This is a genomic window from Rhizobium gallicum bv. gallicum R602sp, assembly GCF_000816845.1.
GTDB lineage: Bacteria > Pseudomonadota > Alphaproteobacteria > Rhizobiales > Rhizobiaceae > Rhizobium > Rhizobium gallicum.
In genome coordinates, this window is the sequence record NZ_CP006877.1 from 3520676 (window position 1) to 3636018 (window position 115343).

General features: G+C 60.1%; 100 protein-coding genes and 2 pseudogenes (2 of these 102 running past the window's edge). 52 read left to right on the forward strand and 50 right to left on the reverse strand.

All coding sequences use genetic code 11. The annotated features are described in order from the left end of the window. Window positions 1–151, reverse strand: the 5' end (the start) of a protein-coding gene (locus RGR602_RS17320; RefSeq protein WP_039846097.1) for a Bug family tripartite tricarboxylate transporter substrate binding protein. The gene continues 794 nt to the left of window position 1, outside the view; 151 of the gene's 945 nt are visible here — the first part of the coding sequence; the start codon lies at window positions 149–151; its stop codon lies beyond the left edge, outside the window. 308 nt (window positions 152–459) lie between these two features. Continuing rightward, on the reverse strand, window positions 460–1524 hold the full coding sequence (locus tag RGR602_RS17325; RefSeq protein WP_052451660.1) for an ABC transporter substrate-binding protein: 1065 nt from the start codon (window positions 1522–1524) through the stop codon (window positions 460–462). 122 nt (window positions 1525–1646) lie between these two features. Between RGR602_RS17325 and RGR602_RS17330 the strand changes: the two genes are divergently transcribed. The 15 genes and pseudogenes from RGR602_RS17330 (at window position 1647) to RGR602_RS38455 (ending at window position 26371) form a co-directional block, all read left to right on the forward strand. Next, entirely contained in the window at window positions 1647–3515 is a 1869-nt protein-coding gene (locus tag RGR602_RS17330; RefSeq protein WP_039846098.1) for an adenylate/guanylate cyclase domain-containing protein, read from the forward strand. Between the two features lie 116 nt (window positions 3516–3631). Continuing rightward, on the forward strand, window positions 3632–4309 hold the full coding sequence (locus RGR602_RS17335) for a response regulator (protein WP_039846099.1): 678 nt from the start codon (window positions 3632–3634) through the stop codon (window positions 4307–4309). Then, entirely contained in the window at window positions 4306–5688 is a 1383-nt protein-coding gene (locus RGR602_RS17340) for a sensor histidine kinase (protein WP_039846100.1), read from the forward strand. The genes RGR602_RS17335 and RGR602_RS17340 overlap by 4 nt, the downstream gene beginning before the upstream one ends. 111 nt (window positions 5689–5799) lie before the next feature. Further along, window positions 5800–9123, forward strand: a complete 3324-nt coding sequence (locus RGR602_RS17345) for a transglutaminase family protein (protein ID WP_039846101.1) — start codon at window positions 5800–5802, stop codon at window positions 9121–9123. Window positions 9124–9137: 14 nt separating this feature from the next. Further along, window positions 9138–11558, forward strand: coding sequence for a circularly permuted type 2 ATP-grasp protein (locus RGR602_RS17350; RefSeq protein ID WP_039846102.1), 2421 nt, complete (start codon window positions 9138–9140; stop codon window positions 11556–11558). Next, a complete protein-coding gene (locus RGR602_RS17355) occupies window positions 11555–12442 on the forward strand; it encodes a transglutaminase family protein (protein WP_039846103.1) in 888 nt (295 codons plus the stop codon). The genes RGR602_RS17350 and RGR602_RS17355 overlap by 4 nt, the downstream gene beginning before the upstream one ends. Before the next feature lie 379 nt (window positions 12443–12821). Further along, window positions 12822–14012: a pilus assembly protein gene (locus tag RGR602_RS17360; RefSeq protein ID WP_039846996.1), complete on the forward strand. Its 1191-nt coding sequence runs from the start codon at window positions 12822–12824 to the stop codon at window positions 14010–14012. Between the two features lie 276 nt (window positions 14013–14288). Continuing rightward, window positions 14289–16751, forward strand: a complete 2463-nt coding sequence (locus RGR602_RS17365) for a glycogen/starch/alpha-glucan phosphorylase (protein WP_039846997.1) — start codon at window positions 14289–14291, stop codon at window positions 16749–16751. Beyond that, a complete protein-coding gene (gene glgB / locus RGR602_RS17370; RefSeq protein ID WP_039846104.1) occupies window positions 16748–18955 on the forward strand; it encodes a 1,4-alpha-glucan branching protein GlgB in 2208 nt (735 codons plus the stop codon). Before RGR602_RS17365 ends, glgB begins: the two co-directional genes overlap by 4 nt. Window positions 18956–18977: 22 nt before the next feature. Continuing rightward, window positions 18978–20240 carry a glucose-1-phosphate adenylyltransferase gene (glgC, locus tag RGR602_RS17375; protein WP_039846105.1) on the forward strand — a complete coding sequence of 421 codons (1263 nt, stop codon included), beginning with the start codon at window positions 18978–18980 and terminating at the stop codon, window positions 20238–20240. Between the two features lie 4 nt (window positions 20241–20244). Then, window positions 20245–21687 carry a glycogen synthase GlgA gene (gene glgA, locus RGR602_RS17380; protein WP_039846106.1) on the forward strand — a complete coding sequence of 481 codons (1443 nt, stop codon included), beginning with the start codon at window positions 20245–20247 and terminating at the stop codon, window positions 21685–21687. Window positions 21688–21692: 5 nt separating this feature from the next. Beyond that, window positions 21693–23324, forward strand: a complete 1632-nt coding sequence (locus RGR602_RS17385; protein ID WP_039846107.1) for an alpha-D-glucose phosphate-specific phosphoglucomutase — start codon at window positions 21693–21695, stop codon at window positions 23322–23324. A gap of 10 nt (window positions 23325–23334) precedes the next feature. Beyond that, the gene (gene glgX, locus RGR602_RS17390) at window positions 23335–25314 is read left to right on the forward strand and encodes a glycogen debranching protein GlgX (protein WP_039846108.1); all 1980 of its coding nucleotides are present in this window, start codon (window positions 23335–23337) and stop codon (window positions 25312–25314) included. An 88-nt stretch (window positions 25315–25402) separates the two neighbouring features. Beyond that, entirely contained in the window at window positions 25403–25891 is a 489-nt protein-coding gene (locus RGR602_RS17395) for a MaoC family dehydratase (protein WP_039846109.1), read from the forward strand. A gap of 73 nt (window positions 25892–25964) precedes the next feature. After that, window positions 25965–26371, forward strand: a pseudogene (locus RGR602_RS38455) (HIT family protein). A gap of 30 nt (window positions 26372–26401) precedes the next feature. Here RGR602_RS38455 and RGR602_RS17405 read toward each other — a convergent pair. The 4 genes from RGR602_RS17405 to RGR602_RS17420 are packed head-to-tail and all read right to left on the reverse strand — an operon-like array spanning window position 26402 to window position 31554. Continuing rightward, window positions 26402–26950 (reverse strand): sarcosine oxidase subunit gamma, encoded by a 549-nt coding sequence (locus tag RGR602_RS17405; protein ID WP_039846111.1) that lies wholly within the window; start codon window positions 26948–26950, stop codon window positions 26402–26404. Further along, the gene (locus RGR602_RS17410; protein WP_039846112.1) at window positions 26943–29936 is read right to left on the reverse strand and encodes a sarcosine oxidase subunit alpha; all 2994 of its coding nucleotides are present in this window, start codon (window positions 29934–29936) and stop codon (window positions 26943–26945) included. The genes RGR602_RS17405 and RGR602_RS17410 overlap by 8 nt, the downstream gene beginning before the upstream one ends. Beyond that, window positions 29933–30274 carry a sarcosine oxidase subunit delta gene (locus tag RGR602_RS17415; RefSeq protein ID WP_039846113.1) on the reverse strand — a complete coding sequence of 114 codons (342 nt, stop codon included), beginning with the start codon at window positions 30272–30274 and terminating at the stop codon, window positions 29933–29935. Before RGR602_RS17415 ends, RGR602_RS17410 begins: the two co-directional genes overlap by 4 nt. Before the next feature lie 26 nt (window positions 30275–30300). Further along, on the reverse strand, window positions 30301–31554 hold the full coding sequence (locus RGR602_RS17420) for a sarcosine oxidase subunit beta family protein (RefSeq protein ID WP_039846114.1): 1254 nt from the start codon (window positions 31552–31554) through the stop codon (window positions 30301–30303). Between the two features lie 245 nt (window positions 31555–31799). On the opposite strand from RGR602_RS17420, the gene RGR602_RS17425 reads away from it, so the two are divergent. Beyond that, a complete protein-coding gene (locus RGR602_RS17425) occupies window positions 31800–32798 on the forward strand; it encodes a FecR family protein (protein WP_052451612.1) in 999 nt (332 codons plus the stop codon). A 4-nt stretch (window positions 32799–32802) separates the two neighbouring features. Here RGR602_RS17425 and RGR602_RS17430 read toward each other — a convergent pair whose 3' ends face one another. The 5 genes from RGR602_RS17430 to RGR602_RS17450 all read right to left on the reverse strand — a co-directional run bounded on the left by RGR602_RS17430 (window position 32803) and on the right by RGR602_RS17450 (window position 36345). After that, entirely contained in the window at window positions 32803–34971 is a 2169-nt protein-coding gene (locus RGR602_RS17430; protein ID WP_039846115.1) for a CHASE2 domain-containing protein, read from the reverse strand. A 180-nt stretch (window positions 34972–35151) separates the two neighbouring features. Beyond that, window positions 35152–35382, reverse strand: a complete 231-nt coding sequence (locus RGR602_RS17435) for a hypothetical protein (protein ID WP_039846116.1) — start codon at window positions 35380–35382, stop codon at window positions 35152–35154. 53 nt (window positions 35383–35435) lie between these two features. Then, entirely contained in the window at window positions 35436–35672 is a 237-nt protein-coding gene (gene rpsU, locus RGR602_RS17440) for a 30S ribosomal protein S21 (protein ID WP_022715889.1), read from the reverse strand. Window positions 35673–35724: 52 nt separating this feature from the next. Continuing rightward, window positions 35725–36027, reverse strand: a complete 303-nt coding sequence (locus tag RGR602_RS17445; protein WP_039846117.1) for a hypothetical protein — start codon at window positions 36025–36027, stop codon at window positions 35725–35727. A 108-nt stretch (window positions 36028–36135) separates the two neighbouring features. After that, entirely contained in the window at window positions 36136–36345 is a 210-nt protein-coding gene (locus RGR602_RS17450; RefSeq protein ID WP_039846118.1) for a cold-shock protein, read from the reverse strand. 366 nt (window positions 36346–36711) lie between these two features. Here RGR602_RS17450 and rpsU (RGR602_RS17455) point away from each other — a divergent pair, with 366 nt between their 5' ends. From rpsU (RGR602_RS17455) to RGR602_RS17475, 5 genes are all read left to right on the forward strand, one after another. Further along, a complete protein-coding gene (rpsU, locus tag RGR602_RS17455) occupies window positions 36712–36924 on the forward strand; it encodes a 30S ribosomal protein S21 (protein WP_003585885.1) in 213 nt (70 codons plus the stop codon). A 135-nt stretch (window positions 36925–37059) separates the two neighbouring features. After that, the gene (locus RGR602_RS17460; protein ID WP_039846119.1) at window positions 37060–37929 is read left to right on the forward strand and encodes a tetratricopeptide repeat protein; all 870 of its coding nucleotides are present in this window, start codon (window positions 37060–37062) and stop codon (window positions 37927–37929) included. A 27-nt stretch (window positions 37930–37956) separates the two neighbouring features. Then, entirely contained in the window at window positions 37957–39021 is a 1065-nt protein-coding gene (locus tag RGR602_RS17465) for an NAD(P)/FAD-dependent oxidoreductase (RefSeq protein WP_039846120.1), read from the forward strand. 218 nt (window positions 39022–39239) lie between these two features. After that, entirely contained in the window at window positions 39240–40898 is a 1659-nt protein-coding gene (locus tag RGR602_RS17470) for a sensor histidine kinase (protein ID WP_039846121.1), read from the forward strand. Window positions 40899–40959: 61 nt separating this feature from the next. Then, complete coding sequence (locus RGR602_RS17475; RefSeq protein WP_039846122.1) at window positions 40960–41439, forward strand: DUF992 domain-containing protein; 480 nt, start codon at window positions 40960–40962, stop codon at window positions 41437–41439. A gap of 99 nt (window positions 41440–41538) precedes the next feature. Here the strand turns inward: RGR602_RS17475 and RGR602_RS17480 are convergent, their stop codons facing one another. The 6 genes from RGR602_RS17480 to RGR602_RS17505 all read right to left on the reverse strand — a co-directional run bounded on the left by RGR602_RS17480 (window position 41539) and on the right by RGR602_RS17505 (window position 48116). After that, on the reverse strand, window positions 41539–42933 hold the full coding sequence (locus RGR602_RS17480) for an NAD(P)(+) transhydrogenase (Re/Si-specific) subunit beta (protein ID WP_039846123.1): 1395 nt from the start codon (window positions 42931–42933) through the stop codon (window positions 41539–41541). A 10-nt stretch (window positions 42934–42943) separates the two neighbouring features. Beyond that, window positions 42944–43342, reverse strand: a complete 399-nt coding sequence (locus RGR602_RS17485; RefSeq protein ID WP_039846124.1) for a proton-translocating transhydrogenase family protein — start codon at window positions 43340–43342, stop codon at window positions 42944–42946. Further along, a complete protein-coding gene (locus RGR602_RS17490) occupies window positions 43332–44489 on the reverse strand; it encodes a Re/Si-specific NAD(P)(+) transhydrogenase subunit alpha (RefSeq protein ID WP_039846125.1) in 1158 nt (385 codons plus the stop codon). The genes RGR602_RS17485 and RGR602_RS17490 overlap by 11 nt, the downstream gene beginning before the upstream one ends. Window positions 44490–44586: 97 nt before the next feature. Further along, window positions 44587–44811 carry an aa3-type cytochrome c oxidase subunit IV gene (locus RGR602_RS17495; protein WP_039846126.1) on the reverse strand — a complete coding sequence of 75 codons (225 nt, stop codon included), beginning with the start codon at window positions 44809–44811 and terminating at the stop codon, window positions 44587–44589. Between the two features lie 118 nt (window positions 44812–44929). Then, window positions 44930–45682: an N-acyl amino acid synthase FeeM domain-containing protein gene (locus RGR602_RS17500; protein ID WP_039846127.1), complete on the reverse strand. Its 753-nt coding sequence runs from the start codon at window positions 45680–45682 to the stop codon at window positions 44930–44932. 130 nt (window positions 45683–45812) lie between these two features. Beyond that, window positions 45813–48116, reverse strand: coding sequence for a putative bifunctional diguanylate cyclase/phosphodiesterase (locus RGR602_RS17505; RefSeq protein ID WP_039846128.1), 2304 nt, complete (start codon window positions 48114–48116; stop codon window positions 45813–45815). A 320-nt stretch (window positions 48117–48436) separates the two neighbouring features. Between RGR602_RS17505 and RGR602_RS17510 the strand changes: the two genes are divergently transcribed. Together RGR602_RS17510 and RGR602_RS17515 are read left to right on the forward strand one after the other, a co-directional pair. Further along, entirely contained in the window at window positions 48437–48976 is a 540-nt protein-coding gene (locus RGR602_RS17510; protein ID WP_039846129.1) for a TRAP transporter small permease subunit, read from the forward strand. A gap of 21 nt (window positions 48977–48997) precedes the next feature. Further along, window positions 48998–50557 (forward strand): TRAP transporter large permease, encoded by a 1560-nt coding sequence (locus RGR602_RS17515; RefSeq protein WP_039846130.1) that lies wholly within the window; start codon window positions 48998–49000, stop codon window positions 50555–50557. A gap of 105 nt (window positions 50558–50662) precedes the next feature. On the opposite strand, the pseudogene RGR602_RS39440 reads toward RGR602_RS17515, so the two are convergent. Both RGR602_RS39440 and RGR602_RS17520 read right to left on the reverse strand, forming a co-directional pair. Further along, window positions 50663–50887 (reverse strand): annotated as a pseudogene (locus RGR602_RS39440) (group II intron maturase-specific domain-containing protein); the annotation flags it as partial. A gap of 48 nt (window positions 50888–50935) precedes the next feature. Continuing rightward, the gene (locus RGR602_RS17520; RefSeq protein WP_039846131.1) at window positions 50936–52042 is read right to left on the reverse strand and encodes a TRAP transporter substrate-binding protein; all 1107 of its coding nucleotides are present in this window, start codon (window positions 52040–52042) and stop codon (window positions 50936–50938) included. A gap of 294 nt (window positions 52043–52336) precedes the next feature. Between RGR602_RS17520 and RGR602_RS17525 the strand changes: the two genes are divergently transcribed. Both RGR602_RS17525 and RGR602_RS17530 read left to right on the forward strand, forming a co-directional pair. Next, window positions 52337–53110 carry a gamma-glutamyl-gamma-aminobutyrate hydrolase family protein gene (locus RGR602_RS17525; protein ID WP_039846132.1) on the forward strand — a complete coding sequence of 258 codons (774 nt, stop codon included), beginning with the start codon at window positions 52337–52339 and terminating at the stop codon, window positions 53108–53110. Window positions 53111–53147: 37 nt separating this feature from the next. Further along, window positions 53148–53660 carry a GNAT family N-acetyltransferase gene (locus RGR602_RS17530; RefSeq protein ID WP_063855996.1) on the forward strand — a complete coding sequence of 171 codons (513 nt, stop codon included), beginning with the start codon at window positions 53148–53150 and terminating at the stop codon, window positions 53658–53660. Between the two features lie 4 nt (window positions 53661–53664). Here the strand turns inward: RGR602_RS17530 and RGR602_RS17535 are convergent, their stop codons facing one another. The 3 genes from RGR602_RS17535 to RGR602_RS17545 all read right to left on the reverse strand — a co-directional run bounded on the left by RGR602_RS17535 (window position 53665) and on the right by RGR602_RS17545 (window position 56296). Continuing rightward, window positions 53665–54621: a 2-hydroxyacid dehydrogenase gene (locus RGR602_RS17535; RefSeq protein WP_039846133.1), complete on the reverse strand. Its 957-nt coding sequence runs from the start codon at window positions 54619–54621 to the stop codon at window positions 53665–53667. A gap of 16 nt (window positions 54622–54637) precedes the next feature. Continuing rightward, a complete protein-coding gene (locus tag RGR602_RS17540; protein ID WP_022715909.1) occupies window positions 54638–55660 on the reverse strand; it encodes a LacI family DNA-binding transcriptional regulator in 1023 nt (340 codons plus the stop codon). A gap of 123 nt (window positions 55661–55783) precedes the next feature. Beyond that, entirely contained in the window at window positions 55784–56296 is a 513-nt protein-coding gene (locus tag RGR602_RS17545; protein WP_039847000.1) for a MarR family winged helix-turn-helix transcriptional regulator, read from the reverse strand. An 87-nt stretch (window positions 56297–56383) separates the two neighbouring features. On the opposite strand from RGR602_RS17545, the gene RGR602_RS17550 reads away from it, so the two are divergent. The 3 genes from RGR602_RS17550 (at window position 56384) to RGR602_RS17560 (ending at window position 59385) form a co-directional block, all read left to right on the forward strand. Beyond that, entirely contained in the window at window positions 56384–57175 is a 792-nt protein-coding gene (locus tag RGR602_RS17550) for a creatininase family protein (RefSeq protein WP_039846134.1), read from the forward strand. A 123-nt stretch (window positions 57176–57298) separates the two neighbouring features. Next, on the forward strand, window positions 57299–58396 hold the full coding sequence (locus RGR602_RS17555) for a CobW family GTP-binding protein (RefSeq protein ID WP_039847001.1): 1098 nt from the start codon (window positions 57299–57301) through the stop codon (window positions 58394–58396). Further along, the gene (locus RGR602_RS17560) at window positions 58396–59385 is read left to right on the forward strand and encodes a WD40 repeat domain-containing protein (RefSeq protein ID WP_039847002.1); all 990 of its coding nucleotides are present in this window, start codon (window positions 58396–58398) and stop codon (window positions 59383–59385) included. Before RGR602_RS17555 ends, RGR602_RS17560 begins: the two co-directional genes overlap by 1 nt. Window positions 59386–59438: 53 nt before the next feature. On the opposite strand, the gene RGR602_RS17565 is transcribed toward RGR602_RS17560, so the two are convergent. Then, window positions 59439–60449 carry a serine hydrolase domain-containing protein gene (locus tag RGR602_RS17565; protein WP_039847003.1) on the reverse strand — a complete coding sequence of 337 codons (1011 nt, stop codon included), beginning with the start codon at window positions 60447–60449 and terminating at the stop codon, window positions 59439–59441. 151 nt (window positions 60450–60600) lie between these two features. Between RGR602_RS17565 and RGR602_RS17570 the strand changes: the two genes are divergently transcribed. Continuing rightward, window positions 60601–61557 (forward strand): NAD-dependent epimerase/dehydratase family protein, encoded by a 957-nt coding sequence (locus RGR602_RS17570; protein WP_039846135.1) that lies wholly within the window; start codon window positions 60601–60603, stop codon window positions 61555–61557. Window positions 61558–61597: 40 nt separating this feature from the next. Here RGR602_RS17570 and RGR602_RS17575 read toward each other — a convergent pair whose 3' ends face one another. Continuing rightward, window positions 61598–62188, reverse strand: a complete 591-nt coding sequence (locus RGR602_RS17575; protein WP_039846136.1) for a GNAT family N-acetyltransferase — start codon at window positions 62186–62188, stop codon at window positions 61598–61600. A gap of 88 nt (window positions 62189–62276) precedes the next feature. Then, complete coding sequence (gene odc2, locus RGR602_RS17580; RefSeq protein ID WP_028739747.1) at window positions 62277–63410, reverse strand: ornithine/lysine decarboxylase; 1134 nt, start codon at window positions 63408–63410, stop codon at window positions 62277–62279. A gap of 524 nt (window positions 63411–63934) precedes the next feature. Here odc2 and RGR602_RS17585 point away from each other — a divergent pair. The 3 genes from RGR602_RS17585 (at window position 63935) to RGR602_RS17595 (ending at window position 66639) form a co-directional block, all read left to right on the forward strand. Then, complete coding sequence (locus tag RGR602_RS17585) at window positions 63935–64828, forward strand: LysR family transcriptional regulator (RefSeq protein WP_022715917.1); 894 nt, start codon at window positions 63935–63937, stop codon at window positions 64826–64828. Between the two features lie 102 nt (window positions 64829–64930). Then, a complete protein-coding gene (locus RGR602_RS17590) occupies window positions 64931–65572 on the forward strand; it encodes a DUF1007 family protein (protein ID WP_039846137.1) in 642 nt (213 codons plus the stop codon). Continuing rightward, window positions 65566–66639 carry a nickel/cobalt transporter gene (locus RGR602_RS17595; protein ID WP_039846138.1) on the forward strand — a complete coding sequence of 358 codons (1074 nt, stop codon included), beginning with the start codon at window positions 65566–65568 and terminating at the stop codon, window positions 66637–66639. Before RGR602_RS17590 ends, RGR602_RS17595 begins: the two co-directional genes overlap by 7 nt. 4 nt (window positions 66640–66643) lie before the next feature. On the opposite strand, the gene RGR602_RS17600 is transcribed toward RGR602_RS17595, so the two are convergent. The 4 genes from RGR602_RS17600 to RGR602_RS17615 all read right to left on the reverse strand — a co-directional run bounded on the left by RGR602_RS17600 (window position 66644) and on the right by RGR602_RS17615 (window position 69064). Continuing rightward, window positions 66644–66850 carry a hypothetical protein gene (locus RGR602_RS17600; protein ID WP_039846139.1) on the reverse strand — a complete coding sequence of 69 codons (207 nt, stop codon included), beginning with the start codon at window positions 66848–66850 and terminating at the stop codon, window positions 66644–66646. Beyond that, a complete protein-coding gene (locus RGR602_RS17605; RefSeq protein ID WP_039846140.1) occupies window positions 66847–67539 on the reverse strand; it encodes a GNAT family N-acetyltransferase in 693 nt (230 codons plus the stop codon). Before RGR602_RS17605 ends, RGR602_RS17600 begins: the two co-directional genes overlap by 4 nt. Window positions 67540–67603: 64 nt before the next feature. Next, complete coding sequence (locus tag RGR602_RS17610; RefSeq protein ID WP_039846141.1) at window positions 67604–68323, reverse strand: tellurite resistance TerB family protein; 720 nt, start codon at window positions 68321–68323, stop codon at window positions 67604–67606. A gap of 102 nt (window positions 68324–68425) precedes the next feature. Then, window positions 68426–69064, reverse strand: a complete 639-nt coding sequence (locus tag RGR602_RS17615) for a 2-dehydro-3-deoxy-phosphogluconate aldolase (protein ID WP_039846142.1) — start codon at window positions 69062–69064, stop codon at window positions 68426–68428. Window positions 69065–69215: 151 nt separating this feature from the next. Here RGR602_RS17615 and RGR602_RS17620 point away from each other — a divergent pair, with 151 nt between their 5' ends. The 3 genes from RGR602_RS17620 (at window position 69216) to trhO (ending at window position 71597) form a co-directional block, all read left to right on the forward strand. Beyond that, the gene (locus tag RGR602_RS17620) at window positions 69216–69704 is read left to right on the forward strand and encodes a CYTH domain-containing protein (protein ID WP_039846143.1); all 489 of its coding nucleotides are present in this window, start codon (window positions 69216–69218) and stop codon (window positions 69702–69704) included. Next, on the forward strand, window positions 69682–70590 hold the full coding sequence (locus RGR602_RS17625; RefSeq protein ID WP_039846144.1) for a CHAD domain-containing protein: 909 nt from the start codon (window positions 69682–69684) through the stop codon (window positions 70588–70590). The genes RGR602_RS17620 and RGR602_RS17625 overlap by 23 nt, the downstream gene beginning before the upstream one ends. Window positions 70591–70667: 77 nt before the next feature. Continuing rightward, complete coding sequence (gene trhO, locus RGR602_RS17630; protein ID WP_039846145.1) at window positions 70668–71597, forward strand: oxygen-dependent tRNA uridine(34) hydroxylase TrhO; 930 nt, start codon at window positions 70668–70670, stop codon at window positions 71595–71597. A gap of 2 nt (window positions 71598–71599) precedes the next feature. Here trhO and RGR602_RS17635 read toward each other — a convergent pair whose 3' ends face one another. The 10 genes from RGR602_RS17635 to RGR602_RS17680 form a co-directional block, all read right to left on the reverse strand. Continuing rightward, entirely contained in the window at window positions 71600–73807 is a 2208-nt protein-coding gene (locus RGR602_RS17635) for a bifunctional diguanylate cyclase/phosphodiesterase (protein ID WP_039846146.1), read from the reverse strand. Window positions 73808–73977: 170 nt separating this feature from the next. After that, window positions 73978–74754, reverse strand: coding sequence for a MetQ/NlpA family ABC transporter substrate-binding protein (locus RGR602_RS17640; protein ID WP_039846147.1), 777 nt, complete (start codon window positions 74752–74754; stop codon window positions 73978–73980). A gap of 34 nt (window positions 74755–74788) precedes the next feature. Further along, complete coding sequence (locus RGR602_RS17645; protein ID WP_039846148.1) at window positions 74789–75454, reverse strand: methionine ABC transporter permease; 666 nt, start codon at window positions 75452–75454, stop codon at window positions 74789–74791. Further along, a complete protein-coding gene (locus RGR602_RS17650; protein WP_039846149.1) occupies window positions 75444–76517 on the reverse strand; it encodes a methionine ABC transporter ATP-binding protein in 1074 nt (357 codons plus the stop codon). The genes RGR602_RS17645 and RGR602_RS17650 overlap by 11 nt, the downstream gene beginning before the upstream one ends. 412 nt (window positions 76518–76929) lie before the next feature. Then, window positions 76930–78303, reverse strand: coding sequence for a GH1 family beta-glucosidase (locus tag RGR602_RS17655; protein ID WP_039846150.1), 1374 nt, complete (start codon window positions 78301–78303; stop codon window positions 76930–76932). A gap of 296 nt (window positions 78304–78599) precedes the next feature. Then, a complete protein-coding gene (locus RGR602_RS17660) occupies window positions 78600–79787 on the reverse strand; it encodes a Gfo/Idh/MocA family protein (RefSeq protein WP_039846151.1) in 1188 nt (395 codons plus the stop codon). A 142-nt stretch (window positions 79788–79929) separates the two neighbouring features. Further along, window positions 79930–80982, reverse strand: coding sequence for a sugar phosphate isomerase/epimerase family protein (locus tag RGR602_RS17665; RefSeq protein ID WP_039846152.1), 1053 nt, complete (start codon window positions 80980–80982; stop codon window positions 79930–79932). Between the two features lie 244 nt (window positions 80983–81226). Further along, window positions 81227–82177: a substrate-binding domain-containing protein gene (locus tag RGR602_RS17670; RefSeq protein WP_039846153.1), complete on the reverse strand. Its 951-nt coding sequence runs from the start codon at window positions 82175–82177 to the stop codon at window positions 81227–81229. Between the two features lie 70 nt (window positions 82178–82247). After that, window positions 82248–83258, reverse strand: coding sequence for an ABC transporter permease (locus RGR602_RS17675; RefSeq protein ID WP_039846154.1), 1011 nt, complete (start codon window positions 83256–83258; stop codon window positions 82248–82250). A 72-nt stretch (window positions 83259–83330) separates the two neighbouring features. After that, complete coding sequence (locus RGR602_RS17680) at window positions 83331–84854, reverse strand: sugar ABC transporter ATP-binding protein (protein ID WP_039846155.1); 1524 nt, start codon at window positions 84852–84854, stop codon at window positions 83331–83333. A gap of 169 nt (window positions 84855–85023) precedes the next feature. On the opposite strand from RGR602_RS17680, the gene RGR602_RS17685 reads away from it, so the two are divergent. Further along, window positions 85024–86055, forward strand: a complete 1032-nt coding sequence (locus tag RGR602_RS17685; protein ID WP_039846156.1) for a LacI family DNA-binding transcriptional regulator — start codon at window positions 85024–85026, stop codon at window positions 86053–86055. A 46-nt stretch (window positions 86056–86101) separates the two neighbouring features. Here the strand turns inward: RGR602_RS17685 and xylA are convergent, their stop codons facing one another. The 5 genes from xylA to RGR602_RS17710 all read right to left on the reverse strand — a co-directional run bounded on the left by xylA (window position 86102) and on the right by RGR602_RS17710 (window position 93024). After that, window positions 86102–87412: a xylose isomerase gene (xylA, locus tag RGR602_RS17690; protein WP_039846157.1), complete on the reverse strand. Its 1311-nt coding sequence runs from the start codon at window positions 87410–87412 to the stop codon at window positions 86102–86104. Between the two features lie 157 nt (window positions 87413–87569). Next, entirely contained in the window at window positions 87570–89024 is a 1455-nt protein-coding gene (xylB, locus tag RGR602_RS17695) for a xylulokinase (RefSeq protein ID WP_039846158.1), read from the reverse strand. Window positions 89025–89040: 16 nt separating this feature from the next. After that, on the reverse strand, window positions 89041–90066 hold the full coding sequence (locus tag RGR602_RS17700) for a LacI family DNA-binding transcriptional regulator (protein ID WP_039846159.1): 1026 nt from the start codon (window positions 90064–90066) through the stop codon (window positions 89041–89043). A 132-nt stretch (window positions 90067–90198) separates the two neighbouring features. Then, window positions 90199–91788, reverse strand: a complete 1590-nt coding sequence (locus tag RGR602_RS17705) for a DHA2 family efflux MFS transporter permease subunit (RefSeq protein WP_039846160.1) — start codon at window positions 91786–91788, stop codon at window positions 90199–90201. A 21-nt stretch (window positions 91789–91809) separates the two neighbouring features. Next, entirely contained in the window at window positions 91810–93024 is a 1215-nt protein-coding gene (locus tag RGR602_RS17710) for an HlyD family secretion protein (protein ID WP_039846161.1), read from the reverse strand. Between the two features lie 150 nt (window positions 93025–93174). Here RGR602_RS17710 and RGR602_RS17715 point away from each other — a divergent pair, with 150 nt between their 5' ends. The 6 genes from RGR602_RS17715 to lysS all read left to right on the forward strand — a co-directional run bounded on the left by RGR602_RS17715 (window position 93175) and on the right by lysS (window position 100854). Beyond that, a complete protein-coding gene (locus tag RGR602_RS17715) occupies window positions 93175–93849 on the forward strand; it encodes a TetR/AcrR family transcriptional regulator (protein ID WP_039847004.1) in 675 nt (224 codons plus the stop codon). A gap of 103 nt (window positions 93850–93952) precedes the next feature. Continuing rightward, complete coding sequence (locus tag RGR602_RS17720) at window positions 93953–94792, forward strand: GyrI-like domain-containing protein (protein WP_039846162.1); 840 nt, start codon at window positions 93953–93955, stop codon at window positions 94790–94792. Between the two features lie 100 nt (window positions 94793–94892). Next, entirely contained in the window at window positions 94893–95642 is a 750-nt protein-coding gene (locus RGR602_RS17725) for a TerC family protein (protein ID WP_039846163.1), read from the forward strand. A gap of 279 nt (window positions 95643–95921) precedes the next feature. Beyond that, window positions 95922–97691, forward strand: a complete 1770-nt coding sequence (locus RGR602_RS17730) for an SLC13 family permease (protein ID WP_039846164.1) — start codon at window positions 95922–95924, stop codon at window positions 97689–97691. 192 nt (window positions 97692–97883) lie between these two features. Then, window positions 97884–99341, forward strand: coding sequence for a glutamate--tRNA ligase (gltX, locus tag RGR602_RS17735; RefSeq protein ID WP_039846165.1), 1458 nt, complete (start codon window positions 97884–97886; stop codon window positions 99339–99341). 16 nt (window positions 99342–99357) lie between these two features. Then, window positions 99358–100854, forward strand: coding sequence for a lysine--tRNA ligase (gene lysS, locus RGR602_RS17740; protein ID WP_039846166.1), 1497 nt, complete (start codon window positions 99358–99360; stop codon window positions 100852–100854). A 54-nt stretch (window positions 100855–100908) separates the two neighbouring features. On the opposite strand, the gene RGR602_RS17745 is transcribed toward lysS, so the two are convergent. Next, window positions 100909–101598 (reverse strand): hypothetical protein, encoded by a 690-nt coding sequence (locus RGR602_RS17745; protein ID WP_039846167.1) that lies wholly within the window; start codon window positions 101596–101598, stop codon window positions 100909–100911. A 181-nt stretch (window positions 101599–101779) separates the two neighbouring features. Here RGR602_RS17745 and RGR602_RS17750 point away from each other — a divergent pair, with 181 nt between their 5' ends. From RGR602_RS17750 to RGR602_RS17780, 7 genes are all read left to right on the forward strand, one after another. Further along, window positions 101780–102688, forward strand: coding sequence for a LysR family transcriptional regulator (locus tag RGR602_RS17750; protein WP_039846168.1), 909 nt, complete (start codon window positions 101780–101782; stop codon window positions 102686–102688). Between the two features lie 122 nt (window positions 102689–102810). Continuing rightward, entirely contained in the window at window positions 102811–103971 is a 1161-nt protein-coding gene (locus RGR602_RS17755) for an ABC transporter substrate-binding protein (protein WP_039846169.1), read from the forward strand. 194 nt (window positions 103972–104165) lie between these two features. Next, entirely contained in the window at window positions 104166–105152 is a 987-nt protein-coding gene (locus RGR602_RS17760; protein WP_039846170.1) for an ABC transporter ATP-binding protein, read from the forward strand. Next, window positions 105149–106117 (forward strand): ABC transporter permease, encoded by a 969-nt coding sequence (locus RGR602_RS17765; RefSeq protein ID WP_039846171.1) that lies wholly within the window; start codon window positions 105149–105151, stop codon window positions 106115–106117. The genes RGR602_RS17760 and RGR602_RS17765 overlap by 4 nt, the downstream gene beginning before the upstream one ends. Next, window positions 106107–106922, forward strand: a complete 816-nt coding sequence (locus tag RGR602_RS17770) for an ABC transporter permease (protein WP_039846172.1) — start codon at window positions 106107–106109, stop codon at window positions 106920–106922. Before RGR602_RS17765 ends, RGR602_RS17770 begins: the two co-directional genes overlap by 11 nt. A gap of 13 nt (window positions 106923–106935) precedes the next feature. Beyond that, the gene (locus RGR602_RS17775; protein ID WP_039846173.1) at window positions 106936–108363 is read left to right on the forward strand and encodes a gamma-aminobutyraldehyde dehydrogenase; all 1428 of its coding nucleotides are present in this window, start codon (window positions 106936–106938) and stop codon (window positions 108361–108363) included. A 109-nt stretch (window positions 108364–108472) separates the two neighbouring features. Then, entirely contained in the window at window positions 108473–108646 is a 174-nt protein-coding gene (locus RGR602_RS17780; RefSeq protein ID WP_022715956.1) for a DUF1328 domain-containing protein, read from the forward strand. 15 nt (window positions 108647–108661) lie between these two features. Here RGR602_RS17780 and RGR602_RS17785 read toward each other — a convergent pair whose 3' ends face one another. Both RGR602_RS17785 and tal read right to left on the reverse strand, forming a co-directional pair. Further along, window positions 108662–109330, reverse strand: a complete 669-nt coding sequence (locus RGR602_RS17785) for a DUF1345 domain-containing protein (protein ID WP_039846174.1) — start codon at window positions 109328–109330, stop codon at window positions 108662–108664. Window positions 109331–109423: 93 nt separating this feature from the next. Beyond that, the gene (tal, locus tag RGR602_RS17790) at window positions 109424–110389 is read right to left on the reverse strand and encodes a transaldolase (protein WP_039846175.1); all 966 of its coding nucleotides are present in this window, start codon (window positions 110387–110389) and stop codon (window positions 109424–109426) included. Between the two features lie 322 nt (window positions 110390–110711). On the opposite strand from tal, the gene RGR602_RS17795 reads away from it, so the two are divergent. After that, window positions 110712–111698: a sugar-binding transcriptional regulator gene (locus RGR602_RS17795; protein ID WP_039846176.1), complete on the forward strand. Its 987-nt coding sequence runs from the start codon at window positions 110712–110714 to the stop codon at window positions 111696–111698. On the opposite strand, the gene RGR602_RS17800 is transcribed toward RGR602_RS17795, so the two are convergent. Further along, window positions 111689–112561, reverse strand: a complete 873-nt coding sequence (locus RGR602_RS17800; protein WP_039846177.1) for a methylated-DNA--[protein]-cysteine S-methyltransferase — start codon at window positions 112559–112561, stop codon at window positions 111689–111691. The genes RGR602_RS17795 and RGR602_RS17800 overlap by 10 nt on opposite strands. 69 nt (window positions 112562–112630) lie before the next feature. Further along, a complete protein-coding gene (locus tag RGR602_RS17805; protein ID WP_039847005.1) occupies window positions 112631–113128 on the reverse strand; it encodes a DUF2244 domain-containing protein in 498 nt (165 codons plus the stop codon). Here RGR602_RS17805 and nth point away from each other — a divergent pair. Then, window positions 113127–113930 (forward strand): endonuclease III, encoded by an 804-nt coding sequence (gene nth, locus RGR602_RS17810; RefSeq protein WP_170250105.1) that lies wholly within the window; start codon window positions 113127–113129, stop codon window positions 113928–113930. The two genes, RGR602_RS17805 and nth, sit on opposite strands and share 2 nt — an antisense overlap. A gap of 27 nt (window positions 113931–113957) precedes the next feature. Here the strand turns inward: nth and RGR602_RS17815 are convergent, their stop codons facing one another. Further along, window positions 113958–114671: a sulfate transporter family protein gene (locus RGR602_RS17815; protein ID WP_039846179.1), complete on the reverse strand. Its 714-nt coding sequence runs from the start codon at window positions 114669–114671 to the stop codon at window positions 113958–113960. A gap of 233 nt (window positions 114672–114904) precedes the next feature. Between RGR602_RS17815 and RGR602_RS17820 the strand changes: the two genes are divergently transcribed. Continuing rightward, window positions 114905–115343, forward strand: partial view of a MurR/RpiR family transcriptional regulator gene (locus RGR602_RS17820; RefSeq protein WP_039846180.1) — the 5' portion only. It continues 416 nt past the right edge of the window; the window shows 439 of its 855 coding nt (coding positions 1–439); the start codon lies at window positions 114905–114907; its stop codon lies beyond the right edge, outside the window.

The following is a 115343-nucleotide window of genomic DNA, read 5'->3' on the forward strand; positions in this document are numbered from 1 at the left end:
TGCCTTCCTTCTGCATGACGGTCTGCAGCGAGCGGGCCGTCTGATCCCAACCGCCGCCGGGTGCGGCAGGCGCCATGATGGTGTAATCGGCCGAATAGGCCGGCAGCGCGATAGCGGCTGCGAAAAGCGTAGCAAGGAAAGTATGCTTCACGATGTGTCCTCCGTGATCGCGGTGAGCGCCGCGTATTGTTCTCAAGGGAATCGAGAAGCGTTGCCGGGCAGCGGACTTTGATCGTCCGCAATAGCGACGGAGACTCCTCCCGAAACGTCTACTCTCCGCCTCCACGAAGAGAAGTACCAGAACCGCACCACATCAAGCTGTCATTTAGCTGACATCGGCAGGATATCCAGCGCCAAGGCCACTTTTTTGCCGTAATTCGGGCATGAGCGCCCGGTTATGCCGGTGGCGTGCATCCCAAATCCACCCCAATAAAGCAGGTAGGTGCGAACGCTATCCACCTACTGTGTCCGCAGCACCTCGTTCCAATGGGCGATCAGCCGCGCGCGCTTGACCTGGTCGAGATAGACCATCAGGCCCGGGCTGACCGGAACGGGCCTGAGCTGGGCACCGAGAAGCTCCTGCAGGGTGTTAGCCGTATTGTCGCCCGCAACCTCGGGGCTGACCGCCGGGATCTGCAGTTTTCGGGCCATGATCGTCTGTCCTTCCTTCGACATGAAGAAGGTGAGATATTGCCGCCCGAGTTCCGGCTCCGCGGCAGCCTGCGGCACCAGCCCGATGCGCGACATCACGACCGTATAATCCTTCGGCAGCACGATGCCGACATCGCGGTGGCGCGACGCCCAGTCCGCCGCATAGGAGCCTAGAATGTTGTAGCCGAGCACGAAGCGCCCGTCGGCTACCCTCTCCAGGATCGCCGAACTCGTCGAATAGAGCTTGACGCCCGCAGCCCCCATCGCCCGGATCACCGACCAGATGTCCCCGAACTGCTCCTGGTCGCGCGCCATGAACAGAAAGCCGACGCCGGAGCGTTCGATGTCATAGGTGCCGATGCGGCCGTAAACCGCGTTGCCTTTGCGCTTCAGGTAATCGACGAATTCCGCCCGTGAACTTGGCACCGGTTCATGCAAGAAGCTCGGCTTGTGATAGACGAAGACGGCCGGCTCGAAGGTGAGTGCATAGGCCGTGTTGCGCCAGTTTGCCCATTTCGGCCATTGTCCGCTCATCGGCAGATTGCTGACCTGCGCATAGCCGTCGTTGGAGAGCTTGACCTGCAGGTCCATCGCCGATGAAAAGGCGAAATCCGCCGTTTTCTTCCCGGCATCCGTCTCCTGCACGATCCGGTCGTAGATCTCGCCCGTCAGCATGTCTTCATAACGCACGGCGACATCCGGATTGGCTTCCTGAAAGCCATGGATCATCGGCTGGGCGAGAGGCTCGTCGAGCGAGGAATAAACCGTCAGCACCCGCGCATCCGCCTTGCCGGATTTCGCGGGATAAAAGGCCTGATCCGCGGCTGCAAAACCGGGACAGAGCAGAAACAGCACAACAAGAAGTCTCCTCATGAGCGCAGAATGCATCACCACGCTTCGCCGGGCAAGGACGAGTGATTGCGGGCGCTGTCTCGCAACGCGACAAGAGCATTAAAAGACGCTAAGCTAATTTAGACAACCGTATGGAGGGGATATTGGAACGACGGCTGAGTGCCATACTCGCTGCCGACGTGGTGGGTTATAGCCGTCTGATGGGTATCGACGAGACCGGTACCCTGCAGGCGCTCAACCGCCACCGCTGCGAGCTGATCGATGTCAGGATCTCCGACTACAGAGGGCGCATCTTCAAGCTGACCGGCGACGGAATGCTCGCGGAATTCCAAAGTGTGGTAAACGCTGTCGCCTGCGCTGTCGAAATTCAGCGCGAGATGGCTGTGCGCAACAAACACGTCCCGCAGGATCAGCGCATCGAATTGCGGATCGGCATCAATCTGGGCGACGTTGTCATCGAGAACGACGACGTCTTCGGTGACGGCGTAAACGTCGCTGCTCGGCTCGAGCGCCTTGCTTTGCCGGGTGGCATTGTCGTTTCCGGCTCCGTTCGCGATCAGGTGGGCACGCGCCTCAATATCGGTTTCGAGTTCCAGGGCGAGCAATCTCTGAAGAACATCAAGCAGAATGTGTCGGTGTTCACGGTTCTCCTCGATCCGCCTTCTGCAACGGCCGGCGCGTCGGACGACCAAACCCGCAATACCTGCTTTATTGCCGTTTTGCCTTTCACCAACATGAGCGGCGATACCGACCAGGAGTATTTCGCGGACGGCATCACGGAAGACATCATTACCGACCTCTCCAAGATATCGAGTCTACACGTCGTGCCGCGGCACACTGTCTTCACTTACAAAGGGAGTTCGCTGAAGGTAAAGCAGCTCGCCCACGAACTCGGCGTGCGATACGTTCTCCAGGGAAGCGTCCGCATCGCCGGCGCGCGTGTACGCATATCCGGCCATCTCATCGATACGGCGAATGGCGACCATCTGTGGGCCGATCGCTACGACCGGAATCTCACCGATATCTTCGCGATCCAGGATGAGATCACCAATTCGATCGTCGGCCAGCTCAAGATCCGGCTCCTGCCGGCCGAGAAGAAGGCCATCGCCGCCGAACCCACGGCCAATATCGAGGCCTATACCTACTACCTGCGAGGCCGCCAGCTATCGCACACCTGGACGAAGTCGTATCTGCAGCTTGCCCGCAGGATGTTCTGCAAGGCTGTCGAGTTGGATCCTGATTATGCGCGCGCCTATGCCGGTATTGCCGATTGCGACGCGGCCATACGCGATTGGGATCCGGAAAATGTCCCGCTCGAAAACATCCTGCAGATGAGCGCCCGGGCCCTCGAACTCGATCCTGATCTCGCGGAGGCCCATGCCTCCCGAGGTCTGGCCCTGCATCAGAACGGCCAGGATCAGCAAGCCATTTCAGCCTTCGAGCGGGCACTTGCACTTGAACCCAATCTTTATGAAGCGAACTTCCACTATGCGCGATTCTTCTTCATGCGCGGCGATTTCGCCAATGCCGTCCGCTACTTCACGCGCGCGGCGCACATCCGCACGGACGACTATGTCTCACCCATTCATTTGATGAGCGCCTACCGCTCGCTCGGGCGCATGTCGGATACGGAAAACTGGGCCAAGCTCGGGCTGCTGCGAGCGGAACGCGCACTGAATCTCAGTCCGGAAAATTCAGGACCGGCCCATCGCGGCGCCCTGGCGCTGGCGCATCTCGGAGACAGGGCGAGAGCAAGGGATTGGGCCGCCCGCGCCATCGCGATCGATCCTGACGACATCGTTGCGCAATACAATCTCGCTTGCGTCTATTCCGTCCTCGGCGACGTGGACGAAGCGATTGATATTCTGGAGAGGCTGATGCCGCGAAGCTCGGTCTACCACATCAAATGGTTCGATAACGACTCCGATCTGGATAACATCCGCAGCGACCAGCGCTTCCAGAAACTCCTGCTGGCAGCGCAGGAGGAACAACCCCGGGAGGTCGCTGAATAGAGCCATTGAGAGTGCCAAACTTTCGTTGATTGAATGACGCCGGCTTTTCTTTTGCTGCTGATGACATCCCCTTTCACGGGCTGTAATCTTCTTTGTTGAACAACAGGAAACCACCCGTGCGCATTCTCCTCACCGAAGACAATATCGCGCTGGCCGACGGCCTGTCGGCGATCTTGCGCGGTACGGGGCATGCCGTCGATGTCGTCCACGACGGTGCATCGGCCAATGCAGTGATCGCGGCGGAAAATTTCGATCTCGTGATCCTCGACCTCAACCTGCCCGAGATGGACGGGCTGGACGTCCTGCGCAGCATGCGCGCCCGGCAGAACCAGGCGGCCGTCCTAATTCTGACTGCACGCGGAGCGCCGGAGGAGCGGGTCCGGGGCCTCGACCTCGGCGCCGACGATTACCTTATCAAGCCCTTCGACATTACCGAATTCGAGGCGCGCGTGCGCGTGCTGCTCCGGCGCCAGGCGGGCCTGCATTCGGCGACGGTGATGTACGGCTGCGTGTCCTTCGACCTCAAGTCCCGCACCTTTTCCGCCGGCAATATGCAGCTTGATATTCCCGCTCGCGAAGTCGGCCTGCTTGAAATCCTCTTCATGCGTGCCGGCAAAGTCGTGTCCAAAGAGGCAATCACCCAGTCGCTGACGGCCTTCGACGATGACATTTCCACCAATGCGATCGAGCAATATGTCAGCCGGCTGCGCAAGCGCCTGGCACCGCATGGATTGACCGTAAAGACCGCGCGCGGCATCGGCTACTATCTCGACAAGCTTCCCGAGGCCTCATGAAAGCCGCCTATTCGCTGAGGCGCCGGCTGCTTTTCTGGCTGCTGATCTCCACCGCCATCATCGGCACGCTGGCGCTCGCCGACACATACCGGGAGGCGGTCGAGACCTCGAACATTGTTTCAGACCGTGTACTTGCCGGTTCGGCGCTCGCCATTGCCGAGCGCGTCGTCGTGGCAGAAGACGGCGCTCTGGAAGTCGACATTCCCTATGTCGCGCTGGAAATGCTGACATCGGCCGCTCAGGACCGGGTGTTCTACCGCGTCGATGGTCCGCCCGGAGCATTCATTACCGGCTACCAGGCGCTTCCGGTTCTCAAGGAAACCAAGGGCGACGCAGCCGTCTTCGCAGACGATGTTTTCCGCGGCGAGCCGATCCGCGTCGCGACGCTTGAGCGCTCCGCCTCAACCGGCATCCGCTCGGTTCCCTTTGTTGTCACCGTTGCGGAAACGACGATCGCCCGCCGTCAGCTGGCACGCGCGATCCTTTTCCGTTCGGCTATCCGCCTTGCCTTCATGATCGCCGGTGCTGCCGTGATCGTCTGGATCTCGGTCACGGTCGCGCTCCGCCCGCTCTACAAGCTCCGGGACGCGATCGGCGAGCGCAGCCCGGACGACTTGCATCCGATCGAGCAATCGGTGCCGAGCGAGGTGCAGCCACTGGTGGATACGGTGAACAGCTTCATGGTGCGCCTGCAGTCAGCCCTTGAGGCGCTCCGGAATTTCACCGGCAATGCCAGCCATCAATTGCGCACACCGCTTGCCATCATCCGAACTCAGCTCGCGCTTTCCGCCCGCGCCGCAACTCTGCCTGAAGCGCAGGACGCGGCCCTGAAGGGCGACCAGGCCGTCGCGCACGCCGAACGCATTCTCGCCCAGCTGCTGCTGATGGCAAAGATCGACGCCGCAACGGCCAAGGAGGCCCTGGCGGCCTCGACGATCGACATCGCCGCCATCGCCCAGGAGATTACCGGCGAACTGATCCCTCAAGCCGCGGAGGCCGGTATCGATCTCGGCTTTGAGGGCGATGGACATGCGATGATCCGCGCCGAACCCCTGCTGATCGGCGAGCTGCTGCGCAATCTTGCGGGCAACGCCATCGCATATGCCGGCAAGAGCGCCGAGGTTACCGTACGGATTGCGCAGGATGGCGAAACCGTACGCCTCGAGGTTGAAGACAATGGTCCCGGTATCGCGCCGGAAAAGCTCGACGCCGTGCGCCGCCGCTTTTCGCGCGGCAACGACACCGAGGCGCCGGGCGCCGGCCTCGGCCTCCCGATCGTCGAGGAAATCGCCAATCTTTTCAATGCGACGCTCACGCTCTCGACTGCGGTGAGCGGCAAGGGCCTCAAAGCCGCCGTCGCCTTTGCAAAAGTGTCGTAAAGGCTTCGCGGCGTTAACCTTTCCGCCTTGCTTTCTTTCGTTGCATTGCACACTATCGCGTCGGGAACAGCAAATGCCGCATAACGATGTGGCGTCGGACAAGGCAAAATAATGTCGATCAAAGCCAGTATCTATCATCTGACGCACTACAAATACGACAGGCCGGTCCGCCTTGGGCCGCAGGTCATCCGCCTCAAGCCCGCCTCGCATTCAAAAACGCACGTGCTCAGTCATTCGCTGAAGGTCACGCCGTCGAACCATTTCGTGAACCTGCAGCAGGATCCCTACGGAAATTATCTTGCCCGCTATGTCTTTCCCGACCCGGTGACCGAATTCAAGATCGAGGTCGATCTCGTCGCCGACATGACGGTCTACAACCCCTTCGACTTCTTCGTCGAAGAAGAGGCCACCAAATGGCCCTTCGACTATCCGCAGACGATCCAGGAAGACCTCTCGATCTACATGAAACCGGAGGCCCCCGGCCCGCGGCTCAAGGCTTTCCTCGAAACCCTCGACTATTCGCCGGGCCAGCCGACCGTTGACATGATCGTCGGCCTCAACGCCCGCCTGCAGCAGCAGATCGGCTATGTCATACGCATGGAGGCCGGCGTCCAGACGCCGGAGGACACGCTTGAAAGCGCCAGAGGCTCCTGCCGTGATTCGAGTTGGCTGCTCGTTCAGATTCTCCGTCACCTCGGCCTCGCCGCACGCTTCGTATCCGGCTACCTCATTCAGTTGACGCCCGACCTGAAGGCCCTTGACGGCCCCTCCGGTACTAAGGTCGATTTCACCGACCTGCATGCCTGGGCCGAAGTCTATCTGCCAGGCGCCGGCTGGGTCGGCCTCGATCCGACATCGGGGCTGCTCACCGGCGAGAGCCACATCCCGCTCGCCGCAACCCCGCATTATAGCAACGCCGCCCCGATCTCCGGCGGCTATTTCGGCGAAGCCAGTACCGAGTTCGCCTTCGACATGAAGGTCGCCCGTGTTGCCGAACACCCGCGCATCACCAAGCCCTTCTCGGAAGAGAGCTGGAACGAGCTCGACGCACTCGGCAAAAAAGTGGATCTTATCCTTAAGGCCGAAGATGTGCGCCTGACGATGGGCGGCGAGCCCACTTTCGTTTCGATCGACGATTTCGAATCCGAAGAGTGGAATACCGCCGCCGTAGGCCCGACCAAGCGGGAGAAAGCGGACAGCCTGATCCGCAGGCTGCGCCAGCGCTTCGCCCCGGGCGGCTTCCTGCATTACGGACAGGGCAAGTGGTATCCCGGCGAAAGCCTGCCGCGCTGGACCTTCTCACTCTACTGGCGCAAGGACGGAAAGCCGATCTGGCAGAATTTGGATTTGATCGCAGTAGAAGGCGCTGACACCGTCGCCAAGGCGGAAGACGCCGAGCGGCTGCTCACCGGCATCGCGCGCGAGCTGGCGATTACGCCTGATATGGTGCTGCCGGCCTATGAGGATCCCGCCGAGTGGATCGTCAAGGAGGGAAGCCTTCCCGAAAATGTCGATCCGTCGAATTCCAAGCTGAAGGATCCGGAAGAGCGCAACCGCATCGCCCGCGTTTTCGAACGTGGCCTGACGGTTCCGACAGGTTATATCCTTCCCGTTCAAGCCTGGAATGCTCAGGCTTCAGGACACCGCTGGATCAGCGAGAAATGGCAGACAAGGCGCGGCAAGATCTTCCTCGTCCCAGGCGACAGCCCTGTCGGATACCGTCTGCCGCTTGGTACGCTCCCTTACGTGCCGCCGTCGCAATATCCCTATATCCACGTCGCCGACCCATCGATCCCGCGCCAGCCGCTGCCCGAAGTCTTCGTGCCCGCCGGCCGCGCCATGCCGGAGGCCTCCTTCCAGCGCGACGAGAGCGGCCAGAGCCGTGTGGAACAGACGCTCGGCGAAATCGGCGGCGCGGTTCGCACGGCGATATCGGTCGAGCCGCGCGACGGCCGGCTTTGCGTCTTCATGCCGCCCGTCGAGCGCATTGAAGACTATCTCGAACTCATTGCAGCCGCCGAAAACGCCGCGGCCGAACTTGGGCTTGCCGTCCACATCGAGGGCTATTCGCCGCCTCAGGACGAGCGCATCAATGTCATTCGTGTCGCACCGGATCCAGGCGTCATCGAGGTGAATATCCACCCCGCCTCGAACTGGCAGGAGTGCGTCGCAATCACCACCGCGATCTACGAAGAAGCGCGGATGACGCGTCTCGGCGCCGACAAGTTCATGATCGACGGCCGTCACACGGGCACGGGCGGCGGCAACCATGTCGTCGTCGGCGGCGCCAATCCGAACGACAGCCCGTTCCTACGCCGGCCCGACCTCTTGAAGAGCCTCGTGCTACACTGGCAGCGGCATCCCTCGCTCTCCTATCTTTTCTCCGGCATGTTCATCGGGCCGACCAGCCAGGCGCCGCGCATCGACGAGGCCAGGCACGACAGCCTGTACGAGTTGGAAATCGCCCTCGCCCAGGTGCCCGCACCCGGCCGCGGCCCGTCGCCGCTTCCCTGGCTGACCGACCGCCTGTTCCGCAATCTCCTGATCGACGTGACGGGCAACACCCACCGTGCAGAAATCTGCATCGACAAGCTGTTTTCGCCGGATGGGCCGACCGGACGTCTCGGTCTGGTAGAGTTCCGCGGCTTCGAAATGCCCCCGAATGCGCGCATGTCGCTCGCTCAGCAATTGATGGTCCGCGCCCTCATTGCCCGCTTCTGGAAAAATCCCGCCGACGGCAAGTTCGTGCGGTGGGGCACTTCCCTGCACGATCGCTTCATGCTGCCGCATTTCGTCTGGGCCGATTTCCTGGATGTGCTTGCCGATCTCAAAGAAAACGGCTTCGAGGTCAGCCCGGAGTGGTTCAAGGCACAACTCGAATTCCGCTTTCCCTTCTGCGGCGAAGTGGAATACGAGGGCTCGAAACTCGAACTTCGCCAGGCGCTCGAACCCTGGCACGTCATGGGCGAGGAAGGCGCGATTGGCGGCACAGTTCGATATGTCGACAGCTCGGTCGAACGACTTCAGGTTCGCCTCGAAACCAGCAATTCCTCACGCTACACCGTCACCTGCAACGGCCGAACCGTGCCGCTGACACCGACAGGGACGTCCGGCGTGTCCGTCGCCGGCGTCCGCTTCAAGGCGTGGCAGCCGGCCTCGGGCCTGCATCCGGTCCTGCCGGTGAATACGCCGCTGACATTTGACATTTATGATACATGGTCGAAGCGTTCGATCGGCGGCTGCATCTATCATGTTGCCCATCCGGGCGGGCGCAACTATGACACTTTCCCGGTAAACGGCAACGAAGCGGAAGCAAGGCGGCTCTCCCGATTCGAACCGTGGGGACATACGGCGGGCGGCTTCATTCCGCGCGCCGAGATGGGATCGCCGGAATTCCCGCTGACGCTGGATCTCCGCAGGCCGGCAGGCATTTGACGAGCTAGGTTTTAATGGGCAAGAAACCGGCAATGGAGAAACGTAGGGACGAGGTTCCAAGGCGCGGCGGCAACGATGCGGCCTTCGGCTATGCGCCCCTGCCCGGCATTGCCGACGAGATGGTCGACAACAACGGCGCCATCCGCCCGGTCTGGCAGCGCTTTCTTGCGGGCTTCGGGGCAATTCCCGAAAAGGAACTGGCCGAGCGCTTCGCCCGAGCTGACCGCTATCTGCGCGATGCCGGCGTATTCTACCGGGCCTATGGCAGCAAGGGCACCGGCGAGCGGTCCTGGCCGCTGTCGCACATCCCGGTCCTGATCGACGAGCGCGAATGGCAGGCGCTTTCGGCCGGCCTGGTGCAGCGCGCCGATTTGCTTGAGGCGATCGTTGCCGATATCTATGGCGACAACAAGCTGGTCGAGGAAGGCTTCCTGCCGCCTGGCCTGATCGCCGCCAACCCGGAATTCCAACGCCCGCTTGCAGGCGTAAAACCCGCGAGCGGCCACTACCTGCATTTCTGCGCCTTCGAGATTGGCCGCGGCCCGGACGGAAACTGGTGGGTTCTGGCCGACCGTACACAGGCGCCCTCAGGTGCAGGCTTCGCGCTTGAAAGCCGCGTTGCCACCACGCGCGCCTTCTCCGATATCTATGCCGAAACCCCGGTTCACCGTCTCGCCTCCTTCTTCGGCGCCTTCCGCGATGCGTTGCAGACGATGAAACATTCCGGCGACGACCGCATCGGCGTTCTGACTCCCGGCCCGGCAAACGAAACCTACTATGAACACGCCTATATCGCCCGCTATCTCGGCTTCATGCTGCTCGAAGGCGAAGATCTGACGGTGGTCAACGGCCGCGTCATGGTTCGCACGGTGGCCGGCCTGAAGCCGATCGGCGTCCTCTGGCGTCGCCTCGATTCCGCCTATGCCGATCCGCTGGAGCTGAACCAGAATTCGCATATCGGCACCCCCGGTCTGGTCGAGGCACTGCGTGCTGAATCGGTGACGATCGTCAATGCTCTTGGAACCGGCATCCTCGAGACTCGCGCCCTGCTCGCTTTCATGCCGACGATCTGCCGCCGCCTGCTTGGCGAAAAACTGCGCCTGCCCTCGATCGCCACTTGGTGGTGCGGGCAGAAGGAGGAGCGCGAACACGTCGCGAGGAACATCGAGAAGATGGTGATCGGTCCCGCCTATTCGCGCGCCCCCTTCTTCGACGATAGCGGCGAGTCCGTCCTCGGCTCGTCGCTGCGCGCAACGGCAAAGGATTCGATCACCGACTGGCTGAACTCCGACGGCCCGAAGCTCGTCGGCCAGGAAGTCGTCACGCTGTCGACGACGCCGGCCTGGGTAGATGGAAAGCTGACGCCGCGGCCGATGTCGCTTCGCGTCTTCGCCGCCCGCACGGCGAAGGGCTGGCAGATCATGCCCGGCGGCTTTGCCCGCATCGGCGCCGGCGATGACGCCGCTGCGATCGCCATGCAGTCGGGCGGTGCGGCGGCAGACGTCTGGATCGTCAGCGACAAGCCGGTCGAGCGCCATACCCTTCTGCCCGCCGAAGGAAGCTTCACCCGCAACATGCCGGGCAGCCTGCCAAGTCGGGCGGCCGACAATCTCTTCTGGCTCGGCCGCTATATCGAGCGCGCCGAAGGGGCGCTGCGCATCCTTCGCGCCTGGCACGCCCGTTACGCCGAAGCTGCCGATCCCAGTCAGCCGCTGCTTGCCGATGTTTCGGAATATCTCGCCGCCGTCGACATCGGCACGGAAGAAGCCGTGCCCGAAACGCTGCTGCGCAACATCGACAGTGCCGTCTATTCCGCCAGTAATATCCGCGACCGGTTCTCGCCGGATGGCTGGCTGGCCCTGAACGACCTAGCCAAGACCGCGCACCGCTTCCAAGTCAGCGTTGCGGCAGGCGACGACGCCAGCCATGCCATGACGATCCTGCTGCGCAAGCTCGCGGGCTTTGCAGGTCTCGTGCATGAAAACATGTATCGCTTCACCGGATGGCGCTTCCTCTCGCTCGGTCGCTATATCGAGCGCGGCCTGCACATGACCCGACTTCTCGGCCACATGTCCGGCCCCGATGCCCCTGATGGCGCGCTGGATATGCTGCTCGAAATCGGCGATAGCGTCATGACCCACCGCCGCCGGTACAACGTCAACACCGCCCGCCTGACCGTCACGGACCTTCTGGCGCTCGACCCGCTGAACCCACGATCGGTTCTCTTCCAGATGAACGAGATCCATCGCGAGGTCGAGCAGCTGCCGAACGCCTTCGTCAACGGCCAGATGTCGCCATTCTACCGCGAGGCCATGCGCCTGCATTCCGGCCTCGCCGTCATGACCCCGGAAACGATGACCGGCGAGTTCTACAAGAAGTTTGAACGCGAGCTCGAGCAGCTGTCCGACCTTCTCGCCCAGACCTACCTCGGGTGACCGCCGTGCTCTACGACCTCACCCTGCACATGGGATACACCTACGACACGCCGGCTTCCGGCGCGCGTCACATCATTCGGCTGATGCCGCTTTCGCTGCCCGACCGGCAGCGGCTGGTCGCAGGGTCGATTACCATATCTCCGTCGCCGGACGAGCAATCGCATTTCACCGATTTCTTCCTCCATCCGGCAACATCCATCCTGCTGCGGTCGCCGCACGAGACGTTGGATATCCGCATGCAGGCGCGCGTGCAGGTCGAAAGCCGTTCGATCGCCGCCGATTTCTCGCCGGACCTCGACCGCCTGCCGAAGGAAGTCGCCGGCGTCTGGTCGCTGGAGCCTGACTCTCCGCATCATTTCCTCGCCAGCAGCCCTCGTCTCACCGAAACCCGCGCCATTTCGGACTATGCCAGGGACTGCGCGCTGCCCGGCCTGACCGTGTTGCAGATCGCCAATGCCTTGTGCACCCGCATCAACAAGGATTTCACCTACGATACGGAAGCAACGACGGTAGATTCCACGGCTCTCGATGCTTTCACTCTGAAACGCGGCGTCTGCCAGGATTTCGTCCATGTGATGATCCTGGCGCTCCGCAGCCTCGGCATTCCGGCGGGCTATGTCTCCGGCTTCCTGCGGACCATCCCACCGCTCGGCAAGGAACGGCTCGAAGGCGCTGACGCCATGCATGCCTGGGTCCGTGTCTGGTGCGGTGAAACCCTGGGCTGGATCGAACTCGACCCGACCAACGACATGCCCGCCGGCACCGACCACATCGTCGTTGCCTATGGCCGCGACTATTCCGACGTCGCCCCTGTCATCGGCGTCTTGAAAAGCTACGGCGGCCATCGCGCCGTGCAGGCCGTCGACGTTATTCCGATCAAGTGATCAAAAGACAGGAATAGCCGTTGCTTCCTGGAGCCTCGCGACCAGCAAGACAAACCCCGTCTCATATGTTTTTGCCCGCCTGAATCCCGAAATCAACCGACCTTGGCGGAAGCATTCGCATGTCTTCCTGGCCTCTGTGTCGGAATGGGCCAATGGCGAGGGAAAGTGTGTAGGACTGAACCAGAACCCGCCGCCACAGACGTTAACGCGCAAAAGCGCCAGCTATCCTCTTGGCGAGAAAGTTATCCCGCAAACGCAGTAGATCATGTCCCGAAATCGCAAGTTACCTGCAATTTTAACGATTACCTTAAGACCTGTGGTAACAACCGCGCTGTAGGTATGGAACCAGCATAAATCCTCTCTTGCTGCAGGTGACATGATGTCTCCCATATCTTTTCTGCGCGCCAACATTGCACGCGTCTTAGGCGATCGTTCCGGCAATTTCGCCATGATGACGGCGATTTTGATGCCAGTCGCAATTGGCGCCGCCGGGCTCGCCGTCGACGTATCCAACATGATGCTTTCGCAACGTCAGTTGCAGGAAGCCTCCGATTCGGCTGCTCTGGCCGCAGCCTCCGCGCTCGTCGCCGAAAAGGTCGATGTGAACGGCGCCAAGGAGCTTGCCAAGAACTTTGTCATCGGCCAGATGTCGAACTACATTGACGATTCCGACACCATCGCTGCCCTAAAGGATGCAATGTCTGTTGTTGTCACAGAAACCGCATCCGGGTCGGGCGGCAAGACTTATAAGGTTGAGGTCAAAACTGCCTACAACATGGACAATAGCGCGCTGATGCGCATCTTGGGCAAGGAAAGCACGGAAATCGGCTCATTGTCCGAAACGCAGAGCAGCACCGAAAACACCGTCACAAAGAGCTCGCTCTCGATGTATCTCGTGCTCGACCGTTCGGGCTCGATGGCAGAGGATACTACGACCTCGCATACGTACACGGAAAGCTACAACTGTGGATCGAAAAAGAACCCAAAGACCTGCGATCGAACCGTTACGGATTACTACACCAAGATCGAGGCATTGAAGCTGGCCGTTTCGAGCCTGCTGACCCAGTTGAATACCGCCGACCCTAATCTGCAATACGTCCGCACCGGCAGTGTCTCTTACAATGACCAAATGCAGTCGGCGTTGAATCTGGCCTGGGGAACGTCTGCCGTGTCAACCTACGTCAACGCTTTGACCGCGATAGGCGGGACAGATTCAAGCGATGCCTTTAAGATGGCATATAGCAAGCTTATCGACCAAGCCGAGAATACAGCGCACTTGAACAAGAACGGCCTGACACCTGACAAATACATTGTCTTCATGACGGACGGCAACAACAATTACACTTCAGCCGATACTGAAACCAAAAATTGGTGCGACTTGGCGCGCGACAAAAATATCACGGTCTATACGGTTGCGTTCATGGCTCCCGATCGCGGCAAGGCGCTGCTAAGCTACTGCGCGACGAGCTCTTCAACCTATTTCGCAGCCGAGAACATGGCCTCGCTCGTCGCGGCCTTTAAGATAATCGGCTCATCGGCCGCCAAACAGAGCATACGCCTCACCCAATAAATTCGGCGCTCATCCTTTCAGGGAAAAGCCGCTCCGGAACAAACCGGGGCGGCTTTTCGTTTAGGGCTAATCTCGCGCATCAGACTGGGAAAACCAATTGAAATCAAGTCCCTTATGCCGGTGAACAGGACGGTTTCGCAAATTTCTGCTTTCGCTAAATCCCTTGTTGCAAGTGCTTGGTAACGATGCATAAACTGCCGTGACCGGCGTGCGTGCAAAGTCGGCTTCGTCAGACGTAACGCACTGAAACTAAATCAAAATTGGCGAGATATGACGATGAACCCCGTTTCCAAGCCGACCATCCCTTCTCCCGCCCCGCGCAGTTCCCGCCCGGAAATTCTAGCCGAAGAAATCATCGAACGTCTGACTTACCGCATCGGCAAGGATGCAAAAGTTGCCAAGCCGCATGACTGGCTGACGGCGACGATCCTCGTCGTTCGCGACCGCATCATTGACAAATGGATGGAGTCGACGCGCAAGGTCTACGCGACAGGCGACAAGCGCGTTTACTACCTGTCGCTTGAGTTTCTGATCGGCCGCTTGATGCGGGATGCCGTCACGAACATGGGCCTGATGGAGCAGGTGCGCGATGCGCTGGCCTCCCTCGGCGTCGATGTCAACGTGATCGCCGGCCTCGAGCCGGATGCTGCTCTGGGCAACGGCGGACTCGGGCGCCTCGCGGCCTGTTTCATGGAAAGCATGGCAACAGTCGAAGTGCCGGCCTATGGCTACGGCATCCGTTATGTCCACGGCCTCTTCCGTCAGCAGCTTGCCGACGGCTGGCAAGTGGAATTGCCGGAAAGCTGGCTCGCGCATGGCAACCCCTGGGAATTCGAACGCCGCGAAAGCGCCTATGAAATCGGCTACGGCGGCACCGTCGACGTCGCCAACAACGCCGAAGGCGAGCCGCGCTATGTCTGGAAGCCGGCAGAGCGCGTCATCGCCGCTGCCTTCGACACACCGGTGGTCGGCTGGCGCGGCAAGCGCGTCAACACGCTGCGTCTCTGGTCTGCCCAGCCGATCGACCCGATTCTGCTCGACGCCTTCAATGCCGGCGACCATATCGGTGCTCTGCGCGAAAGCAACAAGGCGGAAAGCCTGACGCGCGTGCTCTATCCGGCAGACGCGACGCCCGCCGGACAGGAGCTGCGCCTTCGCCAGGAATTCTTCTTCTCCTCCGCCTCGCTTCAGGACATCCTGCGCCGCCACCTGCAGCAGTATGACGACTTCACGTCGCTGCCCGACAAGGTGGCGATCCAGCTGAATGACACGCACCCCGCCGTTTCGGTTGCCGAGCTGACGCGCCTGCTGTGCGACGTTCACGGCATGGATTTCGAGCAGGCCTTCGATATCGTCCGCCGCACGATTTCCTACACCAACCACACGCTGCTGCCGGAAGCTCTCGAAACCTGGCCGATCCCGCTCTTCGAACGGCTGCTGCCGCGTCACATGCAGCTGATCTACGCGATCAATGCCAAGATTCTGCTTGAGGCCCGCAGGGAAAAGAACTTCTCCGACACCGAAATCCGGGCGATCTCGCTGATCGACGAGAGCGGCGACCGCCGGGTGCGGATGGGCAATCTCGCCTTCGTCGGCTCGCATTCGATCAACGGCGTATCCGCCTTGCATACCGAACTCATGAAGGTCACGGTCTTTGCGGACCTGCACAAGCTCTATCCGAACCGGATCAACAACAAGACGAACGGCATCACGCCACGCCGCTGGCTGCAGCAATGCAACCCCGGGCTCACCAGTCTCATCCGCGAGGCGATCGGCGACGAATTCATGGATGACGCCGAAAAGCTGAAGCCGCTCGAAAAATTCGCCACCGATCCGAGCTTCCAGGAAAAGTTCGGCTCCGTGAAGCGCGCAAACAAGGTGGCGCTCTCCAATCTTGTGGCCAGCCGCATGGGTGTGAAGCTTGATCCTTCCGCGATGTTCGACATTCAGATCAAGCGCATCCACGAGTACAAGCGCCAATTGCTCAACGTCGTCGAGGCGGTCGCTCTCTACGACCAGATCCGCTCGCATCCCGAACTCGACTGGGTGCCCCGTGTGAAGCTCTTTGCCGGCAAGGCGGCGCCGAGCTATCACAATGCCAAGCTCATCATCAAGCTCATCAACGACGTCGCCCGCACGATCAACAACGATCCGGCCGTCCGCGGCCTCCTGAAAGTGGTCTTCGTGCCCAATTACAACGTCTCGCTTGCCGAGGTCATGGTGCCCGCCGCCGACCTCTCCGAGCAGATTTCGACGGCCGGCATGGAAGCCTCCGGCACCGGCAACATGAAGTTCGGTTTGAATGGAGCGCTCACGATCGGCACCCTGGACGGGGCGAATGTCGAAATGCGCGACAATGTCGGCGCCGACAATATCGTCATCTTCGGCCTGCGCGCCGATGAAGTCGCCGATGCCCGCACCGATGGACACAACCCACGCGCCATCATCGAAAGCTCCCGGGAACTGTCGCAGGCGCTGGCTTCGATTGCCGGCGGCGTCTTCTCGCCGGATGACCGCAATCGCTACGCCCAGCTCATCGATGGCATTTATTCGCACGACTGGTTCATGGTCGCCGCCGATTTCGACGCCTATGCAGCCGCCCAGCGGGACGTGGACCAGATCTGGAACCAGCCTTCCTCCTGGTATGCCAGGACCATCAACAATACCGCGCGAATGGGCTGGTTCTCCTCCGACCGCACGATCCGGCAGTATGCCGATGAAATCTGGAGAGCCGGATGAAAACGCCGAAAGCCGCCCTTGAAGTAAAGCGTCCCTGGGAAATTTCGGCAGACGAAATAACGGCAATCCTTGCCGGTTCGCACGCCAATCCATTTGCCGTGCTCGGCGTGCATGAGGCAGGTGACAGCTACGCTGCCCGCTGCTTCATTCCCGGCGCCGACGAAGTCACCGCCTTGACGCTCGACGGCAGCGTCATTGGTGAACTGACGCAGCTCCATCCGGATGGCTTTTTCGCCGGCCCCGTCGCGCTGGCGAAACGGCAGCCGGTGCGCTACCGCGCCCGTCGCGACGATGCGGAATGGGCCGTCACCGACCCGTACAGCTTCGGCCCCGTGCTCGGCCCGATGGACGATTACTACGCGCGTGAAGGCTCCCATCTGCGCCTCTTCGATAAGATGGGGGCGCACTGGATCAAGCACGAAGGCGCGCAGGGAATCCATTTTGCCGTCTGGGCGCCGAATGCCCAGCGCGTTTCCGTCGTCGGCGATTTCAACAATTGGGACGGACGCCGACATGTGATGCGTTTTCGCGCCAGCGCCGGCATATGGGAAATCTTTGCGCCGGATGTCCCGACGGTCGTCCCTTACAAGTTCGAGATCCGCGGCCATGACGGCGTTCTCCTGCCGCTGAAAGCCGATCCTTTTGCGCGGCGCAGCGAATTTCGTCCGAAGACGGCCTCCGTCGTGGCGCCTGAACTTCTGCAGGAATGGCAGGACGAAGACCACCTCAAACACTGGAGCGAGACCGACAAGCGTCGCCAGCCGATCTCGATCTATGAGGTGCATGCCGGTTCATGGCAGCGCCACCAGGATGGTTCCTTCCTCTCCTGGGACGAGCTTGCTTCCAGCCTCATCCCCTACTGCGCCGACATGGGCTTCACCCATATCGAATTCCTTCCGATTACCGAACATCCCTACGATCCGTCATGGGGCTACCAAACCACCGGGCTTTACGCGCCGAGCGCCCGCTTCGGCGAACCGGAGGGTTTTGCCCGTTTCGTGAACGGCTGCCACAAGGTCGGCATCGGCGTCATTCTCGACTGGGTGCCCGCGCACTTCCCCACCGACGAGCACGGCCTCGGCTGGTTCGACGGCACCGCGCTTTACGAGCATGAGGATCCGCGCAAAGGTTTCCACCCGGATTGGAATACGGCGATCTACAATTTCGGCCGTACCGAAGTTCAATCCTATCTCGTCAACAACGCGCTCTATTGGGCGGAGAAATTCCATCTCGACGGCCTGCGTGTCGATGCCGTCGCCTCGATGCTCTATCTCGATTACTCGCGCAACCACGGCGAATGGATTCCGAACGAATACGGCGGCAACGAAAACCTCGAGGCCGTCCGCTTCCTCCAGGACATGAACACCCGCATCTACGCCGAGCACCCGGGCGTCATGACCATTGCCGAGGAATCGACCTCCTGGCCGAAGGTCTCGCAGCCGGTGCATGAAGGCGGCCTCGGCTTCGGCTTCAAGTGGAACATGGGCTTCATGCACGACACGCTGAGCTACATGAAGCGTGATCCGATATATCGCAAGCATCACCACAACGAACTGACCTTCGGCCTGCTCTACGCCTATTCGGAAAACTTTGTCCTGCCACTCTCCCATGACGAAGTGGTGCACGGCAAAGGTTCGCTGATCGCAAAGATGCCTGGCGACGACTGGCAGAAATTCGCAAACCTGCGCGCCTACTATGCCTTCATGTGGGGTTACCCCGGCAAGAAACTGCTGTTCATGGGCCAGGAATTTGCGCAATGGAGCGAATGGAGCGAGGCAACCTCGCTCGACTGGAACCTGCTGCAATACCGCATGCACGAAGGCATGCGCCGCCTCGTACGCGACCTCAACTTCACCTACCGCTCCAAGCCGGCGCTGCACGCGCGCGATTGCGAAGGCGACGGTTTCGAATGGCTGATCGCCGACGATCACGAAAACTCCGTCTTTGCATGGCTGCGCAAGGCACCGGATCACAAGCCGATCGCCGTCATCACCAATTTCACGCCGGCTTACCGCGAGAACTATTCCATCCGCCTGCCGCTCGAAGGCCGCTGGCGGGAAATCCTGAATACCGATGCCGATATCTACGGCGGCAGCGGCAAGGGAAATGGCGGGCGCGTGCAGGCCGTCAACGCCGGCGGCAGCATCGTTGCGTCGATCACCTTGCCGCCGCTGGCGACGATCATGCTTGAACCTGAGACTTGAAGACTGGTGGGAGGAGTAGACAATGGTAGAAAAGCGCATTCAGCCACTTGCCCGCGACGCAATGGCCTATGTTCTGGCCGGCGGCAGGGGAAGCCGCCTCAAGGAACTCACCGACCGGCGCGCCAAGCCGGCGGTCTATTTCGGCGGCAAATCACGTATCATCGACTTTGCACTTTCGAACGCGCTGAATTCCGGCATCCGCCGCATCGGCGTCGCGACGCAGTATAAGGCTCACTCTCTGATCCGCCATATGCAGCGCGGCTGGAACTTTTTCCGGCCCGAGCGAAACGAGAGCTTCGACATCCTGCCGGCCAGCCAGCGCGTCTCGGAAACGCAATGGTACGAAGGCACTGCCGACGCCGTCTATCAGAACATCGACATCATCGAGGATTACGGCGTCGAGTACATGGTTATCCTTGCAGGCGATCACGTCTACAAGATGGATTACGAGTGGATGCTGCAGCAGCACGTCGATTCGGGCGCGGATGTCACCATCGGCTGCCTGGAAGTGCCGCGCATGGAAGCCGTCGGCTTCGGCGTTATGCATGTGGACAAGGCCGACCGGATCATCGATTTCGTCGAAAAGCCCGCCAATCCACCAGGCATTCCGGACAAACCTGATTTTGCGCTGGCGTCCATGGGGATCTATGTCTTCCACACCAAGTTCCTGATCGACGCATTGCGCCGCGACGCAGCCGATCCGAATTCCAGCAAGGATTTCGGCAAGGATATCATCCCCTATATCGTGAAGAACGGTAAGGCGGTCGCCCACCGCTTCGGCCAGTCCTGCGTCCGCTCGGATTTCGAACACGAACCCTATTGGCGCGACGTCGGAACGATCGAAGCATACTGGCAGGCGAATATCGATCTGACGGCGATCGTTCCGGAACTTGATATTTATGACAAATCCTGGCCGGTCTGGACCTATGCGGAAATCTCGCCGCCGGCAAAATTCGTCCATGACGACGAAGACCGCCGTGGCTCGGCAACCTCCTCGGTCGTCGCCGGCGATTGCATCATCTCCGGCGCCACGCTTCACAAAAGCCTTCTTTTCACCGGTGTTCGCGCTAACTCCTATTCGAAATTGGAGGGTGCCGTCGTCCTGCCGAGCGTGAAGGTCGGCCGGCGCGCGCAATTGAAAAACGTCGTGATCGATCATGGCGTCGTCATTCCGGAGGGCCTTGTCGTCGGCGAGGATCCGGAACTCGATGCCAAGCGGTTCCGGCGGACGGAAAGCGGTATTTGCCTGATTACGCAACCGATGATTGATAAGTTGGATCTTTAGACATATGAAAGTTCTTTCGGTTGCGTCCGAAGTCTTCCCTTTGATCAAGACAGGGGGCCTTGCCGACGTGGCCGGCGCCCTGCCAATCGCACTCAAGCGGTTCGGCATTGAGACGAAGACCCTCATGCCCGGCTATCCGGCAGTCATGAAGGTCATTCGCGATCCGGTCGTTCGCCTGCAGTTCGATGATCTGCTGGGAGCGCCCGCGACGGTGCTGGAAGTGGAATATGAAGGCCTCGATATCCTCGTTCTCGACGCCCCTGCATATTACGATCGCGCAGGCGGTCCCTATCTCGACCACACGGGCAAGGACTATGCCGACAACTGGCGGCGTTTTGCGGCGCTATCGCTGGCGGCTGCCGAAATCGCCGCCGGCCTGATGCCGGACTGGCGGCCGGACCTCGTCCATGCCCACGACTGGCAAGCCGCCATGACGCCGGTCTATATGCGCTACTATCCGACGCCCGAGCTGCCGACCGTTCTGACAATCCACAACATGGCATTCCAGGGTCAGTTCAGCGCCGACATCTTCCCGAGCCTGCGCCTGCCGCCGCATGCGTTTTCGACCGAAAGCATCGAATATTACGGTCATATCGGCTTCCTGAAAGGTGGCCTTCAGACCGCGCACGCGATCACCACCGTAAGCCCCACCTATGCCGAGGAAATCCTGACGAACGCGTTCGGCATGGGGCTGGAAGGTGTCATCGCCAGCCGTCGCGACGTGTTGCACGGCATCGTCAACGGCATTGATGCTGAAGTTTGGAATCCGGCAACCGATCCGGTCGTCCACACACACTACGGTGTCACGACACTTAAAAATCGCGAAGAGAACCGCAAATCGATCGCCGAATTTTTCCGCCTGCATGATGACCGCGCGCCGATCTTCAGCATCATCAGCCGCCTTACCTGGCAAAAGGGAATGGACGTGATCGCTGCGACCTCCGACGCAATCGTCGCCCTTGGCGGCAAGCTTGCCGTCCTCGGCTCCGGCGATCCAGCGCTTGAAGGCTCGCTGCTTGCCGCAGCCGCCCGTCATCCCGGCCGCATCGGCGTCTCGATCGGATATAACGAGCCGATGTCGCACCTCATGCAGGCCGGCTGCGATGCCATCATCATTCCCTCGCGTTTCGAACCTTGCGGTCTCACCCAGCTTTACGGCTTGCGTTATGGCTGCGTGCCGATCGTGGCACGCACCGGCGGTCTCAACGATACCGTGATCGATGCCAATCACGCCGCGCTTGCAGCGAAAGTCGCAACGGGGATACAGTTTTCTCCCGTCACCGCAGAGGGTATGTTGCAGGCAATCCGGCGTGCACTACATCTCTTCGCGGACCAAAAAGTCTGGACCCAATTGCAAAAGCAGGGCATGAAATCGGATGTCTCGTGGGAGAAGAGCGCCGAGCGCTACGCTGCCCTCTATTCAAGCCTCGCCCCGAAAGGCAAGTGACAGAAATGAACAAATCTGTATCCACAGCGCCCTACCAGGACCAGAAACCCGGCACGTCGGGTCTCAGGAAGAAGGTCCCGGTCTTCCAGCAGCCAAACTATGCTGAGAACTTCATCCAATCGATTTTCGATTCTCTGGAAAGCTATCAGGGCAAGTGCCTCGTCATTGGCGGCGACGGACGCTACTACAATCGCGAGGTCATCCAGAAGGCGATCAAAATGGCCGCCGCCAACGGCTTTGGGAAGGTCATCGTTGGCAAAGGCGGCATTCTTTCGACCCCGGCTGCCTCACACATCATTCGTAAATACAAGGCTTTCGGCGGCATTATCCTTTCCGCCAGCCACAATCCCGGCGGCCCGACCGAAGATTTCGGCATCAAATACAACGTCAACAACGGTGGGCCAGCGCCGGAAAAGATCACCGACGCGATCTATGCGCGCACCAGGGTGATCGACAGCTACAAGATCGCCGATTTCCCTGACGTGAACCTCGATCGCATCGGCAAGGAAGAACTGCCCGGCGGCATGATGCTTTCGGTCATCGACTCGGTCGAGGACTATACCGCGCTGATGGAGGAGCTCTTCGATTTCGGCGCGATCCGCAATCTGATCAGCCTCGGCTTCCGCATCGCCTTCGATGCGATGAGCGCCGTTACCGGCCCCTATGCCAAGGAAATCTTCGAAAACCGTCTTGGCGCGCCGCTCGGCTCGGTGCGCAATTTCATGCCTCTGCCGGATTTCGGCGGGCATCATCCGGATCCGAATCCTGTCCACTGCAAGGAACTCTATGACGAGATGATGGGCGAGGATGCGCCCGATTTCGGCGCCGCTTCGGACGGCGACGGCGACCGCAACCTCATCATCGGCCGCGGCATTTTCGTCACCCCTTCGGACAGCCTGGCGATCCTCGCGGCCAACGCCAATCTCGCGCCGGGATATTCCGGCGGCCTGGCAGGCATCGCACGCTCCATGCCGACCAGCGGTGCTGCCGACCGCGTCGCCGAAAAACGCGGCATCGGCATGTACGAAACGCCGACCGGCTGGAAATTCTTTGGCAATCTGCTCGATGCCGGCATGGCAACGATCTGCGGCGAGGAGAGCGCCGGAACAGGCTCCAGCCACGTCCGCGAGAAGGACGGCCTCTGGGCCGTACTCCTGTGGCTGAACATCCTTGCCGTCCGCGGCGAAAGCGTTCAGGACGTCGTTACCCAGCATTGGCAGACCTATGGCCGCAACTACTATTCCCGCCATGACTATGAAGGCGTGGATACCGACGCTGCAAACGGCCTGATCGATAGTTTGCGCAGTCAGCTTCTGGCCCTGCCGGGCAAGAACTTCGGCGGCTTGACCGTCGAAAAAGCGGACGACTTCGCTTATCACGATCCGGTCGACAAGTCGGTCAGCGAACATCAGGGTATTCGCATTCTTTTTTCGGGCGGCTCGCGTGTCGTGTTCCGCCTCTCGGGCACCGGGACGTCCGGTGCGACGCTACGCGTTTACCTGGAGCGGTACGAGCCAGATTCGACCCGGCACAACATCGAGACGCAGGAGGCGCTCGCCGACCTGGTCGCCGCCGCCGAAAGCATCGCGGACATCCGCAAGCGCACGGGCCGTGATGCACCTTCGGTGATCACCTGATCGGAGGCTCATGCGGGCGGACAACAGGGCTAAAGGGGGCGCGACCCTTTTCGAAACCGGCGTCGAATTCGCCGTCTGGTCGCAGCATGCCACAGAGATCCAGCTCTGCCTCTTCGATGAAACCGGCAACAAGGAACTCGCGCGCCTGCCGATGGCGCGCGAAAACGGCCATGTGCACCGCCTTTTCGTCGACGGTCTGAAGGAAGGCGCCTGTTACGGCTTTCGGGTCGACGGCATCTATGCTCCGGAAAACGGTCTCTGGTTCGATCCGTCCAAGCTTCTGGTCGACCCGTACGCCAAACTGCTCGACCGGCCGTTCCGCCACGATCCGCGTCTTGGCATCTTCGGCGAAGACACGCAGAACCTGATGCCGAAGGCGAAGGTGACCCGCGATACGAAAGTGACGCTGGAGAAACCCCTCTTCAAGCCAGGCGGTTTTATCTATGAAGTCGCGGTCAAACCCTTCACGATCCTCCACCCGGACGTTCCCGAGACGCAGCGCGGCACCGTCGCCGCCCTTGCCCATCCCTCGGTGATCGCTCATCTCAAGCGGATCGGTGTCGATGCCGTCGAGCTGATGCCGATCATCGCTTGGATCGACGAGCGCCATTTGCCGCCGCTCGGACTAACGAACGGGTGGGGCTACAATCCCGTTGCCTTCATGGCGCTCGATCCGCGCCTCGCGCCGGGCGGCATGGCCGAACTGCGCGACACGGTTGCGAAACTTCGGGCCGAAGGCATCGGCGTCATTCTTGACCTCGTCTTCAACCATACCGGCGAGAGCGACCGTTACGGCACGACGCTGTCGCTGCGCGGCCTCGACAATCTCTCCTTCTACCGGCATCTGCCCGGCCGGCCCGGCGAGCTTGTCAACGACACCGGGACCGGCAATACCGTCGCCTGCGATCATCCCTATGTCCGCCAGCTCATCATCGATAGTCTGCGACATTTCGTCCTCGGCGCCGGCGTCGATGGTTTCCGCTTCGATCTGGCGCCTGTTCTTGGCCGCACGGCAAACGGCTTCGAGACCCATGGAGGGACACTCTCGGCGATCCTCGACGATGACGTGCTCGCCGAGCGCGTCATGATCGCCGAGCCTTGGGACATCGGTCCGGGCGGCTATCAACTCGGCAATTTTCCAGCTCCCTTCCTCGAATGGAACGACCGCGTTCGCGACGATATCCGCAGCTATTGGCGCGGCGACGACTGGAAGACCGGGCCGCTCGCAACAGCACTGGCCGGCTCCTCCGACATTTTCCTGCGAAACGGCGGAACAGCGACTCGCAGCGTCAATTTCCTCGCTGCCCATGACGGTTTCACGCTGAAGGATCTCGTTGCCTACAGTCATAAGCACAACGAAGCGAACGGCGAGGAAAACCGCGATGGCCACAATGAGAACCATTCGTGGAACAACGGCATCGAGGGCGAAACGCGCTATCCCGATATCATCAAGAAGCGCCGTGGCGATCTGAAGGCGCTGATCTCGACGCTCTTTGCCAGCCGCGGCAGCATCATGCTGACGGCGGGTGATGAAGGCGGGCGAACACAGCGCGGCAATAACAACGCCTATTGCCAGGACAACGAAATTACCTGGGTCGACTGGGAGGCTCTGGATGAAGAATTGATCGCCCACACCGCCTTCGTGGCAGCATTGCGAAAGCGCTTCTCCGTCTTCTCCGAATCCGGCTTCTTTGACGGCAACGGCGATGTCGAATGGATATCCTCCTCGGGCAATGCGATGACCGTTGGAGAGTGGGAGACTGCCGATCTTTCCACGCTCGGCATGCTGCTCACAACGCGCGACCGCGACAGCCGCAGACAGGTTCGCCTGGCCGTGCTTTTCAACCGATCGAACAATGCGATAGACTTCGTCCTCCCGCCCCCAGACACTGCCGCCTGGCGGCTGTTGAGCCCGTCCGGCAATTCCGGGAAGCTTGGCGCGGCCGTGATCGTTCCGCCGCGGTCGGCCATCTTTTGCGTCGGGATTTGATTCAAGCCGCAACGAATCTGAATCGTTGTCGTAATTGTCATAAATCCACTGTAGCAATTGAGCAGGCGGCTTTTTTCATGGGGAATGTATGGTCAAGGAAATTTCGCTCGCGGAAGTCCGCGGGCTCATTGGCACGAAAACAGGGCTTTCAGATTGGATTCTTGTCGATCAGGCGATGATCGACGCTTTTGCGCACGCCACCAACGACCATCAGTTCATCCATACCGACCCGGCCCGCGCGACAACCGAAAGCTCCTTCGGCGGCACGATCGCCCACGGTTTCTTGACGCTCTCTCTGCTTTCCACAATGAATTACAATGCGTTGCCCAAAATCCGCGAGCAGACGATGGGCATCAACTATGGATTCGACAAGGTGCGCTTCATGGCGCCGGTCAAATCCGGCACCCGCATCCGCGGCCATTTCGTCCTCGCCGACGCACGCTTTCGCGGCGCCAGCATGCTGATGACCACATATGAAGTGTCCATCGAGATCGAGAACGAGAAGAAACCCGCGCTTACTGCGAACTGGATCACCATCATCCAGTTCGACCCGAAGGACCGGCCGGAGGAAACCTGAGGAGCAGGCTCTTTGGAAATCCCACACAGTTTAATGATATACTCGAAACCGGGAGCGGCTTGTAAACCACAGGATGAATTCGGCGTTGCCGGGTTATCTTATGGTCGGTTCCAAGGCGCCTGCAAGTGAACTTTCCGAATTACAGGCCAGCGCGCTTGCAGAACTCGGCCCGCTACTGGCAAAGGTCGAGGACGCGCTGCCACGGTTCTGCAGGCGCGGCGCGTCTACATCGGCCGATATGGACACGCCCCGGGCTACCGATCCATTTCCACATGGTTCCGATATATGATTGGGTGGAGACACTCTTTTGGGAGGATGCCCGATATCGGGTCCTTGAGGACCTTGCGGAATATCCCGCCAAGCCCCTGATGGCGCGGAGTTAACGCCGTTGGCATGGCGGGAATTTTGCGAACGACCCCGATCAAGGGCTCCTCCGTTTCAGCGGCCATTGAATTGCTGAAAGCGGCCCTGCGTCCTTAGCCGCTCTCGCGCGATTTCACGGCCAGCCTGTCAGTGCCCCGCATCTTCTGCCGCCTCGGCCAGCAGACCGAAGACATAGTCGGAAAACGATCGCCAGCATTCGATCCGGAACGTATCGTCCTCGGTGCGGAAGAACACGACTTCCGCCTTGCCGAACAGCGTGCGCGAGCAGGCGCCGACCGGAAATGTGCCTATCGACAGGTCCTGCGGGCAGCCGCCTGAAAGCGCGGCTTCGGCGCCGGGGCCAGAGACGATGATGCCGACATTGCGATGGGAGACATCCGTCGCCGAATGAAGGAGGCTGACACCTGATAACAAGGCCATCAGATCTGCGCCGTCGTCATCGATCACCAGCCATTCGTCGGGGCCGAGCCAGAGCACTGAGCGTCCGCCCTTGCGGCCCGAGGTTTTCGGCTTATCCGGGATCGAGAGGCCGAGAGCCGATGAAAGAGCTTTGAGCGAAGCTGAAGGCGCCCGTAGCGCCACCCGGCTCGCCGCAGGCGCAGGCGTCAGCCGCACAGTGGCAGAACCGCCGTGGCTGCCGGAAAGAGCGGATTTGCGAATTGCCACATCAACCATTGATCCGGCCTCCTTCTTTGTCAAAGAACACCATGTCCGTCACTTCAACGGCAATCGTCTTGTCGGGCATTGGTACATAAAGGGTCTCGCCTGTGCGCGCCCTTCCGCCAGCGACCAGCGCGAAGGCGATCGACTTGCCGAGGTTTTCCGACCAGTAGGACGAGGTCACATGACCAAGCATGGTCATCGGCTTCGGCTCGTTCGGATTGGCGACGATCTGTGCGCCCTCTTCGAGCACCAGCTTCGTATCCTTCGTGACGAGACCGACAAGCTGCTTGCGGCCTTCCCTGACGAGATCGGGACGCTTCAGCCCCCGAATGCCAACAAAATCGGTCTTCTTCTTGGAAACGGCCCAGGAAAGACCTGCGTCATCCGGCGTAACAGTGCCGTCCGTATCCTGTCCAACGATGATATAGCCCTTTTCGGCGCGAAGGACGTGCATCGTCTCGGTGCCGTAGACGCAGGCGCCAAGCGGCTCGGCATTTGCCCAGACCGCTTCCAGCACCGACTGGCCGAAATCGGCTGGAACGTTTATTTCGAAGCCGACTTCGCCAGTAAACGACACTCGGAAGAGGCGCGCAGGTACGCCGCAGACCTTGCACTCGCCAACGCTCATATGCGGGAAGGCCTCGTTGGAAATATCGAGCCCCTCAACGAGCGGCGCAACGATCTCGCGCGCCTTCGGACCTTGCACGGCAATCACAGCCCATTGCTCAGTAACGGAGGTCAGCCACACCTTCAGATGCGGGAACTCCGTTTGCAGATAATCTTCCATGTGATGAAGAACGCGCGGCGCGCCGCCTGTCGTCGTCGTGACATGGAAACGGTCATCTGCAAGACGCCCGACAACGCCGTCGTCGTACACGAAGCCGTCTTCGCGGGTCATGATGCCATAGCGGCACTTGCCGGGTTTCAGCGTGTCCCAGGCATTCGTGTACATCAGGTTCATGAACTCGGCCGCATCCGGGCCGACGACCTCGATCTTGCCGAGCGTCGAGGCATCAAAAACGCCTGCGATATCGCGAGCCGTTTTGCATTCGCGGGCAACTGACTGATGCATCGTCTCGCCGGCGCGCGGATAAAACCAGGCACGTTTCCAGTTTCCGACGTCTTCGAACACAGCGCCATGTGCCGCTTCCCACTGATGCATCGGCGTCTTACGCGCGGGATCGAAGAGCTCGCCGCGCGAATGGCTGATCAGCGTGCCATAGGTGACCGGCGTATAGGGCGCACGGAAGGTCGTGAGGCCGACCTGCGGGATTTCCTTGCCGAGCATTTCGGCGGCGATCGCCAGACCGTGCATGTTGGAGAGCTTGCCCTGGTCGGAGGCCATGCCGTTCGTCGTGAAGCGCTTGATGTGCTCGATCGAGTGCATCCCTTCGCGCACCGCAAGACGGATGTCCTTGGCGCAGACATCGTGCTGGAAGTCTATGAAGGCCTTGGCGCTCGTCTCCGGGCCGGCACCTTCGGCAGCACCGATCATACCTCCGGTCCAGTCATAGGCCTGCTCGGCCGAGACGCTAATCTTGCCACTGCCCGATTTTCCGACGGCTTGCGCCATCAGCTCGCCGGCCGCAAGAGACTCTTCGATCGTCTGCTGCAGGCCGTCGGTGCCGTTGCAGGCGCCGACCGACAGGCAGTCCTGCGCATAGGTGCCCGGCAGGAAGCGCTGGCTTTCCGGCTCGAACTTCACCTTGCCGCGCGACTGCGAGAAGAGGTGCACCGACGGGGTCCAGCCGGCCGAAACCAGCAATGCGTCGACCGCAATCTTGCGCGGCGAGCCGCCGCCGTTGCGGGCGACGGTCATCGATGAGACGCGGAGCTTTCCCGAAGTATTGATGACCGATTGTCCAGCCAGCACCTCGATACCGAGCGAACGCGCTTCGGCAAGAACTGCAGCCCCCGGCGTCTGGCGGCAATCGACGATCGCAGTGATTGCCACGCCGGCACGCTTCAGGTCGAAAGCGGCTTCATAGGCCGAGTCATGGGCGGTGTAGACACCGACCTTGGCTCCGACGGCGACACCGTAGTGGTTCAGGTACATGCGCGCGGCAGACGCCAGCATGATGCCCGGACGGTCGTTGTTTCGGAATACCATGTGCCGTTCGATTGCACCGCTGGCGAGGATTACCCGCTTGGCGCGGACCTGCCAGAGACGCTCGCGCGGCAGGTCACGGCCTGGCTTGGCGATATGGTCGGTCACGCGCTCGGCAAGAGCGATGAAATTATGGTTGTAGTAGCCGAAGGCCGTCGTGCGGGTCAGAACCTGCACGTTGTCCATCGCCTTCAGCTTGGCAGCCGCCCGCTGCGCCCAGACGTAGCCTTCGATGCCGTCGATCTTCACGCCGCAGTCAAAGCGCAACGCACCGCCGCATTCCGCCTGCTCGTCGCAGATGATGACGCGGGCGCCCGCCTCAGCCGCGGCAAGGGCAGCGGACAGACCGGCAACGCCCGCGCCGGCGACGAGCACGTCGCAATGCGCATAGCGGCTTGCGTAGTGATCCGGATCGCCTTCCGTCGGCGCGACGCCGAGACCGGCGGAACGTCGGATGAGCGGCTCATAGACATGCTTCCAGGCGGCCTTCGGCCACATGAAGGTCTTGTAGTAGAATCCCGCCGCAAAGAACGGCGAAAGCAGATCGCTTATGCCACCGACGTCAAAAGCAAGTGACGGGAAGCGGTTCTGCGACTTGACGATCATACCGTCGAAGACTTCCTGAACCGTGGCGCGCACGTTCGGCTGCTTTCGCGCCGAGTCTCGGGCAACGTCAATCAGCGCATTCGGCTCTTCCGCACCGGCTGAAAGGATGCCGCGCGGGCGGTGGTACTTGAAGGAGCGGCCGACGAGATGCACGCCGTTGGCGATCAACGCCGAAGCGACGGTGTCGCCTTCGAGCGCGGTATAGCTCTTGCCATCGAAAGTGAAGCGGGCGGTTCTCGCCGGCGTCAGGCGTCCCTTGCCTGGAATTCGGTTCGCGCCGCTCATTTCGCCTCTCCTTCCGTCGCTTCATAGGTTTCGACGGGGGCGTGCGGGACGCTCGCAGCGCCTATTTCAGGCTTTGGCTCGCCTGCCTTGTAGGTCATGATGAATTTGTCGCTGATGGTGTCGCGCGCTGCATTGAAGAAACGGCCGCAGCCGTGGATGTGCCGCCAGCGTTCGAAGATCAGACCCTTCGGGTTGTCGCGCATGAAGAAATACGCCTCGAATTCCTCGTCGGAAATCGAAGCGATAGTCTGGGGCCGCGCAATATGCGCGTCGCCAGCGCCACGGAATTCGAGCTCGGAGCGCTCTTCCTGACAGTATGGGCAGTAGATCAGTAGCATTGGATTCCCTTGTCGGAAGTGCGTGGTCAGTGCGCGACGGCGGCGGCTGCCGCTTCGTCGATGAGGCGCCCGGTGCGGAAGCGCTCCAGCGTCAATCCGGCATTGAACTTGTGCGGCTCGTCGCGGGCGATCAGGTGCGCAAAGAGATTGGCCGAACCCGGCGTCGCCTTGAAGCCGCCCGTTCCCCAGCCGCAGTTGACATAAAGCCCCGGAACCGGCGTCTTCGACTGGATCGCCGAACGATCCGGCGTATTATCGACGATGCCGCCCCAGGAGCGCATCATCTTGACGCGGCGAAACATCGGGAAGAGCTCGCAAATCGCATCAAGCGTATGCGTGATGATCTGCAGGCCGCCTGTCTGCGAATAGGAATTATACTGGTCCGTGCCAGCGCCAATGACCAGCTCGCCCTTGTCGGACTGCGAGATATAGGCATGCACCGTGTTCGACATGACGACACAGGGAAAGATCGGCTTCAGTGGTTCGGAAACCAGTGCCTGCAGCGGGCTCGATTGCAGCGGCACGCGCACGTCCGCCATCTTCATCACGGTCGTCGAGTGGCCGGCCGCGGAGACGCCGATCTTCTTCGCGCCGATGAAGCCGCGATTGGTTTCGACGCCAACAACCCGCCCGTCCGGTCCGCGGCGGATGCCGGTGACTTCGCAATTCTGGATGATGTGAACGCCGCGATCCGACGCCGCACGGGCATAACCCCAGGCGACCGCATCATGACGCGCCGTACCGCCGCGGCGCTGCAAGGCGGCGCCGTTAATCGGATAACGGGCAGCTGCCGAAATATCGAGCGGGGGGCAATAAGCCTTCGCCTGCTCCGGCGTCAGCCATTCATTATCGATGCCATAGAGCCGGTTGGCATGGATATGCCGCTTGAAGGACTGCTGATCGTGGACGTTGTGCGAAAGCATCATCACGCCGCGCGGCGAATACATCACATTGTAATTCAGATCTTGTGACAGATTCTCCCAGAGCTTCATCGAATGCTCGTAGATGTGCATGCTCTCTTCATAGAGATAGTTCGAGCGGATGATGGTGGTGTTACGGCCGGTGTTGCCTCCGCCGAGCCAGCCCTTTTCCAACACCGCGACGTTGGTGATGCCGTGCTCCTTGGCAAGGTAGTAGGCTGCTCCCAGACCATGCCCGCCACCGCCGATGATAATGACGTCGTATTGCGCACGCGGCTCCGGCGAAGTCCACTGCCTCTCCCAGCCCTTGTGGCCTCTGAGGGCTTCCCGTGCCACGGCAAAAACCGAGTATTTCCGCATCCGCCTTCATCTCCTTCAGGGAAAGGCATTTTCTTCGTGGCCATACAAATCGCAAATCGAAATGCGGCACAACGTTTCTTTTGCGACGCGAACGGGCTTTTGTTTGACATGGGTGGAACAAGTGTTGGTGACACTGAGGTTGCCGCATCCGCCCGCCCGCACCGGATTAGTCCGACTAACCCAAGAGGGCAGGAAGACGAGATGCGAAATTACATGTAAATGTTCCTATCCTTAGGGGTGCTCCCATGTCGTATGTGCGTCTTGCCACAGCCACGGTGCTCAGCGCGGTGCTTTCCAGCTCCATGCCGGCCTCCGCAGCCGAGCAGGTTGGCCAGGCCGTCCTCATCAAGACGGAAGTGACCGGTCAAACGGGACCGCTGACCGTAAATGCCGCAGTCCATCGCGACGAGCGCATTCGTACATCGAGATCCGGCCTCGGCCAGTTTGTTTTCCGTGACGGCACCAAGCTTGCGGTCGGCTGGGGTTCGTCAGTCGTCATCGACAAATACATCTTCGATGACTCTCAATCGGTCAAAAAGTTGAGCATCCGCGCAGCGAAGGGAACTTTCCGCTGGATCAGCGGCAGTTCGAAATCATCCGCCTACCAGATCCTGACACCTGCGGGCACGATTGGCGTGCGTGGCACCGCCTTCGATTTCTATGTCGGCCCGGATGGAACGACGGCCGTCGTCATGCTGAATGGCGCCGCCCAGTTTTGCGGCCCGGGCGGCTGCCGGCAACTGACACGCCGTTGCGACTGTGTCGTTGCGACACCCAACGGCGACATGACGGATGTCGCGCGCGTAAACCAGGGCGTCCTTCGAAGACTGGGAACGCCACGCGCCCTCCCATTCCTTTCCGGCAGTCAGTCGCTTTCCGGCATGATGGGCGGCGGCTGCGGATTGACGGCGGCACTGCAGCGGCCCGATAACCTTCAGCGCCAGGCGCCGGCCGTCTCGCCTCCGGAGCCGAAGCCGGAGAAACCGAATAAGCCGGAGAAACCGAATAAACCTGACAAGCCGGATAAGCCCGATAGACCACACAAACCCGACAGGCCGCACAAGCCGGACAAGCCCGACAAGCCCGACAGGCCGCATAAGCCGGACAAGCCGCATGACCACGACAGGCCGCATAAATCACATGATCACCACCGGGGCGATCACGACAGAGACCGCGACGAGGGCGACCATCACCATGGCAAGGACCGCGATCGGGATCGCGGCGAACGGAACCACCATCGCTGATCCGTCATTCTGCTGGGCGCGCTTCCTCAGAAATCGGTTCATCACGGAAATGATCGGCCCTGCGGGAAATCCGGCGATAAAATTCTGCCAGGCCGGCGATCATTTTGGTCTTCAACCTGATGGCACTGACGATCCTGCGCGTGTCGGGCGAGCGCGAGCGAAATGCCTCGACAAGCTGATGGTGGAGCTGCCGCAGCTCTGCAAATTCGACCGATTGCATCACGCGCTCATCCCCGACGACGGCGAATAGGCGCGTCCGGCTGCTCTTTCCCTTCAGGCCGATGGTGCCCGCCTCAAGCAGCGCAGCACCTAACTGCAGCCGCGCTGTGTCCTCCGAAATCAGAATATCAAAGCCGATGTCCTTGCAGGAGGATTCGATCCGCGCAGCAACGTTCACGGCATCGCCGACGGCGGAGTAATTGAAGCGCGATTCGGCTCCCATATTTCCCACACAGGCAACGCCGGTATGGATGCCGATGCCGATGCCCACCGGCTGATCCTTGCCAAAGCCGAAGGCATCGGCAGCATTGAGCTCGCCAAGCGTTTCCCGCATGGCCAGAGCAGCGCGCACCGCCTTCGTCTCGTGATCGGCAACATCGACTGGCGCATTCCAGAAGGCCATGATCGAGTCGCCGATGAACTTGTCGAGCGTACCCTCATTGGCGACGACATGGCGGCTCAGCGCGTCGAGCAGCGTGTTCAGGAACCCGACGACGGCCGTCGGCGGAAGCCGCTCACTGATTTCGGTGAAATGACGCACGTCGACGAACATGACCGTCAGTTGCCGATCGTCGCCGCCAAGGCGCAGTGCGTCGCGCGTATGCTCGATACGATAGAGAAGCGACGGTGACAGATATTGCCCGAAGGCGCGGCGAACCTCGCGCCTTTCCCGGTCGATCACCAGGATGCGGAACGACGTCGCGGCGAAATGTGTCACTGATCCGCTGATGATCGGGGCCAGCGGATCGAAAAGAAGCCCGGCGTAGGAAAAGCAGAGCCACGAGGCGACAACAGCAAGCGCAGTAATGGCCAAACCACAGGCCAGGGCCACCGCCGGGCTGACGAAGGTCGTCAGTATCACCAAAAGGCTGCCAAGCACTGCAATGGCGAATATCTCCAGGCCATCCGCCCAATCCGGCCGCGACAGATAGCGGCCGTTCAAAATCTGCTCGAGGGTCTGCGCGTGCAGCGAAACCCCCGGCACATTCTCTCCAAGCGCCGTGACGCGGATATCCTGCAGCCCCGCCGCCGATGTGCCGATAAAGACGATACTTCCGTTTATCGCCGCGCTGACTTTTGCCGAGGCACCTTCTTCTGCGAGCACATGCCGCGCGGAGACATATCTCTCCGCGCGGTCGGGGCTGACATAAAGCCACAGCTCGCCCGCCGCCGTCACGGGGACGACAAAATCGCCTGTCTTGACTGAGACCATGACGCCGGCTGCATCCGGCGCGCCCGCCAACACATAGGTCGAGACACCCTGCGCAACACGCAGCGCCTCCAGGGCCAGGTTCGGATAAAGCTGCTCCCCATCCGTCAGAAACAACGGAACTGCCCGCACGACCGACGAAGAGCTACCCGGATTGAGACTGATATGACCGATGCCGGCGGCGTTCGCTTCAAGGCGCGGACGTAACGGCGTTGCGGCATTGATATGCGGGGGCGCGCCGACGGGACTCTCGCCGGTGAAGGCGAAGCCTGCCTTGACGGAGGGGCGATAGGTTCCCTCGTTGGTCAAGCCGAAGCCGAGCACGACAGGCTTATCGGCAATACTATCGGCGAAAATCTCGTCATTGTCCGGCAATTGCGACAGCAGCGACGGATCGATGCCAGGCACATTGCCGACGACAGTCCGTGGCGAAAGCCGGTCCGGCTCGGCAAAGAGAATGTCGAAAGCGATCGCGGCCGCACCCATCTCGGACAGCCTGTCGACGAGCAGAGCCAGCCTGTCTCTCGGCCACGGCCACTGCCCGAATTCGCGCAGCGATGCCTCGTCAATATCGATTACCCGAACCGGCAGCTCTTCGAAGGACCGCGGCGATACGCGCTGGTATTCGTCGAAGGTCACATCGCGGATTAATCGCAGCAGCTGTGGATCGCTGGCCCGCAGCAGCGTGAGCACGGCAACAATCGCCAAGCCGATGATGACACCGATTTGCTGCGCGCGTGTCATGAACCGATGGCGCCCCCTACGCTGCAAGCCGCTGAGCAGCGAAGAAAGGCTACGCCGCTTTAGCGACGAACGCCATCCTGTCGCAGAGCTGGCATGCAGCATAAAGAGAGATTGTGTTGGAGCACGTGGGAATCAGACAGGCAGCCGCGGTCCGAGGAAGGACCACGTTTTGCAATGGACCTATTGGCCGGCCGACTTGACTGAAACCTTGCGCTTCCTTTTCGGAGCCGGAAGTTCGGGCTCAGCTTCGGCCTGCCGCTGCAGACGGAGGGCTTTCAGCTTCTCCGTCTTTTTTTCACGCAGTTTTGCTTCGTCTGCAATAATCGCCCGCGCCGTGTGATCCGTGGCTTCCGCCTTGTCGCGGGCCGACATCTTCGTGGCGTTGAAGAATGCGTCCTTTGTGGCAGTCATTCACTTTTCCTTGGATGGTTCGCGATTTTGAAAACCACGCTCGCAAGCGACACTCAACGTGTGTTTGCGGCCTTTTTGGGCATCGGCAGCAAACCTTCGCGCTGCATCTTCTTGCGCGCGAGTTTCCGCTGACGGCGGATAGCTTCGCCCTTTTCGCGGGCGCGCTTCTCGGATGGCTTTTCATAGGCGCTGCGCGCCTTCATTTCACGAAACAGACCTTCGCGCTGCATCTTCTTCTTGAGAACGCGAAGAGCCTGGTCGACATTGTTGTCCCTGACGAGAACTTGCAAAATCTTATCCTTTCGCGGCAATGGTATGCCGTATCGTTAACGAGGGGAGGCGTTACTTTCGAACCTTGATGCTGGACGTCTTCAGCCAAGGCTCGGCATTGGAAGTTTGGGCTACCTGAGCGCCTGAAATCCGCGGCGGGGATTCGGTCGCATCGATATCAAGCGCTGTTATCCTGCGCTCGAAGTTCTCGGCCTCGAAGCGAACACGGTACTGTACATGTCCATGGTCGTTCGGCAGGATGCCAACGACCTCGCATCGCCTGTCGGCAGTGGCTGTTCGGGTGAGACCGGACTTCAGCACGACAAAGTCACCTATTTTATAGGTCGGCTTTGCCTTATAGTTCGGCTTTGGCATCACGGTGCTCTTTTCAAAATGTCAAAAAGGCCGGGCGTTTTACCCGACCTCTCCCCGTCATTCAGCCTGCTGCCAGTACATCCGTGGTCAGCCGTGGCAAATGACAAATCACGCGGCCTGAAGATTATCCGCTGCGTTCTTGCCGGACTTTTTGTCCCGGACGAGATCGTAGCGTACCTTCTGCCCGTCGGACAACGCGCTCAAGCCGGCACGCTCCACGGCGGAAATGTGGACAAATACGTCGGTCGAACCATCGTCCGGCTGAATAAAGCCAAAGCCCTTGGCGCTATTGAACCACTTAACTGTGCCTGAATTCATGAACGATCTCCTTTCAATCGCTGCACTGCCGGGAAATATTCGCCGGCTCTTATCGAGAGTTGAGAGGAAATCTGACAGAGCGCTCAGCGCGTGACAAAGGCCACAAGCAATATTCGATAGGCTCATATATAGGGGTATTTCTGCATACCGCAATAGCAAATGCATTTCTGAGCACCGCATCCGCCAGGCAGGTGGAAGGCTTATCCGCCATTTTTTCTGCACATCGCCATATCAGTCTGGACTTCGTGACATCGATCTGTTATCCCGCATCACCAATCGCAAGGCTCCGGCCGCGCGAAGCGTATAATTTTGCCCTGGCGCTGTGCCGCCGCTGGTGTCAACCAAAACCAAAGGAACGTGATTCTCGTGCAGGTACTCGTCCGCGATAACAATGTCGATCAGGCTCTCCGCGCTCTCAAGAAGAAGATGCAGCGCGAAGGCATTTTCCGCGAAATGAAGATGCGCGACTACTACGAGAAGCCGTCGCAGAAGCGCGCCCGCGAGAAGGCCGAAGCTGTTCGCCGCGTTCGCAAGCTGGCTCGCAAGCGGGCACAGCGCGAAGGTCTGGTCGCACGCTAAACGGTGCCGTCGTTATTTCGACGTTTTCAGATGCATGTTGGCGGGGGCGATTACGTGTCGCCGCCGCCTTTTTGTTTTTGCTGAAGATCGCATATCCGATTGCCCCCGGATATGACGCATGGGGGAAGCGCACGAATGGCTGATTTCTTGTTCACCTCGCTCCGGTCCTTGCGCGCGCCGAAAGCGACGCTCTTGCCGGTGCTTGCAGTCCTTGCCGCAATCGGCCTTGCCGGTTGCCAGACCGACAACACCTCCGATGCTGTGATCCGCCTCGACAAGGCTCAGGGTTCCGAAGAGAACATTGCCTCGTTGACCTCGGTGATCAATTCCAATCCGCGTGATCCGGAAGCATATAACGTCCGAGGCTCGGCCTACGGCCGTGCCGGTCAGTTCAAGGCCGCGCTGAACGATTTCAATACCGCCCTGCAGATCAATCCGCGCTTCTTCCAGGCCTATGCCAACCGCGCGCTCGTCTATCGCAATATGGGCCAGCAGCAACAGGCGATCGCCGACTACAACGCCGCGCTGCAGATCAACCCGAGCTACGACGTCGCCTATATCGGTCGCGGCAACGTCTATCGCCAGGCCAGCCAGGACGATGCGGCATTCAACGATTTCGCCCGCGCGATCCAGCTCGGCACGACGGATGGCCGCGCTTATCACAATCGTGGCCTGATTTTCCAGAAGCGCAATCAGCAGGACAAAGCGATCGACGATTTCTCTAAGGCGATCTCGCTGTCACCGAATTCGGCCGAGCCCTATAACGGTCGTGGCATTTCCTATATCGCGCTGAACGACGACGACAATGCCTTCGCCGACTTCAACCATGCGATCGAGCTCAACGGCAACATCGCCGAATCCTGGGCCAACCAGGCGCTCGTCTATGAGCGCCGCGGTGACAAGGAGAAGGCGGCCCGTTCCTATCGCCACGCGATCGGCCTCGACCCGAAATACCAGCCGGCCCGCGACGGCCTGGCCCGAGTTGGCGCTGCAACCAGCGGCTAATGTCTGCAGATCACGGAGAAAATAGCGATGGCGGCGAAACGGCATGTGATCGTCGTCGGCGCCGGTATCATAGGCGCCTCGATCGCCTGGCATTTGGCGAAGGCCGGTGCCGCCGTGACGGTCATCGCCGAAGAAACCGGCGGCGTCGCAACACCCAATTCCTTCGCCTGGATCAATGCCAGCTGGGGAAACCCCGAATTCTACTTTCACTTTCGGCGCCGCTCGATGGCGGAGTGGAAGCGGCTCGCTGCGGAGCTTCCGGGCCTGCCGCTTTCCTGGTGCGGCGGCATCTGCTGGGACCTGCCCCGCGATCAACTCGAAGCTTACGCGAAGGAGCACGGCGGCTGGGGCTACGGAATCAACCGCATCGAGCGCAGTGAGATCGCTCGCCGCGAACCCTATCTTAGTAATGCGCCCGATTTCGCCCTCGCTGTCGCTGAGGAAGGCGCAGTCGAGCCGGTCGCAGCCGCGCGCATGATGCTGGCGGATGCCGAAGCGCGAGGCGCGAAATTCATCGGCGCTGCTGTTCGCAGCCTCATCCGCAGCGGAGATCACATTGCCGGCGTGGTGACGTCGCAAGGCCTGATCGATGCGGATCATGTCGTCCTCGCTTGCGGCGCAGGATCCATTCCCATAGCCGCGTCAGCCGGGATTACGCTGCCGATTGACGCGCCCCCCGGCCTGATCGTCCACTCCCGCCCGTTCGAGAAACGGCTGAACGGCCTGGTGATTGCGACGGAACTGCATATGCGCCAGACGACCGAAGGACGCATCATCGCGGGCAGCGACTTCGGCGGCGGCGATCCGGGCGAAGACCGCCAGGCGACCGCGGCCGCTCTCTTTGCGAAGGTCAAAGCCAGCCTTTTGGAAAGCGACGCGCTGACAATGGATTTCGTCACTCTCGGATATCGCCCGACGCCGCGAGACGGCTTCCCGATCATCGGCAATTGCGGCATCGGCGGCCTTTATATCGCCGTTATGCATTCCGGCGTGACGCTTGCTCCGTTGGTCGGCACGCTGGCGGCAAACGAGATTCTGTCAGGCGCAACTGAGGCAAGCCTTCGATCATTTCGGCTCTCCCGGTTCGCCTGACGGCACAATTGTATGACCATTACAATTCTGCCGTCAGCATGTTTTAGTGTGTTGCAACCACTTTCCCCTGCCCCTAACATATCGCTGCTTCGATAGCAGGCTATCGGGAATCCGAACGCGTTGAGGGCACTGACGGCGATGCAGTTTTTTGCTTTCGTAACTGTTTGCGAAAATCCGGCCGGGCCATTCGCCCTCGAAAGCCTGCAAAGATTATGCCCATGAGTCTGCGCACGCGGCTGTTTCCCAAGGCATCGATCGGCACCTATCTGGTTGCCATGGCGGTCTCGATCGCCGTGCCGATCTTTGCCTTCGTCACACTCCTGCTTCTACAGCTCGAGGACAATCAGCGGACGACGCTGCGGCGCGAGACGGCGCAAGACGCGCTGACCCTGTCTCGCTCTATTGACCGACAGTTGCAGGACATGGCGACGACACTTCGTCTGCTCTCAACCTCGCCCGAACTCGAGAACAACGACTTCGCCTCGTTTCATGAGCGGACCGAAACGGCCCTGCGCGGCGATACACTCTACGTGATAGCCGTCGATCGAAGCGGTCAGCAGCTACTGAACACGCGCCTTGATTTCGGCACGCCGCTCAGCAAGACAGCCAATATCCCAGCGATGAAATCGGCCATCGAGTCCGGCCGTATCGAAGCATCCGACGTCTTCAAGGGAGCGACAAGCGGCGAGTGGGTCTACAATGTCACGATGCCGCTGGATGCAGGTCGAGTCGCGGCCCTGATCGTCACCCAGAACGCCAAGGACCTCGCCAGACTTGTCACGACCGAAGGGCTTGCGTCGGGTTGGTCGGCTGCGGTGATCGATCAGGGCGGCCACGTGGTGGCTTCGAGCGGCATGGCAAGCATTGCCCCCGGAACGCCGTTCGACAAGCGTATCCTGCCGTCGCTTATCGCTTCGCGCGGCGTCTTCGAGGACCAGGATATTCTGCCGAATGAACTCCTCGGTTATGCCCAAATTCCCGGCTGGTCCTGGAAAACGGTGGTCTGGGGACCGGTTGCCACGGCGCAGGCATCGATCCTCACGACATGGCGTTTCCTGATCGTCGGCGGCATCGCATTGCTTCTGGTCGCCGTGCTCGCGGCCTATGCCGTGGCGCGGCAGGTGCGCACTACGATCCGCGATATAGCCGACATGGCAAGCAGCATGGGCGAGGGCCAAATCGTAGCGCCGATCGATACCAGCGTCATCGAGGCAAACCAGGTCGCCGTTGCCCTGTCCAATGCCTCGTTCGATCGCAGCCAGACGGAAGACCGTCTGCATTTCATAATGCATGAGCTCGTGCATCGAACGAAGAACCTGCTCACGCTCGCCCAGGCGATGATGCGCCAACTCGCCAAACAGGCCGACAGCGTCGAAGGCTTCCAGTCGGCCGTTTCCAATCGCCTCGACGGGCTCGTCCGTTCGATCGAGCTTTTGACAAGCGAGCAATGGTCCGGTGCCTCGCTCCGCCGGGTCATCGACATTCATCTGGAGGCCTTCCCGCAGGCGGCAGAACAGCTTGAGATTTCCGGAGAGGATTTTGTGGTCAAGCCGGAGGCGGTCCAGAACCTCGGCCTGACGCTGCATGAACTGGCTACCAATTCGGTGAAATACGGTGCGCTTTCGGTGCCGCAGGGCCGCGTCTCCTTCTCCTGGTCGAATATCCAGGTCGAGGATCAGTCCGAGGCAATAATCCGTTTTATCTGGGAGGAACGGAACGGTCCCGAGGTCGCTACACCGTCCCGCTCCGGCTTTGGAACCACTGTCATCAAGACGCATGCCGCAGCAGCCTTCCGCGGATCGGTGCAGGTAGACTACCTGCCGCAGGGCCTGATCTGGACCCTGACAGCACCGCGAAGCGCGCTCGAGCGCGAATAACGGCCGGAACAATCAAAAGAACCAATTCGTTTCCGATAGGTCATCCGAAAGGAGAACGGCCATGTTCAAGCACATCATGATCGCAGCAACGGCGGCGGCAGCAGTCTTTGCAAGCCCGGCAGGCGCTGCGAACTATATCAGCCTCGGCCGTCTGGTCTGCGGATCGGAAGGCGGTCAGGGGCTGATTATCACTTCGCAGAAGAATCTGATCTGCACCTACACGCCTGCCGGAGGCGGCCCGAAAGCCGTCTACGCCGGCAGGATCGAGAAATTTGGCCTGGATATCGGCGAGACCGGCAAAAGCGTTATGATCTGGCAGGTTCTTGCCAAGACCGGCACAAACATTCCGGAATTTGCACTTGCCGGTGAATACTACGGGATCGGCGCCGATGCCAGCCTTGGCGCGGGTGCCGGTGCTAAGGTGATCGCCGGTGGCACCAACAAGGCTTTCATGCTGCAGCCGCTGAATGTGCAGGCCCAGGAGGGCCTCAATCTCGCGATCGGCGTGGAGAAAATGACGCTGGCGCCCGCTGCTATCTGACATAGGTCGGCGGAGATGGAAAAAGGCTCGCTTCGGCGGGCCTTTTTCTTCGCCTGGCGTCGCTTGCAATAAAAGCCCGGCTCGGAGCCGTGCCTTGGCTCAGTGGCCGATTGCTTTGTTGATCTCCTCTGTGACCTTCTTTGCATCACCGAGCAGCATCATCGTGCCATCCTTGTAGAACAGCGTATTGTCGATGCCGGCATAGCCGGAGCCGAGCGAACGCTTGACAAAGAGGCAGGTCTTGGCCCTGTCGACATCGAGGATCGGCATGCCGTAGATCGGCGAGGTCTTGTCATCGCGCGCGGCTGGATTGGTGACGTCGTTGGCCCCGATGACATAAGCGACATCGGCTTGGCCGAAGTCGGAGTTGACGTCTTCGAGTTCGAAGACCTCGTCATAAGGCACGTTCGCTTCGGCCAGCAGCACGTTCATGTGGCCGGGCATGCGGCCGGCGACCGGATGAATTGCGTATTTGACCTCGACGCCGGCCTTCTTGAGATTGTCGGCCATCTCGCGAAGCGCGTGCTGCGCCTGGGCAACCGCCATGCCGTAGCCCGGCACGATAATGACCTTGGAAGCGTTTGCCATCAGATAGGCGGCATCCTCTGCCGAGCCGAGCTTGACGGTCTTGTCGGAATTGTCCGCAGCCCCTGCGGAGGTCTCGCCACCGAAGCCGCCGAGAATGACGGATATGAACGAGCGGTTCATGCCCTTGCACATGATGTAGGACAGGATCGCACCCGAAGAGCCGACCAGCGCGCCGGTGATGATCAGAGCGAGATTGCCGAGCGTGAAACCGATACCGGCTGCCGCCCATCCCGAATAGGAGTTCAGCATGGAGACGACGACCGGCATGTCGGCGCCCCCGATCGGCACGATCAGCAGCACGCCGAGCGCCAGCGAAAGCGCCACGACCGCCCAGAAATCGAAATGGCTTTCGGTTGCCGCCAGCCCGATGATGAAGAAGACGATCAGCACCAAAAGCGCGATGTTGATGATATGCCGGAAGGGAAGCAGGATCGGCTTGCCGGACATGCGCCCGTCAAGCTTGAGAAAAGCGATGATCGAGCCGGTAAAGGTAAGCGCCCCGATTGCCGCGCCGATCGCCATCTCGATACGCGCCTCGCCATGGATCGAGCCGATATCGCCGATGCCGAAGGAGGCCGGTGTATAAAGCGCAGACGCAGCAACCAGCACGGCGGCAAGGCCGACCAACGAGTGGAAGCCCGCCACCAGCTGCGGCATCGAGGTCATCGGGATGACGCGGGCGATATAGGCCCCCGCCCCGCCGCCGATCGCCAGTGCGAGCACGATCAGCACGAAGCCGGCAAAAGAAGGCGTTGCCAGCACCAGCGTCGTGAGGATCGCCATCCCCATGCCGATCATGCCGTAGAGATTGCCCTTGCGGCTGGTGGCCGGATGGGAGAGGCCGCGCAGTGCCAGGATGAAAAGCACGCCGCAGACGAGATAGAGGAAAGCTGCGATATTGGTCATTCGTCCGGCCTCACTTGTCCTTCTTGCGGTACATCGCCAGCATGCGCTGCGTGACGAGGAAACCGCCGAAGATGTTGACCGAGACGAGAACGAGCGCGACGAAGCCGAAACCGGTCGCAAGCCCGCTTGCCGAAATGCCGACTGCAAGCAGCGCGCCGACGACGATGACTGAAGAGATGGCGTTGGTGACGGCCATCAGCGGCGTATGCAGCGCCGGCGTCACCGACCAGACGACGTAATAACCGACGAAGATCGCCAGCACGAAGATCGCGAACTGGAAAACGAAGGGATCGATCGCCCCACCCGTTGCCGCACTTGCCGCATCCGGTGCCTGCGCGGCCGCCGCCACGACTGCGTTGACCGCCTGGTCAAGCTGCTGCAGCGCCTTTTCCATTGCTTCACTGGCCATCAGCTATCCCCTTCTTCGTCCCGCCGAATGCCGGATGCACGACATCGCCTGCATAGGTCAGCATGGTCGCTTTGATGAGTTCGTCGTCGAGGTTGAGGACGACGCTCTTCGTCTCCTTGTTGAGCATCGTCTCGAGGAAGGTGACGAGGTTCTTGGCATAGAGCGCCGAAGCGCTGGCGGCGACCCGGCCCGGCAGGTTGGTGAAACCGATCACCTTGACGTCTTCGACATCGACGACCTCGTCGGCAACCACGCCCTCGATATTGCCGCCACGCTCGACCGCAAGATCGACGGCAACGGCGCCGGGCTTCATCGAAGCCAGCATCTGGCGCGATACGAGCTTCGGCGCAGGGCGTCCGGGGATCAGTGCCGTGGTGATGACGATGTCCTGCTTGGCGATATGCTCGGCAACGAGGGCTGCCTGCTTCGCCTGGTATTCCTTGGACATTTCCTTGGCGTAGCCGCCCGCCGTCTCCGCTGCCTTGAACTCCTCGTCTTCAACGGCGATGAACTTGGCGCCGAGCGAGGCGACCTGTTCCTTGGCAGCGGGGCGAACGTCGGTGGCCGAGACCGCAGCGCCGAGGCGGCGCGCCGTCGCAATCGCCTGGAGGCCTGCCACGCCTGCACCCATCACGAAGACCTTGGCGGCCGGAACGGTGCCGGCGGCCGTCATCATCATCGGCAGGGCGCGATCATAGACGGACGCCGCTTCAATGACAGCCTGATAGCCGGCGAGATTTGCCTGTGAGGAAAGAACATCCATGGACTGGGCGCGCGTAATGCGCGGCATCAGTTCCATCGCGAAGGCTGAAAGCCCTGCCTTCGCCATCGCGGCAATCGCCTCATCGTTTCCGTAGGGATCCATGATCGCGATGACGACCGCGCCGCTCTTGTAGCCGGCAATCTCCGCCTCCGTCGGGCGGCGCACTTTGAGCACCACATCCGCGCCTGCCGCATCGCCAACCGAGCCGATCCGCGCCCCTGCAGCCTCAAATTCGCTGTCCGGTATGCGCGACAAAACCCCAGCACCTGCCTCGACCATGATGTCGAAGCCGAGGTTCCTCATCTTCTTCACGGTTTCGGCAGACGCCGCAACGCGTGTCTCGGAACCGATCGATTCTTTTGTAATGAAAACGATACTGCCCAACTGCCCCTCCTCCGGGTCAGCCAAACCACCGCGGGCTCACCGCTCAGGCCAAGCACCTATTCAAAAATTGGAAATGCCGTTCCTCGCCAGCTGCAGGTCAGCGCAGCAAGACGATGCCGGCAACGAAGATGATGAGAAAAACCAGCAGGCCGCCGAGAAAGCCGCTGCTGGTGAAAAAACCGGCCGTCATGCCAAGCAGCAGGGCGATGAGGAAAATCGTGCCGTATTTCGCAGCCGAAATGAACAGACTGTAGGTTTGTTCATGTTCTTTGTAGTCCATCGGCGCGCCGACTTCGACGGATCCGTTGTGTTCTTCGGCCATGAAATTTCGTCTCCCTGAATGCCATAATCCCATTCAGGGCTTACACAAAGCCTGGGAAAAGCGCAATGCATGAGAATGCCGCAGCCGGTACGCTTTGCGGCATTTCAGGAGCGCGGCCTCAGAGCGGCAGATCGGTGCCGAACTGGCCCTCCGGCACGAAGCGAGCGGTCGGGATGATGGTGAGCGATGGCAGCCTGCTGTCGGGGCCGCGGGAAAACATCATGCGCTGTTCGCTGGCGCTGGAAATAAAGAAGGGATAGCGCGTCAGAAGCTTTCGGCCAACCTCGATCACATTCGTCGCCATCAGCGTCATGTCGATTCCGTAATTCTTCGCAAGCCGGCCGGGCACGATGGTATCTGCATAAAAGACCCGCTTGTAGAAAGCGGCATGCGGGGGCCGGCAAAACTGAAGAACGCGGTCAGCACGGAAATGCGCCGCCGCAACGATGCTTGGCCTCAGCGTCAGGTAGGGAATCCACGACAGGTCGGCGGTCAGTTCCGGATCGGCCGCAAAGCGCGCCGGATCGATCAAGGTCAGCCCTGCATCCAGAAGCGAATCCATCGCCTCAGGAAAGGCGCCGGCGGACTGGCTGACGCGATGGTCCGGCGTTACATAGTGAAGTCGGACCGTGCTGACCAGTTCGCCGTAATAGTAAAGACCGAAGACATAAGCATGGCTGTCGAAATCGGTTTCGTCCAACAGCCCTTTTGGTGCAAGCGCCAGCACATCATGGGCCTTGTAGGCCTTCCATCGCAACCGTTCGACATCCTCCATGTCCTCGCTGCTTTCGATGCGGCGATATTCGACATGGTCCAGAATTTCGAGAAGCTTTCTTGAAAAGTCACTTGTATTCAAGGGGATTGACGCCATTGATGTTCCCGCCGTTAACGGGCCATTAATCATATCTGGCCGCGCAAAGAGCAAGAAATATCAAAAGTTTCTGACGTATTTGAATTATTAAGGTTAACGGGGCTCTTGTTGCGATGGCGGCAACGAGGGCTCAGGCGACCTTGCTGCGGCGGCGCTGGGTGACACGACGGCTGAGTGCTTGCGAAAGGATGCCGATCTCCTTTGAGGGGACCGGCGGAGAAAAGACATAGCCCTGCACGAGATCCGCGCTGCGATGTTTGTTGAGCAATGCCAGTTGCTCAACAGTTTCCACACCCTCGATGACGATCTTGAGCCCGAGCTCGCGGGCGAGATTTACAGTACCGCACAAAAGCTTCAGACGGCGCGTGTCTTCCGCGATATTGCGAACGAAGGAGCGATCGATCTTGACGATATCGAGCGGCAACGTGTCGAGATAGCTGAGGCTGGAGAAGCCCGTGCCGAAGTCGTCGATCGCTATGGTGATGCCGTGGGAGCGCAATTCGGCGAGGATGGCGCGCACCGCCGCAGGCTCGTCGATGAGACAACTTTCTGTAATTTCCAGATGCAGCCGCGACGCCTTGAGGCCGGATGTTGAAAGTGCTTCCGAAACGACGGCGAGGATATCGTTGTCACGCAGGTCGCGTGCCGAGAGATTGACCGATATCGCGATGTGGTCGGGCCAGGTCATGCATTCGCTGCAGGCCTTGAAAAGAATGAACCGCGTGATGTCCGATATGATGCCCATCTCTTCGGCGAGGCGGATGAAAACGTCCGGCGGAATGGCGCCTTTTTCCGGGTGGACCCAGCGCGCCAGCGCCTCGGCGCATTCGATGCGTGTCCCATCGGCTTTGAACATCGGTTGAAACGCGACGCTGAGCGCGCCCGCAGCCACCGCTTCGCGCAAGTCCGCTTTCAGCTTCTGCTGCTCGATGTAGCGGCCATCCATTTCGTGTTCGAAGCCGGTGATGCCGCCGCGCAGTCGTGATTTGCTTTCAAAGAGGGCGAGGTCCGCTTTGATGCTCCACTCCTCCATTGCAAATGCATTGCTTTCGAGGGTCGCGTAGCCGGCGCTGAGCGACACCAAGAACGTGACCTCGTCCACTTCATAATTGCCCTGAATGTCGGCATGCATCCGGCGGATTTCGGCGTCGAGCGCTTCGTTGTTCTTGGCATGCGGGAAGAATATGACGAACTGGTCGCCCATGAGGCGACCGACGATGGCATTGCCTGCTTCGTCCTTGATCCGCGCCGCGATCGCGCAGAGCAGGTGATCGCCGGTGATGTGGCCGCGCATGTCGTTAACGTGCTTGAACTCGTCGATGTCGAGGACCATGAAACCAAGCGGCCCACGCCTTTTCGGGTGGCGCTCGATATATTCCTTTACGAGATGACCGAAATATTCTCGGTTCGGCAGGCCGGTCAGAGCATCGAAGCGGACCATATGCAGGATCTTCTGCTCCGCCTTCACGCGGCTCGACACATCCTCGAAGATCAGAACGGCGCCGCCGTCGGCACGACGCTTCGCGGAAAATTCCAGCGATAGGCTTTCAGGAAAATGGATCAGGGTTCGCGATAGGCCTTCCTCGGCAACCTGTGTCAGCTGCCGCAGGATCAATTCCGGTTGCGAGGCATCCATGAAGCTGTAGCGCGCGCCGTAACGCAGGACGGCACCGAGGTCGCGATCCTTTAACCGGTCCGGATCGCCGATCTTTAGAAGCTCGCAGGCCTTCCGGTTGATCACCTGGATACGGTTCGACTGATCGACCATCACGAGACCGTGGGGCATATTGTTGAGCGCGGTATCGAAACGATCGGCAATCAGAGAGATCTGCCTGTGAGCAATGACATTCTCATAAAGGAACTCGCGCACGCCGTTCGCCATCGCGCGCGTCGTCAGCCAGAAGGGAATAAGGAAGATAGAGAGAATGCCGCGATAGAAATCCAGCGCCATCAGGCTGCAGACGATCATCGGCAGGCAGCAGGAGAAAGTCTGCAGGTCAACTGCCAGCCGCGAGCCGTAGTTGCGGCCGACGACGGAAACCATGGTCGCCATGGTGACGGAAATGCAGGCAAGCTCTGCGAAGGAATCATGCACGACGAAGATGGCATAGCCGCTGCCGATGCCGAGGATGGCTGTAGTGCAGGCTGCACCGGCAACGAGAACACGCTCCCATCGCTCGATGCCGGCGCGCGACAGTTTCTCTTTTTCCACACGATCGAACCGCCGGAAGGTGAGCATGCGGACGCAAAAGACCAGGAGGGCGGCAGCCGACAGCAGCACATAGATGGAAGACTGTGTTTTGGCTGCAACCGCCAGGAAAGTTGCCACATGCACGATGACGCCGGCGAGCAGCGTCATGCGGTTCCCAGAAAGAGAACTCACAAACGACAGATACACGTCGATCGGAACCCTGTTCGGGTTATGTGGTTTCATCCATACTTTCCCTGTGCGCGGGGATGATACGGGGAACCTTTTAAAAATTGATTGCCTTGACCCTATCCATTTGGTTGTTTTTTCTAAAACCCAAGAGGGAATTTCAAGATTAACGGCGAATTTCACAGCTATGAAGTGAAGTTCATGGAAAAATGATCCGCGCTTAAGTTGCCGGTTGTACAGCCAGCATCTAAACCGCCGCACGCAAAGTCTACGACTAAAATCCTATACGGCCGTTTATTCTTTCAATTTCGGAAACCGTAGTTTACACAAATTTCAAAAGTGAGAACTTGCCGCAAAGGCAGAGTAAGGGGAAAGGCATGCCGGCGTTTCTAAGCGTCAGCCGGCTGATCGACAGCATCAGCCAATTCATAGGGAAAATCGCGGATTACATGGTGCTTTTGTGCTGCTTCATCAGCGCCGGCAATGCAATCGTCCGCTATCTCTTCAATTACAGCTCGAATGGTTGGCTGGAGATACAATGGTATCTCTTCGCCTACGTCGTCGTGCTCGGGGCGGCTCATACGCTTCGCAACAATGAGCACGTGCGCGTCGACCTAATCTACGGATCGGTTTCCGACAAGGCCAGAATCTGGATCGATATCATCGGTTTGATCGTTTTCCTGATCCCGGCCTGCGCCTTCCTGGCTTTCCTGTGCTGGCCCTATTTCGTGATCGCCTTCCAGCAGGGCGAGATCTCCGCCAATGCCGGAGGGCTCATCCGCTGGCCGGTCAAGCTTATACTTTTTGCAGGTTTCGCACTCCTGGTGCTGCAGGGCATTTCGGAACTCATCAAGAGGATCGCCGCGGTGCGCGGCTACATCCAGCTCGAAACGAAATACGAAAAGCCTCTGCAATAAAGCTCTCCGGGAGGAACGGACTTGTTTGACTTCGGTATCATTCCACCGGCGATGTTTCTGGGCATGGTCATCTTCATGCTCTACGGCTTTCCGGTCGCGTTTTCGCTCGCGTCCGTCGGACTTTTCTTCGGGGTCATCGGCATAGCAACCGGCCATTTCAGCGAGGCCTTCCTGCAGGCCCTGCCCCTTCGCGTGTTCGGCATCGTTTCCAACGACCTGCTGCTCGCCATCCCCTTCTTCACCTTCATGGGCGCCATTCTGGAAAGGTGTGGCCTTGCGGAGGATCTGCTCGAGGGAACCGGCAAGCTGTTCGGCGCCGTTCCTGGTGGTCTCGCCTACGCCGTCATCCTCGTCGGCGCTGTTCTCGGCGCCATCACCGGCACGGTCGCGGCATCGGTCATCACCATGGGCGTGATCTCGCTGCCGATCATGCTGCGCTACGGCTACAATCCGCGGTTGGCGACCGGCGTCATCGCCGCGTCGGGCACGATCACCCAGGTCATCCCGCCCTCCCTCGTGCTCGTCGTTCTCGCCGACCAGCTCGGCAGATCAGTCGGGGACATGTATCTCGGCGCCATCGGCCCTTCAATCCTGCAGGTCGCGATCTTCCTTGGCTTCATCCTGTTCCTGTCCATCTTCCGGCCAGGCTTGATGCCGCCGCTGCCGAAGGAGGTGCGCGGCGAGTTCAACTGGGCACTGCTGATGAAGGTACTGGCCGGCATGGTGCCTTCCATAATCCTCATTTTCCTCGTGCTCGGCACGATCTTCATGGGGCTTGCGACGCCAACGGAAGCCGGCGCCCTCGGGGTCGTGGGCGCGATCGTGCTTGCAGCGCTCCACCGGCGTTTGACCTGGCCGCTGGTCCGCGAAGCTATGACATCGACGATGCATATCACCTCGATGGTGGTGATGATCTTGATCGGCTCGACTTGCTTCAGCCTCGTATTTCAGGGCATGGATGGTTCGCGTTGGATCGAGCACATGCTGTCCGGCATCCCCGGCGGTCCGGTCGGCTTCCTGATCTTCGTCAACCTCTTCATCTTCGTCCTCGCCTTCTTCCTCGATTTCTTCGAAATCGCCTTCATCGTCATTCCGATGCTGGCACCCGTCGCTTCGGCGCTCGGTATCGATCTGATCTGGTTTGGCGTGCTTATCTGCGTGAACATGCAGACGAGCTTCATGCACCCGCCCTTCGGCTTCGCGCTGTTTTATCTGCGTTCCATCGCCAGTCGTGACGTGAAGACACGGGATATCTACATGGGCGCGATCCCATGGGTCGTCATGCAGCTCATCCTCGTTGCGATCGTGATCTTCTGGCCGCAATCAGTGACCTACTGGCTGAACAAGGGTCCGGCCGTGGACCTCAACACGATCAAGATCGAAATACCGGGATTCGGCGGCAATCAGCTCTCGCTGCCGCCCGCGCCTGGCGGTGGCAGTACACCACAGATCCCCGGTCTCACCCTGCCGCCACTGAACGGTCTGCCCGGTCAGCAGCCAGCCCCTGCGACGCCCGCACCGGCCAATCCGGCACAACCAGCACCGCCACCGGATCTCAGCCAACCTCCAAAGATCAATTGAATTCAATCGGCATAGGGGACGGTCGTTTTGACTGCACCCGGTGCCGATCCATTCCCCCCGTTCCTTGAAGACCCGAGGGATTTGCGCCAGCCGGAAGTAGGCCTTCCAACCCAGGACGTAGACGCGCAGGCGTTCGGCCACTTCTTGCATACTGCGCCCGCCCGAACGGCGGGTCAGTTGCCGGATGCGACGCTTGAACGCCTTGAGCGGCACCACCCGGAGCCACCCAGAGGCTGAAGCGGAGGAACTTGCGGCCAAGCACGCTGGAAACCGAGCTCTTGTCCTCGTTGATCTTCCCGGGCGCACAATGAAGAAGCCCCGGATTTCCATCCGGGGCTTCTGTTGGCGATGCGATGAACGCGCAGACGGGGAAGCCGCCTAGAGCTTGCCCGATCGCTGCTGGATCATCATGAACGTGTCAAACGTATATTCCGAGAGCTGCATCCAGAGGTAAGCATCACGCTTGAATGCGGTCTGGTCGTCATAGATCTTCTTGAAAGATGGATTTGAAGCCGAGAGCTCGCCATAGAGACCGGTTGAAGCCTGGAACGCGGCTTCAAGAATTTCCTGGCTGAAGGGACGCAGCGTCGCACCTTCGGCGACGAGCTGCTTTAGCGCTGAAGGGTTCTTCATATCGTATTTCGCCATCATCCTGGTATTGGAATAGGTGCAGGCGTCGGCGAGGATCGTCTGGTAGTGCTTTGGCAGACTGTTCCACTTTTCGAGATTGAAGAAAGCGTGGATCGCCGGACCGCCTTCCCAGAAGCCCGGATAGTAGTAGTACTTGGCGACTTTGTGCAGGCCGAGCTTCAAGTCGTCATAGGGACCGACCCACTCCGACGCGTCGATCGTGCCCTTTTCGAGCGCCGGATAGATATCACCGCCGGCAATCTGCTGCGGGATGACACCGAGCTTTTCCATGACGCGCCCGGCAAGACCGGCGATACGCATCTTGACGCCCTTGAGGTCATCCAGCGTATTGATTTCCTTGCGGAACCAGCCACCCATCTGGACGCCGGTATTGCCGGCCGGAAGACCGAACATGCCCTGGGTGGCATAAAATTCGTTCATCAGGTTGATGCCATTGCCCTCGAAGAACCAGGCGTTGGTGAGACGGGCGTTGAGGCCGAAGGGAATGGCCGTGCCGATTGCATAGGTCGGATCCTTGCCGACGAAATAGTACGAGCAGGTGTGGCAGCATTCAACGGTACCCGAGCTCACGGCGTCGGCCGCCTGCAGGCCGGGCACGATTTCACCGGCTGCAAAAGGCTGGATCTTGAAGGCACCGTTGGTCGCGTCGGCGACTTGATTGGCGATATCTTCCGCACCGCCAAAGATCGTGTCCAGGCTCTTCGGGAACGAAGAAGTCATGCGCCACGAAATTTTCGGATTCTCCTGCGCGATCGCCGGCGCGGCGAGTGCGCTTGCCGCAACGGCACCTGCCCCAGCAGTTCCAGCCTTCTTAATAAACGAACGACGATCCATCAAAAACCTCCCGTACAGATGGCATGCGCGGACAATTTCATCCCTGCCCGCAGCAATGGAGGCGAGCTAAGCATGCGGCCGCGTGTGTTTCAAGCTTTAGTCGATCAGACTTTGGCATCACGGCAGCAATTTGGCGAATGACGTGTTTCCATCGAAAATCAGCAGTTTAGCAAGGTCTCTATGCTTTGAATGGCGCAGATCGCCGCAATTTGGCCTGCCATTGCGCCGAGAAGTTGACTTTGAGGCCGATCTCGGTTTTCACAATAGAAGAATCGAGAGCTTTCCGGACCAAAAATGATGAAGCCGATCGTCGCCGTTCCTGCCGATACCCGCACCCTCGATGGCGCCGACTGGCATGCCGTCCAGCATCAATATGTACGCGCGGCGCTGAACGCTGCGGGCGTGATGGCCTTCATCATTCCTGCGTTCGAGAAAGGTTATGACACTGACGCAATCCTTGACCGAGTGGATGGACTGCTGGTTTCGGGCTCCGCGAGCAACGTCCACCCATCGCTCTACGCTGCCGAGGCCCGCGAGAGCGATGGCCCCTTCGACCCCGCGCGTGATGCAACGGCCCTACCCCTCATCCGCCGTGCAATCGATCGAGCCATCCCGCTGCTGGCGATCTGCCGCGGCATACAGGAGCTGAACGTCGCGCTCGGCGGTTCCCTTGCCAGTGAAATCCACGAGCAGGAGGGCATCTGGGACCACAGAAAGCCAGCCGATGTCGATCGCGACGGAATGTATGCTATCCGCCAGAGCGTTTTCGTCAAGGAAGGCTCCTGCATCGCCCGCATCATCGGTCCGGGCGAAGTCCTCGTGAACTCGCTGCACCGTCAGGCAATCGCCAAGACGGCGCCTCGCCTACAGGTGGAGGCGATCGCCGAAGACGGGACGATCGAAGCCGTTTCCGTCATCGACGCCAAAGCTTTTGCCGTCGGCGTGCAGTGGCATCCGGAATACTGGGCCGAAACCGACAAGCCCTCGAACCAGATCTTTGCGGCATTCGGGGACGCGGCAAGGGAATATGCGGCGAATAAGAATGTCTCCATGAAGGTTAAGGCTTAGGCGCTCCGGTTGCACGGCAGAACGACAGGTATCGACAGTGGCTCACGGCGGGCAGATCAATATACGGCTCCTCGGCCCCGAGGATATTGAGGCTTTTCGGCAAATCCGCTTGGAGGCGCTGCAGACCGAGCCCGCGGCCTATGCGAGCACCGCCGCCGATTGGGAGAGCCTAACAAACGAAGAATGGCGTCACCGCCTCACGAACAATGCAGTGTTTGTGGCATTCCACCGAGAAAAACCAGTTGGCATGATGGGCCTGATGCGGCAGCAATCGAGCAAGATGGCCCATCGTGCCACGATTATTATGGTTTATGTGCATAAGAGCTTTCGCGGTTTGGGCGCCGCTTCGGCGCTACTGCAACGACTGACCGGGCACGCTCGAGCGGTCGGCATCAGACAGCTGGAGCTGGCCGTAAGCGCGCAGAACCCGCCCGCAATCCGCTTCTACGAGCGCGAGGGCTTCAGCCAAGTCGGGCGAATTCCGGGCGGAATTATTCACGACGGCGAAGAAATCGATGATGTCGTTATGGCGCGGCGCATCGTTGACTGAGCACTTACCTTGCCGAAGGCGTCTCCGGCACCGCGGTTAGCGGCCTGCCCTTCTCAAACCATTCGATCAGATTGGCGGCAACAAGATCGGCCATCGCGTTGCGCGTCGGGATCGAGGCGGAGGCGACGTGCGGCAGCAGCACCGCATTCGGCAAGCTGAAGAGTTCCGCCGGGACCACCGGCTCGCCGTAGAAGACATCAAGGCCCGCAGCGCCGAGTGCGCCGCTCTTCAGCGCCCAAACGAGCGCTGCTTCATCCACCGTCCAGCCTCGGCCGACATTGATCAGAATGCCATCGGGGCCGAGTGCGGAAAGGATCTCCGCATCGATCGTCTTGTGGGTGTGAGGCGTCTTCGGAACGATCGCAATCAACGTATCGACAGCGTCGGCGAGACCTTTCAGCGTCGGGTGATAATCATAGGCGATATCTGGATGGTTCGTGCGTGTGTGATAGCTGATTTTCACCTTGAACGGTTCGAGGCGCTTGGCGATCTCTTGGCCGATGCGCCCGAGGCCGTAGAGACCAACATGCCTTCCTTTTAAGGAAAAGCGCGATAATGGATAGGCCGAACCCGGCGTCCAGTGGCCCTCACGCAGCCAGTTCTCCGCCCGCGGCAGCTCGCGGACGGTGTTGAGCAGCAGGCCGATCGCCGTATCGGCGACCTCGTCGTTCAATACATCCGGTGTGTTGGTGACGACCACTCCTTTTTCCGCAGCATGCCTGACGTCCACGGCGTCATAGCCGACGCCGAAGCTCGCGATCACCTCAAGGCTCGGCAGCTGATCCATCCAACTGCCGGGAAACGCGCCGCTGACGGCCGCGCCGCGAATGCGGTTTGCGGTTTCAGCGTCGAGTTCCAACGTCTCGCTTTTTTCGACCGCGACAACTTCGAAACGGTCCTTCAAGGTCGCAAGAACACGCTCGTGTATCTTCCCTGGAACGAGAATGGCGATGCGGGACATGGCTTTTCCTCTTGTCTTACTGGCGGGGTCTGTAAGGGCTTGTCGACTGGCGGATGCGCATCTCGGGTTTGATCAGGTGGATGCCGTCCGGCTCGTGACTGCCGGCCAAGCGATCGAGAAGCGCCCGGGCGGCAAGACGGCCGACTTCAGCCTGCCCATTCCAGACCGTCGTCAGCGCCGGTGTCGAGAGCGAGGCTTCCTCGAGATCGTCATAGCCGGTAACCGAGATGTCCTTGCCTGGCACAAGACCGGCACGGGCAATGCCGTTCATGAGCCCGATGGCAACGAGATCGTTCCAGCAGACGGCCGCCGACGGCTTTTGCGGCAGCGACAGGAAATGCACAGCCGCCTCGAACCCGCCCTGCATCGAGCGCGGACCGGGAATGCGCAGGTTGGGATCGACTTCGATCTCCGCCTTGCGCAGCGCATTGACATAGCCCTGATAGCGGTCGCGGCCGGTCGAGGTCTGATCCGTTCCCCCGATCATGGCGATTGAGCGGTGGCCGAGCCCGATCAGGTGATTGGTGGCAAGCGAAATGCCGTAGCTGTCGTCACCGCGATAGGTCGGCAGGTCCATCCCCTCCATCGAACGCGCGACAAGGATCGCCGGCATGCCGTTGGCCTCGGCAAGCTGCATGTCCTCCGGCGGTGTGCCAATTGCGGGCGACATGATGACGCCATCGCCGCCGAGCTGCAGCAGCGTCTCGATGAAAGTGCGCTGCTTCTCGACCGAATCGTAGTGGTTGGACAGGATGAAGGTATGACGGCTGCGATCGAGCTCGCTCTCGATCGCTTTTAGGATTTCCCCGTAGAACGGGTTCATGATGTCGTGCACGACGACGCCGACGATGCCCGAGCGAGACGTACGCAGGCTTGCGGCCCGGCGGTTGTAGATATAGCCGAGCGCGCGCGCCTGTTCCTTGATTTTTTCCCGCGTATTGCCCGCAACGAGCGGGCTGTCGCGTAAGGCTAGCGATACCGTTGCCGTTGAAATGCCGAGTGTTTCGGCAATTGTCGAAAGTTTGATCTTTTGAGCCACGCATCCTCCCCAGGCAACGCGCGAGATGGTGGAGCGCATCGCGGAACCGGAAAAAGAGCGCCCCCTTAAAATGTTTAATTAAAAGATTAAATGCGGAGAGGCAAACCGAATTTTACTCGACCGTCAAATTTCGTCGGGTTCTTCGAACGGCACTGCTTCTGCCTGGAGATTGTTGTCGATCGCCTTTAGAAGGCGCACGAGGTTGCGGATTTCTTTCTCCGAAAAATCAAGCGTAGCCGTCCGATCGCAGGCCGACGCCGCCATCTCGATGGCCTTCACGCTGCCGCGCCCGAGTTCGGTGAGGTAGACCTTCGTCAGTCGCGCATCTTCCGCATCCGGCTTGCGCTCCAGGAAGCCCTGGGCTTCCATGCGGCCGATGGTGCGAGTCATCGTCGGCGCCTTGACTCCGAGTTTCTGAGCAAGGCCGCCTGCCGTCATCCCGTCGGTTTCGGCAAGCGAAAGAATGACGCCGTCCTGGCCGGCGTAAAGGCCGCTTTCAAGCAGACTACGGGAGAGGACCGTGCGCATCGACCGCGCAGCCTGCGTCAAAGCCGGCGAAAGATCTGCAAGCGTATATGCGGTCTGGTCCTTTTTCTTGGACTTGTTTTTCTTGCCGTCTTTGTGCTTCTTCCCCATCGCCATCCCTTTGATCTTTAAGCCGTGACAACGCTGCGTTATGACATTGCGCAGGTTCACGTCATAAACAAGGGGCATTGAAACCGGATGACAGCGCCTGCCCGGAACTTCGCAGACAACGATGCCGCACTTTCGGCCGAAGATCGCCGGAACTGGATCGCGGTTCTGCCGCTCGGCGCGCATGAGCAGCACGGCCCGCACCTTCCTTTCGAAACCGATACGCTGATTGCCGAAGGCATCGTCGAAAGGCTAAAGGCCGCCCTCCCGTCAACATTGCCGGTCACTTTCCTGCCCACAGAACCGGTCGGCTACTCGATCGAACACATGGATGTCGTAGGTACGAGGACGCTGACGTACAGCGAAGCGATCAACCGCTGGCTCGCAATTGCTGGAATGCTGCGCGATCTCGGCTGCCGCAAACTGGTGATGTTGAACGCCCACGGCGGAAATTCACCCTTGATGACAATCGTCGCAACCGAAGCGCGGGTGAAGTTCAACATGCTGGCCGTTGCGACCAGCTGGACCCGTTTCGGCGTGCCGGAAGAGGTGATTTCAGCTGAAAGCAAGGCGATCGACATCCACGGCGGCGATATCGAAACCTCGGTCATGCTGGCACTGCATCCCGGTAGTGTCGCCATGTCCAAGGTTGAGAACTTCGCTTCAAGGCAGCTGGAATTTGCCAGGCGCTTCAAGCATCTACGGGCCTACGGGCCGCACGCCTTCGGCTGGAAGATGCTCGATCTGAACGTCAAAGGCGCGGCCGGAAACGCCGCTGCCGCAACGGTCGAGAAAGGCGAAGCGCTGGTCGGCTATGCGGTTAAGGGGCTGATAGAACTTCTGCAGGATGTGGACGCGTTTGACACATCCGAGCTCAAATAGAGCGATCCGAAAACAATGTGATCTTATAACATTATAAAACCTTTGAACTGACGCGTCCAAATCCTTATATGGAACCGTCCGTTTAAAGCCCCCTTGGCGGCAAGCCCATTCTTCGAGGTTCTCATGACCGACGCAATTTCGATTCAGCACAAGCCCATCCCCGTCACCGTGCTCACCGGCTATCTCGGCGCCGGCAAGACGACGCTGCTTAACCGCATCCTGTCCGAAAACCACGGCAAGAAATACGCGGTCATCGTCAACGAATTCGGCGAGATCGGCATCGACAACGACCTGATTGTCGAGTCGGACGAGGAAATCTACGAGATGAACAACGGCTGCGTCTGCTGTACTGTGCGCGGCGACCTGATCCGCGTCGTCGAGGGCCTGATGCGTCGCCCCGGACGCTTCGACGGCATCATCGTCGAGACGACCGGACTTGCCGATCCGGTGCCGGTCGCCCAGACCTTCTTCATGGATGACGACGTGCGAGCCAAGACGGAACTCGACGCCGTCGTCGCCCTTGTCGATGCCAAGCACCTGCCGCTGCGCCTGAAGGACAGTCGCGAGGCCGAAGACCAGATTGCCTTTGCCGACGTCATCCTCATCAACAAGACTGATCTCGTCTCGCCGGAAGAACTGGCGCAGATCGAGGATATCGTCCGGGCCATCAACCCGTCGGCTCGCGTCTACAAGACGAGCCGCTCCGGCGTCGATCTCGCCCGCGTGCTCGATCAGGGCGCTTTCAACCTTGAACGCGCGCTGGAAAACGACCCGCACTTCCTGGAGCAGGATCACGACGATCACGTCTGTGGCCCGGATTGCGATCACGACCACCATCACCATGGTCATGATCATGATCACCACCACCATGATCATGACCATGGCCATCATCACCACGGTGCGGTGTCGCCGATCCACGACGTGACGGTGCAATCGGTGTCGCTCCGCGGCGGCGAGATGAACCCCGAGCGCTTCTTCCCCTGGATCCAGAAAATCACCCAGACGCAGGGTCCGAACATCCTGCGCCTTAAAGGCATCATTGCCTTCAAGGACGATGCCGAGCGTTATGTCGTCCAGGGCGTGCACATGATCGTCGAGGGCGACCACCAGCGTCCCTGGAAGGATGGCGAGAAGCATGAAACGCGGCTCGTCTTCATCGGCCGCGAACTCGACCGCGAAAAGCTCGAAGCCTCCTTCAAGGCATGCGAGGCCGCGGCCTGATGCCAACAGTCGCCCCGCTTGATCTCGACGGCCACATTCTGGCCGTCGAATTTTTAGGTGATGTCCCCTTCTTCGCGAATGCCACCGGCACGCTTCACCGGCTGGATGGCGGCGAGAAGGTTTGCGAAGCCCATCAGGGCATGCTCACCTGCATCCGCGATCCCTATAGCGAAAGCCTGATTTCCGGCGGCGAAGATGGCAAGGTGTTGCGCATTGCGGCCGACGCCGGCGTCAGCGAGATCGCTAACGTGCCGCGCAAATGGATTTCGCAGGTGGCGGCCGGCCCGCAAGGTGCCGTCGCCTATGCCTATGGAAAGAGCGCCTTCGTTCGTCTTTCGAATGGTGACATCAAGGAATTCACCGAGGAGCGGACGGTCGAAGGCCTTGCCTTTGCACCGAAAGGCATGCGCATCGCTGCAGCGCGCTACAACGGAGTATCGCTGCACTGGGTTGGCATGAACGCAAAGCCGGTCGATCTGGAATGGAAGGGCGCGCATACGGGTGTCACATTCTCGCCCGACGGCAATTTCCTCGTGACCGCCATGCAGGAAAACGCCCTGCACGGATGGAAGCTTGACGCCAAGCCGGGGGCTGAGGCGCGTCACATGCGCATGACCGGTTATCCGGCCAAGGTGAAGTCGCTTTCCTGGTCCGCCAAGGGCAAGTGGCTCGCCTCATCTGGCGCGCCAGCAGCGATCGTCTGGCCCTTCCAGGGCAAGGACGGCCCGATGGGCAAGGCGCCGCTGGAGCTCGGCACGCGCGCCAACATCATGGCGACCGCGGTCAAATTCCATCCGGCTGAGGACATCCTTGCAATCGGTTTCATCGACGGCATGATCCTTGCCGTGCGGATTGCAGACAGTAAAGAGGCGCTGATCCGCCGCCCCGGCAAGGGCGCTATCACCGCGATGAGCTGGAGCAAGAACGGCAAGCTGCTGGCCTTCGCCTCGGAAGCAGGCGACTGCGGCGTCGTCGATATCTCTGCCTGACCGCTCAAACTCTTCCGATGGGGATGGCTGAGTGCCTTCGCCATCCCTTCCGGTCAGGATGTCCGGGCATTTTCGACAATCTCGCCCAGCACGCCGTGCAAGGCATCGCGGTAGCCGTTGCGGGCCGATGGTCCGCTTTCCTGCGAGGTCATTACCACGGTCAGATTGAGCGACGGCACGATGTAGAGCATCTGCCCACCGTAGCCCCAGGCGAAATGCACGTCCTCGCCGCCGAGATTGCGCTCAAACCATCCGTAGCCATAGGCATCGCCCGAGAAGCGCGAGTTGGTGCGCGGCTGCCAGGACGCGGCAATCCACTCGGCTGGAACGACTTGTCGCCCCTCCCGCGTCTTGCCGCCGTTGCGATAGAGCTCGCCAAAAGCAAGCAACGAGCGGGCGCTCATGGCCATCTGGTTTCCGCCGAGATAGATGCCCTGTGGGTCGCGCTCCCAGGCGCCGATCCGAAAGCCTTCGACTGGCCTGAGCCATTCCCTTGCCAGGGCAAGGGTTGTCTTGCCGCTCGCCTTCGTCAGGATTGCAGACAGGAGATGTGTCGAGGCGGTCGAGTACAGCATTCGGCCCCCGGGCTCATCGTCGAAGGGTTGCGAGAGTGCAAAACGCACCCAGTTTCGGCTTGCAACCCAGCGTCCGTAGTTCGGTCCCGACATACGGCCCAACCCCGCCTGCATGGACAGCAGGTTTCCGATGGTGACCTCGTTCAGCCGCGGATCGGGTGATTGCGGCAGATCCGCCTTCAGGATCGGGGCAATCTTCTGGTCCGGTCCTTCGAGCACACCCTTGCTGATGGCGATGCCGACAAGGGCGGAGATGATCGCTTTCGAAGCGGACTTGATATTGGTCGATTCTGACGCGGTATGTCCGCGATAGCCGCGCTCGGCAACAATCTTTCCGTCCCGGGAAATGATGATGGTTTTCAGCGATTTCAGTTCCTCGCGGGAAGCGAAGTTGTCGAGCAGCGACGCAAGGCGATCGTTTTCCTGCTGGGCTGAGACCGGCGCAGCGGAAAGGAAAAGGGCAAACCATATGAGGAAGGCTCTGGTCATCGCCATGAGCTAGCGCAATCCCAAGCAGAATTCATCCGTCCGAAGTGCCGATTCACGCGGACGTGAAAGTTTATGATCCGGCTTGTCCTATCGACCGGGCGCCCAACATACTGGCCGGACCAGCTCAACACACGGCAGGAGCGTAGAAACGATGGCACGCGTAATCGTGATCGGAGCAACTGGCCATGTCGGCACATATCTCGTCCCGCGTCTTGTCGAGGCGGGGCATGACGTCGTTGCAATCAGCCGCGGCAAAGCGGACCCCTATCGTCCCCACGCAACATGGCAGAGCGTCGAACGGCAAAAGATGGATCGGGCGCAGATGGAGGAGGAAGGCAGCTTCGGCCCCGCCGTCCGCGCACTGAGGCCCGATATCGTCATCGACATGATCTGCTTCACGTTGGAGAGCGCACGCCACCTGGCGGGAGTACTGGATGGCCATGTCGGTCATTTCCTGCACACCGGCACCATCTGGACGCACGGCCATTCCATTTCGGTTCCAACGCGCGAGGATGCCCCGAAAACGCCTTTTGGAGACTATGGCGAGCAGAAGAAGGCAATCGAGGACTATCTTCTAGGCGAGGCACGACGGAGGGCCTTTCCCGCAACCCTCATCCATCCCGGCCATATCGTTGGACCGGGCTGGCCTCCACTCAACCCCGCCGGACATTTCAACATTTCCGTCTTTTCGACGATTGCGCGCGGCGAGACGCTGAGATTGCCGAATCTCGGTTTGGAGACCGTTCATCATGTTCACGCTGACGATGTCGCAGGTATGTTCATGGCAGCGATCAGCAATTGGCGGGCGTCAACCGGAGAAAGCTTCCACGCGGTTTCCGACCAGGCACTGACGTTGAGAGGATATGCCGAAGCGATGTTTCGCTGGTTCGGTCATGAGCCGAAGCTTGAGTTTTTCCCCTATGACGAATGGTCGAAAATGGAAAGCGCCGAGGACGCAAGGGCGACGTGGGAGCACATCGCCCGGAGCCCGAATTGCTCAATGGAGAAGGCAAGGCGTCTGCTGGGGTTCACGCCGCGCCACAGCTCCCTCCAGGCTGTGCAGGAGTCGGCCCAGTGGCTTGTCGCGCAAGGACGCATAAGGGCTTAATAGAAAAAACCCCTCCCGTTTCAGGGAGAGGCTTGACCCGTCAGGCAGCCTTCCGGAGCGGCGCCTTGGCCAGCATGCGCCCCGATGGAACAATCATGCCGGCTGCGCCGTCAAGCCAGCCTTCCGTCAACTCCAGCGCCAGGAAGCGCGAGCGTTCGAACGGGCCGGGCATGACGAGATGGCAAGCCTTCTCGGCAAAGAAGCCGAAGCGCTCGTAATAGGCGGCATCTCCGACGAGCAGGATCGCGCCATGTCCGCGGTTCTTGGCCTCGAGAATGGCCGCACGCATCACCGCCGAACCGACACCCTTGCCCTCAAAGGTCGGATCGACGGCCAAAGGGCCGAGCAGCAAGGCATTGATCGACGTACCGTCGGCGTTGACGCCAGCTTCGATGTTCCAGAGGCGGACGGTGCCGATGACATGGCCGTCGCGGTCACGCGCGACAAGTGCCAAGCCTTCTGCCGGGATGCGGCCGCGCCGGATCTTCTCCGACGACTTCTTGCGGCGGTTCGGACCCATGGCGCGATCGAGCAGGTTCTCGCGCGGTACGACATCCGACGGATTCTCGGAATCGATGGTGAAGATGGAGGGCGCAAAGAATGCGCGGACAGAATCAAGAACAGCGGCCATCTTGGCCTCCCGAACTCAAAACCGTTTCAGACGGTGTCGAAAGGAAATTGTGAAGGTGCCGCCCCGATTGGCTACGGGGCCGGCTGGATCAGATGACGTAGGCCTTCAGCGGCTCAAAGCCATTAAAAGCAACCGCCGAATAGGTTGTGGTATAGGCACCGGTGCCTTCGATTAGAACCTCGTCACCGATGGTGAGGCTCACCGGCAGCGGGTAGAGGTTCTTTTCGTAGAGCACGTCGGCCGAATCGCAGGTCGGGCCGGCGATGACGCAGGGCTCCATCTTGTCGCCGTCGCGTTCGGTGCGGATCGGGTAGCGGATGGCCTCATCCATCGTTTCGGCGAGACCGCCGAACTTGCCGATGTCGAGGAATACCCAGCGCGCCGTGTCGTTGTCCGACTTCTTCGAGACAAGCACCACTTCAGCCTTGATGACGCCGGCATTGCCGACCATACCGCGGCCCGGCTCGATGATCGTCTTCGGGATCTGGTTGCCGAAGTGATCGCGCAGGCTCTGGTAGATCGAACGGCCATAAGCCTCGGCCGACGGAACGTCACGAAGGTATTTCGTCGGGAAGCCGCCACCCATGTTGACCATCTGCAGATGGATGCCCTGCTTGGCAAGCTGCACGAAAACGCGCTTGGCATCGGCAAGAGCCGAATCCCAAGCATCGACCTTGGTCATCTGCGAACCGACATGGAACGAGACGCCATAGGATTCGAGCCCGAGCTGATGGGCATAGACAAGAACATCGACAGCCATCTGCGGGACGCAGCCAAACTTGCGCGACAGCGGCCATTCGGCGCCTTCGCCATCCGTAAGCACGCGGCAGAACACGCGGGCGCCGGGAGCGGCGCGCGAGATCTTCTCGACTTCCTCGTGGCTGTCGACCGCAAAGAGGCTGACGCCGAGCGCACAGGCGCGGGCGACGTCGCGCTCCTTCTTGATCGTATTGCCGTAGGAGATGCGGGCAGCGGTCGCACCGGCATCCAGGGCCATTTCGATTTCAGCGACAGACGCGCAATCGAAATTGGAGCCGAGGGAAGCCAGCAGCTTCAGCACTTCCGGAGCCGGGTTTGCCTTGACAGCATAGTAGATCGCGCTGTCCGGCATCGCATGACGGAAGGCGTTGAAATTGTCGCGCACGACGTCGAGGTCGACCACGAGGCAGGGACCGTCGGGACGTCGGGTTGCGAGAAAGTCGCGGATGCGCTGGGTGGTCATATCGATTCCCTCTTCCAATTCCAGAGCTCCGGCAAAAACCGGAGGACAAAGGGCATACGAATGCTCGCATTGGAACCAGCCGGTGGAGACCCCGGAACCATAGCAAGCGCTCGATGCGCAAATTTTGAACCAACGCCACGACAGCGGCATAGTTCGGCTTTGTCTGCCATGGATTGGAGGGAAAATCCCAACCGCACTTCCGGCAATGAAGGTGTGCCTCTTCAGTAACCCCGGCTGATGGAAAGCCGGAAGACACCAGAAAGGCCCGCACCGTCGTTGCTTAGGCGTCCTCGCATTTCCCGGTTGGCCGGAATAGCGACTGGAGGGGTTAGTTCCAGGTACCTTACCGATGACCTCACCTAATCGAGGGTCGGCGGACACCCATGGGCACGTGCGACTTTGGGCTGAGGACGAGATAAGAATATTCGCAGTCATAATCAAGAATTTTTTTGCCCCTCGCTAAAAAAATAAATTGAACAGCCGCGCTCAATTTGTTCAATCTTTCGCACCAACGGGAGATGGCCATGGACACACTGACGCGCATACGCGCCTTCATCGATGTCGTTGAAGCGGAAGGTTTTTCCGCCGCAGCGCGGCGCACCGGCCGCTCCAAGGCGCTGCTTTCCAAATATGTGCGCGAGCTGGAAGACGAGTTGGGTGCCCTGCTGCTCAATCGCACCACCCGGCAGTTTTCGATGACCGAGGCTGGGCATACTTATTACCGCACCGCCTCCGACATCCTGAAGGAGATCGACAACCTCGCCGATCTGGTCCGCGAGAACAACGCGCAGCTCAAAGGCCGGCTGAAGATCTCGGTGCCGCGCACCTTTGTCGATGCCGACGTCGGTCAGTCGTTGATCGATTTTGCCAAGGAGAACCCGGACCTGCAGCTGGAAATCGCCGCAGACGACCGGTTCGTCGATCTGATCGAAGAAGGTTTCGACCTGGCGATCCGCGTCACGAAGCTAGAAGATTCGGGAATGATCGCGCGAAAGATCTCGGATTTCCGCGTCCACGTCTGCGCCACGCCGGAGTTTCTCGAGCGCTATCCGAACCTCGAACATCCGACGGACATTTCCAACGTTCCCTTCATCGTGGATACGAACTCGCGCACGCAGGCAAGCGTCCGTTTCTACAATCCGGACAGCACGTCCTTCGCCGTCGCGGTTTCCGGACCGATCGAGGTGAACAGCCCGCATGCGACGTTGCGCGCAGCTCTTTCCGGCATCGGCATTGCGGTCATCCCGGACTTCATCGCTCGCAAGCCGATCGAGGACGGCCGGCTCGTGACGCTATTCAACGACTATATACCGACCGATCGCGGGATTTATGCCGTTTATCCGCATCGGCGCTACTTGCCGGCAAAGGTCCGCATCTTCGTGGATTACCTCCATGCTTGGTTCAAGAAGCAGGCTTGAAGCCGGCCTGATTCACTTTGCCACCTTGAGGCCGGTCCCAATTCCGTCCCATTCTCCGGCAAGAAGACACCAACCGATTTGGGCAGAGCGGTAACCCGACACATGAAAAAATCCACTTACCTGATGGCGGCGCTGATCTTGCTTGCGCCGGCCGCGGCCATGGCACACCCGCATATTTTCGTGGAAGCGCGGCTCGAAGTCGTGGCAGCGCCCGACGGGAGCGTTCAGGAGTTGCGAAACGTCTGGCGTTTCGACGAGGTGTTCTCCTCCTCCGTCGTCATGGATTTCGACAAGAACACCGATCTGAAGCTGGAGCCGAACGAGCTCGCCGAAGTCGGCAAGACTGTCCGCGAGTCGCTCTCGGACTACGACTACTACATGAATCTGACGATCGACGGAAAGAACGTGACCGTGCAGAAGCCGGACATCATTCACGTCGACTACAAGGAAGGCCAGCTTCTAATGTTCTTCGCGGTAAAGCCCTCGGAGAAGATGCCGCTGAAGGGCAAACTCACCTTCGGCGTCTACGACCCCACGCTCTACACCTCGATCGACTTCCCGACGGACAAGGAGCTGGGAACAGTCGGCGACGGCTTCAAGAACTGCAAGAATGATGTGCTGCGGCCGGACGCCGATCAGGTGATTTCTCAAAACAAGCAGTCGCTGACCGATGCCTTCTTCAACGATCCGACCGGCACGGACATGTCCAAGCTCTTTGCCACCCGGCTGGAGGTTTCATGCTGAAACGGAACGCTTTGCTGTTCCTTCCAACGGTCGCATTCGCGCTGCTTGCGCTGATGAATGTGGCGCATGCGCAATCGCCGCTCGGGATTGGAACTGCGGAGCCGAGTTTCCAGCCGACAGGCGGACCGCTGGCGCCGCTGCTTGCCTACATCAATTACGAACAGCAGGCCTTCTACCGCGCGCTGACGGACGCCTTGAAGGCAATGCGTGAAGACCCGTGGCAGCTGGCCTCGCTGATCGGCCTTTCCTTCGCCTATGGCGTCTTCCATGCGGCCGGTCCTGGGCATGGCAAGGCGGTGATCTCCTCCTATATGATCGCCAACGAAATCGAGCTGAAGCGCGGCGTAGTGATCTCCTTCATCTCAGCCTTCATTCAAGGTGCAGTGGCAGTGGCGCTCGTCGGAGGTGCCTGGCTCATCCTGCGTGGCAGCGGCATAACGCTGACGCAGGCGACGAATGCGATGGAGATCACAAGCTTCGTCATGGTCATCGCCTTCGGTGGCTGGCTGCTCTTTCGCAAATTGCGTTCGATGATCAGCGGCCTGCCAAAGCGTGAAGTCGTGGAGACCTCTGCCGGTCCGGTCAGCATGATGCTCGACTGGAAGGACAATGAAAGCCGCAGGCAAGCTTATGCCTTCGGCGAGAAGCAGGCACGCAAGGCGGGACATAACTTCATCACCGGAATGGCCTGCGAAACCTGCGGCCGCTCTCATGCGCCGGACCCGTCGCTGCTGGGCGGCGACAGTTTCAGTGTCCGGGAAGCCTGGTCTGCGATCGTAGCTGTCGGCCTTCGCCCCTGCTCCGGCGCGCTGCTCGTCATGACCTTTTCGCTGCTGAACGGCCTTTATCTCGGCGGTATTCTTTCTGTGCTCGCCATGTCGCTTGGCACGGCCATCACCGTCGCCATCCTCGCGATCCTTGCCGTCACCGCCAAGGGCACCGCCGTCCGCATCTGCGGCCATGGCTCAGCGAGATCGATCTGGATTGGCAACGCGATCGAAATTTTGGGCGCCGTCCTGGTGATTTGCATGGGCGTGCTGCTGCTAGGCGCCTCGCTTCAGGGGTAGGCTCTTATTTCCCCCTGCCTCGCTGATAGTGCGCCCTCAGCCAGAATATCGCGAAGAAGCCGAGCAGCAGCGCCGCGCCGGCAATGACCGCAAGCGCGGGAGAATAGCTGCCGATCCAAAGAACGAGCGTCGGCAGGAAATAGATCACCAGTCCCGCGCAAATGAGGATGGTCGCGGCGGCGATCGCCTGAGCACGGCTTTCGGGGCTCATGCGAACCTTTCCTTTTCAAGATCGGAACGGATATCCTGCAGGCGCCGGCGCTGCTTGCCTTGGGCGTCGAAGTTCTCCGGCGAAAGCCAGGTCTCGAAAGCTTCGCTGATCAGCGGCCACTCGCTGTCGATCATCGAGAACCAAGCCGTGTCGCGGTTGCGGCGCTTGGAGATCATATGCTGACGAAAGACACCTTCGAACTTGAAGCCGTAGCGCGCGGCCGTCGTCTTGCTGGCCTCGTTGTTGTTGTCGCACTTCCATTCGTAGCGCCGGTACCCGAGGTCTTCGAAGACGTGCTTGGCCATCAGGTAATGCGCTTCGGTGGAAAGCGGCGAACGCTTCATATCCGGTCCGTGCGCCACGCCGCCGATTTCGACCACGCCGTTGGCTGGGTCGGCACGCATATAATTGGCCATGCCGACGATCCTGCCGGTGGAGGTGTCGCGGAAGATGTGGGTGAGCCAGCCGGACTTGGTATAGGCGTCCTCAAGCCACTTGGCGAAATCGTCGATGCCGGCAAAATCGTCCTGCGCGAAGTAGAGAAGCAGCGGGTTGATGCCCATGGCGCCGAGGCCGTCCCAGAGCGCCTGAAGGTGCTCCGCGCGAACATAGGGCTCGACCGTCACGTAGCGCCCTTTCAGTGTGACATAATCAGGTGCCGGCACCTTGAAATTCGATAGATCGCTCATGCTCACTCCTCTCGTCGGAAGAGTGGATAGGCCAGCCGCCCTAGAAAGGCAACCAGCCTGCATGTCACCGTGACAAGGAAAGCTTGGCGGAGGAAACCGTTGCTTCGATGTGGTCCACAAGCGCATCGGCAAGGCCAAGACGGCCGGCAAGAAGATCGAGATAGCCGCGTTCGGCCCGCGAGTCCGGCTCGATCGTCAGGCGCGAAGCCGTATAGAGCTCGACCTTCTGTTCCTCCGTAGTAGCGGCGGCGACCAGCGCGTCGAGATCAGTCGGCGAGGCAAGCTCGTGCTCGATGAAGGACGCGGCTTCGCCGCTGACGTCGGCGGCCTTTATCTTATCCATGACATGCGCTCGCTCGGCGTCGTCGATATGCCCGTCGGCTTTGGCCGCCGCGATCATGGCGCGGATCAGCACGAGGGCAAATTCGTTGCTGCCAGCAGGCGAAGCCGGACCGAAACCTGAATCGGCGGGTGCCGGCAAAAGAACCGGCGTCGAGGGCGGAGGGGCATCCGAAGGCGTAGCAGGTGCCTGGCCCGCCTGGTAATTCTTATAGGCCTGATAGCCGAGGCCGGCGATAGCTGCGAGCCCGCCGATTGCCAGCGCGTTGCCGGCAATATTGCGGCCCGTCTTTGTTCCGAGAAACACAGTCGCCAGCGCTCCGGCCTTCCACGGATTATCCTTGGCCAACTGGACGGCATCGCCGGCCCGGTTGCGGACACTTCCGCCGACGCCCGGTATTTGCGATCCAAGGAACTGGTCAAGAAGCTTCTTCGCGTCGAACATCCTTCATCGTCTCCCTATTGAGGCAGACCTGAAGATAGGAAGCGGATCGACAAATACAAATGCCGGCGAAACCGCCGGCATCCTGAAGCGATCAGCAAAAAGTCAGGCCTTCAGCGCAGCCGCTTCCGAGGCGAGCTTGGTGATGCCGTCCCAATCGCCCGCAGCGACGAGTTCCTTCGGCGCCACCCAGGATCCGCCAACGCAGATGACGTTCGGCAGTGACAGGTAATCATTGGCGTTTTTGAGCGAAATGCCACCAGTCGGGCAGAAAACGGTGCCGGCGAGCGGCGAGGAAAGCGCCTTGAGATATGCGGCACCGCCCGCCTGTTCGGCCGGGAAGAATTTCAACACCTGGTAGCCTTCTTCGCGAAGCGCCATGACTTCGCTTGCCGTCGCAGCGCCCGGCAGCAGCGGAACTGGAGATGCCGAAGCGGCATCGAGCAGTTCCTGCGTGGCCCCGGGGCTGACGACGAACTTCGAGCCGGCAGCAATGGCCGCATCCCACTGCCGGGCATTCAGGATCGTGCCTGCGCCGACTTCCGCACCTTCGACCTCCTGCGCAACGGCACGGACCGTATCGAGTGCTGCAGGCGTGCGCATGGTGATCTCGATCGCCTTCAAGCCGCCGGCGACCAGCGCACGCGCCAGCGAAACGCCGGACTTCACGTCATCGACGATAAGCACCGGAACAACTGGCTGGAGTTTGAGGATGGAAAGGAGCTTTTCTGTCTTCTCGCCCATGGCCGCACGGTTCCTTAAACGATTGAATTGGGCTCCCGAATACCTCTCTGAACCCTCTTTGTCGAGACAAAACAGATGCGGCAAGAAGATGGGTATCCCTCCTGGAAGTTTTACGTTACGGTACGGCGATCGTCACAAAAGGTTCACTGAAATGGCGAAAGAGATCGAGCGGAAATTTCTGGTACGCAACGACGGCTGGCGCGCGAAGGCCGAGACGAAATCGATCCTCAGACAAGGTTACATCGCCTCGATGGACGACCGGTCCGTGCGTGTGCGCATCCTTGATGGAAAGCGCGCGCGGCTGACAATCAAGATCGGCCGCAGTACCGTCACCCGCGACGAGTTCGAATACGAAATCCCCGTTTCTGACGCCGAAGAATTGATGCAGAGCACCATTGGCCTGGTGATCGAAAAGACGCGTTACCGCGTTCCGCATGACAACTTCGTCTGGGAAGTCGATGTCTTTGCCGGTGCGCATCGCGGCCTGGTGATTGCTGAGGTGGAGATGAAGTCCGAAAATGACGATCCCTCCCGCCCCGCCTGGCTTGGCCGTGAAGTGACCGGCGATTTCCGCTATTCCAACCAAGCGCTCGCGACCGAATTCGAGTACGATCAGGATGCCCTTTCGCATACGGCCTGATTTCGATTTCACCGATGAGTTCCGAAGAGTGGCAACGGAGCAGCTTGAACGTGCCATTGCCGTTCTCGAGGAGCGGCCGGACGGCGCGCATGAGGCGGTCCATGGTTTTCGCAAGAACGTGAAGCGGCTGCGCTTTCTTTACCGGCTCGTTGCGAAAGAGTTGCCGGACTTTCAAAACCGACAAAATGCCAGGCTGCGCGACACCGCAAAATCGCTTTCATCGATCCGGGACGCAGCAGCCCTGATCGGCACTGCCGAGTATTTGCAAAAAGGTGCCCGCGGCGATGCAGAGAGCGAGGCGCTCAGCCGCGTCGTCACCATTTTGCAAGCACGGCGTGACTGGATGACGGAGGCCGAAAGCGGCCTTCAACAGAAGCTTCACGACACGGCCATCTCGCTAAAAAACGCGATCGCCGCAGTCGATAAGGTTTCTTTCAAGAGCAACCCGCGTAGAAACGCCCGCATGCTTGCCAAAAGCTGGCAGCGAACTTTGCGAAAGGGGCGGACAGCGCTTGATGCATGCCACGATACGGCAGCGGTCGAGGATTTTCATGAACTGCGCAAGCGGACCTATGACTACCGGCTCTATCACGCGCTGCTGCGCAATCTGTGGCCCGCCGCGATGAAGGCGAAGCAAGATGGAGCCAAGGATCTCGCAGAACGGCTCGGCCACGTCAACGATCTCTCGGTGCTTTCGCAACTGGTTGAGGCCGAGCCGCAGCTCTTTACGCGCAATGAAGATCTCGCCCACCTGCTCGATGCCATCATCTTCCACCAGCAGGAAGAGCGGCAACGTGCGCTCGCCGACGCCGGCCGCGTCTTTGCCGACAAACCGCAACGCGAGGCCAACCGGATTGAAGCACTCTGGCAGTTGAGCCGGAACTGAATTCGACAAGCCTCGACCCTTGGCGGGCGCAGTGGCAACGCTTGCGCGAAAACGCCGCAGGCTGTATTTCAGCGCGCATGACCGACAGCATCAATCACACCAGCCCGTTCCTCGTGGCGGCGCTTTATCATTTTGTTTCCGTGCCGCGCTTCGAAAGCCTGTGCGCGCCACTGCAGACGCTTTGCGAAGAAAACGGCGTGAAGGGAACGCTGCTCCTTGCGCATGAAGGTATCAACGGGACGATCGCCGGGCGGGATGCTGGCATCGAAATGGTGCTCGCCTACCTGCGGGCGCAGCCGGAATTCACCGCCCTGGAGCACAAGGAAAGCCGCGCATCCAAAATGCCTTTCCTTCGCATGAAGGTAAAACTCAAAAAAGAGATCGTCACGATGGGCATCGAGAATATCGACCCCAACAAGGTCGTTGGGACTTATGTGATGCCGCAGGATTGGAACGCCTTGATATCCGATCCCGACACCATCGTCATCGACACGCGCAACGACTACGAAACGGCGATCGGCACCTTCCGTGGCGCCGTCGATCCGAAAACCAAGACATTCCGCGAGTTTCCCGAATGGGTGCGCCAGAACACAGGCCTGCACAACAAGCCGAAGATCGCCATGTACTGCACCGGTGGTATCCGCTGCGAAAAGGCAACTGCTTTCATGAAGGAGCAGGGTTTTGAGGAGGTCTACCACCTCAAGGGCGGCATCTTGAAATATCTGGAGGAAGTTCCGCAGGAGGAAAGCCTGTGGGATGGCGCCTGTTTCGTCTTCGACGAGCGGGTGTCGGTCGAGCACGGACTGAAGGAAGGCGAGCACAAGCTCTGCCATGCCTGCCGCAATCCGATCACCGCAGATGAGATCGCCTCGCCGCTTTACGAGGAAGGCGTTTCCTGCAGCAGCTGCTACCACACGCGCACTGAAGACGACCGGCTGCGCTATCGCCAGCGGCAACTGCAAATCGCGCTTGCCAAGAAACGCGGCCAGAAGCACATCGGGACTTAGGTTCAGGCAGCGGTTATCTGGCGCGGCATCGCGTCCAGGGCACGGCGTGCCTCAAGCATTTCGGTGATCCTGTCTGCCGGCACCGGCTTGCTGAAGAAATAGCCCTGCAGGCAATCGCAACCAAAGAGACGAACGGCGAGCGCCTGCTCTTCTGTCTCGATACCCTCGGCCGTCACCGGAATATCCAGTGAGCGGGCAAGCGCGACGGTTGCCTGCAACATCTCGCGCTGGCTGTCGCTTTCGGTCACGCCCTCGACCAGCGAACGGTCGATCTTGATGCGGTCGAAACCGAATTGGCGGAGATAGCCGATTGACGAAAAGCCTGAGCCGAAATCATCGAGCGCGATCTTAACTCCGAGCGTCTTCAGCCGCTCGATCGATTGCCGGGTGCGCTGCGGATTCTGGATCATGTATCCTTCGGTAATCTCCAGCGTTACGCGCTGCGCCTCGATCTCCGTCTGTTTCAGGACATAGCGAACATAGTCGGTGAAGGCCGGATTCCGGAACTGGCCGGGAGAAACGTTTACGGCAACGCGCAGCTCCGGCCATTGCTTGGCGGTCTCGCAGGCCTTGCGCAGCACAAAGAGGCCGAGAGCCTCGATAAGCCCGCTGGTTTCGGCGATTGGAATGAATACTTCCGGCGATACAGGTCCGTGGCCGGGCCGATTCCAGCGCACCAGCGCTTCGACGCCGTTCATCTCATGTGTAGAGGCATCGATCAGCGGCTGATAGGCAAGCGTCAGATCGCCGCTTTCGATCGCGACGCGCAGATCGAGTTCAAGCGCATTGCGCTCCTCGCGGTCGGCATCCATCGCGGGATCGTAAAGCGTCATGCGGGCCCGGCCCGCTTCCTTGGCCTTGTACATCGCAAGATCGGCACGGCGGACCAATTCTTCGCGGCCGATCGTGCCGCCAGCAGCCATCGCGATGCCAATGCTGGCGCCGATGACGACGACGCGCCGGCCGATTTCCAGCGGCTCCGCCAGGAAATCCAGAATCTGTTCCGAAAGCTGCAGGGCCTCGGCGTTGCCACCTTCAGACAGGAATGCAATCGCGAATTCGTCGCCGCCAATACGCGCCAGAACCGCGCCCTTTGGGATCAGCACCTTGAGGCCGGCAGCCACCGCGCGGATCAACTGATCACCGGTGCCATGCCCGTAGCTATCGTTGACTTCCTTGAAGCCGTCGAGGTCGAGATAGAGAAGCAGTACGTTCTTACCAGTCTGCTTCGCCTTGGCAACGACGTCATCGACCGCAATCCCGAGGCCTTCACGGTTCGACAGCCCGCTGAGGCGATCGCGGAGCGCATCCTCGCGGGCATTGTTTTCCTCCGCCTTTAGTCGGCGTCCGGCGAGCCAGCCTATGACGAGCAGGCCGGCGAAGAACAGCCCGACGAGACCGAGTGCCTTCACAACCGTCGGGCGCACCTGTGCATAGCTGATGTCGCCCGGCGAACGCGAAATCCAAACGAGTTTGCCGAGCGCCTTGCCGGCGGCATCATCGATCGCCACGGAATATTGCGCGTCGTAGGCGGCTGGCACCCGCTTCAATCCCTGGATGACATAGGTCTCCCCGAGGCTCCTGATCGTCTCGTCGTTCAGATGGCGGGCAAAAATCAGATAGCGGCGCTGTCCCGCAGGTGCATTCAGCGCGCCGGATTTTTCGCGCACGAGCGCAACGCCGACCGCCGCGATGCCGCTCTTGGTGCCGACGAAACCCACGGCTTCCGGAGATTCAAGCCCGGCGGCCTTCACTTTGTCGAACAACGTCCAGAACGATGGCGCAAAAAAATCGTCAAGCGCGCTCCCCATCGGCTGGCCGTCGCGATAGACCATCAGCGGTTTCTTGTCGTCATCTATGACGATCGCCACATCGAAAAGCGCGCTGTTGGAGGACATTTCGCCGTAGTTGCTGATCGTCCATGCCATGCCATCTGTGGCATAGACATTGACGGCCGCATCGTCCCAGGCGGCATAGTCGTTCAGCGTCGCGCCGAGTTGCGCCTCGAATGTCTTGAGAGCCCCGGCCGTAGTTTCACGCGAACGTTCGTCGTCGAGAATATTGGCGTTATCGGTGACGCGCGACAGCGCCGTCAGCACCATGACGGTAACGACCGCGACCATAACCGCAAAGGAAAAAAGCACACCCGTAACAGTTGCGTGGCGGCCGATCCCCGAAGCCTGATTTTTTTGCCTAATGAACGCAGGCATACATTACTCCCCGATAACGGGGACTTTGCCAGTCAAGGCTTCAAAAACGGTTAAAGCGAACGGTACAAGCCATCATCCGGGTGATTTTTCTCGATGAAAATCACTGGGCATTGAAAATCCCTCCCCTCGGAACGGGAAGGGATTGATTTCATAACGGTTTTGGCCGTCGCTTACCAGCCTGCGATGACCGAGCCCTTGAACGTATCGGCGATGAACTGTTTCACGGCATCGCTGTGATAGGCTTCGACCAGCGTCTTCACCCAAGGCTGATCCTTGTCCTTCTCGTTGACCGCCAGAACATTGACATAGGGCGCCTTTTCGCCTTCGCGGGCAATCGGATCCTTCGAGGGATCAAGGCCGGCTTCCAACGCGTAGTTGGTGTTGATAACAGCGGCATCTACATCGTCCAGCGACCGCGGCAGCTGGGCGGCATCGAGTTCGGCGAACTTCAGATTCTTGGCATTTTCCGTGACATCGGCAGGTCCGACCTTCAGGCTCGCACCATCCTTCAGCTTGATCAGCCCCTTATCGGCGAGGATCAGCAGAGCACGGCCGCCATTGGTCGGGTCGTTGGGGATCGCCACGGTAGCACCATCAGCGAGTTCGTCCAGGCTCTTCACCTTCTTGGAATAGACGCCCATCGGGAAGTTGACTGTATAGGCGACGTCAATGATCTTGAAGCCGCGATCGGCGACCTGGTTGTCGAGATAGGGCTTGTGCTGGAACGAGTTGGCGTTCAACTCGCCATCGGCAAGCGCCTGGTTCGGCACGACATAGTCGGAAAATTCCAGAATCTCGATGTCGAGGCCCTTTGGCGCTGCAACTTCCTTCACCTTCTCCATGATCTGTGCATGCGGACCCGGCGTCACGCCAATCTTGATGGTTTCGGCCGCGGCAGCAGTCGCAAAGGCGGCTGCGAAGGCGGCCGCGAGGATGATTTTCTTCATCGGTTTTCTCTCCTTGGGTTATAGGGCAATTCGATCAATTCTTGCGGGATCGCTTGTCGAAGCGGCGGGCAAGCGCATCGCCGGCGCTCTGCACGGCTTGGACGAGCAGTATCAGGACGATGACGACGACCAGCATCACATCCGGCATGAAGCGCTGGTAGCCATAGCGGATGCCGAGATCGCCGAGCCCGCCGCCGCCCACAGCGCCGACCATCGCCGAATAGCCGATGAGGCTGACCAGCGTCATCGTGAGCGAAAGTGTCAGCGCCGGACGCGCTTCGGCGAGAAGCACCTTGCGCACGATCTGCATCGGGGTCGCACCCATGGCGCGGGCGGCTTCGATCAGGCCCTTGTCGACGTCGCGAATGGCGGCTTCGACGAGCCGCGCGAAGAACGGAATGGTTGCGATCGTCAACGGTACGATCGCCGCCTTGGTGCCGATCGACGTGCCCGTGACGAGGCGCGTGAAAGGGATGATCGCGACAACAAGGATGATGAAAGGTGTCGAGCGCGTCGCGTTGACGATCAGTCCAACGACGCGATTGACGGAAGGCGCCGGAAAGAGCTCGCCGCGGCCGCTAGTCGCCAGGAACACGCCGATCGGCAACCCGATCAGCGAGCCGATGAAGCCGGCGATCGCCACCATGCGCAGCGTATCGAGCGTTGCCTTGCCGATGAGAAGCAGAAGATCAGGAGACATAGCCGAGCACCTCCGCAACGAGACCGTTCGCCTTGAAGAATTCATCCGCTTTCGCGCAAGTCGCATCATCCGCTGCATAGGCGATGATAAGCGAGCCGTAGGGCTCGCCGCCAATCTCGTCGACTGTTCCGGCGATGATGTTGATATCCGAACCCAACGTCTGGATAAGCTGCGAGATCAGCGGCTGTTCCGCAGTGCGCCCGAAGAACGTGATGCGCACGGCAACGCGACCGCCTTGTGTCTTGTGCGGCCGCAGGCCGGATGCGAGCGCTGCCGGAAGCTTCGAGCCCGGCAAACCGGAAAGCAATGCGCGCGTCGTCGGATGTTGCGGCCGGGTGAAGACATCGAAGGTGCGGCCGCGCTCGACGATGATACCCTTGTCGATCACCGCGACGTCGCTGGTCACGGCTTTGACGACCTCCATCTCATGGGTAATCAGAAGCACCGTCAGCCCCAACTCTGCATTGATGCGCTTCACGAGCTCGAGGATCGACTGGGTTGTCTCTGGATCGAGCGCGGAGGTCGCTTCATCGGAAAGCAAAAGCTTCGGCTGCGTGGCGAGCGCACGGGCGATGCCGACGCGCTGTTTCTGGCCACCGGAAAGTTCTGCCGGATAGCGGTCTCGTTTGTCGGAAAGCCCGACGAGATCGAGCAGCGGCTCGACGCGCGTGCGAATGGCGTCCCTGTCGAAACCGGCGATTTCCAGGGGCAGCGCCACATTGCCGAAGGCGGTGCGCGAGGACAAAAGGTTGAAATGCTGGAAGATCATGCCGATCGAACGGCGGAGCGCACGCAGGCCAGCCTCGTCCAGATCGGGAACGTTGACGCCATCGACGATGACCTTGCCGCTCGTCGGACGTTCCAAGCCATTGACAAGACGGATCAGCGTCGACTTGCCGGCGCCGGAACGCCCGATGATGCCAGTAATGGAGCCGCGTGCGACGGCGAAATCGACCGCATCGAGTGCGGTAAACGATTTCTCCTCGGCGCCGAAGCGTTTCGATACGTCTTCGAAGAGGACGGTATTTGCGGCATTGGCCGCGCTTGAAGAGTCGGAATGCATGGATGCTCTCGATGTTCAAAAAGTCCGCAGTCGCTGAATGGCTGGGCGCGCCTGATCAGGCCGGCATTCGGCAACGCATTCGGAACAGAGAGGCAGTCTTTATCATCGCACAACCGGAAGATTCAATTTGATCGGCGCATGGCTGCCATGCGCCAGGATGTAATGCTTTATGGCGGACTTCCAGTCACGATTGACAGAGAGATTTTTTCTTTGAATCGGTCAGCGCGGCAAAAAACCACCCATTGTCCAATTGTCTGGATCATGAAACGCGCGCCGCTTGCTTCTTCTCCCGCGGGGGAAGTGCCGGAGCGTCAGAGACGCGATGGGGTGAGCCACGAAAGGAGCAAACGACCGAACGACCGGACAGCAAGGAGGTCGGGTCGCCCATACGATCCCCTCAGGCGGAGGCTATTCAACCCGCCTTGTGATTGCCCGCCGGAAACTGGCTTGCCAGTTGCCGGTACCACTTACCGCTCTTTTTCACGGTACGCACCTGGGTGTCGTAATCGACATGCACGAGGCCGAAACGCATCTTGTAGCCTTCCGCCCATTCGAAGTTGTCCATCAGGCTCCAGGCGAAGTAACCGCGCATCGGGTAGCCGTCCTTGATGAGGTCGGCAACGACGGCCAAGTGATCGCTGTAATAATCGAGGCGCGGCTGGTCATCGACCTCGCCATTGACCACATCCATGTTGTAGCAGGCGCCGTTTTCGGTGATGTAGCATTCCGGCAGTTCATAGCGACGATAGAGGTCTTCAACGACGTGCTTGAGGCCGGGCGCATAAACCTCCCAGCCGATATCTGTCTTCACGTCGCTGGCACGCGGCGCTTCGGCCGTCCAGGGGAAATCGCCGTTTTTCACCGGGTCGTCGGCGACACGCAGCGGCGTGTAGTAGTTGAGGCCCCACCAATCGAGCTTCTGGCTGATGATCTTCATGTCTTCATCTTCGATGATGGGCATGCGGTCGCCGAGCGCTTCCACGAACTCGCTCGGATACTCGCCCTTGAAGACCGGATCGAAAAAAGCGCCGTTGTGGAACTGATGCGCGCGTTCGCCCGCTGCAATATCCGCCTTGCTCTGCGATCCCGGAATGACGGGCATCGCATTCAGCACCAGGCCGGCTGGCACCTTCGGCGCCTCGGCGCGGATCGCCTCGACGCCAAGACCGTGCGCAAGGTTCATGTAGTGCATGGCGTGAAGCGCTGCCTGCATGTTGCGCTCGCCCGGCGCATGGATGCCGTAGAGATGGCTGAGCCAGACGATGCACCATGGTTCGTTGAAGGTGGCGACGCTGTCGAGCCGGTCGCCGAGACGCGCCATGACCGTCTTTGCGTAGCGCTGAAAGGCGTAGGCCGTGGAGCGCGCCGTCCAGCCGCCGTCGCCTGCCAACAGCAGCGGCAGGTCCCAGTGATAAAGCGTCGCGAAGGTCTTGATGCCACGCGCCTTGCAACCGTCGACGAGGCGGTCGTAGAAATCGAGGCCGGCTTCGTTCACAGGCCCGGTTCCATCCGGAATGATGCGCGGCCAGGCGATCGAGAAGCGATAGGCCTCGACACCCATGTCCTTGATCAGGTCAAGGTCCTGTTCGAGCCGGTTGTAGTGATCGCAGGCAATATCGCCATTATGGCGGTCATAGACACGGCCCGGCATGTTGCAGAAGGCATCCCAGATAGACGCCTTGCGCCCATCCGCTTTACTGGCACCTTCGATCTGGAAGGCAGCCGTCGCGACGCCAAAGGTGAAATCGCCCGGAAAGCGGGCGGCGAGTGTCTTAGGCTCGATCATCTGAAAACCCCGTCTGGTACTGGACTGGTCGTTCGAGCGGCGGTTTACCCAAAGGAACCGGCGTTGTACAGAGTGGAAATGTCAATCCTGTAACGTTGCAGACGGACAACGGGACCTAACGGGCATTGCCAGCCTAGGCGCCGCCCCTCACGCTAACTTCTCCCCGCAAACAGGGCGAGGGAACGTCTCTCGCGCAAGCGCACGTTCCAATGAAGCGATGCGAAATATACCCTTCTCCCCTCTGGCGGGAAGAAGGTGGCGTCAGCTGGATGAGGAACTCGCCCAAGACCTTGCTATCAGACCTTGACCCAAGCCCCATTCCGCTTCGACGAAGCAACGCAGGCCTCGACGAAGGCAACGCCCTTCACGCCGTCATCGACGGTCGGATAGACCACAGCCTTGGCGACCGTTTTGCCTTTCTTGTGCGCATTGATCGCATGCGCCGCTTCCGCGTAGATCGTCGCGAAGGCTTCAAGGTAGCCTTCCGGATGACCGGATGGAATGCGTGAGACGCGGGCAGCGGCGGCACCGGAACCCGCGCCGTTGCGGGTAATCAGCCGCTTCGGCTCGCCGAACGGCGTGTACCAGAGATAGTTGGGGTCAGCCTGCACCCACTCGAAGCCGCCCTTGGTGCCGTAAACGCGGATCTTCAGCCCATTCTCATGACCGGGAGCCACCTGGCTGCACCAGAGCATGCCCTTGGCCGGCTTCTCGTTGGCTTTTGCCTTGAAGCGCAGAAGCACGTGAGCGTTATCGTCCAGGCGACGGCCTTCGACGAAACTATCGAGATCGGCCGCGAGACTATCGAGTTCGAGGCCGGTGATGAAGGAGGCAAGATTATAGGCATGCGTGCCGATATCGCCGGTCGAGCCACCTGCGCCCGACTGCGCCGGGTCGGTGCGCCAGACGGCCTGCTTGGCACCGCTCTGCTCGACAGGCTCTGTCAGCCAGTCCTGCGGATATTCGGCCTGCACGATGCGGATATCGCCGAGTTCGCCATTGGCAATCATCTCGCGCGCCTGACGGACCATTGGATAGCCGGTGTAATTGTGCGTCAGGATGAACAGCGCGCCGCTCTCGTCGGCGACCTTCTTCAGTCTTTTGGCATCGGCAAGATTTGATGTCAGCGGCTTGTCGCAGATGACGTGGATGCCCCGGCGCAGGAATTCCTTGGCTGCATCGTAGTGAACATGGTTCGGCGTGACGATCGAGACCGCCTCGATGCCGTTCTTAAGCTTCGCCTCGCGGATCGCCATTTCCCGGTAGCTCGCGTAGGTGCGCGACGGGTGGAGGCCGAGATCGCGGCCCGATGCGATCGCCTTTTCCGGTGTCGACGACAGCGCACCTGCGATGAGCTCGTATTGATCGTCGATGCGGGCCGCTATGCGATGCACGGCGCCGATGAAAGCACCCGCTCCGCCGCCGACCATGCCGAGGCGGATGCGCGGCTCGCGCGCCTGTTCCGTTGATCCTTCAATTGCCATAGATTCCTCCAAAGAAATGAGTGTTTGCCGACGGTGCCGCGGTAGCCGGATGAGGGGGGTGGGGCGGACGTAGTCTTTCGCTGCGTGCTCAAGACGTCGCTCCGCTGCGCCCCCTCATCTGTCCTTCGGACAAAAGCTGGGCTCAGAGCCCGAGCATGCGGCGGTTCGCCGCCTGGTCCGTACCGCTGCCGGCAAAATCGTCGAAGGCCTTCTCCGTGACGCGGATGATGTGTGCCTTGACGAACTCAGCACCCTCACGCGCCCCGTCTTCCGGATGCTTCAGCGCGCATTCCCATTCGACAACGGCCCAGCCGTCGAAATTGTTGGCCGTCATTTTCGAGAAGACGGCGCCGAAATCCACCTGGCCGTCGCCGAGCGAGCGGAAGCGGCCAGCGCGATCGACCCAGCCCTGGTATCCACCATAGACGCCCTGACGCCCGGTTGGATTGAACTCCGCATCCTTGACGTGAAACATCTTGATGCGATCCTTGTAGATGTCGATGTTATCGAGATAGTCGAGGCACTGCAGGACATAGTGCGATGGATCGTAGAGCATGTTGGCGCGCGGATGGTTGCCGACCCGCTCCAGGAACATCTCGTAGGTGACGCCATCATGCAAATCCTCGCCGGGATGGATTTCATAGCAGACGTCGACGCCGCACGAGTCGGCATGGTCGAGGATCGGCTTCCAGCGGCGGGCAAGCTCATCAAAGGCCGTTTCGACAAGACCGGCCGGACGCTGCGGCCACGGGTAGATGAAGGGCCAGGCAAGCGCACCTGAAAAGGTCGCATGCGCGTTGATGCCGAGGTGCGTGGAGGCTGTCAGCGCCATCTTGACCTGCTCGACCGCCCATTCCTGCCGCGCCTTCGCATTGCCGCGCACTTCCGGTGCGGCAAAGCCGTCAAAGGCCTCGTCGTAGGCGGGATGCACGGCCACCAGCTGGCCTTGCAGGTGGGTCGAAAGCTCGGTGATCTCGATACCGTTTTCGCGCGCCTTGCCGGCGAATTCGTCACAATAGTCCTTGGAGCTGGCAGCCTTCTTCAGATCGATCAACTGACCGGCCCAGGTCGGAACCTGCACGCCCTTGTAGCCGATATCAGCCGCCCATTTGGTGATCGCATCCCATGAGTTGAATGGCGCGGCATCGCCCGCAAACTGCCCGAGGAATAGCCCGGGCCCTTTGATCGTTTTCATGTCGGAATCCTCCCTGATGATCGACCGTAAACGTTTATGATGGCTTCTAGCACGCGGTTTGGCGGGAGCGTGGGCCCACGCCCTTGCGGCAGATGCAGCTGAAAAGCCGAAAGTCAAACCGAAGCGAACTAATCATGCCTGTCTGGAGGCCGCAAGAGGTACGTGCCGCATTCTTGATCGCAGCGCGTGCGCAAGTAAAGAAAATGCGTCCATCCTTGCGAATGGGCGCATTGCAGTCAAAAGATCAGAACGGAGAATCCGGGAAGTAGAAGTCCTTGGCGTTATCCTTGGTGATGAGCGTCGCGTCGAGGATATAGGTACCGCGCACCGGAACCTGATCGTAGAAATTTGCTGCCGTCATTTCCATCGCCGTGCCGACCATCGCCGGCGGATAGAGAACGTCGACCGGGATCAGCTTGTCGCCGTCCATGACCTTCTTGACCATGTCCTTGGAGCCGGCGCCGGCGATAACATATTGGATGTCCGTACGCTTAGCCTGCTCGATGGCCTGCAGCACGCCCACGGCCATGTCGTCGTCCTGGCACCATACGACGTCGATCTTCTGGTACTTCGTCAGATAGTCCTGCATGACCTTGAAGGCGTCGTCGCGGTTCCAGTTGCCGTACTGGCGGTCGAGAACCTTGACGTTCGAACCGGCGATGCCCTTGTCGAAGCCGTCCTGGCGCTGCTGGTCGATCGGGATCGGCAGGCCGCGGATGACGACCACCTCTGCATCCGGCGTGTTTTCCTTGATGTACTTGCCGGCGACTTCGCCGAGCGCGGGATTGTTGCCCGCGATGTAGAGGTCGCGAACAGAACCATCGTTGTTGCTCGGCGCACGGTCGACGAGCGCCACGAACTTGCCGGCGTCCTTGATTTCCTTGATGGCGTTGACGAGCGGATCCGGATCCGACGGCAGGATGACCAGGGCATCAATGCCTTGTGTCGCAAGATCCTGCACGGCGTTTGCCTGGCTTGCGGCATCTGGCGAGGTCTTGACGATGACGTTCAGGCCCGGATGTTCGGCCATCAGCAGCTTTGCCACACGCTCTGCATGGAAGACGACGCCGGCCGTCCAGCCATGGTCGGCTGCCGGAATGGAAACGCCGATCGTTACCTTCTTGTCCTGGGCATACGAGACGCCCGTGAGGACCGCCATGGCGGCGATGGCCAGCCCCAAAATTTTTTTACGCATTTTTCTCTCTCTCCCAAATAAAGACTGGGCCTAGTCGATTGAGGACCGGGCGACCCATAAACCCGGTTATTCACGATTTACGCACCAGCGACCGCTGAACCAGCATGGCGATGATGATGATCGCCCCCTGGATGGCGCCGATCAGGTATTCGCTGATGAAATTCGAAAGCAGCATGATGTTGCCAACGAGTTCGAGAATGAAGGCGCCGCAGATCGTGCCCCAGACCCGGCCCGCGCCACCTTTGAGCGCCGTGCCGCCGACAACCACGGCGGTGATCGCCTGCAGTTCCCAAAGGATGCCCGTGGTCGCCGAAGTCGAGCCGAGCCGCGGCACATAGAGAAGCACGGCGATGGCGACGCACAGGCCCTGGATGACGAAGGCGATGGTGCGCACGCGATTGACGGCGATGCCGGAATAACGCGCCACATCGCTGCTGGAGCCGACCGCCACGACATGCCGCCCATAGCGGGTGCGGTAGAGGACGAAGGCTGCAACGCCGGTGACGGCAAGGATCACGGCGATCGGAACCGGCACGCCAAGGATGGAGCCGAAATAAGCCGGGCGGTAGAGTGCCTGCAGTTCGGGCTCGCGAAGCGTGATGGCGCCGCCCTGGGAAAGCCAGGTGGTCAAACCGCGATAAACGCCCATGGTGCCCAGCGTTGCGATGAAAGGCTCGATCTTGCCAACGGTGGTGATGAGACCGTTCGCAAGGCCGCATGACGCGCCAATTACGATCGTGAGCACGATGGCAGCCGTCAGCATCAGCCCCGGATCGGCGATCGCGCCGGAATTCATGAAAAGGATCATCAGGCTGGCGACGAAAGCGACCATCGACCCCACGGAAAGATCCAAGTCACCCGCCGAAATCACGAAGGTCGCACCCACGGCAATGATGGCAATGAAAGCGCTTCTCGTCGCAACATTGGCAAGGTTCGTGATGCCGATGAAATTCGGATTGACCAGCGCCCCGACCACAAGAAGCAACGCCAGCGCCGCGAAGGGCGCGACCGCCCGAAGATCGACGTCGCGCCAGGAACGGCGCCGGCTTTCCTTTTCGATGCTTTCCTCGCTTATACTCATGTTCAAAACCAACCTCCCGTCCCATTGTCCTGGGAATTCGCCGCCACGCCTCGACCGGATTATTTCGCCTGATCAGGCAGCAACCTTTTTTTTCAATCCCGCCGCGTAGCGCATGATTTCCTGTTCGGAGATCTCATCGCCCTCCAAAATACCGACGATCCCGCCTTCGCGCATTACGGCAATACGCGTGCAAAGTCCGATCACCTCCGGCATCTCCGAAGAAACCACGATGATCGAATGACCATCGCGGGCCAGTGCCGAAATGAAATGATAGATCTGCTGCTTGGTGCCGACATCGATGCCGCGGGTCGGCTCGTCGATAATGACGATCTGCGGCTCGATCTCCATGACTTTCGCCAGTAGCAATTTCTGCTGGTTGCCGCCGGACATGCGGCCGGCAATGATATTGCCGTCCCTGACGCGGATGTCGAAGCGGCGCCGGGCCCTTGCCATCGCAGAGGCTTCGCTCGCAGCGCTCAGATAGCCAAACCGGCCATGCTTGTCCAAGGATTGCAGGGTAAGGTTGGCGATCATGCCGGAGTTGAGAAGCAGTCCCTTGGACTTGCGGTCCTTGGTCATGTAGGCCAAGCCTGCGCGATTTGCGGCATGAACGTCGTGCGGGGGCACGGACTGCCCGTTGACCGTGACGTCGCCCGATGCGCGCGAGCGCAAACCCATGATCGCCTCCATAAGCTCGGTGCGACCGGATCCGATCAAGCCGGAAAAGCCGAGGATCTCCCCTCTCCGGACCTCGAAACTGGCATCACGGACATAGTGGGTCGATACGGAATTGACGCTGAGCACGACCTCTCCGTCGACATCGGGCTCGTTCTTGGCGGGATAGAGGCTGGAGAGCTCCCGCCCGACCATTAACTGGGCGATCGATTCGCCATCGAGGATCGAGGTAGGCGAGGTCTTCACCCATTGGCCGTCGCGCAGCACCGTCACCCGGTCAGTCAGTTCCATGACTTCGTCGAGCTTATGGGAAACGAAGACGAAGCTCGTTCCCTGATCGCGAAGCTTGCGCACCTGGTTGAACAGGACGTTGATCTCCTCGCGCGATAGCACCGCGGTCGGTTCATCCATGAATACGATCCGCGCGTTGCGGCTGATCGCCTTGGCGATCTCCACCATCTGCTTGTCGGCGATCGACAGCGTGTTGATCTGCGCATTCACGTCGACATGCGAGCCGAGGAGATCAAGGACGCGCCGAGCCTCGGCGCGCATATACTTGCGGTCGAGCACGCCGAAACGCGTGACTTCGCGACCGAGAAACAGGCTCTCGGTGACGGTCAAATGTTCAGCGAGATTGAATTCTTGGTGAATGATGACGATGCCGAGCGCCTCTGCGGCACCGTTGGGCGGCAGCTTCACAGGTTCGCCGTCGAGCAGGATTTCGCCGGAGCTAGGCTCTTCGAAACCGGAAAGGATCTTGACGAGGGTGGATTTGCCGGCGCCGTTTTCGCCCATCAGCGCATGGATTTCGCCGGCGCGAAGGTCGAAATTGACGCTGAAGAGCACCTGCACGCCGCTGAACGATTTGCTAATTCGCCTTGCCGACAGCAGCACCGTACCTTCGACCGTCTCCGGACCCATTCTTCCCTCCCCCACGGCTCCCGTCCGCATTATGCGACTGTGTAAACCTTTACATTGGCGATGTAAAGGTTTACATCATTGCATACATGAGAATTTTTCAGCGTCGCCTTTGACCTTCGGGGAAGTCTGTGTAGTGTCCCGGTCAAGACGAGACCCAAGGCAGAGCGCAGTGTCGAATTCCACTCCCGCAACAATCGAAGACGTCGCCCGAATTGCCCAGGTTTCGATTGCAACGGTCTCTCGCGCGATCCATATGCCCGAGAAGGTCGCGAACTCGACACGCCTCAAGGTCAACCAGGCAATCGCCATCACCGGCTACACGACGAACGCGATGGCGCGCAGCCTGCGGCTCGGCCGCTCGAACATGATTCTCGTGGTCGCGCCCGACATCGGCGACCCGAATTTCTCCAACATCCTGGTCGGACTGGAAAATGAAGCGCGCGCGCACGGTTACGGCATTCTCATCGGCCATACGCAGAACGATGCGCAGCGCGGCCTCGAATACCTGAAGTTCCTGAATTCCAATCAGGCGGCCGGGCTGATCCTCTTCACCGGCATCCTGCCCTTCGGCCACCAGACCATGACCGCGCGCCTGCCGCCCAGCGTCGGCGTCTTTGAGCCGGTCTTCAACGGCGGCATTCCCTATGTCGGCGTGGACGACGTGGCGGGCGCCCGCAAGGCCGTCGACCTGCTGATCGCCGAGGGCCATCGGAAGATTGCCTTCATCGGCGATTCGCGCACCCGCCTGGCCTACAGCCGGCGGCGCATGGGGTATGAGGCCGGAATGGATGCCGCTGGCGTCAGTCCCGACCTTCGGATTGTCTTCGAGGGCGACGGCACGATCGAAAGCGGCCGGCTGGCGGTCGAACAGCTTTTTATGCGCGATACCCTGCCGACGGGCTTCATGTGCGTCAACGACCAGACCGCCATCGGTGTGATGATCGGCCTCGGCGCGCGCGGCTACGATATTCCTCGGGATTTTTCCGTGACCGGCTTCGATGACGTGCCTCAAGCCGTCTTCATGTCACCCTCGCTGACGACGATCCGCCAGCCACGCACTGCCATCGGCAAGCATGCCATGGCGCTGCTGCTCGAGCTCCTGTCAGACGGTCAGCCCGCCGAGACGGAAATCCTGCTCAGACCCGATCTGGTGGTCCGCAACTCGGTCTCTGCGCCCTCGCGCAACTGGACAAGGAAGTAAGAAGGACGGCGGCAGCCGAATGAAAGCTGCAGCCGTCCCGCATTGCTTAAACGTAGCGGTTGACGACGTTTTCCAGCAGTTCCTGTTTGCCGGATTTCGGCTGCGGGTTGATGTTCCTCGTCTCAACCCACTCTGCGATCTCTTCCAGCGAGTATTCGCCGCGCAAGAGCTTCTGGCCCTCTGCGCCGTTCCAGCCGGCATAGCGATCCTCGAGCGGTTTGGAGAGCGCCCTGTCCTCGATCATCTTGGCCGCCGCCTTAAGGCCGCGAGCGCAGCAATCCATGCCGCCGATATGGCCGATCAGCAGGTCTTCTGGATCGAGCGACTGGCGGCGCAACTTGGAATCGAAGTTCGTGCCGCCGGTCTTGAAGCCGCCGCCTGCTAGGACGTGGTAATAGGCCAGCGCCATTTCCGGGACGTTGTTCGGGAACTGGTCGGTATCCCAGCCGGACTGGTAATCGTTACGGTTCATGTCGATCGAGCCAAAGATGCCGAGCGCGTTGGCAAGCGCCAGCTCGTGCTCGAAGGAATGGCCGGCGAGGATCGCGTGGCCCTGCTCGATATTGACCTTCACCTCATTTTCCAGGCCGTTCCTCTTCAGGAAGCCGTAGACGGTCGCGACGTCGTAGTCGTACTGGTGCTTGGTCGGCTCCTGCGGCTTTGGCTCGATGAGGATCGTGCCCTTGAAGCCGATCTTGTGCTTGTATTCGACGACGAGGTTGAGGAAGCGGCCGAGCTGATCGAGCTCGCGCTTGAGATCGGTGTTGAGCAGTGTCTCATAGCCTTCGCGGCCACCCCAAAGCACGTAGTTTTCGCCGCCGAGCTTCTGCGTCGCATCCATGCAGGTCTTCACCGTCGCAGCCGAAAATGCAAAGACATCCGGATCCGGATTGGTCGCGGCACCCGACATGAAGCGGCGGTTCGAGAAGAGGTTCGCCGTGCCCCAAAGCAGCTTGACGCCGGTCGCAGCCTGCTTTTCGGCAAAGTAGTCGACAATCTCGTTGAGGTTCTTCGTGTTCTCGGCAAAGCTGTTGCCTTCCGGGCGAACGTCGGCGTCGTGGAAGCAATAATAGGGCGCGCCGAGCAGCTGGAAGAATTCGAAGGCGACATCGGCCTTCAGTTTGGCTGCCTTCATCGTGTCTTCGAACCAGGGACGCAGGAAGGTCTGGCCGCCGAAGGGGTCGCCACCCGGCCAGGTGAAAGTATGCCAGTAGGCAACCGCAAAGCGCAGGTGATCTTCCATGCGCTTGCCCATGACAATTTCGTCGGGCTGGTAGTGGCGGAAGGCCAGCGGATTGGTGCTGTCCGGCCCCTCGTATTTCACTTTCTGGATATCTCCGAAAAATCCGGTGCTCATGGTGTGATCTCCTTGGGTTTCACTCTTGTTGGTTATGCAGCCAGGCGCCCCTCACACTCCCTCTCCCACCGACAGAGGGGGAAAAGGCGGCGCCGCAAGTACTTTTTCCCAAACGGGGAGAAGGTGCCGGCAGGCGGATGAGGGGCCAGCCTCGATCTCAATGCGCCAGCGATTTGATCGCCGGATAAAGCGCCCGATAGCGCCTGTAGGCATCCTCATAGGCACCACTCAAAGCGGCGACCGGCTCGATCGTTTTTGCCGTCTTCGGCGGCGTGCAGACTGAAACCGGCTCGGCGCCCGTCGCCGCGATCAGCCCAAGCCTCGCCGCCCCGAAGGCGGCGCCGAAATCGCCGTCGGCGGGCATATCGACCGGAACGCCGAGCGCCGTTGCAATCGACGCCAGCCAATAGCGCGAGCGCGAGCCGCCGCCGATGGCGGTGACGCGGGATATATCGGTGCCTGCCGAACGCAGCGCTTCGAGATTATCGCGGATTGCGAAAGACACACCTTCGAGCACCGCCTGTGTCAGCACAACCCGACTGCTCTCATGCTCAAGGCCGATAAAGGCGCCACGGATGACGGCATCATTGTGCGGCGTGCGTTCGCCTGAAAGATAAGGAAGAAAGGTGACACCAGAGGGTGTCTTCAGCGTCTCGCCGAGTTCGTTCGTGAGATCGGCAGCGGACTGACCAGTGACGTTCGAATGCCAGTTCAACGCATCGGTGGCCGAAAGGATGACGCCCATCTGATGCCAGGTGTTGGGCAGTGCGTGGCAGAAGGCATGGACCGCACTGTCCGGCTTCGGCAGGTAGGCGGCATTCGCCGCGAAGAGAACGCCGGACGTGCCGAGCGAGACGAAGGCCGCGCCATCTCTGACCGTGCCCATGCCGCAGGCAGACGCTGCATTGTCCCCTGCCCCGCCGGCAACGACAGTGTCGCCTGCAATTCCCCACTTCGCCGCGAGTTCGCCGCGCAGCTTTCCTGCCTGCTCGGTGCCTTCGACCAGCGCCGGCATCTGCTTTTCGTCGAGACCCGTCGCGGCAAGAAGCTCCGACGACCATTTGCGTTTGCCTGTATCGAGCCAGGACGTACCGGCAGAATCCGACATTTCGGAAATGTGCTCGCCCGTCAGCCACAGCCGCAGGTAATCCTTCGGCAGCAGCACCTTGGCGACCTCGGCGAAAATTCCGGGCTCATGCTTGGCGACCCAGGCAAGTTTCGGTGCGGTAAACCCCGGAAAGACGATGTTACCCGTCAGCTTGCGGAATTTCGGGTCGGCATCCAGCGCCGCTGCCTCGACATAAGAACGCGTATCGTTCCAGAGAATGCAGGGACGCAGCACCCTATCGCCGGCATCAAGCAGCGTCGCACCATGCATCTGGCCGGAAAGGCCGACGCCTTTGACGGCCGAAAGCTCTTTCGGGTGTTTCGCTTTCAGGCCGGCAACAGCCTCCTCCGTTGCGCGAATCCAATGCGACGGTTCTTGTTGCGACCAGCCCGAATGCGGCCGCGAAACATCGAGCGAACCATTCGCCGAGCCGATGATCTTCTGATCGCCGTCGATGAGCATCGCCTTGACGCCCGAGGTTCCGAGATCGAGACCGAGATACATGTCATTCTCCTTGCCGTTACGGCAGATTGTCTTTCAGGAATATGTCGAGCCGGATCCGCTCCTGCGCATCGATGACGGCAAGCCCGTCGGCCTTTGCCTTGAGAACCCGGATCGCACTGCGGACCTCATGGCCGGCGTTCTGGTTGAGGATCGCATCGATCGTGCCGTCGATGAGGGCTGCGCGCGTGTGGACGGTCAATTCATGGGCGACGACTGTCAGCGGGCGACTTGAGGCTCTCGCCTTCAGCGCCCTGACAAGGCCACGGTTGCCGGCGCCCAGGCTGTAGACGCCGATCACCCGTTCATGCTTGGACAACACGTCGGCGACCAGCATATGCGCCAGTTCCGGATCGTCGCGGCCTTCGAGGACCGGCAGGATGGAGAGCTTCGGAAATTCCTGCGCCATCAGCGCGGCAAAGCCTTCCAGCCGCTCGCGATGGTCGCGCACCAGCATGGAGCCGGCGAGCACCGCCACCTCGCCCTTGGCATCGCCAAGAAAACGTCCGAGAAGACGCGCTGCGGTTCTTCCGGCGGCGATATTGTCGACACCCGCATAATGATGCCGGCGCGAACCGGTGAGGTCTGAAACCAGCGTGACGACAGGAATGCCGTCGGCCACGAGCCTGTCGACCGCAGCGACGACCTCAGGTGCGTCGGTGGCGACAAGCGCAATCCCGGCGGGACGTTCATCGGCAAGCTTTTCGAGCGCCGTAACCAGAGCGGCCGGATCGAAGGCGGCAACCTCCACTGTGCGAATACTCGTCCTTTCGGACGGCGAACGGATCATCGCTTCGCGGATCTCGGCGTGCAGCCCGTGCATGAAGGAATTGTCCGAGGCGGGCAGGATGAAAACCAGCGGATAGGTGCGGCCCTTGGCGAGGTTGGCGGCGGCAACATCGCGCACATAGCCGATCTCGCGGATTGCCGTTTCCACTTTTTCGCGCGTGATGCGGCGGACACCCGGGCGCTGGTTCAGCACGCGGTCAACAGTCGCCAGACTGACACCCGCAGCAGCGGCGATATCATGAACTGTAGGCCTCATCGCTCCTCCTGATGAAACCATTATCGCCAAATTTGATGTACGTAAATCAAAAATTTCAAACGGCTGTCGAGCACCCCATAAAAAGGCCGGCATGGTCTCCCAAGCCGGCCGTCATTTCGAACCTTCGAACGCTCAGTGGCCCCCGCTGCCGCCGCCGCCGCCCTGGGGTTCCGGTTTCTTGATCATCGCGACCCCGAGGATCATGGCCACGAAAAGTACGGTCAGGATCAGGAATACGTCGCTGAAGGAGAGAATGATCGCCTGTCTGGTGGCAAGTCCGACCATCTGCTTGATCGCAGCCGAAGCACCGTCCAAGCCATAGGAGTTGAAGTTGGCAGTGAGGTTGTTCATCTGGTCGATCGCAGCCGGATTACCCCAATCCATGTTTTCCCGCAGCCGCTCGTAGTGCACGTCCTGACGGTTGGAGAGAACGGTGTTGATCACCGCAAGGCCGACTGCCCCGCCGAGGTTACGAGTAAGGTTGAACAGACCGGAGGCACCACGTATACGTGAAGGCGGCATCGTGCCGAGCGCGATGTTGTTGATCGGCACCATGCACATCATGAGTCCGAAACCGCGCAGGATCTGCGGGATGAAGAGCTCGTAGAAATCCCAGTCTTCGGTCAGGTGGGTCATGACGAAGGTGCCGGCCGCGAAGCTGGTAAAGCCGATCACCATCATCAGGCGAAGGTCCATCTTCGTCGACAGCCGGCCGGCAATCGGCGCAGTGAGGAACATTGCAAGGCCAGAGACAAACATGGTCTCGCCGATCATCAGCGAATCGTAACCGCGGATGCGCCCCAGATAGACCGGATAGATATAGGTGAGGCCGTATAGCCCGATGCCCATGACGAATGAGAATACCGAACCGAAGGAGAAATTCCTGTTGGTAAAAGCCCTGAGGTCGACGACCGGGAAGTCCACGGTGAAAGCGCGATAGAAGAAGATGATCGCGCCTGCCACTGAAGCCACAGCACCGGCGACGATATAGCTGTCGTTGAACCAGTCGTTCGAATTGCCTTCCTCCAGCACATATTCCAGCGCACCGAGGAAAACGCCCATGGAGAAAAGGCCCCACCAGTCGAACTTCCTGAAGAGCGACAGTTCCGGCTTGTCGAAGTCGATGAAATTCCAGGTGATGGTGGCGACCAGGATACCGGGAATGACGTTGACGAGGAACAGCCAGTGCCACGAGAAGGCGTGGCTGAGATAACCGCCGACGGTTGGGCCGATGGTCGGCGCAAGGGTGGCGATCAGGCCGATGATAGGCGAGACGATGCTGCGCTTCGACGGCGGGAAGATGGTGAAGGCGGCCGCAAAGACGGACGGAATCATACCGCCGCCGATGAAGCCCTGGATGGCGCGGTAAACGATCATCTGGTCGATGTTCGTTGCCGTTGCGCAAAGCACGCTCGACAGCGTGAAACCAGCAGCCGAAATAGCAAAAAGATAGCGTGTCGAGATGATGCGAGCGAGCGTTCCCGACAGCGGAATCATGATGACTTCCGCAATCAGGTAGGACGTCTGCACCCAGCCGATCTCATCCGAGCCGGCGGAAAGGCCGGCTTGGATTTCCGCCAGCGATGCGGAGACGATCTGGATGTCGAGGATCGACATGAACATGCCAAGCACCATCGCAAAGAATGCGATGAGCTTGCGCGGGTCCATTCGCTCTTCGGAAGGAGCGATCGGAACGGCGCCTGCTGTTGCGGTGGTAGCCATTGGCCTACTCCGGCTGGCTGATCACTTTGCTGCCTGCTCTCGACCGGGGGCCGTGCGGGTATCGACATCGACGACGACGCTGAGGCCGGCGCGCAAGCGGCCGCTGTCGAGCGCATCTTGAGGCAGCGCAATGCGGACCGGGACGCGCTGGATGATCTTGGTGAAATTGCCCGTCGCATTTTCCGGCGGCAGTAGCGAAAAGACGGAGCCGGAGGCCGGCGAAATCGACTCGACGGTGCCGACGATCGGATGGTCGTCATAAGCGTCGACATGCACATTGACCTTCGAGCCCGGAACCAGGTGCTGGATCTGCGTTTCCTTGAAGTTGGCATCGATGAAGAGCTGACGCACCGGAACGAGTGCCATCAGGCGCTGGCCGGGCGAAACGAGATCGCCTTCCTGAACAGAGCGGTTGCCGACGACGCCATCATACGGTGCCTTGAGAATTGTGAAGGACAGATCGCGGGCTGCCTTGTCCCGCTGAAGCTCGAGCGTGCGGACCGAACCTTCGGCCTCCCTGCGCTGCGCCTCGAGGATGGTGACGTTTGCTTCCGCCGACTTGATGGTGGCGTCACCGCCGACGAGATTGGCCTTGGCCTGGTCAAGAGCAATATTGGCAGTGTCGAGATCGGCCGTCGTGCCGACCGACTTCGCCTGGAGGTCCGCCTGGCGCTTCTGTGTGATCTCGGCGCCACGGACTGCCGCCTCGAGAGCCACCTTGGAGGCCTGGGCCTGAGCAAGCGCTGCCTTGGCTCCTTCGATCTGCGCGTCGATGCGGCTCAGAGACAGCTTCTCCGTAGCGATCTGGGCTTCGGCCTGATCGAGGGCATTTTGATAATCGCCGTTGTCGAGCGTGGCGAGCACGTCCCCGGCCTTCACCTGCTGGTTGGCGACGACATTCACCTTCGCGACATAGCCGGTGACCTTTGGCGAGATCGTTGCGATATCACCTTCGATATAGGCGTCGTCAGTCGACACCATGAAACGGCCGTTTGTCCACCACTCGTAGCCATATGATGCACCGCCGGCAAGAATAGCGAGCGCCACGATCGGTAGCACCAGGCTGCGGCGTTTCTTCTTTTCAGCCGGAGCGGTCTGCGTATCGGGGGCAGTCTGAGGGGCACGCGGAGCTTCCGCAGTCGCCGGTTCGGCAGGGACAACGGCGTCCGGCGCCGTCTCGTCCCTTGCGGAATCGCTGACAATGCGGGCGACATTCGTTTTCTGGTTGGACGACATGTGCAAAGACCGGGTAAATCGAGTGATATTGATCGAACTGAACGGTTCGGTTCAGTTGACATAAAGCGTTTTTAAAGCCATATCAAGTCATATCGAACCAGGCGGTTCGATTTTGTAATGTTCGCATCGGCGAACGCGGTTAAGGAGACAATGACGGACATTTTCAAAGATACGGTCGAAGCCCCGGTCGCAAGTGGCCGATGGGCGGCAGGAGAGGATCCGGCAAAGCGCAGGCAGATCCTTGAGGGGGCGAAGCGTGTCTTCATGAAACTCGGCTTCGATGCCGCGAGCATGAACGACGTGACGCGCGAGGCTGGTGTTTCGAAAGGAACGCTTTATGTCTACTTCGCCAACAAGGAAGAGCTTTTTACTGCGATGATGGAGACCGAGCGCGCCGCTTTTGTCGCCAGCGTGCGTGCGGCTCTCAATGCCAATCCCGATCCGGACACGGCTCTTTACGATTTCGGCATGACCTTCGTCCGGCACACAACCGAAGAAAAGGTCATCAATGCCATACGCACCGTCATCGGAGTGCGCGACCGCATGCCGCACCTTTGTCAACGCTTCTTTACCGGTCCCGAAAATATCCGGACCGTCCTCACCGACTATCTGAAGGCGCAGGTCGCCGCCGGGCATTTTGTGATCGAGGATGTCGAGCTTGCCGCTCGCCAGTTCCTGGAACTCTGCGGCGGAGGCTTCTTCAAGCTGCGCCTTTTGGGCGACATGGCGGGTCCTCCCTCCGAGGAGGAGATGAGCCGCATCATCCGCGGTGCGATCCGCGTCTTCCTTGCCGCCTATGGCGTTAACCAGAACCGGCCAGCCTAAACGCCTTCGATTTCTTTCGGCGTCGCGCTAAAATCCAGCAAAAGCGATCAAACCTGCTTGCCGGTTTTACTCTAATCAGGAGACCGCAACCGAGGAAGTGTGCATGAGTGCCATTGGACGGGCGATTTGGTTTATCGAAAGCCATTCCGCCAGCGATATCTCGTTGGATGATATCTCGGACGCCGCAGGTCTGTCGCGCTATCATCTGTCGCGCGTCTTCGGGCTCGTCACCGGCCACTCGATCAGCGGCTATCTCCGCGGACGTCGTCTGAGCGCGGCCGCATTGGCCCTGATCGGCAGTTCATCGAGCATCCTCGAGGTTGCCCTCGGCGCGCGTTACGGCTCGCACGAGGCTTTCACCCGTGCCTTTCGCGACCAGTTCGGCATCACTCCGGACGCTATTCGAAAGCAGGGGCACGTCCGCAACATCGCTTTAGTGGAGCCGATAAAAATGGACCCCGCACGCCTCAACGAACCTGAAGGACCCCGCTTCGAAAGCCTGCCGCCAATGCTTTTTGCCGGACTGCAAGAGACCTATGGGTACGGCGACAATGCAGCAATTCCTTCACTTTGGCAGAAATTCAACTCTTATTTCGGCAATATTTCCGGCCAGCGCGGCAATGCCGCCTATGGCATCTGCACACATATCCAAGGAGAAACCGAAACGTTTCGCTATATGGCAGGTGCCGAAGTCACCGATGCCGACGACCTGCCGGAGGGTTTTACGACGCTGAAAGTGCCCGCTCAGCGCTACGCCGTCTTCACTCATCGCGGCCACGTCTCCGCTATTGCGGCAACGATGCACCATATCTTCGGGACATGGCTGCCCTCCTCGGGTCTGCAGCACGCCGAGATGCCAGACATGTTCGAACGCTACGACGAGCGTTTCGATCCCCATACCGGCACGGGCATCACGGAAATCTGGATACCGGTGAAGGAATAAAAGCCTTCCCGGTTTCGTATATTCCCCTGCGCGCTTGTTTCTTGGCGCCTTCACCTTAAATTGCGGGCGTCAGATTCCATGGCGCGAGGGAAAATAGCTTATGCAAGATATCATCATGCTCGTTCAGGATCCGGCAGCCTGGGTGGCTCTGGTGACCCTGGTTGTCATGGAAGTCGTCCTCGGCATCGACAACCTGATCTTCATTTCCATTCTCACCAACAAGCTGCCGGTCGAGCATCGTGATAAAGCTCGCAAAGTGGGCATCAGCCTTGCCCTTCTCATGCGTCTTGCATTGCTCGGTACCGTGGCCTGGATCGTCCAGCTCACCACACCTGTCTTTCAGGCTTTCGGTCATGGCTTCTCTTGGAAGGACATGATCTTGATCGCCGGCGGCCTGTTCCTCGTATGGAAGGCCACCAAGGAAATTCACCACAGTGTCGATCCGGAAGATCACAACGAGGATTTCATCGCGAGTTCGGCAACGACGGGCTTTGCGGCGGCGATCAGCCAGATCCTGCTGCTCGACCTTGTCTTCTCGGTGGACAGCATCATCACCGCCGTCGGCATGACCCCGCACCTGCCGATCATGGTCATCGCCGTCATCGCCGCCGTCACCGTCATGCTGTTTGCCGCCACGCCGCTTGCGAATTTCATCGAGAAAAACCCGACGATCGTCATGCTGGCGCTGGCCTTCCTGCTGATGATCGGCACCACACTCATCGCCGACGGCATGGGGTTCCATGTACCGAAGGGCTATGTCTATGCCGCCATGGCCTTCTCGGCGCTGGTTGAAGTGCTGAACATGTTTGCAAGAAACGCCCGAATGCGGAAGAAGGCCAGCGGGCATTGACGGGATTTAGACGGGGGGCGCGACAAAAACGCGCCCTTTGCTTTTTAGCCAGGCCGCTCCCCTGGCGAGCTCCCTGTGATCGCCGAAACCAGCCGCTGATCGCCTGCCGTGATGTCCGGCGCGAAACGGGCGGCGCCCGCCCTGTCCGGCGAGATGCTGGAAATGACCATTTGCGCCCGGCGAGGTGAAGGATAGGAACTTTGCATCCTGCATGACATTGATTGGTCCAGGAAAGCGTACAAGTATCATCCGGCGATCAGCCCTAACCTTCAGAGCGGTATGACGACCCAACAGATCCTTTCCTTCGGCGTGATCGGCCTGATGATGGCAATCTTCATCTGGGACCGGTTCCGTTACGACATTGTGGCTTGTTGCGCCCTCGTTCTTGCGGTTGCAGCCGGTCTCGTTCCTTTCGGCAAGGCATTTTCCGGCTTCGGAGACGACATCGTCATCATCGTCGGCAGCGCCCTCGTCGTCAGCACCGGGGTGGCCCGCTCGGGGATCGTCGACATGGCGATCAAGCGCTTCTTTCCCAATCTGGACAAGCCGCATCTACAACTTGCCCTGTTGCTTATCGTTGTTGCGGTGCTATCAGCCTTCATCAAGAATATCGGCGCATTGGCGATCATGATTCCGGTCGCCTTCCAGTTCGCCAGGAAAACCGGCAAATCACCATCGCTCTATTTGATGCCGATGAGTTTTGCTGCGCTGCTCGGCGGCTTGATGACGCAGATAGGCACTTCGCCCAACATCGTCGTATCGCGATTGCGCGAGGAGATCACCGGTGCTCCCTTCACCATGTTCGATTTCACGCCTGTCGGCGCGACCCTGACCCTTGTCGGCATCGTCTTCTTGATCTTCTTTCATTGGCTGGTGCCGGAACGGCAAAACGAGAATCCGTCGCTCGAGGAGGCGCTCGACCTCAAAACCTATTTTTCGGAGGCGACGGTTGTCGAAGGATCAAGCTTCGACGGCAAGAAGCTGAACGAACTCCTTCAACTCGGCGACGGCGAAGTCGTGGCGACGGCGATCCTGCGCGGCCACTCCCGCATGTCGCCTTTTCCCGACGTGACACTGAAGGCCGGCGATACGATATTGCTGGAAGGCGTGCCGGATGCACTCGATCGCGTGGTGACCCATGCGAAGCTGAAGCTCTCCGGAAAGCCCATCCCGGAAGCGCGGGCGGAAGGCAATCTCGTGTCGATCGAGGCTGTCATCACCGCGGAATCGATGCTGATCGGCCTTTCCGCTCGCCAGCTCTCGCTGTGGAACCGGCGGCGGGTCAACCTGCTCGCCGTCAGTCGCCAAGGCCACAAGCTCACCGAGCGGCTGAGCGAGGTGACGCTTCGGGCCGGCGACGTTCTCCTGCTTCAGGGAAGCCGCAGGAACCTGCCTGCCTTCCTGCAGGAATTTTCCTGCCTTCCGCTTGCCCAACGTGACATCATGCTTGGCACGCCACGCCGAGGCTATGTGCCCCTTCTGATCCTCGCCGCCGCCATGGGCGTGACTGCCGCGGGCCTCACGCCGGTTTCGGTCGCGTTTTTCTGCGCGGCGCTGGCCATGGTCGTCTTTCGCGTGATCCCGCTCGTCGATGTCTATAAGTCGCTCGATGCGCCGATCCTGATCATGCTTGCAGCACTGATCCCGGTATCCGATACGCTCCGTACCACGGGCGGCAGCGATCTGATTGCCGGATGGCTTGGCGATTTCGCTGCCCAGATGCCGCCATTCGGCGCGCTGGCGTTGATGCTGGTGACCGCCATGGCAGTCACGCCATTCCTCAATAATGCCGCCACAGTCCTTGTCATGGGGCCGATCGCGGCGAGTTTCGCCGAAGCCCTCCATTACAAACCGGAAGCTTTCCTGATGGCGGTTGCTATTGGCGCCGGCTGCGACTTCCTCACGCCAATCGGCCATCAATGCAATACGCTGGTTTTCGGCCCCGGTGGCTACCGCTTCAGCGATTACCCTCGCCTGGGCCTGCCGCTCTCCTTCATCATCATCGTGGTGAGCGTGCCCGTGCTTCTCTATGTTTGGCCTGCGCTTTGAGTGCCTGGCGCCCATTTTCCTTGACGTGCGCGGTCGAATATGGCCTTAAGGCCAGCCAAACGGACAATCGGCGGATGAAGTGGGCAGAATGCCCTTATCCGGCCGGTTTCCTGATCCAGTGATCTGCATTCTTACCGCCGAACGTCGCTTTCGCAGGAAAGCCGTCCGGCATTCATTTGACGGGCACATAAAATGACAGCTTCCGGCGTCCGCGTCCGAATCGCTCCCTCGCCGACTGGCGAGCCGCATGTCGGGACCGCTTATATCGCTCTCTTCAATTATCTTTTCGCCAAGAAAAACGGCGGCGAGTTCATTTTACGCATCGAGGATACCGATGCTACGCGCTCGACCCCGGAATACGAAAAGAAGGTCCTGGATGCGCTGAAATGGTGCGGCCTGCAATGGTCGGAAGGCCCCGACATCGGCGGGCCCTATGGCCCGTACCGCCAGAGCGACCGCAAGCATATCTACGGCGAGTATGTCGAAAGGATCGTTGCTGCCGGCCACGGTTTTCGCTGTTTCTGCACGCCGGAGCGTCTGGAAAAGATGCGCGAGGCGCAACGCGCGGCAAACCTGCCGCCAAAATATGACGGCCGCTGCCTGAGCCTCTCGGCAGAAGAAGTCACCTCGCGCATGGCGGCAGGCGAACCTACTGTCGTGCGCATGAAGATCCCGGCCGAAGGCTCCTGCAAGTTCACCGACGGGGTCTATGGCGACGTGGAAATCCCGTGGGATGCGGTCGACATGCAAGTCCTCTTGAAGGCCGACGGCATGCCGACCTATCACATGGCAAACGTCGTTGACGACCACCTGATGAAGATCACCCATGTCGCCCGCGGCGAGGAGTGGCTGGCTTCGGTACCAAAACACATCCTGATTTACCGGTATCTCGGCCTCGAGCCGCCGGTGTTCATGCACCTGTCGCTGATGCGCAATGCCGACAAGTCAAAGCTGTCGAAGCGCAAGAACCCGACCTCGATCTCCTATTACACCGCGCTCGGCTATATCCCCGAGGCGCTGATGAACTTCCTCGGCCTCTTCTTCGTCCAGATCGCTGAAGGCGAAGAGCTGATGACGATGGACGAGCTCGCCGGAAAATTCGATCCGGAGAACCTCTCCAAGGCGGGCGCGATCTTCGACATCCAGAAGCTCGATTGGCTGAACGGCCGCTGGATCCGCGAGAACCTTTCGGAAGAAGATTTCCAGCATCGCGTCCTGCAGTGGGCGATGGAAAACGATCGCCTGAAAGCCGGTCTTGCGCTCTCGCAGTCGCGCATCTCCAAGCTTGGGGAACTGCCGGACCTCACGGGCTTCCTGTTCAAGTCGGACCTGAACCTTGATCCATCCGCCTTTGTCAAGATCAAGTCGCCGCCGGAAGAGATTCTGGAAATCCTCAACACGGTTCAGCCGGACCTCGAAAAGATCCTTGAATGGAACGTCGGGTCGATCGAAGCCGAGATGCGCGCCGTTGCCGATCGCATGGGCAAGAAGCTGAAGGTGGTCGTCGCACCGCTTTTCGTCGCCGTCTCCGGCTCATCGCGCTCGCTGCCGCTCTTCGATTCCATGGCGATCCTCGGCCGCGCCGTCGTACGCCAGCGCCTGAAACTGGCGTCCCAGGCGGTCGCCTCCCTCGTCGGCCCGAAGAATTGAACCGGACGTTTGCATCATGACTGAGAAGACCGAAACAGCGACCCTTTCCTCCGACGCGACGGAAGTCCGCGCCCAGAAGCTGAAGCTGCTGCGCGAACAGGTCGGCGATGTCTATCCGGCGCATTTCCACCGGACGATGACCAATGCCGAACTCGCTGCGAAATACGAGGGCCTGGAGCCGGACACCGAGACACAGGATGTCGTCACCGTCGCCGGCCGCGTCTATTCCTCGCGCAACTCCGGCATGTTCATGGACATCCATGACGCTTCGGCCAAGATCCAGATCTTCAGCCACAAGGACACGACGCCGCAAGAGGCTCGCGCCCTGCTGCCGATGATCGACATCGGCGACATCATCGGTGTAACCGGCGCGGTGCGCCGCACCAAGCGCGGGGAACTGACGATCAACGCGCAGCAGATCACCATGCTGACCAAGTCGCTTTTGCCGATGCCCGAGAAGTGGCATGGCCTCTCCGACATCGAGCTGCGCTACCGCAAGCGTCACCTCGACATCATGACCAACGAGGAATCGAAGCTCCGTTTCCAGCAGCGTTCGAAGATCGTCTCCGGCATCCGCCGCTTCATGGAGAATGACGGCTTCATGGAAGTCGAGACACCGATGCTGCAGTCGGTCTACGGCGGTGCGACCGCCGAACCCTTCAAGACGCATCACAACACGCTCAAGCTCGACATGTACCTGCGCATCGCGCCGGAACTGTTCTTGAAGCGCACGCTGGTTTCGGGCCTCACCGACAAGGTCTTCGAGATCAACCGCAACTTCCGCAACGAAGGCGTCTCGACAAGGCACAATCCCGAATTCACCATGATGGAGTGCTACTGGGCCTATGCCGACTACGAGGACATGATGGACCTCGTCGAACGCATGTTCGCCGAGCTTGCCGTTTCGGTCCATGGCAGTACGGAATTCACCTTCGTCGACAAGCAGATCTCCTTCAAAGGCCCGTTCCGCCGTGTGCCGATGCCTGACGCCGTCAAGGAAGCGACCGGCATCGACTTTCTGGCGATCAAGACCGACGAGGAAGCCCGCGCCGCCACGAAGGCCGCGGGTTTCGAAATCGAGAAGGACGCAACCTGGGGCGAATGCCTTGCCTTCATCTTCGAGGAGAAGGTCGAAAGCACGCTGATCCAGCCCGCGCATGTCACGCATTTCCCAAAGGATATTTCGCCCTTCGCCAAGGAAGTGCCGGGTGAGCCGCGCCTCGTCGAGCGTTTCGAGACCTATTGCAACGCCTGGGAACTCGGCAACGCCTTCTCCGAACTCAACGATCCAGAAGAGCAGCGCAAGCGCATGGTCGAACAGCTGGAGCAGGCTCACGCGCGCGGCGAAAAGGAAAAACAGCTGGACGAGGAATTTCTGGACGCAATTGACCAGGGCATGCCGCCCGCCGGCGGTCTCGGCATCGGCGTCGATCGCCTGATCATGCTGCTCACGAATTCCGCCTCGATCCGCGACATCATCCTCTTCCCGGCCCGCCGCAGCAAGGCGGACTGAGCAGGTTCAAAACGCGGGCGGCCGATGGTCGTCCGCCTTTCGCATGCCCAATGATCAATGGCCGGAGGCAGGAGCAGCCTTGCTGCCTTCTGGCGCAGAAACGGCTTCGCCTTCCGATGGTGCATCCCCTTCACCGCCTTTTTCGTTGCCCTCGCCTGCGGTTGCAGCGACAGCCGTCGGATCAATGCAATCGGAGCGTTGCTTGAACGAGGCGTTCAGCGCCTGGATTTCTTCGTCCGGCAAATCGATGCGCTCGCCGAAAAACAGGCCGTTCTCGCTCGCCTGACCATCGTAAAAGCGGGCGGTATAGGGTTTTCCGTTCAGCCCTTCGACCAACTGGTCGGGATGCGGGATATAAACCACGTCGGCGCCGATCGCCCTGCCGCGAATATCCGAACGCAGCGTTGGACCGTTTTCATCGAGGACCACGACCTGTACCAGATCCGGCCTTTCTTGCGCGTAAACGGCTTGCGCCACGCGGAGCGCCGTCTTGACCCGTGTCATGCCGTCCGTCGGCTCGGTCTTGATGTATTTGCGAATCCAGACGCGATCCTGCTTCTTGATGGTCACCAAGTTGACATCGGTACAGGAGACGCCGTTCGCCTCTTCCAACACCTGGCCGATGATGTTGTCCCTGCCGATATAAAGGGCAACACCGCCGGAAGCGCCTATGAACAAGGCCATTCCGCCGATCACGATCACCAATTTCCGGGAGGGCCGGAAGATGCGCAGTAAGGCCTTCACGCCAACTGCTCCGCCATCGAAAAAACTCCAACGCAATACATGCGAGTGATGCTAGTCAAACGACGTTTCGGAATGCTTAAGTGGTCTTTCGAGAAACATACCAATTCAGGCTAAAGACCAAAAAAGGTCCACCACCCGATGTGCTTGCCATGATCGGTTTGGCCGTGCTCTAAAAACACACATGGCCTTCACCCTTCGCCAGATCCAGTATTTCGTCGCCGTTGCCGAGCAGGGTTCGGTGACGCGCGCCGCGCAGAATCTTTCCATCTCGCAATCATCGGTCACAGAAGCGCTGAAGGAGTTGGAAACCGACCTCGGCGTCGAACTCTTCGAACGTCACCCCCGCGGCCTGACGATCACCCACAACGGTCACCAGTTCCTCCGGCATGCGACTAAAATTCTAGCCAGCGTCTCCGATGCCCGCGCCAGTTTTTCCAGCCTGCAAAGCGCTCTGTCCGGAACATTGAATATCGGCGTCACCTCGCTGGTCGCAGGCTACGTTCTCTCCGATCTTCTGGCGCGATACCGCCGCGCCTGCCCTGGTGTGGAGGTTAGTGCAATCGAAGACAATGGCGGCTATCTGGAGCATCTGCTGGTCGGCGGTGAACTCGATGTCGCGGTCATGGTAATCTCCAATCTGCGCGACCGCATGGCGCTGCAGGCGGAGATCCTCGAAACTTCGCCCTATCGTCTCTGGCTGCCGATCGGCCACCCGTTGGTTTCGGCCGACATCATCTCGGTTGCCGACATTGCCCGCGAGCCGCTGATCATGCTGACGGTGGATGAGATCGAGGAGAACACCGGCAAGCTGCTGTCAGCGCTCGGCGCCCGCCCGCATGTTGCCTTCCGCACCCGGTCGGTGGAAGCCGTGCGCAGTCTCGTCGCAACAGGCGCCGGCGTCGCGCTGCTTCCTGATCTCGTCTACCGCCCCTGGTCGCTGGAAGGCGACCGGATCGAAAGCCGCGATGTCTCCGGTTCATTGCCAGTCGTCCAGGTCGGCATGGTCTGGCGCAAGGGTTCCAGCCTGCCGCAAGCAGCACGAGATTTCGTCGGTATTGCGGAAGCGATGCGATCCGGCCGTGCGCGATAAAAGATATCGGAATTTCCGATATCGTCTTTCTGATAAATGAATTTGCGAAACCGGATATTTCAGCGCACCTTTCAGCCGGGAACAAAATGCCGCAACAAGCGGCACAAACCGGGAGACAGGCGATGAAGTACCTTCTGAAATCGTGCACTGCTGCCCTCGCAAGCTTAAGCTTCGTGACGCAGGTGGCTGCTGCCGAACCGTTGAAGGCCTTGGACAAGGGTGAGGGTGCGGTCAGCATCGTCGCCTGGGCCGGCTATATCGAGCGCGGCGAAACCGACAAGAATTACGACTGGGTTACAGATTTTGAAAAGAAGACCGGCTGCAAGGTTTCCGTGAAGACGGCGGCGACCTCGGATGAGATGGTGGCGCTGATGAACGAAGGTGGCTTCGATCTCGTCACCGCTTCGGGCGATGCTTCGCTGCGTCTCGTTGCCGGCAAGCGCGTGCAGCCGATCAATACCGATCTCATTCCGAGCTTCAAAAACCTCGACGAACGCCTTCAGAGCGCTCCGTGGCATACCGTGGGCGGCGTCCACTACGGCGTGCCCTATCTGTGGGGGCCGAACGTTTTGATGTACAACACCGATGCCTTCAAGGATAAGGCCCCGACCAGCTGGAAGGTGGTATTCGAAGAAGAAACGCTGCCTGATGGCAAGTCCAACAAGGGCCGCGTCCAGGCCTATGACGGGCCGATCTACGTCGCCGATGCTGCCATGTATCTGATGGCCCACAAGCCTGATCTCGGTATCAAGGATCCCTACGAACTCAATGAAGACCAGTATAAGGCGGCCCTCGATCTGCTGCGCGGCCAGCGAAAGCTCGTCTCCCGCTACTGGCATGACGCGATGATCCAGATCGACGACTTCAAGAACGAAGGCGTCGTCGCATCCGGCTCCTGGCCGTTCCAGGTGAACCTGATGCAGGCCGACAAGCAGAAGATCGCCTCGACCTTCCCCGAGGAAGGCGTCACCGGCTGGGCCGACACGACAATGCTTCATGTCGACAGCGAGCATCCGAACTGCGCCTATATGTGGATGGAGCACTCCCTGTCCCCCAAGGTCCAGGGTGATGCCGCCGCCTGGTTCGGCGCCGTCCCCTCCGTTCCGGCAGCATGCAAGGGCAACGAACTGCTGACCGATACCGGCTGCACCACCAACGGCTTCGACCACTTCGACAAGATCAAATTCTGGAAGACGCCTGTTGCCAAATGCACGACACAAAGTGAATGCGTGCCGTATCATCGCTGGGTGTCTGACTATATCGGCGTGATCGGCGGGCGGTAGTCAACAGGCAGAATGATTGCCCCTAATCCTCTCCCACACGCAGGGAGAGGCGACATGCCCCAAAACCTCTCGCCGCTATCTGAAACGCCCCGAGGGGCGAGAGCATCGCCGCGAATCCCCTTCGCCGCGCGCTTGCGGCGAGAAGGTGTCCCGCAGGCAGGATGAGGGGCATCATGTATAACCCGGAGACCCCAATGACCCCCGCCGTCCGTTTCCAGCAGGTTTCGCGCCATTTCGGCCAGGTTCGCGCAGTCGACGGCGTCGATCTCCAAATCGCACCGGGCGAGTTCTTCGCGATGCTCGGTCCGTCGGGTTCTGGAAAGACGACCTGCCTGCGTCTGATCGCCGGCTTCGAACAGCCAACGGATGGGCATATCGAGATTTTCGGAGAAACGGCAGACGGTGTCCCGCCCTACCGCCGCAACGTCAACACCGTCTTCCAGGACTACGCGCTCTTCCCGCATCTCAACATCCTCGACAACGTTGCCTACGGGCTGATGGTCAAGGGCATCGGTAAGGCAGAGCGCACCAAGGCGGCCGAACAGGCGCTGGAACTTGTGAAACTTCCGGGCTACGGCGCCCGCCGCCCCGGCCAGCTCTCCGGCGGCCAGCGCCAGCGCGTGGCACTCGCCCGAGCGCTCGTCAACAAGCCGAAGGTCCTGCTGCTCGACGAGCCGCTTGGCGCGCTTGATCTGAAGCTGCGGGAGCAGATGCAGGAAGAATTGAAGAGCCTTCAGCGCGCACTCGGCATCACCTTCGTCTTTGTCACCCACGATCAGGGCGAGGCGCTCTCCATGGCAGACCGCGTCGCCGTCTTCAACAATGGCGGCATCGTGCAGGAGGGTACCCCGCAGGATATCTACCGCCGTCCGAAGACATGCTTCGTCGCAGATTTCGTTGGTTCCTCGAATGTCATCGCGCCAGATGTAATGACGTCGCTGGGCGGCGAAAAGCGCTGGGCAAGCCTGCGCCCCGAGGCGATCCATCTCTCCGGCGACGGCATGGAGGCGGCGGTCGAAAACACCAGTTTCCTTGGCGCCGCGACTCGCCTGACGGTCGGCATGAGGGGCACACGCCTGCATGTCACACTACCCGCAGGTGCCATTGTGCCGGATATCGGCGCCAGCGTGCGCCTTGCTTGGCAGCCGGCCGACGTGCATTACATGGATGATGCAGCATGACAGTGCTTGCCCTGACAAAGCCTGGCGTTACGACCTCCATCTTGCCCGGCCGGGGCGGAATCTTCGGTGGGTTGTCGGACGCCTTCTGGCGCCATCCGAAGCTACTGCTTTTGCTGATGCTGACACCGCCGCTGCTGTGGCTCGGCATCATCTATATCGGTTCGCTTATCGCACTGCTGCTGCAGAGTTTCTTCTCGATCGACGATTTCTCCGGCTTGATCAAATACGAGTTCACGCTTGCGACCTATGCCGAGCTTCTGAACCCGGCCAATTTCGACATCATCGTCCGTACCGTCGTCATGGCGGTCATGGTGACGATCGCATCGGCCGTCATCGCCTTCCCAGTCGCCTACTACGCCGCGCGCTATGCGCAGGGAAAGTGGAAGGCGTTTTTCTATCTCGGTGTCATGCTGCCTCTCTGGTCGAGCTATCTCGTCAAGGTTTACGCCTGGAAGCTGATCCTCGCCAAGGAAGGCATCCTCACCTGGATCTTCGCCAAACTGCATCTCTCATGGCTGCTCGACGCCATTCTTACGCTGCCGGTTGTCGGCGGCAATTCGCTTTCGGTGAGCTATCTCGGAACCTTCGTCGTTTTCGTCTATATCTGGCTGCCCTACATGATCCTGCCGACGCAGGCCGCTCTCGAGCGCGTGCCTGCAAACCTGATCGAGGCCGCCTCCGATCTCGGCGCCACGCCGGGCCAGACCTTCCGCACGGTGCTGTTCCCGCTCGCGCTGCCCGGCATCGTCGCCGGCTCGATCTTCACTTTCTCGCTGACCCTCGGCGATTACATTATCCCGCAGATCATCGGTTCTTCCCGCCTCTTCATCGGCCAGGCGGTCTATGCGCAGCAGGGCACCGCCGGCAACGTGCCGCTCGCCGCCGCCTTCTCCGTCGTGCCGATCGTCATCATGGCCATCTACCTCTGGCTTGCAAAGAAACAGGGGGCCTTCGATGCGCTCTGACCGAGGACACCGCTCCCCTCTCCCCCTGAAGATCGCAGCCGTGAGCGGCCTGCTTTTCCTGCATCTGCCGATCCTTTTGATCTTCGTCTATGCATTCACCACCGAGGAGAAGAGCTACCAGTGGCCGCCGCCGGGGCTGACGACGCAGTGGTTCGACGTGGCCTGGAACCGGCCTGACGTCTGGGCAGCCCTCGGCCTTTCTGTTCAAGTCGCCTGCATCGCCACCGCTATCGCCCTGGTGCTCGGCACGCTTTGTGCTGCCGCCGTCAGCCAGACGAAGTTCTTCGGCCGCGAGGTAATCTCTTTGCTCGTCATTCTGCCGATCGCCCTTCCCGGTATCATCACCGGTATTGCGCTGCGCTCGGCCTTCAGCCTGTTCGACATCCCGTTCTCGGTCTGGACGATCGTGCTTGGCCACGCCACCTTCTGCGTCGTGGTCGTCTACAACAATGCGGTCGCCCGCTTCCGCCGCACCTCCGGCTCATTGATCGAAGCTTCGATGGACCTAGGTGCCGACGGCTTCCAGACTTTCCGGCACGTCATCCTGCCGAATATCGGCACCGCGCTGCTTGCCGGCGGCATGCTTGCCTTTGCGCTCTCCTTCGACGAAGTCATCGTCACCACCTTCACCGGCGGCCAGCAATCGACACTGCCGATCTGGATGCTCGAAGAACTCATCCGCCCGCGCCAGCGCCCGGTCACCAACGTGGTCGCCATGGCCGTCGTGCTCGTCACCTTCCTGCCGATCCTGGCAGCCTACTACCTCACCCGCGACGGCGACCAAATCGCCGGAGCCGGCAAATAAAAGGGAGAACATCATGGACACCCAGATGCTGATTGGATCCCGCTTCGAAACGGGCACGGAAACGGACGAACACATCCTGAACCCGAAGACGGGCGAGACGGTGCTGAATCTGCCGGAAGCCTCGTTCGGCCAGATCGATGCCGCTGTGGAAGCCGCCGGGAAGGCTTTCAAGCGGTGGTCGCAGACGACACCTGCCGAACGCTCCGGCTATCTGCTGAAGATCGCCGATGCCATTGAGAAAGACGGACAGGGCTTTGCCACGCTCGAAGCACTGAACTGCGGCAAGCCGATCAACGCCGTGCTCAACGATGAAATCCCGGCGATCGTCGATTGCTACCGTTTCTTCGCGGGCGCTGTCCGCAACCTGCATGGCCCGGTTTCGGGCGAATACCTGCCTGATCACACCTCGATGATCCGCCGCGACGCAATCGGCATCGTCGGCTCGATCGCGCCCTGGAATTATCCACTGATGATGATGGCCTGGAAGCTGGCACCCGCGATTGCCGGCGGCAACACCGTCGTCTTCAAGCCTTCCGAACAAACGCCGCTGACGGCTCTGAAGATGGCGAAACTGCTCGCTGACATCCTGCCCGAGGGCGTTGTCAACGTCATCCTCGGTCGCGGAGAAAGTGTCGGCAATGCGCTGATCAACCACCCGAAGATCGCCATGATCTCGATCACCGGCGATGTTGCGACCGGCAAGAAGGTGCTGCAGGCAGCCGCCAAGTCCGTCAAGCGCACGCATCTGGAACTTGGCGGCAAGGCCCCCGTCATCGTCTTCGACGACGCCGATATCGATGCCGTAGTTGCAGGCATTCGCACCTTCGGTTACTACAACGCCGGCCAGGACTGCACCGCCGCCTGCCGTATCTATGCTGACGCCAAGGTCTACGACAGGTTCGTCGCCGATCTCTCCTCGGCGGTTTCCTCGATTAAGTTCAACCAGGCCGAGGACACTGAAAACGAGATCGGCCCGCTGATCTCCAAGCGCCAGCGCGACCGCGTCGAAAGCTTCGTCACCCGCGCTGCCGAGCACAAGCACATGGAAATTACGACCGGCGGCAAGACCTCAGGCGACAAGGGCTTCTTCTTCACGCCAACCGTCATCGCCGGTGCCACGCAGGATGACGAGATCGTCCGCCGCGAAGTCTTCGGCCCGGTCGTCTCCGTTACGCGCTTCACCGACGTCGAGGATGCCGTCGCTTGGGCGAACGACAGCGACTATGGCCTTGCCTCCTCCGTCTGGACCAAGGACATCAGCTGCGGCATGAAGACGGCCGCGCGCCTGCAATATGGCTGCACTTGGATCAACACGCATTTCATGCTGGTCAACGAAATGCCGCATGGCGGTCTCAAGCAATCCGGCTACGGCAAGGACATGTCGGTCTATGCGCTGGAGGATTACACCGCCGTCCGGCACGTGATGATCAATCATGGTTGAGTAATTCCGACCAGTATCAGTTGTGATCAAGACCGTCGCAGACAACTGCGGCGGAACAATTTGGCCTTTCCTGCGTCCTCTTTCTGTATCCAACGCAGAGGAAACATCCATGCTCAAATGGGCTCTCATATTTCTCGTCATTTCGCTGGTTGCCGGGTTCTTCGGTTTTTCCGGTATCTCAGCCGCCACCGCAACGATCGCGCGCGTCCTTTTCGGCATCGCCCTCGTCATCTTCCTGATCTTCCTGATCTTGGCGCTGATCGCCGGCCAAGCGGTTCTCTAGAACAGCGTGGCTTGCCTAGAGCAGGCTCGCTCCGACATTGATCGCGAGTGCGAGGATCGTCGTATTGAAGAGAAACGACAGCACTGCGTGAAGCAGCGCGATCTTGCGCATCGTCATGGTGGAGACGGCAACATCAGCCGTCTGCGCCGCGACGCCGATCGTGAATGAGAAATAGAGGAAGTCCCAATAGACGGGCTCTTCGATCCTGTCCGGAAAAATCAGGCCTTCACCCTTGTCAGGTCCGCCATAGAATCGATGGGCGTAGTGGATGGTGAAGAGCGTGTGGAGGAAAATCCAGGAGACCAGGATCGTGACCACCGCCGCGCAGGCCCTGGCGAAGGCGACATCAGGTGGTGCTTCTTTCACGGAATGCAGCTCGAGCCCAATGCCAGCAATGCTTGCGAGCGCCGCCGCGATCGACAGGAAGAGCACGAAGGTGTCTGAAAAATCCAGATCTTCCGCTCGCTTCCTGATATCCGCGACTGTCGCCCGAAGCATCCTTCGCCAACTGATACATGTAAAGACGATGGCCGTCACGTTCCAGCCGACCAGCACGTTCTTGGCGTTCACATCCCGGGAGGTGAGAAGGAGGAAAACGACCAAGCCCGCAATGAAAGCAATGATGATGCTCAGATGCCGGACGGCATAGGTCATTATCGAACTGCGCTGATCGTCATCCGCCATGTCTTTCCTCAGGCTTTATGCCATTGATATCAGTACGAAAAAGGCGCGGCCACCATTGGCAACCGCGCCTTTTAGCCGTTTTCTATGAAGACGTCAGGCAGCAGCGAGCTGCAATTCCTTCTGGACCATCGTGCGAAGCGCTGTCAGGTCCTTGGCGAAGGCGCGAATGCCTTCGGCAAGCTTTTCGGTTGCCATCGCATCTTCGTTCATCATCCAGCGGAAGGCCTTCTCGTCGATTTCGATCCTCGGCTCGGCCTTCTTCGTGTCCGGCGAGAGCTTGCGGACCAGCGCGCCCTGATCGTTGGCGAGTTCGTCGAGCAGCGCCGGGCTGATGGTCAGGCGGTCGCAACCAGCCAGTGCTTCGATTTCACCGGCGTTGCGGAACGAGGCGCCCATGACGATCGTCTTGATGTCATGCGCCTTGTAGTAATTGTAGATGTCACGGACAGACTGAACGCCCGGATCCTCTTCCGCAGTGTAATCCTTGCCCGTCGACTTCTTGTACCAGTCGAGGATGCGGCCGACGAAGGGCGAGATCAGAAAAGCCTTCGCATCGGCGCAGGCAATGGCCTGGGCCTTGGAGAAGAGAAGCGTCAGGTTGCAGTCGATGCCCTCCTTCTGCAGCACTTCCGCGGCGCGGATGCCTTCCCAGGTCGAGGCGAGCTTGATCAGAATGCGGTCGCGCTCGATACCGCGCTCCTTGTAGGAGGCGATGATGCCGTGCGCTTTGGCGATCGATGCTTCAGTGTCGAAAGAAAGGTCAGCATCGACCTCGGTCGATACGCGACCCGGCACGAGCTTCGACAAGGCGGCGCCAACGGAAATCGCTAGACGATCGGCAACGGCTGCGGCAACCGCATCGCTGTTTCCGCCCTGTTTCTTGCCCCAGGAGACGGCTTCCTTGATTGCGTCGGCAAACATCGGCGTTCCGAGTGCCTTCAGAACGATGGTCGGATTGGTCGTGCAATCGACCGGCTTCAGGCGGGCGACAGCCTCGATATCGCCGGTATCGGCGACGACCGTGGTCATGTCGCGAAGTTGGTCAAGCTTGGATGTCATGGTCAAAATCCCTTGTGAACTCGAACTGCTAACTTGAGCTGCGGACCGGCGCGAGCTCCGCCCGGCAATGAGGTAGTCTACAGGCAGATGAGTTTGCTGCAGGCGAAAACGCGTGCCTTCCCATGTGCCCGCACATTGTCTTCCTCGGACAAACGACTGCGTCGGGAATGACTATCGCCATTCCGAAATGAGAAAGTCAAGGACATTTGTGCATTTCAATTGACATAAGTGTCACGCCCGTCATTATCGCTGGGAACAAGGAAAATGGCCCTGTTTTTCCGCCTCCGGATGCAACTAGGGTGAAACTCAAGCAGGAGAAGATGTGGTCAAGCTGAAACGCGGCACGCACACGGCTTACTCAGAAGCCTCCTCGCTGAGGCTACGCGCCGCGTGGCTCTACTACAATCAGGGCCTGACGCAGAAGGACGTCGCCGAGCAGCTCGGCATAAGCCGCACGACAGTCATCCGCTTGCTCGACGAGGCGATGAAGCGCAGCGAGGTGCAGATCTGGATCAACGATTCGATCGGCGACTGCGTCGAGCTTTCCGTGAAGCTGGAGCGCGCCTACGGGCTCGACGAGGCAATCGTTGTGCCCGCTCCCGTCAGTTCCGACGTCGATAGTCTCGCAAAGAGCGTCGGGCTTGCGCTCGGCCAGTTCCTCTCCGAGGCGATCCCCGACGACTATACGATCGGCGTCGGCTGGGGACGCACGATGACGGCTTCGCTTTCGAGCTTCCGGCCGCCTCGGCGCACCAATTGTAAGGTCGTCTCGCTGCTAGGCGGCATCGTCGCCGTGCACCAGACAAACCCCATCGACTATACGTGGCGGCTTGCAAGCCAACTTGGCGCCGAGTGCTACATGTTCCTCTCGCCGCTGCTCGTGGATTCGGTCGAGACGAAGCGTAATCTGATCGAAAAATGCGGGCTGGACACGATCTACCGGCTTGCGGAAGACCTTGATCTTGCGATCGTCAGCTGCGGCGACATCGGCCCGCATTCGACATCTCTGTCGGAAGGCTGGATTTCCAAGGCCGAACTGCGGCAGCTGATCGAGGCCGGCTGCGTCTGCGACACGATGTTCAATTTTCTGGACAAGGACGGCAACACCGTCGATCACTCGATCAACAGCCGCGTGATGTCGGTCGATCTGGACACCCTGAAGAAGGCACGGCACATCGTGCTCTCTTCAGGGGGCGCACACCGCGCCGTCGCGGTCCGTGCCACCATCCGGCGCATCGGCTGCAATACGCTGATCACCGACGAGAGCGCCGCAAAGGCGCTGCTCGAACTAGCCGAAATTCACGCCTGACCGGCTTCCCACCCCAGTATCGCCCGTTTGCGGGTGAGACCCCAATGGTAGCCCGTCAAGTCGCCATTTTTCCCGAGCGCACGGTGGCATGGCACAACGAAGGAGATCGGATTGCGTCCAATCGCAGCACCGACTGCACGCGATGCCGTCGGCTGGCCGATATCTTTAGCGATGTCCGAATAAGTCATCGCTTTGCCAAGCGGAATCTTCAAAAGACTCTCCCAGACGCGGACCTGAAAATCCGTGCCGATGAGCACGACGCGCAAAGGCTGGTCTGCAGACCACTTTCCGGGCTCGAAAATGCGCTCTGCATAAGGCGTGGTTGCCTGCCGATCCTCGACATATTGGGCATTCGGCCAGCGGCACGTCATGTCTTCGAAACAGGCGGCCTCGTCGCCGAGATCGCTGAAGGCAAGGCCTGCAAGGCCGCGATCGGTGGCCATGACCAGCGCGACGCCGAAGGGCGACTGATGGAAGCCGTAGCGGATCGTCAGGCCGCCGCCCTTTGCCTTCCACTCACCGGGCGACATGGCCTCATGGGTGACGAAGAGATCGTGAAGACGGCTTGGACCGGAAAGGCCCACCTCGATCGAAGTTTCAAGCAGCGGCATGTCTTCATTGCGCAGCAACCGCTTGGCATGATCGAGCGTGACTGCCTGCAGGAAGGCCTTGGGCGAAAGCCCGGCCCAGCGGGTAAAGGTCTTTTGAAGCTGCGTCGGCGACTGGTTGAGCCGCGCGGCAATCGCCTCCAGCGACGGCTGGTCGCGATAGTCCTCGGTGATAAGTTCGATGACCTGACGGACGGTCTCGTAGTCCGGACCCTCCGGCGTCGTGTCTCTGTTCAGATTGGCGATCATATTCATCGTTCTTCTCCTTGTAACAAGGAGATAGTCAAGGGGAGCATCGCAAGCCACCCGTTTCTTGCGCAACGTCTAAATACGCTGCTTGACTGTCGCCAGCGCTCCTTTGAAGGCCTTGGCAAAGCTTTCGCGATCATCCGGATTGAGGAAGGAGCCGATATCCGTCCTCCGGCCCTCGCCGAAAATATGCATGGACAGAATGCCGATTTCCTGGTGGCGGCGGACGAGGAAACGCGCCCAGAAGGGATTGAAGTGATGCTCCACCATGCGTCCGGAAGGCGCGAACTTGCGGATCGCGACATCTGTGCGCGAAACGGTCACTTCCTCGCGCGCCTTGCCGGAGCGATAGTTGAGCCAGAAGGCACCGTAGAGCAACGCGAAATCCAGCCCGAAGAAGAAGCCGATCGGCCAAGCGCCTGTTATGACGAAGAATATCCCATAGATGAAACAGACGGCACCGGAAATCAAAAGCAGCACCCTGAAACCCTTGCGGCCGAGCGACCGGTAAGGGAAAAGTTCGGCTGCAAAAACAGGCTGTTCGTTCGCCCGCCCGGCGTTGCTTTCCGTCATGGCTGATGAGTATAGATTGTCGATGCCCGATCCGAAACTCAAATCCGTCCGCAAAACATCGCAAAAATCGAAAGTGATCACCCGCCGCAAGGCCGTCCCGGTGCGCACCGCGTATTCGCAAGCCGAGCGCGAGGAGATATTCCGCCGCTTCTCGATCCAGCGGCCGGAACCCAGAGGCGAGCTGGCACACACCAATCCGTTCACGCTCGTCGTTGCCGTGGCACTCTCCGCCCAGGCGACGGATGCCGGTGTCAACAAGGCGACGCGGGCGCTTTTCAAGGTAGCAGATACGCCGGAGAAGATGTTGGCGCTCGGCGAGGAACGCCTTCGCGACTACATCAGGACGATCGGCCTTTACCGCAACAAGGCGAAGAACGTCATGGCGCTCTCGCAAATGCTGGTCGATGAATTCGGCGGCGAGGTTCCGCAGAAGCGCGAGGAACTCGTGCGCCTGCCGGGCGTCGGCCGCAAGACAGCGAACGTGGTTCTGTCGATGGCCTTCGGCCAGGCGACGATGGCGGTGGACACGCACATCTTCCGCATCGCCAATCGCATCAAGCTGGCGCCGGGAAAGACACCGGACGAGGTCGAGGACCGCCTGATGAAGGTGATCCCCGGTCACTACCTTTATCATGCCCACCACTGGCTGATCCTGCACGGCCGCTACACGTGCAAGGCGCGCCGCCCGGAATGCGAGCGCTGCGTGATCGCCGATCTCTGCAAATCGCCGGAAAAGAGCTGCGACATACCGGCGCCGCTGGTCGAACTGCCGCCGCAGGTGATCGGCGAGGCCGTCGAATAGCCGAACAATCGGCCTCCTCGAACTGACCTACCGGTGAAAACCGAGATCCCGTTGGGAAATCAGCTTGTAGAGATGAACCATCATGCCCGCCGCAAAAAGCGGCGTCAGCAGATTGAGAAAGGGGATGGCCAGGAAAGCGGCGATCACCAAACCGCCGAGAAAGACGGTAGAAGCGTGCTTTGCCCTGAAGAGCCGGGCCTCCTGCGGAGAACGGAAGCGCATGGCGGCGAATTCGAAAAATTCCCGGCCGAGCAGATAACCGTTCACCAGGAAGAAGGCAATCAGGTTCACGCCCGGGATGAAGAGCAGGAGAAGAGCGACAATATTGCCGGCGATCACCACGCCCAGGAACTTGAGTGAACTCGCGATTGCCGGGGCGATCGGCATCGCCGTCCCCGGGGTATCCTCGGGATAATCCCGCTTCTCCACCACTTCCGCCACGTCATCGAGAAAAAGGCCGGCAATCAACGCCGTCACGGGCGACAGCAGCAGCGCCAAGGCCAAGGCAAGACCGATGCTTGCGAGAATAACAAAGACGAAGCTCAGCCAGCCGGCCCAATCCGGAATTTCCGGAAAGAAGCCCGCGATCCACGGAAATAGCAAAGTCATGAACAGGCCTCGCAGCACGAACCAGAGCCCAATGAGAACCAGGATCGTAAGCCCCAGCACCTTCCAGAAAACAGACCGGGTTTCAGGTGCAAAAAGGTTGAAAAACGCAAGGCGCGCGGCATCGAGGATCATTCTTCGCATCTCCAGGTTATATCTGCGCATGTAGGAATCTCAACGCCCGACGGCAAGTCGAAATAAAACTACATGCAACGATGGAAAACTTGTCTAAAATAACACACTAATATATAGTCTATAGTATTCGATATAAACTTGAGCCTAGGACGCAGCTTCCGGAAATAGTTGCAACGGCAAGTCTCGCCAATAGCGCATCCGCGAATTGCCTCTGGGAAGTCAGGGAGGCTGATGTGGAAGACTTTGTTCAGAAGCTCAGACACTATGTGAAGTCAGGCACGCCGGCCGAGCGCAGAATTGCGAAGTATTTTACCGAGCATCTGAACGACCTTCCCTTCGAGACCGCTGCCTCCGTGGCCGACAGGCTCGATCTAAGCCCGATGACGGTTGGCCGTTTTCTGCGCGCCCTCGGCTATCAGGGTCTCGACAGCGTCAAAGTCCATTTCCGTGAAACCGCAGTCACCTCTCCTGTCCAGCTTCAAAATTCGCTCAACGAGTTGCAGACCGACGCCTCGGAAGGAAAATCGCTTGCCTTGCTCGTCACCGAGCAGATCCAGGCACTGCACCACATCTACCATCTGACCGCACAGACGCATTGGGCCGAAGCCGTCGCGATGATTGGCATGGCGCGCGAAGTTTTCATTGCAACGCATGTACGGCTCGCGGGCTTCG

Coding starts and splice junctions, on each gene's coding strand:
- RGR602_RS17325 (WP_052451660.1), bottom strand. CDS start 1,524: ATGAGGAGACTTCTTGTTGTGCTGTTTCTGCTCTGTCCCGGTTTTGCA.
- RGR602_RS17340 (WP_039846100.1), top strand. CDS start 4,306: ATGAAAGCCGCCTATTCGCTGAGGCGCCGGCTGCTTTTCTGGCTGCTG.
- RGR602_RS17345 (WP_039846101.1), top strand. CDS start 5,800: ATGTCGATCAAAGCCAGTATCTATCATCTGACGCACTACAAATACGAC.
- RGR602_RS17350 (WP_039846102.1), top strand. CDS start 9,138: ATGGGCAAGAAACCGGCAATGGAGAAACGTAGGGACGAGGTTCCAAGG.
- RGR602_RS17360 (WP_039846996.1), top strand. CDS start 12,822: ATGTCTCCCATATCTTTTCTGCGCGCCAACATTGCACGCGTCTTAGGC.
- RGR602_RS17365 (WP_039846997.1), top strand. CDS start 14,289: ATGAACCCCGTTTCCAAGCCGACCATCCCTTCTCCCGCCCCGCGCAGT.
- glgB (WP_039846104.1), top strand. CDS start 16,748: ATGAAAACGCCGAAAGCCGCCCTTGAAGTAAAGCGTCCCTGGGAAATT.
- glgC (WP_039846105.1), top strand. CDS start 18,978: ATGGTAGAAAAGCGCATTCAGCCACTTGCCCGCGACGCAATGGCCTAT.
- glgA (WP_039846106.1), top strand. CDS start 20,245: ATGAAAGTTCTTTCGGTTGCGTCCGAAGTCTTCCCTTTGATCAAGACA.
- RGR602_RS17385 (WP_039846107.1), top strand. CDS start 21,693: ATGAACAAATCTGTATCCACAGCGCCCTACCAGGACCAGAAACCCGGC.
- glgX (WP_039846108.1), top strand. CDS start 23,335: ATGCGGGCGGACAACAGGGCTAAAGGGGGCGCGACCCTTTTCGAAACC.
- RGR602_RS17395 (WP_039846109.1), top strand. CDS start 25,403: ATGGTCAAGGAAATTTCGCTCGCGGAAGTCCGCGGGCTCATTGGCACG.
- RGR602_RS17405 (WP_039846111.1), bottom strand. CDS start 26,950: ATGGTTGATGTGGCAATTCGCAAATCCGCTCTTTCCGGCAGCCACGGC.
- RGR602_RS17410 (WP_039846112.1), bottom strand. CDS start 29,936: ATGAGCGGCGCGAACCGAATTCCAGGCAAGGGACGCCTGACGCCGGCG.
- RGR602_RS17415 (WP_039846113.1), bottom strand. CDS start 30,274: ATGCTACTGATCTACTGCCCATACTGTCAGGAAGAGCGCTCCGAGCTC.
- RGR602_RS17420 (WP_039846114.1), bottom strand. CDS start 31,554: ATGCGGAAATACTCGGTTTTTGCCGTGGCACGGGAAGCCCTCAGAGGC.
- RGR602_RS17425 (WP_052451612.1), top strand. CDS start 31,800: ATGTCGTATGTGCGTCTTGCCACAGCCACGGTGCTCAGCGCGGTGCTT.
- RGR602_RS17430 (WP_039846115.1), bottom strand. CDS start 34,971: ATGACACGCGCGCAGCAAATCGGTGTCATCATCGGCTTGGCGATTGTT.
- RGR602_RS17435 (WP_039846116.1), bottom strand. CDS start 35,382: ATGACTGCCACAAAGGACGCATTCTTCAACGCCACGAAGATGTCGGCC.
- RGR602_RS17445 (WP_039846117.1), bottom strand. CDS start 36,027: ATGCCAAAGCCGAACTATAAGGCAAAGCCGACCTATAAAATAGGTGAC.
- RGR602_RS17450 (WP_039846118.1), bottom strand. CDS start 36,345: ATGAATTCAGGCACAGTTAAGTGGTTCAATAGCGCCAAGGGCTTTGGC.
- RGR602_RS17460 (WP_039846119.1), top strand. CDS start 37,060: ATGGCTGATTTCTTGTTCACCTCGCTCCGGTCCTTGCGCGCGCCGAAA.
- RGR602_RS17465 (WP_039846120.1), top strand. CDS start 37,957: ATGGCGGCGAAACGGCATGTGATCGTCGTCGGCGCCGGTATCATAGGC.
- RGR602_RS17470 (WP_039846121.1), top strand. CDS start 39,240: ATGAGTCTGCGCACGCGGCTGTTTCCCAAGGCATCGATCGGCACCTAT.
- RGR602_RS17475 (WP_039846122.1), top strand. CDS start 40,960: ATGTTCAAGCACATCATGATCGCAGCAACGGCGGCGGCAGCAGTCTTT.
- RGR602_RS17480 (WP_039846123.1), bottom strand. CDS start 42,933: ATGACCAATATCGCAGCTTTCCTCTATCTCGTCTGCGGCGTGCTTTTC.
- RGR602_RS17485 (WP_039846124.1), bottom strand. CDS start 43,342: ATGGCCAGTGAAGCAATGGAAAAGGCGCTGCAGCAGCTTGACCAGGCG.
- RGR602_RS17495 (WP_039846126.1), bottom strand. CDS start 44,811: ATGGCCGAAGAACACAACGGATCCGTCGAAGTCGGCGCGCCGATGGAC.
- RGR602_RS17500 (WP_039846127.1), bottom strand. CDS start 45,682: ATGGCGTCAATCCCCTTGAATACAAGTGACTTTTCAAGAAAGCTTCTC.
- RGR602_RS17505 (WP_039846128.1), bottom strand. CDS start 48,116: ATGAAACCACATAACCCGAACAGGGTTCCGATCGACGTGTATCTGTCG.
- RGR602_RS17510 (WP_039846129.1), top strand. CDS start 48,437: ATGCCGGCGTTTCTAAGCGTCAGCCGGCTGATCGACAGCATCAGCCAA.
- RGR602_RS17520 (WP_039846131.1), bottom strand. CDS start 52,042: ATGGATCGTCGTTCGTTTATTAAGAAGGCTGGAACTGCTGGGGCAGGT.
- RGR602_RS17525 (WP_039846132.1), top strand. CDS start 52,337: ATGATGAAGCCGATCGTCGCCGTTCCTGCCGATACCCGCACCCTCGAT.
- RGR602_RS17535 (WP_039846133.1), bottom strand. CDS start 54,621: ATGTCCCGCATCGCCATTCTCGTTCCAGGGAAGATACACGAGCGTGTT.
- RGR602_RS17545 (WP_039847000.1), bottom strand. CDS start 56,296: ATGGGGAAGAAGCACAAAGACGGCAAGAAAAACAAGTCCAAGAAAAAG.
- RGR602_RS17550 (WP_039846134.1), top strand. CDS start 56,384: ATGACAGCGCCTGCCCGGAACTTCGCAGACAACGATGCCGCACTTTCG.
- RGR602_RS17555 (WP_039847001.1), top strand. CDS start 57,299: ATGACCGACGCAATTTCGATTCAGCACAAGCCCATCCCCGTCACCGTG.
- RGR602_RS17560 (WP_039847002.1), top strand. CDS start 58,396: ATGCCAACAGTCGCCCCGCTTGATCTCGACGGCCACATTCTGGCCGTC.
- RGR602_RS17565 (WP_039847003.1), bottom strand. CDS start 60,449: ATGACCAGAGCCTTCCTCATATGGTTTGCCCTTTTCCTTTCCGCTGCG.
- RGR602_RS17570 (WP_039846135.1), top strand. CDS start 60,601: ATGGCACGCGTAATCGTGATCGGAGCAACTGGCCATGTCGGCACATAT.
- RGR602_RS17575 (WP_039846136.1), bottom strand. CDS start 62,188: ATGGCCGCTGTTCTTGATTCTGTCCGCGCATTCTTTGCGCCCTCCATC.
- odc2 (WP_028739747.1), bottom strand. CDS start 63,410: ATGACCACCCAGCGCATCCGCGACTTTCTCGCAACCCGACGTCCCGAC.
- RGR602_RS17585 (WP_022715917.1), top strand. CDS start 63,935: ATGGACACACTGACGCGCATACGCGCCTTCATCGATGTCGTTGAAGCG.
- RGR602_RS17590 (WP_039846137.1), top strand. CDS start 64,931: ATGAAAAAATCCACTTACCTGATGGCGGCGCTGATCTTGCTTGCGCCG.
- RGR602_RS17595 (WP_039846138.1), top strand. CDS start 65,566: ATGCTGAAACGGAACGCTTTGCTGTTCCTTCCAACGGTCGCATTCGCG.
- RGR602_RS17600 (WP_039846139.1), bottom strand. CDS start 66,850: ATGAGCCCCGAAAGCCGTGCTCAGGCGATCGCCGCCGCGACCATCCTC.
- RGR602_RS17605 (WP_039846140.1), bottom strand. CDS start 67,539: ATGAGCGATCTATCGAATTTCAAGGTGCCGGCACCTGATTATGTCACA.
- RGR602_RS17610 (WP_039846141.1), bottom strand. CDS start 68,323: ATGTTCGACGCGAAGAAGCTTCTTGACCAGTTCCTTGGATCGCAAATA.
- RGR602_RS17615 (WP_039846142.1), bottom strand. CDS start 69,064: ATGGGCGAGAAGACAGAAAAGCTCCTTTCCATCCTCAAACTCCAGCCA.
- RGR602_RS17620 (WP_039846143.1), top strand. CDS start 69,216: ATGGCGAAAGAGATCGAGCGGAAATTTCTGGTACGCAACGACGGCTGG.
- RGR602_RS17625 (WP_039846144.1), top strand. CDS start 69,682: ATGCCCTTTCGCATACGGCCTGATTTCGATTTCACCGATGAGTTCCGA.
- trhO (WP_039846145.1), top strand. CDS start 70,668: ATGACCGACAGCATCAATCACACCAGCCCGTTCCTCGTGGCGGCGCTT.
- RGR602_RS17635 (WP_039846146.1), bottom strand. CDS start 73,807: ATGCCTGCGTTCATTAGGCAAAAAAATCAGGCTTCGGGGATCGGCCGC.
- RGR602_RS17640 (WP_039846147.1), bottom strand. CDS start 74,754: ATGAAGAAAATCATCCTCGCGGCCGCCTTCGCAGCCGCCTTTGCGACT.
- RGR602_RS17645 (WP_039846148.1), bottom strand. CDS start 75,454: ATGTCTCCTGATCTTCTGCTTCTCATCGGCAAGGCAACGCTCGATACG.
- RGR602_RS17650 (WP_039846149.1), bottom strand. CDS start 76,517: ATGCATTCCGACTCTTCAAGCGCGGCCAATGCCGCAAATACCGTCCTC.
- RGR602_RS17655 (WP_039846150.1), bottom strand. CDS start 78,303: ATGATCGAGCCTAAGACACTCGCCGCCCGCTTTCCGGGCGATTTCACC.
- RGR602_RS17660 (WP_039846151.1), bottom strand. CDS start 79,787: ATGGCAATTGAAGGATCAACGGAACAGGCGCGCGAGCCGCGCATCCGC.
- RGR602_RS17665 (WP_039846152.1), bottom strand. CDS start 80,982: ATGAAAACGATCAAAGGGCCCGGGCTATTCCTCGGGCAGTTTGCGGGC.
- RGR602_RS17670 (WP_039846153.1), bottom strand. CDS start 82,177: ATGCGTAAAAAAATTTTGGGGCTGGCCATCGCCGCCATGGCGGTCCTC.
- RGR602_RS17675 (WP_039846154.1), bottom strand. CDS start 83,258: ATGAGTATAAGCGAGGAAAGCATCGAAAAGGAAAGCCGGCGCCGTTCC.
- RGR602_RS17680 (WP_039846155.1), bottom strand. CDS start 84,854: ATGGGTCCGGAGACGGTCGAAGGTACGGTGCTGCTGTCGGCAAGGCGA.
- xylA (WP_039846157.1), bottom strand. CDS start 87,412: ATGAGCACCGGATTTTTCGGAGATATCCAGAAAGTGAAATACGAGGGG.
- xylB (WP_039846158.1), bottom strand. CDS start 89,024: ATGTATCTCGGTCTCGATCTCGGAACCTCGGGCGTCAAGGCGATGCTC.
- RGR602_RS17700 (WP_039846159.1), bottom strand. CDS start 90,066: ATGAGGCCTACAGTTCATGATATCGCCGCTGCTGCGGGTGTCAGTCTG.
- RGR602_RS17705 (WP_039846160.1), bottom strand. CDS start 91,788: ATGGCTACCACCGCAACAGCAGGCGCCGTTCCGATCGCTCCTTCCGAA.
- RGR602_RS17710 (WP_039846161.1), bottom strand. CDS start 93,024: ATGTCGTCCAACCAGAAAACGAATGTCGCCCGCATTGTCAGCGATTCC.
- RGR602_RS17715 (WP_039847004.1), top strand. CDS start 93,175: ATGACGGACATTTTCAAAGATACGGTCGAAGCCCCGGTCGCAAGTGGC.
- RGR602_RS17720 (WP_039846162.1), top strand. CDS start 93,953: ATGAGTGCCATTGGACGGGCGATTTGGTTTATCGAAAGCCATTCCGCC.
- RGR602_RS17725 (WP_039846163.1), top strand. CDS start 94,893: ATGCAAGATATCATCATGCTCGTTCAGGATCCGGCAGCCTGGGTGGCT.
- RGR602_RS17730 (WP_039846164.1), top strand. CDS start 95,922: ATGACGACCCAACAGATCCTTTCCTTCGGCGTGATCGGCCTGATGATG.
- gltX (WP_039846165.1), top strand. CDS start 97,884: ATGACAGCTTCCGGCGTCCGCGTCCGAATCGCTCCCTCGCCGACTGGC.
- lysS (WP_039846166.1), top strand. CDS start 99,358: ATGACTGAGAAGACCGAAACAGCGACCCTTTCCTCCGACGCGACGGAA.
- RGR602_RS17750 (WP_039846168.1), top strand. CDS start 101,780: ATGGCCTTCACCCTTCGCCAGATCCAGTATTTCGTCGCCGTTGCCGAG.
- RGR602_RS17755 (WP_039846169.1), top strand. CDS start 102,811: ATGAAGTACCTTCTGAAATCGTGCACTGCTGCCCTCGCAAGCTTAAGC.
- RGR602_RS17760 (WP_039846170.1), top strand. CDS start 104,166: ATGACCCCCGCCGTCCGTTTCCAGCAGGTTTCGCGCCATTTCGGCCAG.
- RGR602_RS17765 (WP_039846171.1), top strand. CDS start 105,149: ATGACAGTGCTTGCCCTGACAAAGCCTGGCGTTACGACCTCCATCTTG.
- RGR602_RS17770 (WP_039846172.1), top strand. CDS start 106,107: ATGCGCTCTGACCGAGGACACCGCTCCCCTCTCCCCCTGAAGATCGCA.
- RGR602_RS17775 (WP_039846173.1), top strand. CDS start 106,936: ATGGACACCCAGATGCTGATTGGATCCCGCTTCGAAACGGGCACGGAA.
- RGR602_RS17780 (WP_022715956.1), top strand. CDS start 108,473: ATGCTCAAATGGGCTCTCATATTTCTCGTCATTTCGCTGGTTGCCGGG.
- RGR602_RS17785 (WP_039846174.1), bottom strand. CDS start 109,330: ATGGCGGATGACGATCAGCGCAGTTCGATAATGACCTATGCCGTCCGG.
- tal (WP_039846175.1), bottom strand. CDS start 110,389: ATGACATCCAAGCTTGACCAACTTCGCGACATGACCACGGTCGTCGCC.
- RGR602_RS17800 (WP_039846177.1), bottom strand. CDS start 112,561: ATGAATATGATCGCCAATCTGAACAGAGACACGACGCCGGAGGGTCCG.
- nth (WP_170250105.1), top strand. CDS start 113,127: ATGGCTGATGAGTATAGATTGTCGATGCCCGATCCGAAACTCAAATCC.
- RGR602_RS17805 (WP_039847005.1), bottom strand. CDS start 113,128: ATGACGGAAAGCAACGCCGGGCGGGCGAACGAACAGCCTGTTTTTGCA.
- RGR602_RS17815 (WP_039846179.1), bottom strand. CDS start 114,671: ATGATCCTCGATGCCGCGCGCCTTGCGTTTTTCAACCTTTTTGCACCT.